The 113,313-nt window shown below is 63.3% G+C and carries 101 protein-coding genes, 3 pseudogenes and 1 riboswitch (2 of these 105 only partly in view); of the genes and pseudogenes, 65 read left to right on the forward strand and 39 right to left on the reverse strand.

Translation table 11 applies throughout. The annotated features are described in order from the left end of the window. Together glnD and map are read right to left on the reverse strand one after the other, a co-directional pair. Positions 1 to 1,176, reverse strand: partial view of a bifunctional uridylyltransferase/uridylyl-removing protein GlnD gene (gene glnD, locus AB5Y53_RS13340; RefSeq protein ID WP_368182267.1) — the 5' portion only. Its footprint begins 1,467 nt before the window's first position; the window shows 1,176 of its 2,643 coding nt (coding positions 1-1,176); its start codon is at positions 1,174 to 1,176; its stop codon lies off the left edge, out of view. Positions 1,177 to 1,240: 64 nt separating this feature from the next. Beyond that, positions 1,241 to 2,029, reverse strand: coding sequence for a type I methionyl aminopeptidase (gene map, locus AB5Y53_RS13345; RefSeq protein ID WP_010673402.1), 789 nt, complete (start codon positions 2,027 to 2,029; stop codon positions 1,241 to 1,243). A 358-nt stretch (positions 2,030 to 2,387) separates the two neighbouring features. Between map and rpsB the strand changes: the two genes are divergently transcribed. The 17 genes from rpsB (at position 2,388) to accA (ending at position 21,709) form a co-directional block, all read left to right on the forward strand. Then, the gene (gene rpsB, locus AB5Y53_RS13350) at positions 2,388 to 3,116 is read left to right on the forward strand and encodes a 30S ribosomal protein S2 (protein ID WP_010673403.1); all 729 of its coding nucleotides are present in this window, start codon (positions 2,388 to 2,390) and stop codon (positions 3,114 to 3,116) included. 104 nt (positions 3,117 to 3,220) lie between these two features. Then, positions 3,221 to 4,102 carry a translation elongation factor Ts gene (gene tsf / locus AB5Y53_RS13355; RefSeq protein WP_010673404.1) on the forward strand — a complete coding sequence of 294 codons (882 nt, stop codon included), beginning with the start codon at positions 3,221 to 3,223 and terminating at the stop codon, positions 4,100 to 4,102. Positions 4,103 to 4,173: 71 nt separating this feature from the next. Continuing rightward, complete coding sequence (pyrH, locus tag AB5Y53_RS13360) at positions 4,174 to 4,908, forward strand: UMP kinase (RefSeq protein WP_010673405.1); 735 nt, start codon at positions 4,174 to 4,176, stop codon at positions 4,906 to 4,908. Positions 4,909 to 5,003: 95 nt separating this feature from the next. Further along, positions 5,004 to 5,561, forward strand: coding sequence for a ribosome recycling factor (frr, locus tag AB5Y53_RS13365; protein ID WP_010673406.1), 558 nt, complete (start codon positions 5,004 to 5,006; stop codon positions 5,559 to 5,561). A gap of 72 nt (positions 5,562 to 5,633) precedes the next feature. Continuing rightward, complete coding sequence (gene uppS / locus AB5Y53_RS13370; RefSeq protein ID WP_039039427.1) at positions 5,634 to 6,410, forward strand: polyprenyl diphosphate synthase; 777 nt, start codon at positions 5,634 to 5,636, stop codon at positions 6,408 to 6,410. 27 nt (positions 6,411 to 6,437) lie between these two features. Next, a complete protein-coding gene (locus tag AB5Y53_RS13375) occupies positions 6,438 to 7,295 on the forward strand; it encodes a phosphatidate cytidylyltransferase (protein ID WP_039039428.1) in 858 nt (285 codons plus the stop codon). Positions 7,296 to 7,362: 67 nt separating this feature from the next. Further along, on the forward strand, positions 7,363 to 8,559 hold the full coding sequence (gene ispC / locus AB5Y53_RS13380) for a 1-deoxy-D-xylulose-5-phosphate reductoisomerase (protein ID WP_010673409.1): 1,197 nt from the start codon (positions 7,363 to 7,365) through the stop codon (positions 8,557 to 8,559). A 76-nt stretch (positions 8,560 to 8,635) separates the two neighbouring features. After that, positions 8,636 to 9,988, forward strand: a complete 1,353-nt coding sequence (rseP, locus tag AB5Y53_RS13385) for a sigma E protease regulator RseP (RefSeq protein ID WP_368182269.1) — start codon at positions 8,636 to 8,638, stop codon at positions 9,986 to 9,988. Positions 9,989 to 10,022: 34 nt separating this feature from the next. Then, positions 10,023 to 12,446: an outer membrane protein assembly factor BamA gene (bamA, locus tag AB5Y53_RS13390; RefSeq protein ID WP_139736830.1), complete on the forward strand. Its 2,424-nt coding sequence runs from the start codon at positions 10,023 to 10,025 to the stop codon at positions 12,444 to 12,446. A 146-nt stretch (positions 12,447 to 12,592) separates the two neighbouring features. Further along, a complete protein-coding gene (locus AB5Y53_RS13395) occupies positions 12,593 to 13,105 on the forward strand; it encodes an OmpH family outer membrane protein (protein ID WP_029313943.1) in 513 nt (170 codons plus the stop codon). Positions 13,106 to 13,108: 3 nt separating this feature from the next. Next, the gene (gene lpxD, locus AB5Y53_RS13400) at positions 13,109 to 14,128 is read left to right on the forward strand and encodes a UDP-3-O-(3-hydroxymyristoyl)glucosamine N-acyltransferase (protein ID WP_039039449.1); all 1,020 of its coding nucleotides are present in this window, start codon (positions 13,109 to 13,111) and stop codon (positions 14,126 to 14,128) included. Positions 14,129 to 14,152: 24 nt separating this feature from the next. Then, a complete protein-coding gene (gene fabZ / locus AB5Y53_RS13405; protein ID WP_010673414.1) occupies positions 14,153 to 14,614 on the forward strand; it encodes a 3-hydroxyacyl-ACP dehydratase FabZ in 462 nt (153 codons plus the stop codon). A 2-nt stretch (positions 14,615 to 14,616) separates the two neighbouring features. Continuing rightward, positions 14,617 to 15,408 carry an acyl-ACP--UDP-N-acetylglucosamine O-acyltransferase gene (gene lpxA, locus AB5Y53_RS13410; protein WP_010673415.1) on the forward strand — a complete coding sequence of 264 codons (792 nt, stop codon included), beginning with the start codon at positions 14,617 to 14,619 and terminating at the stop codon, positions 15,406 to 15,408. After that, positions 15,401 to 16,540: a lipid-A-disaccharide synthase gene (gene lpxB, locus AB5Y53_RS13415; protein WP_324036873.1), complete on the forward strand. Its 1,140-nt coding sequence runs from the start codon at positions 15,401 to 15,403 to the stop codon at positions 16,538 to 16,540. Before lpxA ends, lpxB begins: the two co-directional genes overlap by 8 nt. 78 nt (positions 16,541 to 16,618) lie before the next feature. Next, positions 16,619 to 17,209: a ribonuclease HII gene (rnhB, locus tag AB5Y53_RS13420; protein ID WP_039039433.1), complete on the forward strand. Its 591-nt coding sequence runs from the start codon at positions 16,619 to 16,621 to the stop codon at positions 17,207 to 17,209. Between the two features lie 53 nt (positions 17,210 to 17,262). Then, positions 17,263 to 20,742 carry a DNA polymerase III subunit alpha gene (dnaE, locus tag AB5Y53_RS13425; RefSeq protein ID WP_039039451.1) on the forward strand — a complete coding sequence of 1,160 codons (3,480 nt, stop codon included), beginning with the start codon at positions 17,263 to 17,265 and terminating at the stop codon, positions 20,740 to 20,742. Positions 20,743 to 20,758: 16 nt separating this feature from the next. Beyond that, the gene (accA, locus tag AB5Y53_RS13430; RefSeq protein WP_010673419.1) at positions 20,759 to 21,709 is read left to right on the forward strand and encodes an acetyl-CoA carboxylase carboxyl transferase subunit alpha; all 951 of its coding nucleotides are present in this window, start codon (positions 20,759 to 20,761) and stop codon (positions 21,707 to 21,709) included. An 80-nt stretch (positions 21,710 to 21,789) separates the two neighbouring features. On the opposite strand, the gene AB5Y53_RS13435 is transcribed toward accA, so the two are convergent. Together AB5Y53_RS13435 and AB5Y53_RS13440 are read right to left on the reverse strand one after the other, a co-directional pair. Then, positions 21,790 to 23,181, reverse strand: a complete 1,392-nt coding sequence (locus tag AB5Y53_RS13435; protein ID WP_324018237.1) for an MATE family efflux transporter — start codon at positions 23,179 to 23,181, stop codon at positions 21,790 to 21,792. A gap of 106 nt (positions 23,182 to 23,287) precedes the next feature. Then, positions 23,288 to 24,193: a LysR family transcriptional regulator gene (locus AB5Y53_RS13440; RefSeq protein WP_039039436.1), complete on the reverse strand. Its 906-nt coding sequence runs from the start codon at positions 24,191 to 24,193 to the stop codon at positions 23,288 to 23,290. Between the two features lie 496 nt (positions 24,194 to 24,689). On the opposite strand from AB5Y53_RS13440, the gene AB5Y53_RS13445 reads away from it, so the two are divergent. Further along, positions 24,690 to 25,982 carry an HAAAP family serine/threonine permease gene (locus tag AB5Y53_RS13445; protein ID WP_049636279.1) on the forward strand — a complete coding sequence of 431 codons (1,293 nt, stop codon included), beginning with the start codon at positions 24,690 to 24,692 and terminating at the stop codon, positions 25,980 to 25,982. 125 nt (positions 25,983 to 26,107) lie between these two features. Next, on the forward strand, positions 26,108 to 27,388 hold the full coding sequence (gene yjeH, locus AB5Y53_RS13450) for an L-methionine/branched-chain amino acid transporter (protein ID WP_041211297.1): 1,281 nt from the start codon (positions 26,108 to 26,110) through the stop codon (positions 27,386 to 27,388). 43 nt (positions 27,389 to 27,431) lie between these two features. Here yjeH and AB5Y53_RS13455 read toward each other — a convergent pair whose 3' ends face one another. The 4 genes from AB5Y53_RS13455 to AB5Y53_RS13470 all read right to left on the reverse strand — a co-directional run bounded on the left by AB5Y53_RS13455 (position 27,432) and on the right by AB5Y53_RS13470 (position 32,699). Next, on the reverse strand, positions 27,432 to 27,968 hold the full coding sequence (locus AB5Y53_RS13455; protein ID WP_368182273.1) for a GNAT family N-acetyltransferase: 537 nt from the start codon (positions 27,966 to 27,968) through the stop codon (positions 27,432 to 27,434). Positions 27,969 to 28,040: 72 nt separating this feature from the next. Beyond that, positions 28,041 to 29,768 (reverse strand): ABC-F family ATP-binding cassette domain-containing protein, encoded by a 1,728-nt coding sequence (locus AB5Y53_RS13460; RefSeq protein ID WP_368182275.1) that lies wholly within the window; start codon positions 29,766 to 29,768, stop codon positions 28,041 to 28,043. A gap of 350 nt (positions 29,769 to 30,118) precedes the next feature. Beyond that, positions 30,119 to 30,556, reverse strand: a complete 438-nt coding sequence (locus AB5Y53_RS13465) for a PliI family lysozyme inhibitor of I-type lysozyme (protein WP_368182277.1) — start codon at positions 30,554 to 30,556, stop codon at positions 30,119 to 30,121. Between the two features lie 112 nt (positions 30,557 to 30,668). Further along, positions 30,669 to 32,699, reverse strand: coding sequence for a M13 family metallopeptidase (locus AB5Y53_RS13470; protein ID WP_368182279.1), 2,031 nt, complete (start codon positions 32,697 to 32,699; stop codon positions 30,669 to 30,671). Positions 32,700 to 32,828: 129 nt separating this feature from the next. Here AB5Y53_RS13470 and tilS point away from each other — a divergent pair, with 129 nt between their 5' ends. Further along, the gene (tilS, locus tag AB5Y53_RS13475) at positions 32,829 to 34,163 is read left to right on the forward strand and encodes a tRNA lysidine(34) synthetase TilS (protein WP_368182280.1); all 1,335 of its coding nucleotides are present in this window, start codon (positions 32,829 to 32,831) and stop codon (positions 34,161 to 34,163) included. A gap of 42 nt (positions 34,164 to 34,205) precedes the next feature. Here tilS and AB5Y53_RS13480 read toward each other — a convergent pair whose 3' ends face one another. Beyond that, a complete protein-coding gene (locus AB5Y53_RS13480) occupies positions 34,206 to 35,132 on the reverse strand; it encodes a GGDEF domain-containing protein (protein ID WP_041214696.1) in 927 nt (308 codons plus the stop codon). A 187-nt stretch (positions 35,133 to 35,319) separates the two neighbouring features. Here AB5Y53_RS13480 and AB5Y53_RS13485 point away from each other — a divergent pair, with 187 nt between their 5' ends. Further along, positions 35,320 to 37,272, forward strand: a complete 1,953-nt coding sequence (locus AB5Y53_RS13485) for a monovalent cation:proton antiporter family protein (protein ID WP_201925599.1) — start codon at positions 35,320 to 35,322, stop codon at positions 37,270 to 37,272. 27 nt (positions 37,273 to 37,299) lie between these two features. Here the strand turns inward: AB5Y53_RS13485 and AB5Y53_RS13490 are convergent, their stop codons facing one another. The 5 genes and pseudogenes from AB5Y53_RS13490 to AB5Y53_RS13510 all read right to left on the reverse strand — a co-directional run bounded on the left by AB5Y53_RS13490 (position 37,300) and on the right by AB5Y53_RS13510 (position 41,008). Beyond that, entirely contained in the window at positions 37,300 to 38,460 is a 1,161-nt protein-coding gene (locus AB5Y53_RS13490) for a patatin-like phospholipase family protein (RefSeq protein ID WP_053288144.1), read from the reverse strand. 117 nt (positions 38,461 to 38,577) lie between these two features. Then, positions 38,578 to 39,435: an alpha/beta hydrolase gene (locus tag AB5Y53_RS13495; RefSeq protein WP_010673433.1), complete on the reverse strand. Its 858-nt coding sequence runs from the start codon at positions 39,433 to 39,435 to the stop codon at positions 38,578 to 38,580. A 72-nt stretch (positions 39,436 to 39,507) separates the two neighbouring features. Further along, on the reverse strand, positions 39,508 to 40,089 hold the full coding sequence (locus AB5Y53_RS13500; protein WP_052814342.1) for a TetR/AcrR family transcriptional regulator: 582 nt from the start codon (positions 40,087 to 40,089) through the stop codon (positions 39,508 to 39,510). Positions 40,090 to 40,248: 159 nt separating this feature from the next. Continuing rightward, positions 40,249 to 40,356 (reverse strand): annotated as a pseudogene (locus AB5Y53_RS13505) (DNA-binding response regulator); the annotation flags it as partial. Between the two features lie 7 nt (positions 40,357 to 40,363). After that, positions 40,364 to 41,008, reverse strand: coding sequence for a response regulator transcription factor (locus tag AB5Y53_RS13510; protein ID WP_010673435.1), 645 nt, complete (start codon positions 41,006 to 41,008; stop codon positions 40,364 to 40,366). A 158-nt stretch (positions 41,009 to 41,166) separates the two neighbouring features. Here AB5Y53_RS13510 and AB5Y53_RS13515 point away from each other — a divergent pair, with 158 nt between their 5' ends. Further along, the gene (locus tag AB5Y53_RS13515; RefSeq protein WP_010673436.1) at positions 41,167 to 41,793 is read left to right on the forward strand and encodes a glutathione S-transferase; all 627 of its coding nucleotides are present in this window, start codon (positions 41,167 to 41,169) and stop codon (positions 41,791 to 41,793) included. A gap of 63 nt (positions 41,794 to 41,856) precedes the next feature. Here the strand turns inward: AB5Y53_RS13515 and AB5Y53_RS13520 are convergent, their stop codons facing one another. From AB5Y53_RS13520 to AB5Y53_RS13540, 5 genes are all read right to left on the reverse strand, one after another. After that, entirely contained in the window at positions 41,857 to 43,980 is a 2,124-nt protein-coding gene (locus AB5Y53_RS13520) for an alpha-amylase (protein WP_139700599.1), read from the reverse strand. Between the two features lie 207 nt (positions 43,981 to 44,187). Beyond that, entirely contained in the window at positions 44,188 to 45,354 is a 1,167-nt protein-coding gene (locus tag AB5Y53_RS13525) for a membrane protein (protein ID WP_029313951.1), read from the reverse strand. Next, entirely contained in the window at positions 45,354 to 45,725 is a 372-nt protein-coding gene (locus AB5Y53_RS13530) for a GtrA family protein (protein WP_010673439.1), read from the reverse strand. The genes AB5Y53_RS13525 and AB5Y53_RS13530 overlap by 1 nt, the downstream gene beginning before the upstream one ends. Next, positions 45,722 to 46,780 (reverse strand): glycosyltransferase family 2 protein, encoded by a 1,059-nt coding sequence (locus tag AB5Y53_RS13535; protein WP_041214702.1) that lies wholly within the window; start codon positions 46,778 to 46,780, stop codon positions 45,722 to 45,724. The genes AB5Y53_RS13530 and AB5Y53_RS13535 overlap by 4 nt, the downstream gene beginning before the upstream one ends. 57 nt (positions 46,781 to 46,837) lie before the next feature. Then, entirely contained in the window at positions 46,838 to 47,383 is a 546-nt protein-coding gene (locus tag AB5Y53_RS13540) for a hypothetical protein (protein ID WP_368182282.1), read from the reverse strand. 309 nt (positions 47,384 to 47,692) lie between these two features. On the opposite strand from AB5Y53_RS13540, the gene AB5Y53_RS13545 reads away from it, so the two are divergent. From AB5Y53_RS13545 to AB5Y53_RS13560, 4 genes are all read left to right on the forward strand, one after another. Further along, on the forward strand, positions 47,693 to 48,460 hold the full coding sequence (locus AB5Y53_RS13545; RefSeq protein WP_069651724.1) for an ABC transporter substrate-binding protein: 768 nt from the start codon (positions 47,693 to 47,695) through the stop codon (positions 48,458 to 48,460). A gap of 91 nt (positions 48,461 to 48,551) precedes the next feature. Beyond that, entirely contained in the window at positions 48,552 to 50,033 is a 1,482-nt protein-coding gene (locus AB5Y53_RS13550; protein ID WP_213320415.1) for a murein L,D-transpeptidase, read from the forward strand. A gap of 148 nt (positions 50,034 to 50,181) precedes the next feature. Then, positions 50,182 to 50,727 (forward strand): DUF882 domain-containing protein, encoded by a 546-nt coding sequence (locus tag AB5Y53_RS13555; protein ID WP_039039271.1) that lies wholly within the window; start codon positions 50,182 to 50,184, stop codon positions 50,725 to 50,727. A 103-nt stretch (positions 50,728 to 50,830) separates the two neighbouring features. Then, positions 50,831 to 51,082, forward strand: coding sequence for a hypothetical protein (locus tag AB5Y53_RS13560; protein ID WP_010673445.1), 252 nt, complete (start codon positions 50,831 to 50,833; stop codon positions 51,080 to 51,082). A 94-nt stretch (positions 51,083 to 51,176) separates the two neighbouring features. Here AB5Y53_RS13560 and AB5Y53_RS13565 read toward each other — a convergent pair whose 3' ends face one another. Continuing rightward, on the reverse strand, positions 51,177 to 51,791 hold the full coding sequence (locus tag AB5Y53_RS13565) for a trimeric intracellular cation channel family protein (RefSeq protein WP_010673446.1): 615 nt from the start codon (positions 51,789 to 51,791) through the stop codon (positions 51,177 to 51,179). 119 nt (positions 51,792 to 51,910) lie between these two features. Further along, a complete protein-coding gene (gene cysZ, locus AB5Y53_RS13570) occupies positions 51,911 to 52,690 on the reverse strand; it encodes a sulfate transporter CysZ (protein ID WP_302098142.1) in 780 nt (259 codons plus the stop codon). Between the two features lie 110 nt (positions 52,691 to 52,800). Here cysZ and AB5Y53_RS13575 point away from each other — a divergent pair, with 110 nt between their 5' ends. From AB5Y53_RS13575 to ligA, 3 genes are all read left to right on the forward strand, one after another. Further along, a complete protein-coding gene (locus tag AB5Y53_RS13575; RefSeq protein WP_368182284.1) occupies positions 52,801 to 56,175 on the forward strand; it encodes an AAA family ATPase in 3,375 nt (1,124 codons plus the stop codon). A 15-nt stretch (positions 56,176 to 56,190) separates the two neighbouring features. Beyond that, positions 56,191 to 57,321, forward strand: a complete 1,131-nt coding sequence (zipA, locus tag AB5Y53_RS13580; RefSeq protein ID WP_042864248.1) for a cell division protein ZipA — start codon at positions 56,191 to 56,193, stop codon at positions 57,319 to 57,321. 99 nt (positions 57,322 to 57,420) lie between these two features. Beyond that, a complete protein-coding gene (gene ligA, locus AB5Y53_RS13585) occupies positions 57,421 to 59,427 on the forward strand; it encodes an NAD-dependent DNA ligase LigA (RefSeq protein WP_368182286.1) in 2,007 nt (668 codons plus the stop codon). A gap of 57 nt (positions 59,428 to 59,484) precedes the next feature. Here ligA and AB5Y53_RS13590 read toward each other — a convergent pair whose 3' ends face one another. Further along, on the reverse strand, positions 59,485 to 60,453 hold the full coding sequence (locus AB5Y53_RS13590) for an ABC transporter substrate-binding protein (RefSeq protein ID WP_368182287.1): 969 nt from the start codon (positions 60,451 to 60,453) through the stop codon (positions 59,485 to 59,487). A gap of 439 nt (positions 60,454 to 60,892) precedes the next feature. On the opposite strand from AB5Y53_RS13590, the gene nrdD reads away from it, so the two are divergent. The 4 genes from nrdD to AB5Y53_RS13610 all read left to right on the forward strand — a co-directional run bounded on the left by nrdD (position 60,893) and on the right by AB5Y53_RS13610 (position 64,380). Next, positions 60,893 to 63,010: an anaerobic ribonucleoside-triphosphate reductase gene (gene nrdD / locus AB5Y53_RS13595; protein WP_368182288.1), complete on the forward strand. Its 2,118-nt coding sequence runs from the start codon at positions 60,893 to 60,895 to the stop codon at positions 63,008 to 63,010. A 109-nt stretch (positions 63,011 to 63,119) separates the two neighbouring features. Next, positions 63,120 to 63,629, forward strand: coding sequence for an anaerobic ribonucleoside-triphosphate reductase-activating protein (gene nrdG, locus AB5Y53_RS13600; protein WP_041213374.1), 510 nt, complete (start codon positions 63,120 to 63,122; stop codon positions 63,627 to 63,629). A gap of 57 nt (positions 63,630 to 63,686) precedes the next feature. Beyond that, entirely contained in the window at positions 63,687 to 63,857 is a 171-nt protein-coding gene (locus AB5Y53_RS13605) for a YqaE/Pmp3 family membrane protein (RefSeq protein WP_010673454.1), read from the forward strand. Between the two features lie 133 nt (positions 63,858 to 63,990). Then, positions 63,991 to 64,380, forward strand: a complete 390-nt coding sequence (locus AB5Y53_RS13610; RefSeq protein WP_324038261.1) for an energy transducer TonB — start codon at positions 63,991 to 63,993, stop codon at positions 64,378 to 64,380. Positions 64,381 to 64,438: 58 nt separating this feature from the next. On the opposite strand, the gene AB5Y53_RS13615 is transcribed toward AB5Y53_RS13610, so the two are convergent. From AB5Y53_RS13615 to slyA, 4 genes are all read right to left on the reverse strand, one after another. Further along, a complete protein-coding gene (locus AB5Y53_RS13615) occupies positions 64,439 to 64,798 on the reverse strand; it encodes an MliC family protein (protein ID WP_010673456.1) in 360 nt (119 codons plus the stop codon). A gap of 183 nt (positions 64,799 to 64,981) precedes the next feature. After that, positions 64,982 to 66,010, reverse strand: a complete 1,029-nt coding sequence (locus tag AB5Y53_RS13620) for a DUF2955 domain-containing protein (protein WP_010673457.1) — start codon at positions 66,008 to 66,010, stop codon at positions 64,982 to 64,984. A 10-nt stretch (positions 66,011 to 66,020) separates the two neighbouring features. Then, a complete protein-coding gene (locus AB5Y53_RS13625) occupies positions 66,021 to 67,076 on the reverse strand; it encodes an HlyD family secretion protein (protein WP_010673458.1) in 1,056 nt (351 codons plus the stop codon). Position 67,077: 1 nt separating this feature from the next. Continuing rightward, the gene (gene slyA, locus AB5Y53_RS13630; RefSeq protein WP_010673459.1) at positions 67,078 to 67,551 is read right to left on the reverse strand and encodes a transcriptional regulator SlyA; all 474 of its coding nucleotides are present in this window, start codon (positions 67,549 to 67,551) and stop codon (positions 67,078 to 67,080) included. Between the two features lie 258 nt (positions 67,552 to 67,809). Between slyA and AB5Y53_RS13635 the strand changes: the two genes are divergently transcribed. Further along, positions 67,810 to 69,375 (forward strand): ATP-binding protein, encoded by a 1,566-nt coding sequence (locus tag AB5Y53_RS13635; protein ID WP_368182289.1) that lies wholly within the window; start codon positions 67,810 to 67,812, stop codon positions 69,373 to 69,375. Between the two features lie 3 nt (positions 69,376 to 69,378). Next, a complete protein-coding gene (locus tag AB5Y53_RS13640; RefSeq protein WP_039039279.1) occupies positions 69,379 to 70,071 on the forward strand; it encodes a response regulator in 693 nt (230 codons plus the stop codon). 115 nt (positions 70,072 to 70,186) lie between these two features. Here AB5Y53_RS13640 and AB5Y53_RS13645 read toward each other — a convergent pair whose 3' ends face one another. After that, entirely contained in the window at positions 70,187 to 71,095 is a 909-nt protein-coding gene (locus AB5Y53_RS13645) for a LysR family transcriptional regulator (protein WP_043152344.1), read from the reverse strand. Between the two features lie 99 nt (positions 71,096 to 71,194). Between AB5Y53_RS13645 and AB5Y53_RS13650 the strand changes: the two genes are divergently transcribed. After that, a complete protein-coding gene (locus tag AB5Y53_RS13650) occupies positions 71,195 to 72,178 on the forward strand; it encodes an aldo/keto reductase (RefSeq protein WP_368182290.1) in 984 nt (327 codons plus the stop codon). Continuing rightward, the gene (locus AB5Y53_RS13655; RefSeq protein WP_368182291.1) at positions 72,175 to 72,714 is read left to right on the forward strand and encodes a carboxymuconolactone decarboxylase family protein; all 540 of its coding nucleotides are present in this window, start codon (positions 72,175 to 72,177) and stop codon (positions 72,712 to 72,714) included. Before AB5Y53_RS13650 ends, AB5Y53_RS13655 begins: the two co-directional genes overlap by 4 nt. Here AB5Y53_RS13655 and AB5Y53_RS13660 read toward each other — a convergent pair. Next, a complete protein-coding gene (locus tag AB5Y53_RS13660) occupies positions 72,674 to 73,561 on the reverse strand; it encodes a DMT family transporter (protein WP_010673465.1) in 888 nt (295 codons plus the stop codon). The genes AB5Y53_RS13655 and AB5Y53_RS13660 overlap by 41 nt on opposite strands. 96 nt (positions 73,562 to 73,657) lie before the next feature. Between AB5Y53_RS13660 and AB5Y53_RS13665 the strand changes: the two genes are divergently transcribed. After that, positions 73,658 to 74,452, forward strand: a complete 795-nt coding sequence (locus tag AB5Y53_RS13665) for a helix-turn-helix transcriptional regulator (RefSeq protein ID WP_049636296.1) — start codon at positions 73,658 to 73,660, stop codon at positions 74,450 to 74,452. Positions 74,453 to 74,503: 51 nt separating this feature from the next. Here the strand turns inward: AB5Y53_RS13665 and AB5Y53_RS13670 are convergent, their stop codons facing one another. Continuing rightward, entirely contained in the window at positions 74,504 to 76,021 is a 1,518-nt protein-coding gene (locus tag AB5Y53_RS13670) for an aldehyde dehydrogenase family protein (protein WP_368182293.1), read from the reverse strand. 291 nt (positions 76,022 to 76,312) lie between these two features. Here AB5Y53_RS13670 and AB5Y53_RS13675 point away from each other — a divergent pair, with 291 nt between their 5' ends. The 20 genes and pseudogenes from AB5Y53_RS13675 to AB5Y53_RS13770 all read left to right on the forward strand — a co-directional run bounded on the left by AB5Y53_RS13675 (position 76,313) and on the right by AB5Y53_RS13770 (position 94,746). After that, positions 76,313 to 77,989: a sigma-54-dependent Fis family transcriptional regulator gene (locus AB5Y53_RS13675; protein ID WP_368182295.1), complete on the forward strand. Its 1,677-nt coding sequence runs from the start codon at positions 76,313 to 76,315 to the stop codon at positions 77,987 to 77,989. A gap of 283 nt (positions 77,990 to 78,272) precedes the next feature. Next, positions 78,273 to 79,559, forward strand: coding sequence for a GGDEF domain-containing protein (locus tag AB5Y53_RS13680; protein ID WP_368182297.1), 1,287 nt, complete (start codon positions 78,273 to 78,275; stop codon positions 79,557 to 79,559). Between the two features lie 68 nt (positions 79,560 to 79,627). After that, on the forward strand, positions 79,628 to 80,038 hold the full coding sequence (locus tag AB5Y53_RS13685) for a VOC family protein (protein ID WP_010673470.1): 411 nt from the start codon (positions 79,628 to 79,630) through the stop codon (positions 80,036 to 80,038). Between the two features lie 102 nt (positions 80,039 to 80,140). Continuing rightward, positions 80,141 to 80,830: a phosphate regulon transcriptional regulator PhoB gene (gene phoB, locus AB5Y53_RS13690; protein WP_010673471.1), complete on the forward strand. Its 690-nt coding sequence runs from the start codon at positions 80,141 to 80,143 to the stop codon at positions 80,828 to 80,830. 72 nt (positions 80,831 to 80,902) lie between these two features. Further along, positions 80,903 to 82,198: a phosphate regulon sensor histidine kinase PhoR gene (gene phoR, locus AB5Y53_RS13695; RefSeq protein WP_368182298.1), complete on the forward strand. Its 1,296-nt coding sequence runs from the start codon at positions 80,903 to 80,905 to the stop codon at positions 82,196 to 82,198. A gap of 273 nt (positions 82,199 to 82,471) precedes the next feature. Continuing rightward, positions 82,472 to 83,446, forward strand: a complete 975-nt coding sequence (locus tag AB5Y53_RS13700; RefSeq protein ID WP_010673473.1) for a PstS family phosphate ABC transporter substrate-binding protein — start codon at positions 82,472 to 82,474, stop codon at positions 83,444 to 83,446. A 152-nt stretch (positions 83,447 to 83,598) separates the two neighbouring features. Then, positions 83,599 to 84,414, forward strand: a complete 816-nt coding sequence (locus AB5Y53_RS13705; RefSeq protein WP_010673474.1) for a M48 family metallopeptidase — start codon at positions 83,599 to 83,601, stop codon at positions 84,412 to 84,414. Beyond that, positions 84,402 to 84,908, forward strand: coding sequence for a GNAT family N-acetyltransferase (locus AB5Y53_RS13710; RefSeq protein WP_039039287.1), 507 nt, complete (start codon positions 84,402 to 84,404; stop codon positions 84,906 to 84,908). Before AB5Y53_RS13705 ends, AB5Y53_RS13710 begins: the two co-directional genes overlap by 13 nt. Positions 84,909 to 85,017: 109 nt before the next feature. Beyond that, on the forward strand, positions 85,018 to 85,920 hold the full coding sequence (locus tag AB5Y53_RS13715; protein ID WP_368182299.1) for an ROK family protein: 903 nt from the start codon (positions 85,018 to 85,020) through the stop codon (positions 85,918 to 85,920). A 41-nt stretch (positions 85,921 to 85,961) separates the two neighbouring features. Beyond that, positions 85,962 to 86,687, forward strand: coding sequence for a copper homeostasis protein CutC (locus tag AB5Y53_RS13720; protein WP_368182300.1), 726 nt, complete (start codon positions 85,962 to 85,964; stop codon positions 86,685 to 86,687). Between the two features lie 41 nt (positions 86,688 to 86,728). Continuing rightward, positions 86,729 to 86,815: pseudogene (locus AB5Y53_RS13725) on the forward strand (copper homeostasis protein CutC); the annotation flags it as partial. Between the two features lie 38 nt (positions 86,816 to 86,853). Then, a pseudogene (locus AB5Y53_RS13730) lies at positions 86,854 to 86,943 on the forward strand (copper homeostasis protein CutC); the annotation flags it as partial. A gap of 192 nt (positions 86,944 to 87,135) precedes the next feature. Beyond that, positions 87,136 to 87,747 (forward strand): FKBP-type peptidyl-prolyl cis-trans isomerase, encoded by a 612-nt coding sequence (locus tag AB5Y53_RS13735; protein WP_010673478.1) that lies wholly within the window; start codon positions 87,136 to 87,138, stop codon positions 87,745 to 87,747. 137 nt (positions 87,748 to 87,884) lie between these two features. Next, positions 87,885 to 88,766, forward strand: a complete 882-nt coding sequence (locus tag AB5Y53_RS13740; RefSeq protein ID WP_045523520.1) for an ABC transporter ATP-binding protein — start codon at positions 87,885 to 87,887, stop codon at positions 88,764 to 88,766. A 79-nt stretch (positions 88,767 to 88,845) separates the two neighbouring features. Then, a complete protein-coding gene (locus AB5Y53_RS13745; protein WP_368182301.1) occupies positions 88,846 to 89,859 on the forward strand; it encodes an ABC transporter permease in 1,014 nt (337 codons plus the stop codon). Beyond that, positions 89,844 to 90,155, forward strand: a complete 312-nt coding sequence (locus AB5Y53_RS13750) for a DUF2845 domain-containing protein (protein ID WP_029313965.1) — start codon at positions 89,844 to 89,846, stop codon at positions 90,153 to 90,155. The genes AB5Y53_RS13745 and AB5Y53_RS13750 overlap by 16 nt, the downstream gene beginning before the upstream one ends. A gap of 460 nt (positions 90,156 to 90,615) precedes the next feature. Continuing rightward, positions 90,616 to 91,635 (forward strand): amino acid ABC transporter substrate-binding protein, encoded by a 1,020-nt coding sequence (locus tag AB5Y53_RS13755; protein WP_042015020.1) that lies wholly within the window; start codon positions 90,616 to 90,618, stop codon positions 91,633 to 91,635. A gap of 62 nt (positions 91,636 to 91,697) precedes the next feature. Then, positions 91,698 to 92,885, forward strand: coding sequence for an amino acid ABC transporter permease (locus AB5Y53_RS13760; protein WP_223918159.1), 1,188 nt, complete (start codon positions 91,698 to 91,700; stop codon positions 92,883 to 92,885). Positions 92,886 to 92,894: 9 nt separating this feature from the next. Next, positions 92,895 to 93,989 (forward strand): amino acid ABC transporter permease, encoded by a 1,095-nt coding sequence (locus AB5Y53_RS13765; protein WP_324046355.1) that lies wholly within the window; start codon positions 92,895 to 92,897, stop codon positions 93,987 to 93,989. Between the two features lie 13 nt (positions 93,990 to 94,002). Further along, a complete protein-coding gene (locus AB5Y53_RS13770) occupies positions 94,003 to 94,746 on the forward strand; it encodes an amino acid ABC transporter ATP-binding protein (RefSeq protein WP_214005297.1) in 744 nt (247 codons plus the stop codon). Between the two features lie 95 nt (positions 94,747 to 94,841). Here AB5Y53_RS13770 and AB5Y53_RS13775 read toward each other — a convergent pair whose 3' ends face one another. Beyond that, positions 94,842 to 95,057 (reverse strand): DUF1107 family protein, encoded by a 216-nt coding sequence (locus AB5Y53_RS13775; RefSeq protein ID WP_010673486.1) that lies wholly within the window; start codon positions 95,055 to 95,057, stop codon positions 94,842 to 94,844. Positions 95,058 to 95,234: 177 nt separating this feature from the next. Between AB5Y53_RS13775 and yfcD the strand changes: the two genes are divergently transcribed. From yfcD to AB5Y53_RS13790, 3 genes are all read left to right on the forward strand, one after another. After that, the gene (yfcD, locus tag AB5Y53_RS13780) at positions 95,235 to 95,765 is read left to right on the forward strand and encodes an NUDIX hydrolase YfcD (RefSeq protein ID WP_368182303.1); all 531 of its coding nucleotides are present in this window, start codon (positions 95,235 to 95,237) and stop codon (positions 95,763 to 95,765) included. A gap of 111 nt (positions 95,766 to 95,876) precedes the next feature. Next, a complete protein-coding gene (locus tag AB5Y53_RS13785) occupies positions 95,877 to 96,347 on the forward strand; it encodes a peroxiredoxin (protein WP_139700541.1) in 471 nt (156 codons plus the stop codon). 124 nt (positions 96,348 to 96,471) lie between these two features. After that, complete coding sequence (locus tag AB5Y53_RS13790) at positions 96,472 to 97,440, forward strand: calcium/sodium antiporter (protein WP_368182304.1); 969 nt, start codon at positions 96,472 to 96,474, stop codon at positions 97,438 to 97,440. 65 nt (positions 97,441 to 97,505) lie between these two features. Here AB5Y53_RS13790 and AB5Y53_RS13795 read toward each other — a convergent pair whose 3' ends face one another. After that, entirely contained in the window at positions 97,506 to 98,654 is a 1,149-nt protein-coding gene (locus AB5Y53_RS13795; RefSeq protein ID WP_180906984.1) for a type III PLP-dependent enzyme, read from the reverse strand. A 506-nt stretch (positions 98,655 to 99,160) separates the two neighbouring features. Continuing rightward, positions 99,161 to 99,271: riboswitch (glycine riboswitch) on the forward strand. Positions 99,272 to 99,379: 108 nt separating this feature from the next. Between AB5Y53_RS13795 and AB5Y53_RS13800 the strand changes: the two genes are divergently transcribed. After that, positions 99,380 to 100,756, forward strand: a complete 1,377-nt coding sequence (locus AB5Y53_RS13800) for an alanine/glycine:cation symporter family protein (RefSeq protein WP_368182305.1) — start codon at positions 99,380 to 99,382, stop codon at positions 100,754 to 100,756. A gap of 201 nt (positions 100,757 to 100,957) precedes the next feature. Here AB5Y53_RS13800 and AB5Y53_RS13805 read toward each other — a convergent pair whose 3' ends face one another. Both AB5Y53_RS13805 and AB5Y53_RS13810 read right to left on the reverse strand, forming a co-directional pair. Next, positions 100,958 to 101,671, reverse strand: a complete 714-nt coding sequence (locus AB5Y53_RS13805) for a protein ligase (protein WP_368182307.1) — start codon at positions 101,669 to 101,671, stop codon at positions 100,958 to 100,960. A gap of 100 nt (positions 101,672 to 101,771) precedes the next feature. Then, on the reverse strand, positions 101,772 to 103,169 hold the full coding sequence (locus AB5Y53_RS13810; RefSeq protein WP_368182309.1) for a nucleobase:cation symporter-2 family protein: 1,398 nt from the start codon (positions 103,167 to 103,169) through the stop codon (positions 101,772 to 101,774). Between the two features lie 239 nt (positions 103,170 to 103,408). Here AB5Y53_RS13810 and AB5Y53_RS13815 point away from each other — a divergent pair, with 239 nt between their 5' ends. Next, a complete protein-coding gene (locus AB5Y53_RS13815) occupies positions 103,409 to 104,548 on the forward strand; it encodes a diguanylate cyclase (RefSeq protein ID WP_368182310.1) in 1,140 nt (379 codons plus the stop codon). A 30-nt stretch (positions 104,549 to 104,578) separates the two neighbouring features. Here the strand turns inward: AB5Y53_RS13815 and AB5Y53_RS13820 are convergent, their stop codons facing one another. Both AB5Y53_RS13820 and AB5Y53_RS13825 read right to left on the reverse strand, forming a co-directional pair. Then, the gene (locus AB5Y53_RS13820) at positions 104,579 to 104,827 is read right to left on the reverse strand and encodes a YciN family protein (protein ID WP_010673495.1); all 249 of its coding nucleotides are present in this window, start codon (positions 104,825 to 104,827) and stop codon (positions 104,579 to 104,581) included. Positions 104,828 to 104,978: 151 nt separating this feature from the next. Further along, positions 104,979 to 106,358 carry an MATE family efflux transporter gene (locus tag AB5Y53_RS13825; RefSeq protein WP_042015012.1) on the reverse strand — a complete coding sequence of 460 codons (1,380 nt, stop codon included), beginning with the start codon at positions 106,356 to 106,358 and terminating at the stop codon, positions 104,979 to 104,981. A gap of 120 nt (positions 106,359 to 106,478) precedes the next feature. Here AB5Y53_RS13825 and AB5Y53_RS13830 point away from each other — a divergent pair, with 120 nt between their 5' ends. After that, on the forward strand, positions 106,479 to 107,336 hold the full coding sequence (locus AB5Y53_RS13830; RefSeq protein ID WP_041213342.1) for an AraC family transcriptional regulator: 858 nt from the start codon (positions 106,479 to 106,481) through the stop codon (positions 107,334 to 107,336). Positions 107,337 to 107,391: 55 nt separating this feature from the next. Next, complete coding sequence (locus AB5Y53_RS13835; RefSeq protein WP_214005300.1) at positions 107,392 to 109,086, forward strand: NAD-dependent malic enzyme; 1,695 nt, start codon at positions 107,392 to 107,394, stop codon at positions 109,084 to 109,086. A 74-nt stretch (positions 109,087 to 109,160) separates the two neighbouring features. On the opposite strand, the gene AB5Y53_RS13840 is transcribed toward AB5Y53_RS13835, so the two are convergent. The 4 genes from AB5Y53_RS13840 to AB5Y53_RS13855 all read right to left on the reverse strand — a co-directional run. Beyond that, positions 109,161 to 110,219, reverse strand: coding sequence for an OmpA family protein (locus tag AB5Y53_RS13840; protein ID WP_341722639.1), 1,059 nt, complete (start codon positions 110,217 to 110,219; stop codon positions 109,161 to 109,163). A 219-nt stretch (positions 110,220 to 110,438) separates the two neighbouring features. Then, on the reverse strand, positions 110,439 to 111,440 hold the full coding sequence (gene ompA / locus AB5Y53_RS13845; RefSeq protein WP_368182312.1) for a porin OmpA: 1,002 nt from the start codon (positions 111,438 to 111,440) through the stop codon (positions 110,439 to 110,441). A 412-nt stretch (positions 111,441 to 111,852) separates the two neighbouring features. Then, positions 111,853 to 112,872: a porin OmpA gene (gene ompA / locus AB5Y53_RS13850; protein ID WP_010673501.1), complete on the reverse strand. Its 1,020-nt coding sequence runs from the start codon at positions 112,870 to 112,872 to the stop codon at positions 111,853 to 111,855. 305 nt (positions 112,873 to 113,177) lie between these two features. Then, positions 113,178 to 113,313, reverse strand: partial view of a hypothetical protein gene (locus AB5Y53_RS13855; RefSeq protein WP_368182314.1) — the 3' end only. It continues 452 nt past the right edge of the window; the window shows 136 of its 588 coding nt (coding positions 453-588); the start codon falls outside the window, past its right edge; its stop codon occupies positions 113,178 to 113,180.

Genomic DNA, 113,313 nt, shown 5'->3' on the forward strand with positions numbered 1-113,313 from the left:
GTTGAGGGTGCGTCTGGCCTCGCGCAACTGGCGCAAGGTGGCGGAGTGGATGCCGGCGATCTCCGGGTGCTGGGCTATCTGGTAGAAGAGTCGCAGGATGGCGGCAGGATCCCGGCCGAACAGCTCGGAGTCCACCGCATCGATGAGGCGGCCGCGCAGCTGGAATTCGTCGCTGATGCGGCGCACGTCCATGGCGGTGTTGCCGAGAATGGCCTCGTCAAAGAGTTGCAGCAGCATCTCGTTGAGCTCGGCCACCCGCCGCACCGTCTGGTAGAAGCGCTTCATCATCTGCTCGACCGGGCCGTTGCCCTCGCCCTCGAACCCCAGCATCTGGGCCACGGTACGCTGGCGGTCGAACAAGAGGCGGTTGTCCCCCTTGTTGATGGCCATGTGCAGGGCGAAGCGCACCTTCCACAGGAAGTTCTGACAGTCGAGCAGCTCCCGGTACTCGGCCCGGTTGAGAAAACCGTGGCTGGTCATCTCGAACAGGGTGGTGGCGCCGAAGTGGCGGCGGGCGACCCAGGCCAGGGTCTGGATGTCGCGAAGGCCCCCGGGATTGTTCTTGAGATCCGGCTCCAGCTTGTAGGCGGTGCCGAGAAACTGCTGGTGGCGCAGGGCCTGCTCTTCGCGTTTGGCACGAAAGAAGGCTTCGCTCGGCCAGAAGTGCTGGGGCTGGGTGGCCGCCTGCAACTGCTCGAATCCCGCCAGGCGACCCGTGATGTAACGGGCCTCGATGAGGTTGGTGGCAACCGTGATGTCGTTGCGACCCTGCTCGATGCACTCGGCCACGTTGCGCACCGACTGCCCCACTTCCAGCTTGAGATCCCACAAGAGGGTGATGAACTCGCCGATGCGAAGCCCCAGCACCTCGTCCAGTTCATCTCCTTCGTAGAGGATCAGCAGGTCGATATCGGAGTGGGGATGGAGTTCGCCGCGGCCATAGCCGCCTACCGCGATCAGGGTGAGCTCGGTCCTGTCGAAGCCGAACTTGTGCCAGAGCCTGGTTAGCAGCGCGTCCATGTATTCGGAGCGGGTGGCGACCAGTTCGATGATGTTGTCACCGGCGTCGAAGCGCTCGTGCAGCCAGGCGAGAAAGCGGCTCAGGTACTCCTTGCAGTTGTCACGGGTGAGCTGATCGTCTGGGAGCAGATGGGGAGAAAGCAGGCTGGCATCCATGGCATGTCACACTCTCGGTCGGGCCGGGTAAAGAGCAACCCCGGCGCGCGGCCGGGGTTGAATGTCAAACGTGGCGGATAAAACGCTCGATAGTGTCGTCGGGACGCAGGGTCAGGACCTCGCAGCCATCCTCGGTCACCAGCAGGGTGTGCTCCCACTGGGCGGAGTCGCCGCCGTCCTTGGTGGTCACGGTCCAGCCATCCTTCGGATTGACCTTGCAGTGGTACTTCTTGCTGTTGACCATGGGCTCGATGGTGAAGCACATGCCCGCTTTCAGCTCCAGCTTGCCGCCGTTGCGGTAGTGGAGGATCTGCGGCTCTTCGTGGAACTCGGCACCGATGCCATGGCCGCAGTAGTCGCGTACCACGGAGAAGCCGGCCTGCTCGACGATGGGCTGGATGACGGCGCCGATCTCGGTGATGCACATGCCCGGGCGCACCCGCTTGATGGCGGCATAGAGGCTATCTTGGGCCACCTTGCAGAGCTGGCGACGCAGGGGGGTGGTCTGGCCCACGATGAACATGGCGGAGGTATCGCCGTGATAACCATCCTTGATGACGGTGATATCCAGATTGATGATGTCCCCTTCCCGCAGTTTCTTGTGGTTCGGGATGCCATGGCAGATGACATCGTTCACCGAAGTACAGATGGACTTGGGGAAGCCGTGGTAATTGAGCGGCGCGGGGATGGCCTGCTGCACGTCGACGATGTAATCGTGGCAGAGGGTATTCAGTTCGTCTGTGGTGACGCCCGCCTTGACGTGGGGGGCGATCATGACCAGCACGTCGGCGGCCAGCTGGCCGGCGACACGCATTTTTTCAATCTCTTCCGGTGTCTTGATTTTAATGGACATGGGATCTCTCTTGGGGCCTGATTGCGCATCCTGCCGATGCCCAACAACCAGGTAATGAAAAATAGATGCGTTTGCAATCAGGGCGAAATTTTATCCCCAACCCCCGTTTACTTCCAGTGTGATCGTCATCGCAACGTCATCAGGCGGTCGCACCATGGTCCGGGATCCATTTTTAGCACCCGGGCTGGTGGTGTCATGACCAAAGTTATGGTATAAAGCGCGCCGGAATGGGGAACTCGTGTCCTCATACCATCACCCTTACTCAACAACACACACACATCGACACATATGCCGGGGTGCCTTAACGGGTCGGTTATATGGGATGTGTGGAGGCCTAACCCCAATACAGAGGTATAAAATGGCTAAAGTTTCTATGCGCGACATGCTGCAAGCCGGCGTTCACTTCGGTCACCAGACTCGTTACTGGAACCCGAAAATGAAGTCCTACATCTTCGGCGCCCGCAGCAAAGTTCACATCATCAACCTGGAAAAAACCGTTCCGATGTTTGACGATGCCATGAACTTCATCAGCTCCGTAGCTGCCAAGAAAGGCAAGGTACTGTTCGTAGGTACCAAGCGTGCCGCGTCTGAAGCCGTCAAAGAAGCCGCTGAGCGTTGCGACCAGTTCTATGTTAACCACCGCTGGCTGGGCGGCATGCTGACCAACTGGAAAACCGTTCGTCAGTCCATCAAGCGCCTGAAAGATCTGGAAACCCAGAGCGAAGACGGTACCTTCGACAAGCTGACCAAGAAAGAGGCGCTGATGCGTACTCGCGAAATGGAAAAGCTGGAGAAGAGCCTGGGTGGTATCAAGAACATGGGCGGCCTGCCTGACGTTCTGTTCGTTGTCGATGCCGACCACGAGCACATCGCTATCAAAGAAGCCAACAACCTGGGTATCCCGGTAGTTTCCATCGTTGATACCAACTCCAACCCGGACGGCGTTGACTATGTCATCCCGGGTAACGACGACGCTATCCGTGCCGTACAGCTGTACCTGAACGCTGCTGCTGACACCGTTCTGGAAGCCCGTGAGCAGGACATCGTTGTTCAAGCCGAACAAGATGGCTTCGTTGAAGCTGAGTAATTGATAAGGACTGAAAAGCCCTTATTAACCAAGCTGATGTAATTGGTTAGCAGGGGCCCTTGTGGCCCCTGTTTCTTGTCAATTCAAGACCGAGGATACTGGACATGGCAAACATTTCTGCCGCCCTGGTAAAAGAACTGCGCGAGCGCACCGCCGCTGGCATGATGGATTGCAAAAAAGCGCTGGAAGAAGCCAACGGTGATATCGAGCTGGCTATCGAGAACATGCGTAAATCCGGTCAGGCCAAGGCCGCCAAGAAAGCTGGCCGTATCGCCGCTGAAGGTGTGATCTTCGCCCGTACCGAAGGCAACGTTGCCGTCATGATCGAGCTGAACTGCGAGACTGACTTCGTTTCCAAGGATGCCGGTTTCCTGGCCATGGGTCAGAAGATCGTCGAGATCGCTGCTACCCAGAAAATCGCTGACGTTGACGCGCTGAAAGCCGCCGACTTCGGCAACGGCGAGTCCGTCGAGCTGACCATCACCAACCTGATCGCCAAGATCGGCGAGAACATGAACCTGCGTCGCGTGATGCTGGTTGAAGGTGACAACCTGGGCACCTACGTTCACGGCTCCCGCATCGGTGTTATCACCAAGCTGGTTGGCGGTACCGACGAGCTGGCCAAAGATCTGGCCATGCACGTTGCTGCCAACAGCCCGCAATTCGTCAAACCGGAAGACGTGTCTGCCGAAGTCGTTGCCAAAGAGCGCGAAATCCAGATCGACATCGCTATCAACTCCGGCAAGCCGAAAGAGATCGCCGAGAAGATGGTTGAAGGCCGCATGAAGAAGTTCACCGGTGAGGTTTCCCTGACTGGTCAACCGTTCGTGAAAGATCCTTCCATGACCGTTGCCGAGCTGCTGAAGAAAGAAGGCGCTGACGTTGTTTCCTTCACCCGTTTCGAAGTGGGCGAAGGCATCGAGAAGCAAGAGACCGACTTCGCTGCTGAAGTAGCAGCCCAGATCGCGGCCGCTCAGAAGGCCTAATCGAACCGGTTTTTCCGTTTCCCCAGACCGCGACTTATGTCGCGGTCTTTATATGACCAGGAATCAGTGACATGAGTACCAATCCCAAGCCTGCATACAGACGTGTTCTTCTGAAGTTGAGTGGTGAAGCCCTGCAAGGATCCGAGGGTTTCGGCATTGATCCGGCGGTGCTGGAACGGATGGCCCAAGAGATCAAAGAGCTGGTTGAGCTGGGTGTTCAGGTCGGTCTGGTCATCGGTGGCGGCAACCTGTTCCGTGGTGCCGGCCTTGCCAAGGCAGGCATGAATCGCGTGGTGGGTGACCACATGGGCATGCTGGCGACCGTCATGAACGGCCTGGCCATGCGTGATGCCCTGCATCGTGCTTATGTGAATGCCCGCCTGATGTCGGCCATCTCCCTGCAAGGGGTCTGCGACTCCTACAGCTGGGCCGAAGCCATCAGCCAGCTGCGCGCCGGCAAGGTGGTGATCTTCTCTGCCGGTACCGGCAACCCCTTCTTTACCACCGACTCGGCAGCCTGCCTGCGCGGTATCGAGATCGAAGCCGACGTCGTGCTGAAAGCCACCAAGGTCGATGGCGTGTTCACCGATGACCCGGTCAAGAACCCGGATGCCGTGCTCTATCAGGAACTGAGTTATGATGAAGTTCTTGAAAAAGAACTCAAAGTGATGGATCTTGCTGCTTTTACCCTGGCCCGCGACCACGATCTGCCGATCCGGGTGTTCAACATGAACAAACCGGGCGCGCTGCGCCGCGTGATCATGGGTGAGCCGGAAGGTACCCTGATCCACCAGGCCAGCAAGTAAGGCAAGTGTGAGCCCCAGGCTCGCTTGTCCATTACGCCAGTCAACAAGATAGATACGAGCCGCCTGTCGGCTCGTTCGCCAAAAGGAAAACCACTGTGATCAACGAGATTAAAAACGACGCCAAGGACCGCATGGGCAAAAGCGTAGAGTCGCTGAAGACCCAGATGTCCAAGATCCGTACCGGCCGTGCTCACCCGAGCCTGCTCGACGGCATCCAGGTGGAGTATTACGGTGCTGCCACTCCTCTGAAGCAGTTGGCCAACGTGGTGGCAGAAGATGCCCGTACTCTCTCCATCTCCATCTTCGATCGCTCCATGATCCAGGCGGTGGAAAAAGCCATCCTGACCTCCGATCTGGGCCTGAACCCGTCCAGCAACGGCCAGACTCTGCGCGTGCCGCTGCCGCCGCTGACCGAAGAGCGTCGCCGTGATCTGACCAAGATCGTCCGTGCCGAAGCCGAAGGTGCCCGGGTTGCCATTCGCAACATCCGTCGCGATGCCAACGCCGACCTGAAAGCCCTGCTGAAAGAGAAAGAGATCTCCGAAGACGACGACCGTCGCGCCCAGGAAGAGATCCAGAAGCTGACCGATACCTTCATCAAGCTGGTGGATGACGCCCTGGTTGTGAAGGAAAAGGAGCTAATGGAAATCTAAGCCTCCGACAGGTATATTACGAGCGCCGTGTAGTGCCCCTGCACGGCGCTTTTGTCTTTGTGGGAGAAATGAATGTCGCTTTTGGCAGCGCTAGGCGATAGCGCCAGCTCGTCCTTGCCCCGTCACGTCGCCATCATCATGGATGGCAATGGTCGCTGGGCCCAGAACCGCGGCAAGATGCGGGTTTCCGGGCACAAGGCGGGCGTGAAATCCGTGCGTGAGGCCGTGGCCTTTGCCGCTCGTGCCAAGATGGAGGCGCTGACCCTGTTTGCGTTTTCCAGCGAGAACTGGCGCCGTCCGGAAGGGGAAGTCAACGCCCTGATGGAGTTGTTCATGACGGTGCTGGGTCGCGAGGTGAGCAAGTTGCACAGCAACGGCATTCGCCTTCGGGTGATTGGCGACACTGCCCGCTTCAGCGAGCGGCTGCAGGCCAAGATCGCCAAGGCCGAGGCCCTGACCGCCAACAATCAGGGATTGACCCTCAATATCGCCGCCAACTATGGCGGTCAGTGGGACATCGCCCAGGCGGCCCGGACCCTAGCACGGGCCGTGGCGGCGGGTGAACTGGATGCCGAGGCGGTCGATGAGGCGGCATTGGGTCGTCATGTCTGCATGGCTGATCTGCCCCCCGTGGATCTGTTGATCCGCACCGGCGGGGATCATCGCATCAGCAACTTTGTCCTTTGGCAGCTCGCCTATGCCGAACTCTATTTTACCCCGGTCCTGTGGCCCGATTTTGACGAGGCCGAGTTCAGTGGGGCAGTTGCCTCCTTCGTTGCTCGCGAGCGTCGCTTCGGGTGTACGGGTGAACAGATCCGGGAATTGATCGCCGCGCAACAGACCGGCTAAACCCCGCTCCCAAGAGAGAGGTTTCTTTTGCTAAAACAACGAATTATTACCGCATTACTGTTAGTACCCTTGGTGTTGGGGGCGCTGTTTTTTCTGCCGTTGAAATTCTTTGCCCTGCTCGCTGCCCTGGTCTTTCTGCTGGCCAGCCGTGAGTGGAGTGCCTTCGTCACTGCCCAGCCGCAACAGTGGTTGCCGCTGGTGTTCTGTCTGCTGCTGGGGGCCAGCCTGTTCTGGGTGCCCGTGGAGCAACTCTGGATCCCCCAACTGCATCCGCTGGTGATGGGTGTGCTCTGGACCGCCGTCAGCTGGTGGCTGCTGGGGCTGCTGCTGGTGCTGCGCTACCCGCAAAGCGCCAGGCTGTGGCGTGAATCCATCTGGCTCAAGTCCCTGTTCGGTCTGGTGACCCTGGTTCCCTTCTTCTGGTCCCTTGTGGCCATTCGCGGTTACAACTTCTACCACGACCCCATGATGGGGGCCTGGATCCTGCTGTTCGTGATGGGGCTGGTCTGGGCGGCAGATTCTGGCGCGTATTTTTTCGGCAAGGCGTTCGGCAAACACAAGCTGGCACCGGCCGTGAGCCCGGGTAAAACCATCGAAGGCATGCTGGGTGGGCTGTTTACCGCCAGCCTGCTGGCCATCGGCGTGACTTGGTTCATGGGCTTCGTGCCTGCCAAGATGGGCACCGTGCTGCTCTGTTCTCTGCTGGCGGTGCTGGCCTCCGTGCTTGGCGATCTGGCCGAGAGCATGTTCAAGCGGGAAGCCGGCATCAAGGATTCCGGCACCCTGTTGCCGGGCCATGGGGGCATTCTCGATCGCATCGACAGCCTGACGGCGGCGCTGCCCGTCTTCCTGCTCAGCTACCTGTTGCTCGGTCCGGAGTTTTGATGTTTCGCGCACTGATGATCCCGGGAGCGTCCCGCTCCATCAGTCTGTTACCCAATCAGGAGTCTTGATGCAAAACCTGGTGATCCTGGGAGCGTCAGGCTCCATCGGTCAGAGCACCCTCAAGGTACTGCGCCACAACCCCGGGCGCTGGCAGGTGCTGGCGCTGACCGCTGCCCGCAGCGTGGACGCCATGCTGCGCGACTGTCTCGAATTCTCCCCCCGGTTCGCCGTCATGGTGGACGAAGGCGCCGCCAGCGAGCTGGCGGGTCGGCTCAAGGCCCACGGCAGCACCACCCGGGTGTTGTCCGGTCAGGCAGCCCTGTGCGACGTGGCTGCTCACCCCGATGCCCACAGCGTGATGGCGGCCATTGTCGGTGCGGCGGGTCTGGCACCCACCATGGCTGCCGTGCGCGCCGGCAAGCGCATTCTGCTGGCCAACAAGGAGGCGCTGGTGATGTCCGGAGCCTTCTTCATGGAGGCGGTGCGCGAGCACGGCGCCGAGCTGCTGCCCATCGACAGCGAACACAACGCTATCTTCCAGTGCCTACCGGTCGACGTGCAGCGCCAGCCCGGTTTCTGCGATCTGGCCGGGGCGGGGATCAGCAAGATCCTGCTGACCGGCTCCGGCGGACCTTTCCGCTATGCCGATGTGGGTGAACTGCACCATGTCACCCCGGCGCAAGCCATTGCCCATCCCAACTGGTCCATGGGGGCCAAGATCTCGGTGGACTCCGCCACCATGATGAACAAGGGGCTGGAGTACATCGAGGCGCGCTGGCTGTTCAATGCGGCCCCCGAGCAGATCCAGGTGGTGATCCACCCCCAGTCCGTCATTCACTCCATGGTGCAGTACAAGGATGGCTCCGTGCTGGCCCAGCTCGGCAACCCGGACATGTGCACCCCCATTGCCCACGCTCTGGCCTATCCGGAACGGATCGAGTCCGGTGTGGAACCTTTGGATTTCTTCAGTGTCGGAGAGTTCAGCTTTATCCGGCCCGACTATGAGCGCTATCCCTGTCTGGCGCTGGCCATGAGCGCGTGCCAGCAGGGGCAGGGGGCGACCACCTCCCTCAATGCCGCCAACGAGGAGGCCGTCGCGGCTTTTCTTGCAGAGCGGATCGGATTTATGGATATTGCCAGAGTCAACGAATCCGTCATGGCCGAGCTGGGCAGCAGTGCTGCCGGCTCTCTGGCGGATCTCATCGCCCTGGACGGTACGGCCCGAGCCCGTGCCCAGCAACTGATAAAGGAGCTTGCCGTATGAACGGACTGTGGTGGCAGCCAGCCCCTCTCCATGCTCTCGAGCGCAGGACTGGACATGACCGCGAGGTACGCGGCTGATGGGCGGGCTTCTGTGGAATATCGGCGCCTTCATCGTGGCCCTCGGGCTGCTGGTGGCGGTGCATGAATTTGGCCACTTCTGGGTGGCTCGTCGTTGCGGCGTCAAGGTGGAGCGCTTCTCCATCGGCTTTGGCAAGGCCATCTGGCGTCGCCTTGGCAAGGATGGCACCGAATACGTGCTGGCCCTGATCCCCCTTGGCGGTTACGTCAAGATGCTGGATGGCCGGGTCGATGAACTCAAGCCGGGGGAGGAGGCGCAGGCCTTCAACCACAAGAGCGTCTGGGCCCGGATGGCCATCGTGGCGGCTGGCCCCATGGCGAACTTCGTGTTCGCCCTGTTCGCCTTCTGGCTGATGTTCATGATAGGGGTGCCGAGCGTCAAACCCGTGGTGGGCGAGGTGCGTCCCGCCTCCATCGTGGCAGAGGCCGGCATCCTGCCAGGCATGGAGATCGTCGGCGTCGGCGGCGAGGAGACCGGTGACTGGGAGAGCGTCACCTATGCCCTCATCAGCCACCTTGGTGATGACTCGGTCCAGCTCAAGCTCAAGGCGGCCAACACCAGCTATGCAGTGGACAAGACCCTGCAACTGGCCAGCTGGAAATTCGATCCGGACAAAGAGTCACCCATCGGGAGCCTCGGGATAGTGCCCCTCGGTGGCAAGGTGCTGCCCGTGGTGGAGGCCGTGGTGCCGTCGAGCGCCAGCGAGAAGGCCGGCCTTCAGATAGGGGATCGCATCAAGGGGGTCGATGGAGAGGCCATCACCGAATGGGCCCAGTTTGTCGAGCGTGTCCAGCAGTCACCGGCGCAGCCGCTGCAGGTGACGGTGGAGCGCGGGGGCAGCGAGATGACCCTGACCCTGACCCCGGACGGGAAGAAAGTGAAGGGCCAGCTGGTCGGTTTTGTGGGCTTGTCGCCGCAACTGGTTCCATTACCGGATGAGTATCGAACTCTGTTACAGTATGGGCCTTTGCAAGCCCTGTGGCATGGGGTCCAGAAGACCTGGAGCCTGATCACCCTGACCTTCGACATGATAGGCAAGCTGATCGGTGGCATCGTCTCTTTGGACAACCTGAGCGGCCCCATCTCCATCGCCAAAGGAGCCGGCAGCAGCGCCGATTACGGGTTGGTCTATTTCCTCGGATTCCTGGCGCTCATCAGCGTCAACCTGGGGATCATCAACCTGTTCCCCCTGCCGGTGCTCGATGGTGGCCATCTGGTCTATTTCCTCATCGAGGCGATCACCGGCAAGCCGGTATCGGAAAAAATTCAGGAAGTTGGGTTCAGGATAGGCGCCGCCATTCTGATGTTACTGATGGGTATTGCGCTGTTTAATGATTTCGCTCGCCTCTGAGGCCAGAGCATCAACAAGGACACATAAGAACAAAATGGCTGTTAAAAAAGCATTGGTGTTGAGTTGCCTGCTGGGGGCCAGCTTCCTGGCTCAGGCTGCCCCGGCCTCTTTTGTGGTGCAAGACATTCAGGTCGAGGGCCTACAGCGGGTGACCCTGGGTGCCGCCCTGTTGAATCTGCCGGTGCGTGTCGGTGATTCCGTCGACTCCGTATCCCTGGCGAACGCTATCAAGAAGCTCTATGCCTCCGGCAACTTCGAGGACGTCAAGGTCTATCGCGACGGTCAGGTGCTGCAAGTGGTGGTCAAGGAGCGCCCGACCATCTCCAGCATCGAGTTCTCCGGCAACAAGGACATCAAGGAAGAGCAACTGACCCAGAGCCTGGAATCCTCCGGGATCCGTGTGGGTGATCCGCTTGATCGCACCGTGCTGAGCTCCCTCGAGAAAGGGCTGGAAGATTTCTACTACGGCGTGGGCAAGTACTCCGCCAAGGTCAAGGCCATCGTCACCCCGCTGCCGCGCAACCGGGTCGACCTCAAGTTCACCTTCGTGGAAGGGGAAGCGGCCAAGATCCAGCAGATCAACATCGTCGGCAACAACGTCTTCCCGGAAGAGAAGCTGCTGGCCCAGCTCTCCCTCAAGGACGACGTGCCCTGGTGGAACTTCACCGGCGATCAGCGCTACCAGAAGCAGAAGCTGGCCGGTGACATCGAAGTGCTGCGCTCCTACTACATGGACCGCGGCTACATCCGCTTCACCCAGGAGTCCACCCAGGTCTCCATGACTCCGGACAAGAAGGGCGTTTACGTCACCCTCAACGTCAAGGAAGGGGAGCAGTACAAGGTTTCCGGTATCCAGCTCAAGGGCGACCTCATCGACCGCGGCGGCGAGATGAAGGGCCTCATCCCCATCGAGGCGGGCAGCGTCTACTCCGCCAGTCAGGTGACCCATACCGAAGAGGTGCTCTCCAAGTTCCTCGGCCGTTACGGCTACGCCTATCCGAAAGTGGTCACCTTCCCCCAGATCAACGACCAGACCAAGGAAGTGGAGCTCATCGTCAACGTGGAGCCGGGTCCCCGGGTCTATGTGCGCAACATCAACTTCAGCGGCAACGTCACCACCAAGGACGAAGTGCTGCGTCGCGAGATGCGCCAGATGGAGGGCACCTGGCTCTCCTCCGACAACGTCGAGCAGTCCAAGACCCGTCTCAACCGCCTCGGCTTCTTCGAGACCGCGGAAGTGGACACCAAGCGGGTGCCGGGCAGCGATGATCAGGTCGATCTGGACTTCAAGGTCAAGGAGCAGCCGGCGGGGTCCATCAACGCCGGTATCGGCTACGGCACCGAGTCGGGTCTGAGCCTGCAGGCGGGTCTGCAGCAGGACAACTTCATGGGGACCGGCAAGAAGATCGGCATCAACGCCAGCACCAACGACTACTCCAAGAGCGTCGACCTGAGCTATAACGACCCCTACTTCACCGTGGACGGGGTGAGCCTGGGCGGCCGTCTCTACTACAACAAGTTCAGTGCGGCCGACGCCAACATCGTGGACTACGAGAACACCACCGTCGGTTTCCGTCTCTCCAGCGGCTTCCCGGTCAACGAGAACAACCGTCTCGACTTCAGCCTGGGCTACGAGAACAACAAGCTCTCCCAGCCCAACCCCTATGTACAGGTGGACGAGTTCTGGAAGGTCTACAACGGCAATCTGGATGGCGACAACCGCATGGTGTTCAACACCGTGGACGTCACCGCCGGCTGGACCCGCTCCACCCTCAACAAGGGTCAGTTCCCGACCTCCGGTGACCGCCAGCGGGTGAACGCCAAGGTGACGGTGCCCGGCATGGATCTGCAGTACTTCAAGCTCAACGCCGAAGATGCCCACTACTTCCCGTTTGATGCCGACCACAAGTGGGTCATGCTGGCCAAGGCCCGCGCCTCCTACGGCGACGGCTACGGCACCAATGGCGATTACGAGCACGTCCTGCCGTTCTTCGAGAACTACTACGCCGGTGGCTTCGACACCCTGCGTGGCTTCAAGAGCAACACAGTCGGTCCGAAGGCGCTCTACTACTACAACCTGGGCGGCAACGACGTGATCCAGGGCACCGACAGCTCGGTCGGGGGCAACGCCCTGGCGGTGGCCTCGCTGGAAATGATCGTGCCGACGCCCTTTGCCTCCGAGACCTATCAGCCCCAGCTGCGGACCAGCTTCTTCATCGACGCCGGTTCCGTGTGGGATACCCACTTCGACTACAGCCAGTATCAGAACCGTTGCTTCAGTGGTTGCAACTATCTGATGGACTACTCCGACCCGAGCAACATCCGGATGTCGACCGGCCTGTCGCTGCAGTGGCTCTCTCCCATGGGCCCGCTGGTGTTCGTGCTGGCAAGACCAATCAAGAAATACGAAGGGGACGACACCGAAGTCTTCTCCTTCAACATCGGCCGTACCTTCTAAGGGAAGCGGACGCCCCCCCGCCATGGCGGGGGAAGCATGATGGGTCGCGCGTTTGCGTGCCTCACCAGGTAACAAGACGATCTCGTGGATCGCTTGCACAATCAGGTAAATCAGGTAGCCCTCGACCGAGGGACCAAGGAGTAAGTGTGAATAAAGCGTTGAAAGTAGCTGGTTTGAGCTTTGCACTGATGGCTGCCGGCATGGGTTCTGCCTTCGCTGAGACCAAGATTGCCGTGGTCGACATGGGCGAAGTCTTCCAAAAGCTGCCCCAGCGTGAAGCCGTTGCCAAGAAGCTGAAGGGCGAGTTCGAGCCGCGCATGCGTGAACTGCAGAAGCTGGAGTCCGACGGTCAGGCACTGGTCGAGAAGTTCAAGAAGGACGAAGCCTTCATGAGCGCCGAACAGAAGAAGCAGAGCCAGGAGAAGCTGGCCAAGCTGCAGATGGAGTTCAACCAGAAGCGTCAGGCGTTTGAACAGGACAACGGTCGCCGTCAGTCCGAAGAGCGCAACAAGATCCTGACCAAGGTGCAGGCTGCCATTGACGCCATCGCCAAGAGCAATGGCTACGATCTGGTGCTGGAGCGCAACGCCGCCCCGTATGCAGCCAGCAAGCTGGACATCTCCGGCCAGGTTATTTCTCAGGTTAGCAAGAGCAACTAATTGATGGCATTCACTCTCGCACAGCTGGCCCAGCAACTGGGGGCCGAGGTCCATGGGGATGGGACCCGGGAAATTCGCAAGGTCGCGACACTGGAAAAAGCCGGGGAGGGGGAGATAGCCTTCCTGTCCAACAAGAAGTACCGGCATTTTCTGGAGCAGAGCAAGGCCACTGCCGTGCTCATCACCGAGGCAGACCTGCCGTTTTGCCCCACCAATGCCCTGGTGCTCAAGGACCCCTACGTGGGCTTTGCACGGGTTGCCCAACTGCTGGACACCACCCCGCAGCCGGCCATGGATATCCATCCGAGCGCCGTCATCGCGGCGGACGTGCAACTGGGCGAGAGAGTGGCCATCGGTGCCAATGCGGTGATCGAATCCGGCGTCGTGCTGGGTGACGATGTGCGCATCGGCCCGGGCTGTTTCGTTGGCAAGGATACCCGACTGGGAGCGCGCTCCCGGTTGTGGGCCAACGTCACCCTCTATCACAACGTGACCCTGGGCACGGACTGTCTGGTACAGGCCGGCACCGTGATCGGGGCAGACGGTTTCGGTTATGCCAACGAGCGCGGCGAGTGGATCAAGATCCCCCAGCTCGGTGGCGTGACCATCGGCAACCGGGTCGAGATCGGTGCCTGCACCACCATCGACCGCGGTGCGCTGGAAGATACCCGCATCGCTGACAACGTCATCATCGACAACCAGTGCCAGATCGCCCACAACGTCGAGATCGGCTACGGCACTGCCGTGGCGGGCTCCACCGTGATGGCCGGTAGTCTCAAGGTCGGCAAATACTGTATCATTGGTGGTGCCTCCGTCTTTAACGGGCACATGGAGATCTGCGACCAGGCCACCGTCACCGGCATGGCCATGGTGATGCGTCCCATCACCGAGCCCGGTATCTACTCTTCCGGCATCCCCCTGCAAACCAATAAAGAGTGGCGCAAGACCGCCGCCCGGGTGATGCGTATCGAAGAGATGCACAAGCGGTTGAGCAAGCTTGAGAAAAAGCTGGATCAAGAATAATCACGATTGGTATAGGGTACTGTTTTGACTACTGAAAAGAAGAGCCTGGGCATCCAGGAAATCATGGATCTGCTGCCCCACCGTTATCCGTTCCTGATGGTGGACAAGGTGGAAAACTACGAGATCAGCGATGAGCGCAAGACCCTGCGCGCCATCAAGAACGTCTCGTTCAACGAGCCGATCTTCCAGGGCCACTTCCCGGCCAAGCCGGTCTTCCCCGGCGTGCTGATCCTGGAAGCCATGGCCCAGGCCACCGGTATCCTGGCCTTCACCATGGTGGGCAAGCCGTCCCCCAACGAGCTTTATTACTTTGCCTCCATCGACAATGCCCGCTTCAAGCGCCCGGTGGGCCCCGGCGATCAGCTGGTGCTGGATGTGGAGTTCCTGAAGGAGCGTCGCGGCATCGCCAAGTTCACCGGTGTCGCCACCGTCGACGGTGAAGTGGTCTGTACTGCCGAACTGATGTGCGCCAAGCGCGAGGTATAACCGTGATCGATCAGACTGCCATCATCCACGACACCGCCATCGTCCATGAGTCTGCCGTCATCGGCAAAGGGGTTGAAATCGGCCCCTTCACCGTCATCGGCGCCGAGGTGGAAATCGGTGACAACACCTGGGTGAGCTCCCACGTGGTGATCAAGGGCCCGACCAAGATCGGTCGCGGCAACAAGATCTTCCAGCACACCTCCATCGGTGAGGATTGCCAGGACAAGAAGTACGCCGGCGAGCGCACCTTCCTCGAGATCGGCGACAACAACGTGTTTCGCGAGAACTGCACCGTGCACCGCGGCACCACCCAGGACCAGAGCCTGACCAAGGTGGGTAGCGGCAACCTGTTCATGGTCAACGTTCACGTGGCCCATGACTGCATCATCGGTGACAACTGCATCTTCGCCAACAACGCCACCCTGGCGGGCCATGTGCACATCGGTGACTTCGTGATCTTCGGCGGTCTGTCTGCCATTCACCAGTTCGGCCGCGTCGGCTCCCATGCCTTCGTCGGTGGCTGCGCCGCCCTGAACAAGGACGTGCCGCCCTACGTGATGGCCGCCGGCAACTACGCCAAGCCGTTCGGGGTCAACTCCGAAGGCCTGCGTCGTCGTGGCTTCAGCGCCGAGGCGATCTCCGCCGTCAAGCGCGCCTACAAGGAGATCTTCCGCTCCGGCAAGACCATTGAAGAGGTGTTGCCCGTGCTGAGCGAGATGGCCCAGAGCGAACCGGCTATCCAGCTCTATGTGGATTTCCTCAAGGACAACGAGCGCGGGATCATCCGTGCCTGATCCCATTCGCATCGGCATCGTCGCCGGAGAGACCTCCGGCGACATCCTGGCCGCAGGGCTGGTGCGCGAACTGCAAGCCCGCTACCCGGATGCGCAGTTCGAAGGGATCGCCGGGCCGCGGATGCAGGCTCTCGGCGTGAAGGCGCTGTTCGAGATGGAGGAGCTCTCCGTCATGGGCATCACCGAGGTGCTGGGCCGTCTGCCCCGCATCCTCCAGGTGCGCCGCGAACTGCTGCGCCACTTCATCGCCAATCCCCCCGACATCTTCGTCGGTGTGGATGCACCGGATTTCAATATCGGGGTGGAGCTGAAACTGCGCCGCGCCGGTATCAAGACGGTCCACTATGTCAGCCCCTCCGTCTGGGCCTGGCGTCAGGGCCGCATTCACAAGATCAAGGCCGCTACCGACATGGTGCTCGCCTTCCTGCCGTTTGAGAAAGCCTTCTACGACCGTTTCGATGCCCCCTGTCGCTTCGTTGGCCACACCATGGCGGACGACATTCCGCTGGAGCCGGATCAAGGGGCGGTGCGCGAGGCCCTCGGCATCGATCCCGCCCGTCGCTGGCTGGCGGTGCTGCCGGGGAGCCGCACGGCGGAAGTGGGCTTCATGGCGCCGGTCTTCCTCGAGGCGTGCAAGCACCTGACGGTGCACAACCCGGATCTCGGTTTCATTGTGCCTCTGGTCAACCAGAAACGGCGCGAGCAGTTCCTCGCCATCAAGGCCGAGGTGGCCCCGGAGCTCGACATGGTGCTGCTGGACGGCCAGGGCCGTGAGGCCATGATTGCCGCCGACGTGGTGATGCTCGCCTCCGGCACCGCGGCCCTCGAGGCCATGCTGGTGAAAAAGCCCATGGTGGTCGGTTACAAGCTCAAACCCTTCAGCTACTTGCTGGCCCAGTGGCTGGTGAAGACGGATTATGTCTCCCTGCCGAACCTGCTGGCGGACAAGATGCTGGTGCCCGAGCTCATCCAGCACGAGTGCACCCCGGCCAACTTGGTGGAAGAGGTGAGCAAGCTGCTGGACCATGACAACAGCGAGCTCATCGCCACCTTCACCCGGTTGCACGAGAAGATCCGCTGCAATGCGGATGTGCAGGCAGCGGAAGCGGTTGCCGCGCTGCTGGAACGCTAGTGGGCTCTGCCTGTGTGTCAGGCGTGATGTTGTGCTGATACTGGCCCTGCGGGGCCGGTTTTGATTCAAGGCTATGAGATGACGATCGATATTCCCGAAGACAAGCTGATTGCCGGGGTGGACGAGGTGGGTCGCGGCCCCCTGGTGGGTGACGTGGTCACCGCCGCGGTGATCCTGGATCCCGCCAATCCCATCCTTGGCCTCGCCGACTCCAAGAAGCTCTCCGAGAAGAAGCGGCTCGCCCTGTTTGGCGAGATCAAAGAGAAGGCGCTGGCCTATGCCATCGGCCGCGCCAGCCCGGCGGAAATCGACGAGCTCAACATCCTGCACGCCACCATGCTGGCGATGCAGCGCGCCGTGGCGGGGCTCAAGGTGACGCCCGAGCTGGTCTTCATCGACGGCAACCGCTGCCCCAGATTGCCGATGGAGGCCCGCGCCGTGGTCAAGGGTGACAGCCTGGTGGCCGCCATCAGCGCCGCCTCCATCCTCGCCAAGGTGACCCGGGACGCCGAGATGACCGAGCTGGACAGCCGCCATCCCGAGTACGGTTTCGCCCGCCACAAGGGCTACCCGACGGCGGAGCACCTCGCCATTCTGGCCGAACGGGGCCCGCTGCCCGAATACCGGCAGAGCTTCAAGCCGGTGCGCCGCGCCCTGGGGATCGAATAACCGATGCCGATCTGTCTGAACGATTTCTGCTTGCGCAATGAGAGGGCGTGACCATGGCTGATCCCCGTTTCATCCACCTGAGGGTGCACTCCGACTTCTCCATGGTCGACGGCCTGCAGAAGATCGGTCCCATCGTCTCCGCTGCCGCCGCCAACAACATGCCGGCCCTGGCCCTGACGGACCAGATGAACATGTGCGGCCTGGTGCGCTTCTACGGCTCTGCCCACGGCAAGGGGATCAAGCCCCTGGTCGGGGCGGATTTCTGGGTGCAGAGCGACGAGCTTGGGGACGAGCAGTTTCGCCTCACCCTGCTCGCCATGGACAACGACGGCTACCAGAACATCACCCTGCTCATCTCCCGCGGCTATCAGCGCGGTCATGTGCAGGGGCGCCCCGTCATCGACAAGGCCTGGCTTGGCGAACATGCCAAGGGGGTGATCGTCCTCTCCGGCGGGCGCGAGGGGGATGTGGGCAAGTTCCTGCTCAAGGGCAACCGCCAGATGGTGGAGCATTGCCTCGCCTTCTACCAGACCCACTTCCCGGATGCCTACTACCTGGAGCTGCTGCGTACCGGCCGCCCGGACGAGGAGGTCTACCTGCACATGGCGGTGGCCATTGCCACCGAGTTCGAACTGCCGGTAGTGGCCACCAACGAGGTGGTGTTCCTCACCGCCGATGACTTCGATGCCCACGAGATCCGGGTCGCCATCCACGACGGCTACACCCTGATGGACAAGCGCCGACCGCGCCGCTACAGCCCCCAGCAGTACCTGCGCAGTCAGGAGGAGATGGCGGAGCTGTTTGCCGACATCCCGGAAGCCCTGGAAAATACGGTGGAGATCGCCAAGCGCTGCAACGTGACGGTGCGCCTTGGCGAGTATTTCCTGCCCAACTTCCCCACCGGCGACATGACCACCGAGGACTTCCTGGTCATGAAGTCGAAGGAAGGGCTGGAGGAGCGGCTCGAATTCCTGTTCCCGGATCCGGCGGTGCGGGCCGAGCGTCGTCCCGAGTATGACGAACGTCTCGACATCGAGCTCAAAGTGATCAACCAGATGGGCTTCCCGGGTTACTTCCTCATCGTGATGGAGTTTATCCAGTGGTCCAAGGACAACGGTATCCCCGTCGGTCCGGGCCGGGGCTCGGGGGCGGGATCGCTTGTGGCCTACGCCCTCAAGATCACCGATCTCGATCCGCTGGAATTTGACCTGCTGTTCGAACGTTTCCTGAACCCCGAGCGGGTCTCCATGCCCGACTTCGACGTCGACTTCTGCATGGACCGGCGCGACGAGGTGATCGATCACGTCTCCGAGATGTATGGCCGGGAGGCGGTATCCCAGATTATCACCTTCGGCAGCATGGCGGCCAAGGCGGTGGTGCGGGACGTCGGCCGGGTGCTGGGCCACGCCTACGGTTTCGTGGATCGCATCTCCAAGCTGATCCCGCCCGACCCCGGCATGACGCTCGCCAAGGCGTTCGAAGCCGAGCCCAAGTTGCCGGAGCTCTACGAGCAGGACGAGGAGGTCAAGGACCTCATCGACATGGCCCGCCGCCTGGAAGGGGTGGTGCGCAACGCCGGCAAGCACGCCGGTGGCGTGGTGATCGCGCCCACCAAGATCACCGACTTCGCGCCGCTCTATTGCGACGACGAGGGGCATCACCCGGTCACCCAGTTCGACAAGAACGACGTGGAGTATGCCGGGCTGGTGAAGTTCGACTTCCTGGGTCTGCGCACCCTCACCATCATCGATTGGGCCCTTGGCATGATAAACCCCCGTCTTGCCAAAGAGGGCAAGCCGCCGGTGGACATCGCCGCCATCCCCATCGACGACAAGAAGTCGTTCGCCCTCTTGCAGCGTTTCGAGACCACGGCGGTGTTCCAGCTCGAATCCCGCGGCATGAAGGACCTCATCAAGCGGCTGCAGCCCGACTGCTTCGAAGACATGATCGCGCTGGTGGCCCTGTTCCGTCCGGGCCCGCTCCAGTCGGGCATGGTGGACAACTTCATCGAGCGCAAGCACGGCAAGGAGGCCATCTCCTACCCGGACGAGAAGTGGCAGCACGAAAGCCTCAAACCCATACTCGAGCCCACCTACGGCATCATCCTCTACCAGGAGCAGGTGATGCAGATCGCCCAGACCCTGGCGGGGTATACCCTGGGTGGCGCGGACATGCTGCGCCGGGCCATGGGCAAGAAAAAACCCGAAGAGATGGCCAAGCAGCGGGCGGGCTTCGAGGAGGGGGCGGTCAAGAACGGCGTCGACGGCGAACTGGCGATGAAGATCTTCGATCTGGTGGAGAAGTTTGCGGGCTACGGCTTCAACAAGTCCCACTCCGCTGCCTATGCGCTGGTCTCTTACCAGACCCTCTGGCTCAAGACCCACTTCCCGGCGGAGTTCATGGCGGCGGTGATGACCGCCGACATGGACAACACCGACAAGATAGTGACCCTGGTGGACGAGTGTCAGCGCATGGGGCTGACCGTGATCCCGCCGGACGTCAACACCGGTCGCTACCGCTTCAGCGTCAACGAGGACGGCCACATCGTCTACGGCATCGGCGCGGTGAAGGGGGTAGGGGAAGGGCCCATCGAGGCGATCCTGGACGCGCGGGATCGGGACGGTCCGTTCCGCGATCTGTTCGATTTCTGCAACCGGGTCGACATCAAGAAGCTCAACAAGCGGGTGATGGAGAAGCTCATCCTCTCCGGCGCCATGGACAGGCTCGGCCCCCACCGCGCCGCCCTGATGGCGACCCTGGAGGAGGCGATGCGCGCCGCCGAGCAGCACGCCAAGGCCCAGGCGGTGGGGCAGGTCGACATGTTCGGCGTGCTCACCGAAGAGATCGACGACGTCAAGAAGGCGTTCGCCAACGTGCCGCACTGGCCCGACAAGGTGTGGCTGGAAGGGGAGCGCGAGACCCTGGGGCTCTACCTCACCGGTCACCCCATCAACCAGTACAGCAGCGAGCTGCGGCGCTACACCTCGGGCCGACTGTGCGATCTGCATCCCACCTCCCGGGATACGGTGACCACGGCGGCGGGGTTGGTGATCGCGGCGCGCAGCATGGTGACCAAGCGCGGCAACAAGATGGGGATCTTCACCCTGGACGACAGATCCGGCCGTCTGGATGTGACCCTTTTCAGTGAAGCGCTGGAAAAATACGAAGAATTGATGCAAAAAGACCGTATTTTAGTGGTTTCTGGACAGGTCAGCTTTGATGACTTCTCCGGTGGCCTTAAAATGTCGGCCCGCGAGTTGCTGGATATCAACGATGCGAGGGAGCGTTTTGCCAGGGCAATCCGCATCTCCCTCGATGAACAACGCATTGACGAGCGCTTTTTCCCGCGTTTGTGCGAGATTTTGGAGCCCGCCCGTGCCGGAGTCTGTCCGGTTCAGGTAAACTATCGTCGCCCCGGTTCCCGGGTGCGATTGACGCTCGGTACCGAGTGGCGGGTGACGCCCACCGATCAACTGATAGATGACTTGCGAGTCCTGCTTGGACGAGAGCGGGTTGAATTGGTTTTTGATTAGAGGATCTATTGTCCCTATGAGTCTTTTTCTGGATTTTGAACAGCCGATCGCCGAGTTGCAGGCACAGATCGATGAACTGCGCCATGTGAGCGAGCACAACAGTGCCGTGGATCTCAGCGAAGACATTCGCCGGCTGGAGAAGAAAAACGAAGAGCTGACCAAGAAGATCTTCGGCGATCTGGGTGCCTGGCAGGTATCCCAGATGGCACGTCATCCCCAGCGCCCCTACACCCTCGACTACATCGAGCAGATCTTCACCGATTTCGACGAGCTGGCCGGGGATCGCGCCTATGCCGATGACAAGGCCATTGTCGGCGGCATCGCCCGTCTCGACGGCGAGCCCGTGATGATCATCGGTCACCAGAAGGGTCGCGAGACCAAGGAGAAGATCAAGCGCAACTTCGGCATGCCGCGCCCGGAAGGGTACCGCAAGGCCCTGCGCCTGATGGAGATGGCCGAGCGCTTCAAGATGCCGATCATCACCTTCATCGACACCCCGGGTGCCTACCCCGGCGTGGGTGCCGAGGAGCGTGGCCAGTCCGAAGCCATCGCTCGCAATCTGAAAGTCATGGCCGGCCTGACCGTGCCGGTGGTCTGCACCGTGATCGGTGAAGGCGGCTCCGGCGGCGCCCTGGCCATCGGTGTCGGCGATCGCGTCAACATGCTGCAATACTCCACCTACTCCGTCATCTCCCCGGAAGGGTGCGCCTCCATCCTCTGGAAGAGCGCCGAGAAGGCCTCGGTGGCGGCGGATGCCATGGGCATCACCGCCCAGCGCCTGAAGGAGCTGAAGCTCATCGACAACATCGTCGAGGAGCCCCTCGGCGGTGCCCACCGCGACGTGGAGAAGATGGCCAAGCACCTGAAAGCGCGCATCAAGCAGGATCTGGATGCCCTGCGCCCCCTCGACAGCGAGCAACTGCTGGAGCAGCGCTACCAGCGCCTGCTGGGTTACGGCTACTGCTGATCTGCTGCTTCCAATAAAAAGTCCCCGCATGCGGGGACTTTTTTTATGGGCGACGTTTGTGGGGGACGCCGGGGCGGGCCTCAGGGGGCGGTCAGCGCCCGTTGCATGGGGGCGGAAGCACGCCCTCCGGCAGGGCTCAGGGCCCGCCACTCCCGCCACAGCAGCCAGCACAGGGGGGGCGTCAGCAGCAGCACGGTGGCGGGCTGTGCCATCAAGACCCCGTCGCGCCCCCACCAGAGGGGCAGCAGGAAGATGAGGGGCAGCAGCAGCACCGTCTTGGCCACGGAGATGACGAGGGCCTGGCGGGTGCGGGCCATGGCCTGCAACAGCACGATGCCGAACATGACGATCCCCTCCAGGGGCAGGGCAGCGAGGTTGAGGGTCAGGCTGCTGATGGCGGCGGCGAGCAGCTCTGCGTCCTGATCCCCGGTGTAGAGCATGGCGACCGGCTGCGGCAGCAGCTGGACAATCAGCCAGACCCCCAGGCCATAGACCAGGGTGATCTTGAGACCCATCGCCATCAGGAACTGGAGGTCGCGATGGCGCCCGGCCCCGGCTGCCTGGCTCACCAGGGGCTGGATGCCAAACGCCAGTCCCTGCAGGATGACGATGAAGACCGCCTCCGTGTACCCCGCCACGGTGAAGCCCGCCAGATCCTTGACCGTGCCGTGCACCATCAGCTGGCTGTTGTGCAGCAGCAACAGCAGCCCCAGATTGAACTGGGCGATGAGGCTCGGCAGCCCGGTGAAGAGCAGGCCGGGCATGGCCGGGAAGCGTGGCACCAGCTGGCGCCAGGTCAGCCGCAACCGGGCGTGGCGGGTGAAGAAGTACCCCAGGCCGAGCAGGCTGACCATGGCCTCCGAGAGGAGGGTGGCCTGGGCCGTGCCGGTGAGCCCGAGCCCGAGCCGGCCCACCATGATGTAGTTGAGCAGGATGTTGAGGAGGGCGCCGCCGCTCACCAGTACCATGGCGAGGCGAGGGCGGCCGTCGTTGCGAAGCAGGTAGGGCACCGCCAGGTTGCTGGCGAGCAGCAGGGTGCCACCGCCAATCCAGGTGAGGTAGTCGCTGGCCTGCTGCCAGGTGTCGGTGCCGGGGGCCATTCCCAGGGCCTGCAGGATATCGGTGTGCCAGTGGTGCAGCAGCAGCGGCGCTACCGTGCCCAGGATCAGCAGCAGCCAGAGGGCGCTGACCAGAGCCTGGCGGGCCAGAGCGAGGTTCCTGGCGCCCTGCTGGAAGGAGATGGCGGTGGCGGCCCCCATGGCGATCATGGCGGCAAGGCCGATGAGCACCATGATGACCGGATAGACCAGGTTGATGCCGGCAAGGCCGGCGGCCCCCACGTAGTGGCCGACGAAGATGCCGTCCACCAGGTAGTAGGCGCCGGAGACCAGCATGGCCATGACGGAGGGGAGGGCATAGCCCCAGAAACGGCGGGCCATGGCCCGTTGACGCAGGCGGAAGTAGGCGGACATATCTGTACTCGGGAAAAGGGCCGGAATCGAACAGACAGTCTAGTTTCTTATGGATTAATTGATAATCAGGCTTTCATTTGATGGATTGCTGAATTCAGCTCATCAATTAACGGATCCTGTGATACTCCTTCAGCATGTCGATCAGGGCTCGCAGCCCTTGCCCCAGCTGGTGCCGGCCCGGATAGAAGAGGTTGAACCCGGCAAAGCTGGGGCTCCAGTCATCCAGCACGCTCACCAGCCGCCCCGATGCCAGGGCGTCGAACACCTCCCCTTCATGGCAGTAGGCGAGCCCGAGCCCCGCCTCGGCCGCCCCCAGGTAGAGCGCGGGCGTGCTGGTGGTGAGCGGGCCCGTCACTTCGATCTCAAGCAGCTCCCCCTCGGCGGCAAAGGCCCAGCGATAGTGGTGATGGGGCGTGAGCCGGTAGCCGATGCAGTCGTGCTGGCGCAGGTCCGAGGGGTGGCGAGGGGTGCCACGCCGTGCCAGATAGTCGGGGGAGCCCACCACCAGATAGCGCTGCTGCGGGCCCAGGGGAACCGAGATCATCTCCTGGGGCAGCAGGTCGCCGTAAAAGAGGGCGGCGTCGTAGCCATCCTCGATGAGGCGGGGCATCAGCTCCAGCTCCTCCACCTCCACCTGCATGCGCGGGTAGCGCACCAGATAGTCGATGAGCACCGGGGCCAGCACTTCCTGGATGGCGGCTCGCGGGGCACAGAGCCTGAGCCTGCCCACGGGTTCGCCCGCGTGGCGCGTCAGCTCCGCCAGCGCCGCCTCCAGTTGCCCCAGGGTTGGCAGCACCTGGGCCAGCAGCCGTTCGCCCGCTTCGGTCGGCACCACGGCCCGGGTGCTGCGATTGAGCAGCCTGACGGCCAGGCGACTCTCCAGCCCTTTGAGGGCATGACTCAGGGCCGAGGCGGAGACCCCGAGCTCGAGGGCGGCCTTGCTGAAACTGCGGTGACGGGCGACGGCGGCAAACACGGCCAGCTCGGCGAGATCGGTGCGGGAGAGGGTCATGGTCGGTACGTAGAAAAGGGGCGGACACAAAGGGTACGCCATGGGGCGACGGGAGACAATCGGGGGGCAATGAGGGGGTTGTGACAAAATTGTTGCGCGTTTCAAGGGTGAGGTGGATCACATCAAAAAGTTTATATGTTAAAAAAAAATCGCAATATGGCGATTCAAGTGTGATCTGAAGCGACGGAAAGGCGATTCCAATCAAACTTTGGTTGATTAATTCAAAAAAACGCTGTGATTAATAGGGCCTTTTAACTAGAGTCATCTCATCGGATGAGGTGAGCGTTATCCCGTTGTTAACGAGCGAGCACGATCCCCTCTGTATTACGACTCCCCGCCCGTGTTTGTTGCAATCAGGTTGCCACAGGGAGTGGCGGCCGGATGGCCGGGGCGGAGGAACAAACAGGACGAATAGCTGGAGTTCCAGGGAAAGGAACCGGGCCCAGGCCCACTGACAAGTTAAGATCCCACTTTCCTTGATGACAGGAACACCCCTATGTCTGACATGAACATTGCAGTTGAAGGCAGCTTGAGCAAAGCCTCCTCCCGTGGCATCAACAAGGCCGACGTGGTCTGGATGCTGGGTCTGTACGGTACCGCCATCGGCGCCGGTGTCCTCTTCCTGCCGATCAATGCCGGTGTCGGTGGCCTGTGGCCGCTGGTCGCCATGCTGATCCTGGCCCTGCCGCTGACCTTCTTCGCCCACCGTGGCCTGACCCGCTTCGTGCTGTCCGGCTCCACCCGTGACGGCGACATTACCGAGGTGGTGGAAGAGCACTTCGGCAAGACCGCAGGCAAGTTCATCACCCTGCTCTACTTCTTCGCCATCTACCCCATCCTGCTGATGTACTCCGTGGCCATCACCAACACCGTCGAGAGCCTGATGGTGCACCAGCTGGGCATGACGGCACCTCCCCGTGCCATCCTCTCCCTGGTGCTGATCCTGGGTCTGATGGCGATCGTTCGTCTGGGCGGCCAGGTCATCGTCAAGGCGATGAGCGTGCTGGTCTTCCCGTTCGTGGTCACCCTGATGGGCCTGGCGCTCTACCTGATCCCGCACTGGAACGGTGCCATCATCACCGAAGCTCCGGCGCTGGGTGAGGCCTTCAACGGCGACTTCATCAAGACCCTGTGGCTGGCCATCCCGGTGATGGTGTTCTCCTTCAACCACTCCCCGATCATCTCCTCCTTCGCGGTGGACAACAAAGGCCGCTACGGCGCCAACGCCGAGAAGAAGTGCAGCAACATCCTGCTGGGCGCCCACGTCATGATGGTGATGACGGTAATGTTCTTCGTGTTCAGCTGCGTGCTGAGCCTCTCCCCGGCTGACCTGGCGGCGGCCAAGGAGCAGAACATCTCCATCCTCTCCTACCTGGCCAACCACTTCGACAACCCGGTGATCGCCACCGTGGCACCGCTCATCGCCATGGTTGCCATCAGCAAGTCCTTCCTGGGTCACTACCTGGGTGCGCAAGAGGGCATGAACGGCCTGATGGCCAAGTCCCTGCGCGAGAAGGGCAAGAACGTCGACGTCAAGCAGCTGAACAAGGTGACGGCGGTCTTCATGATCCTGACCACCTGGGCCGTGGCCACCATCAACCCGAGCATCCTCGGCATGATCGAAGATCTGGGCGGCCCCATCATCGCCATGCTGCTCTTCCTGATGCCGATGTACGCCATCGCCAAGGTACCGGCCATGCGCAAATATGCCGGCAACCTCAGCAACGGCTTCGTCACCCTCATCGGCCTCATCGCCATGTCCGGCATCATCTACAAGCTGATTGCCTGATGACAGCGTTCATCCCTGTGAGAAAGCCGCCCCCCGGGGCGGTTTTTTTATGGGCACAAATGCTTAACAAAGCGGTGGTGGCGGCCTAACATGGCGGGATGTTTTTCTAGACGGGACAACAGGATATGTCTGGGTTGAAAAAGGATCTCGGGCTCTGGCAGGGGATGGGGCTGCTCGCCACCTCCCTGCTCGGTACCGGGATCTTCGTGGTACCGGCCACCGCCGCCTCGCTGGCGGGAGGGGCGTCGCTGTGGGCCTGGTTGCTGCTGATTGCCCTGGTGCTGCCCATCGCCTTTACCTTCGCCCGCCTCGGGCGGCGTTATCCCCACGCGGGGGGCGCGCCCCATCTGATTGGCCTCGCCTTTGGCAACGGCGCCGAGCGCTTCTCCGCTTTCCTGTTTCTGGCGGTGCTGCCGGTGGGCCTGCCTGCCGCCCTCACCATCGCCGCCGGTTTCTGGCACGCCCTGTTCGACATGGGGGAGTGGACCCTCTGGGGCATCCAGCTGCTCACCCTGCTCGGGGTCTTTCTGCTGGGGCTGCGGGGAGCGCGCTCCTCCGGCAACCTGCAACTGCTGATCGCCCTGGCCATTCTCGGGCTCACCCTGCTTATCTGGGTCAAGGGGGATCTCAGCTGGCGCGATGCCGCCCAGCCTCTGCCAACGGCGAGCGAATGGCCCGCCATGGGCTCGGCGCTGGCGGTGATGTTCTGGTGTTTCGTGGGGCTCGAGGCCTTCGCCCACATGGGGGAGGAGTTCAAGCGGCCAGAGCGGGACTACCCCCTTGCCCTGCTGGGGGGCGTGCTGCTGGCGGGGCTCATTTACTGGGTGCACTCGCTGGTGGTGCTCAAATATGACCTCTACGGGGACGAGGCGACCAATGCCACCGCCATTCCGGCCCTGCTCTCCCTGCTGTTCGGCCCCACCGCCAAGTGGCTGGTGGCGGTGCTGGGCTATCTCTCCTGCTTCGCCAGCATCAACATCTACCTGCAAGGTTTTGCGCGCCTTATCTGGAGCATGGCGCGGGAGGGCAAACTGCCGGTCTCCCTCTCTCGCCTCTCGGCCCGGGGCGCTCCCCTGCATGCCCTTGCCTGGGTGCTCGCCATCTGTTTCGTCTCCATCACCCTGATCCTCTGGCTGCGTCTGCCCCTCGATGCGCTGATCCGCTACGCCAACGGCAACTTCGTGCTGGTCTATCTGCTCTGCATGGCGGCCGGCTGGCGCTTGCTGTCGGGGACCGGCAAGGGGTTGGCGGGCCTCAGCGTGCTGCTCTGCACCCTGGTGCTGCTGGCCCTCGCCACCCAGGTGCTCTATGCCGTCGTGCTCAGTCTGGGGTATGGCGGCTTCTCCCTGTGGCGGCGCAGACGCCGCCGCTCGGCGTCCGATGAGGGTGTCTGCGCCATCAAGTAACTCCCGAAAAAAAGCCCCGCAGTGCGGGGCTTTTTGTTGCTGGTCACAGGCTGGCGGGCAGGTCGCTGCGCAAGATGGCGTAGTGGCGCAGGGAGATGAAGCCATCCCCCTTGCGCTCGCACTCCCGCGCCGTGCCCTCGTAGTGAAAACCGGCCCGCTCCAGCAGGCGGGCGGAGGGGTGGTTGGGCTCCTCCACCACTGCCAGCAGCCGGTGCAGGTCGGTGGTGCGGTAAGTGAGCGGGAGCCAGAGTTGCAGCGCCGCGCTCATCACCCCCTTGCCCCAGTGTTCGGGATAGAGCCAGTAGCCCAGCTCGGCACACCGGTGAGTCGGGTCGGCATCGTTGTAGCCGATGGCCCCCAGCGGCTCGCCCGAGAGTCGGTCGCGAATGAGATGCCAGGCGCCACGGCCGGTGCGGGTCAGCTCGGCATACCAATCCATCTGTGCCCGGCATGCCGCCAGGCTGTCGTAGCTGACGCCGTAGTAGGCGACGACCCGGGGATCGGATAGGCCGCGATAGATGTGAGGCAGATCGGCGTCGGTGACGGGATCCAGCCTGATGTGGGGTGGTGCTGATGTCATGATGACTCCTTGCGGCCAGCCGTGGCTGGCCGCGTGTGTTGCGTAACAAGAGATGGATGATCCGGGCTGGCGTCAGGCAAACCCGAGCCGCTCGGCCAGGCGCGCCAGCTCGTCACGCCACTGCTGCTGCAGGCGCGGGGTCTGGTGCCTGGGCTTGCGGGCCAGATCGGCGGCGAGCAGGGCATCGAGCTCATACCAGCGCGCCAGCAGCGCCTCTTCGTCATCCCCCGTGGCGGCCGCGGTCTGCGGGTCACCTGATCGAGCCGGGCTGCCCGCCTGCGGCAAGGGGGCATCGCCCAGCAGCTCGGCATAGGCCCGCTCGGCGCTGTGAGCCTCCTGGATGCGCCCGTCCTGTATCAGCCAGAAGCGGTTGCAACTGCGCTCGATCAGCTCCCGGTCGTGGGAGACCAGCAGCACGCCCCCGGGGAAGGCCGCAATGGCATCGGCCAGCTCCTCCTTGCCCGCCAGATCCAGGTGATTGGTGGGTTCGTCGAGCCAGAGCATGTGGTGGCTGCCGAGGGACAGGGCGAGAAACAGCAGCCGTGCCCGCTCGCCCCCGCTCAGGGTGTGCACCTGCTGGCCGTGGCGGACATAGGGGAAGCCCGCCCGGATCAGCGCCTGTCGCCGCGTCACCTCAGGCAGAGGGGCCAGGGGGTACAGCGCGTCGCTCAGGGTGGCGTCGTCAGCCAGCTGCTGCAGGGACTGATCGTAATAGGCGATGCTGGCGCCGGGGTGGCAGTACCAGCCCGCCTGCGGACTCTGCATGGTCAGTTCGCGCCAGCACTGGCGCAGCAGGGAAGACTTGCCGGTGCCGTTGGCACCGAGCAGAGCAACCCTGTCTCCCGCCCGCAGCCAGAGCCCCTCGGCACGCAGCAGCGGCGGCAGTGCCGGTGCCGGCGATACGTCGAGGGCCTCCAGTCGCAGAAGGGTGTCGGCAGGCAGGCTCACTCCGCGCAGCTCGAGCCGCCAGGGGGCCAGCGCCGCCACCTGGCTCTGCTCCTCCTGCAGGCGGGCGATACGTTTTTCCATGGACTTGGCCTGGCGCACCAGCTTCTCGTTGTCATGCTCCCGCCCCCAGATGGCGAGGCGCTTGCTGCTGGCGCTCAGGCGGTCTATCTCCTTTTGCTCGTCCGCCCGGCGCAGACGGGCCTGCTCATCCTCGGCAGCCAGTGCCGCCCTGGCCTGGCTGCAGGGCAGGGCGAAGCGGTGCAACTGGCCGTCTCGCAGGATCAGGGTCTGATCCGTGACGCGGTCCAGCAGGCGAGCGTCGTGGGAGACCAGCACGAAGGCGCCGCGCCAGCCCAGCAGAAACTGCTCGAGCCAGAGCAGGGCGGGCAAGTCCAGGTGGTTGCTGGGCTCATCGAGCAGCAGCAGGTTGGGTTGGCGCAGCAGGGCGCGGCCTATCTGCAGCCGGCTGTGCTGGCCACCGCTCAGTGCACTGACCGGCAACGTGGCCTGGGCCTCCAGCTGCAGTTCGGCCAGCAGCTTGTCCACCTGCCATTCGGCGGCGGGGTCATTGCCCAGTGCATCCAGCAGCACGGCGCGGGTGCTGAGGGTGGAAAGCCCGGCGGGCAGTTGCTGGGCCACGAACTCGCAGCGGCAGGCGGCGGCCTGCACGATCCGGCCGGCCTGGGGCGTGCGCTCGCCCGCCAGCAGCGCGAGCAATGTGCTCTTGCCGCAGCCGTTGGCGCCAATCAGGCCAAGTCGGTCGCCTGCGCGAATGCCGAGTTCGAGGTGATCAAATAAGGGAAGGTGCCCCGCACTCATCTGCAGGGAATGGGTACTCATCAGGGTTGTCATGCTCTTGCTCTCTTAAATCGCGGGATGGGAAATCCCTGTCATCAGGAGCGCTGGCGACAACGGCAGAGTCGAGAAAGGTCTCGGTATGGAAGGGAGTCGGCTTTGCTCGAACCCGCTATCGCAGCGCGATGGTATGCAGGCAAGAGCACTTGAATGTGCCGAACAGGCGAGCCGAGAACATCGGACACGCTTGGATAACCATTTTTTACCTCCTTGTGTTTCGTTATGGCAGGGTGCGGCGATTATAGGCACAGAAAAAAACAGGCGTCCATCCGCCCTGTGGGGGGCCGTGGGCACCGCATCGGGAGGCGCGGGGTAAAAAAACGCCCCGTGATACGGGGCGTGGGGGGTCAGTCGCGGGGGGTCTTGAGGGCCTCAATCACATCGTCACTGGAGGCCAGTCCCTCCACGTGGTTGAAGCTCTCCAGCCCCTCCTGGGGATTGATGGTGAGGGCGTCGGCGCTCAGGTAGCTGCCGCTGCCGGCGCTCTCCACCACGACGATGACTTCAGGCTGCTTGTCGCCGTTGAGATCCAGCAGCTTGAGCTCCTTGATGCTGCCATCGCGCGGCAGCACCTTGCCGTCGATGAACTGATCCAGCGGAAACTGCGGGTTGGCACCGGAGTAGAGGCGCACGTCGTAGCTGCCGGTGGAGGCGGGCTCGCCGCGCCCTTCGCTGACGGTCACCACCTGGCCGGAGGGGAGCGTCAGCTGTTTGAAGAAGCCGTCCGCCGCCTGGCTGGCGAGGGGCAGGGTGAGCAGGCCGAGAGTAAGGAATAAGGCTTTCATGGAGAGGACCTTTGTTGCTGCTTGTGTGTCTGTGACGGGCAGGGGCCGCTTCCCTGCCACGTCGGAAGCGGGCAGGGGGCCGCTGGTCGGCCGCCCCCTGCCCGGGTTGTCATCACCATATCTTGACCCGTTTGGCCGGGTCCAGATAGAGCTTGTCGCCGGGCTGGATCTTGAATGCCTCGTAGAAGGCGGGGATGTTCGGTACCACGCCGTTGACCCGGTATTCCGGCGGCGAGTGGGGATCCGAGGCGAGCAGCATCTGCATCAGCTCGGGGCGATACATGCCCTTCCACACCTGGGCCCAGCCGAGGAAGAAGCGCTGCTCGCCGGTAAAACCGTCCAGCACCGGGGCCTCCTTGCCATCCAGGGAGAGCAGGTAGGCCTTGTGGGCGATGGTGAGGCCGCCGAGATCGCCGATGTTCTCCCCCAGGGTAAACTGGCCGTTGACGTACTGGCCCTTGATGGGCTCGAAGCGGTTGTACTGGGCCACCAGCCGGCTGGTGCGGAAGCGAAACTCCTTGAGATCCGCCGGCGTCCACCAGTCGCGCATCACGCCGTCACCGTCGGATTTGGCCCCCTGATCATCAAAACCGTGGCCCATCTCGTGGCCGATCACCCCGCCGATGGCGCCGTAGTTGACCGCATCGTCCGCCGTCATGTCGAAGAAGGGGGGCTGCAAAATGGCGGCCGGGAAGACGATCTCGTTGTTGCTCGGGTTGTAGTAGGCGTTCACCGTCTGGGGTGACATGTGCCACTCGTCCCGATCGACCGGCTTGCCGAGGCGAGCCAGGTTGTCGGCGTATTCGAAGGCGCGGGCCCGCTGCAGGTTGCCCACCAGATCGTCGGGGCGAATGGTGATGGCGCTGTAGTCCTTCCACTTGTCCGGGTAGCCGATCTTGGGTCTGAACTTGGCGAGCTTCTCGAGTGCCTGGGTCTTGGTGGCCGGGGACATCCAGTCCAGCTCCTGGATGCTCTGGCCGTAGGCGGTGCGCAGGTTCTCCACCAGCTGCTCCATGCGGGCCTTGGCCGCTGGCGGGAAGTAGCGCTCGACATAGAGCTTGCCCACCGCCTCCCCAAGATTGTTGTCCAGCACCCCAAGGGCCCGCTCCCAGGGGGCGCGCTGCTTGGGCGTGCCGCTAAGAGCGGTGCCGAAGAAGGCAAAATTCTGGGCATCGGTCTGGCTGTCGAGGTAGGGGGCGTAATCGGTGATGAGCTGCCACTTGAGGTAGGCCTGCCAGTCAGCGACCGGGGTCTGCTGCATCACCTCGTTCAGGGCCGAGAGATAGGTGGGCTGGCCGATGACCAGGCTCTGCTGCCCCGCAAGGCCGGCCTGGGCCAGGTAGGCGTCCCAGTCGATGGCGGGGGCGAGGCGCCCCAGCTCGCTCACCGGTTCCTTGTTGTAGTTCTTCTCTCTGTCTCGCAGGGCCACGTTGTCCCACTGGATCTGGGCGAGCCTGGTCTCGAGGGCCAGGATGCGTTTCGCCTTGGCCTGGGCATCCGTCTCACCGAAGCGGGTCAGCATGGCGGCGATGTGTTGCTCGTACTTGTGCAGCAGCGCCTGGCTGTTGGGGTCGCGCTTGAGGTAGTAGTCCCGATCCGGCAGGCCGAGGCCGGCCTGGTAGAGGTAGACGGCATAGCTGTCAGGGGCCTTGGCGTCGGCGTCTATCCAGAAACCGAAGGGGGAGCCGCCACCGGTGCGGGCGCTCTGGGCGAAGGCCCGGGCGAGATCCTGCGGCGTGCTGATCTGCTCTATCTCGCTCAGCATCGGCAGCAGGGGCGTGGTGCCCTTGGCGTTGCGGGCGGCCTGATCCAGATAGCTCTGGTAGAGGTCGTGGATCTGCTGGGCCGGGGTGCCGGCGGCGGCCTTGCCATCCAGCCCCTCCACCAGCACTCGCACGTCCGCCAGGGATTTGTCCCGCAGCAGGTAGAAGGCGCCGTCGGCGGGCCTGTCATCGGGGATCTTGGCCGTGGCGAGCCAGTGGCCGTTCACGTAGCGGAAGAAGTCGTCACCAGGCTTGACGCTGGTGTCCATGTTGGCCAGCGCAAGGCCGGAGTGTTTGTCCGGTTGGCTCGGTGCCTGACTGCAACCGGCCAGCAGGGCCAGCCCGACGAGGGTGGCCAGGATGTGTTTCTTGTTGTTCATTATGGTTTTATTCCAATTCGGGTTATATGGCTTCCTTGCCCACGCAGGGAGCGATTCACTCTAGCAGCCGGGTTAGCGCTTGATAAGCCCGACTCTGCTAAGATCGGCCTGGTCGTATTGGGGAAGCCTATGATTTCTCGTATTTATTCTCGTTTTTGTCAGACCCTGCCCGCGCCGGAAGGTTCCCGGGGCCTGCTGGTGGCCTTCAGTGGCGGGCTCGACTCCACCGTGTTGCTGGTGCTGGCGGCCCGTTTTGCCCGCGCCCACGGCCTCGCCCTGAACGCCCTGCACGTTCATCATGGCCTGAGCCCACATGCCGACGACTGGGTGGCTCACTGCGAAGGGGTGTGCCGGCAACTGGCGGTGCCCCTCATCGTGGAGCGGGTGCAGCTCTGTCGAGGCAACGGGGAGAGCATGGAGGCCCAGGCGCGGGCGGCGCGTTATGAGCGACTCGCCGCCCACCTGGGGGAAGGGGAGTGGCTGCTCACAGCTCACCATCAGGACGATCAGCTGGAGACCCTGCTGCTGGCGCTCAAGCGGGGTGCCGGTCTGCGCGGGCTGGCGGGCATGGTGGCGAGCCAGCCTTTTGCCGCAGGCCATCTGTTGCGCCCCTTGCTCGACATGAGCCGGGCCGAGCTGGCGGAAGCCGCGCAGTCACTTCCTTATGGCTGGGTTGAGGATGAGAGCAACGAGGACCCGAGCTATGACCGCAACTTCCTGCGCCAGCAGATCATTCCCCTGCTCAAGAACCGCTGGCCCGCCATGGCCCGGACGACGGCGCGCACCATGGCCCTGTGCGCCGAGCAGGAGGCGCTCATCAGCGAGCTGGCCGAGGCGGACTGGCAGGCGGTGGGTGAGGGAGAAGGGCTGCGCATTGACGGACTCCTCTCCCTCTCCCCCGTGCGGCGCAACAACCTGCTGCGCCACTGGATCCGCCGCCAAGGGGGAGAGATGCCCTCCCGCGAGCTGCTGGGCCTGCTGTGGCAGGAGGTGGCGCTGGCGCGCGATGACGCCAACCCCAGGCTGAGCCTGCAAGGGTTGGCGTGCCGCCGCTATCAGGGGCGCCTGTACCTGGTGGCGCCGGATCTCGCCCCCCGCGAGGAGGTGCTGCCCATCCGGATGGAAGAGACGCTCACTCTGCCGGACGGGCTCGGGCAGTTCAGGCTCTGGAGAACGGATGGCGAAGGGTTGCGGACACCGAGGGGGGACGAGCCGCTCTCGGTGCGTTTTCAGGTCGCCCCCGGCGTCATGCTGAAACCGGTGGGGCGGGTGGGCAGCCGGCGGCTCAAGAAGCTGCTGCAAGAGTACGGGGTGCCCTCCTGGCTGCGGGGGCGCATTCCCATCCTCTACTACGGTGAACAGGTGGCACTGGTGGCCGGGCTCTTTGTCTGCGACGGATTTCTGGCGCCAGAAGAGGGGGTGGCGTGGGAGTGGCGGCCCCCCGTCCCCCAGGATGCGGATTGACATCGCAGAGTGACAGGGGGCCGGGAGGCGAAAGGGGATGCCCTATTCGGGCAGGCCGGAGCCCCCGGCTTTCTTGCGGGCGTAAAGATGAGTATCGGCCGTCTCGTAGAGGCGCTGCACATCCATGCCCGACTGCCAGCTGGCGGCTCCCAGGCTGCACCCCACCGAGAAGGCGCTGAGCTCCTTGTGGCTGTGGAGCACATGTTGCAACCGCAGCCAGACCGGGCGCCAGGCCTCGGGGTCCGCGGGTTGCAGCAGCAGGGCAAACTCGTCCCCGCCGAGGCGAAACGCCTGATCCGTCCCGCGAATGCACCCCTGCAGCAACTGGGCGAAGCGGCTTAGCACCAGGTCGCCCACCGGGTGGCCCCAGGTGTCATTGACCTGCTTGAATCTGTCGAGATCCAGCAGCACCAACACCAGGCCGTGGGGTTCCCGGCTGTGTTGCTCCACCGCCCGGCCGATGGCCTCATCGAAGTAGGCGCGATTGCCAAGCCCGGTCAGGTGGTCGAGCCGCACCTGCTGTTCCAGCCGATCCAGCCGCAGATAGAGGGGCAGGGTGAGACTGAACAGCTGATGATATTGCTCAAGCAACCGCCTCTGGCCGTCGCTCAGGGGGTGCTCCAGCTCGTAGTGCAACTGGCCGAGCAACTGCTCGTGTCGTCCCCGCAGCTCGAAGCGATAGGCATGCAGGGTCAGCCTGGCCTGGGGCGGGTGCGAGATGAGGGGATGGGGCTGGCCACAGTCGAACTGGAGCGAGTGGATCCGGACAATGTTTGCCACCCGCTCGGCAAAGATTGCCAGCAGGGCGTCAAGATCCCGTTGCCCCAGCAACTGCTCTATCTGCTGATAGCGGTCCTGCCCGGTCAACGGCGCAAGCCGCTCCATCTGCTGTACCCACTGCTCTATGCCATGTCCGAAGCCGTTCAATGACGATGTGTTTTCCACGTTACAGCCCTTACACCTCTCCATTCATTGCGCAGGCTCTTGCAAGCCCTGTGCCTAAAATATGTCCGATGAAAAACAAGGGGGCTGGCTAGGCTTAACGGGATGAAACGGGAGGGGAAATCCCTGCCGCTGAGCGAGTGGCGTGCCATATGGGGAGCGGGCGCTGTGCTTGCAGGGAAGAGGGGGCCGGGCAAATGAAGGAGAGGGATGGGTGTACGCCGATGTGTTGATCCTGCTGATCTTCGCCGTAGTGCTGGTGGCCATTTTCCGGCGCCTCGGCCAGCCGGTGATCCTTGCCTATCTGTTTGCCGGCATGCTGCTCGGCCCCCACGGCGTGGCCATCGTCACGGGTCAGGCCATGATGCAGACCATAGGGGAGCTTGGCATCGTGTTCCTGATGTTCTCCCTCGGGCTCGAGTTCTCCCTGCCGCGTCTGCTCGCCATGCGCAAGCTGGTGCTGGGGGTCGGCAGCCTGCAGGTGCTGCTCACCTCACTGCTGTTTTTCGGGCTCGGCTGGTGGTGGGGGCTGAGCCTGGCCCAGGCGCTGGTGGTGTCAGGCACCCTGGCGCTCTCCTCCACCGCCGTGGTGATCAAGCAGCTCGGCGAGCTCAAGCAGCTCCATACCCGGCGAGCCCAGCTCGGGGTGAGCGTGCTGCTGTTCCAGGATCTTGCCGTGGTGCCCCTGCTGGTGATGATCCCCATCCTGGCCCAGCCCGAGGTGCAGGGCAGCGCCCTGCTGGCGGAGGTCGCCTGGGCCTCCCTCAAGGGGTTGTTTGCGCTCTCCGTGCTGCTGGCGGTGGGGAAGTGGCTGCTGCCCATGCTGTTTTTCGAGGTGGCGCGCGCACGTTCAGACGAACTCTTCGTACTGAGTGCCCTGCTGGTGGCATTGCTGGCGGCCTCCCTGACCCAGTGGATGGGGCTCTCCATGGCGCTCGGTGCCTTCCTGGCGGGCATGATGCTGGGGGAGTCCCACTATCGTCATCAGCTTGAGGTGGACATCAAGCCGTTTCGCGACGTGTTGATGGGGCTCTTCTTCATTACCATCGGCATGACCATGGACTGGGCGCTGGTGGCGGACGCCTGGTGGCAGGTGCTGGCCTGTGTGACGGGGCTCATCCTGTGCAAGTCGCTGCTCATATTGCTGGCGGGCCGCCTGATGGGGGAGCGCAAGCGCGACGCCATGGCCGCCGGCATCATGTTGAGCCAGGTCGGGGAGTTCGGTTTTGTGCTGCTGGCGCTGGCAAGTCATCACGGCTTGCTGGATCACCAGCTGGTCTCTCTGCTCATCGGCATCGGTGTCATCTCCATCGCCCTCACCCCCTGGCTGGTGTTGCGGGCGCTGGGACTTGCCCACTCCCTCACCGACAGTGCCCTGCTCTCTCGCGCCGAGGTGGCCCAGTCGGGCCTGAGCAAACACCAGCACGTCATCATCGCCGGGTTCGGACGCACCGGCCAAACCTGTGCCCGCTTTCTCAAGCTCGAAGAGATCCCCTTCCTGGCCCTGGATCTCGATCCCGAGCGTGTGAGCGAGGCGAAGCTCGCGGGGGAGCAGGTGGCGTTCGGCGATGCCAGTCGGCGCGACATCCTGCTGGCGGCCGGTCTGCTGCGGGCGCGGCTGGTGATCATCACCTTCGACGATCGCAAGCGGGTCGATGCCATGCTGACGCTGATCCGGGAGCTGGCGGGGGAGATCAAGGTGCTGGTGCGTACCCGGGATGACAGCTTCCTTGAACACTACAAGCAGGCCGGCGCCTTCGAGGTGATCCCCGAATCCCAGGAGGGAGCCCTGATGCTGGTTTCCCACCTGCTGCTCAACTGCGACATTCCCATCGGCCGGGTGATCCGGCGCATGGAGCACGAGCGCAGCAGCCAGTATCGCTTTCTGCACGGTTTCTACTGGGGCGGCAAGAGTGCGGGCAATCTGGAGACGGATCAACAGCTCGAGCGGCTGCATCCTGTGCTGCTGCACGACCAGGCCTGGGCGGTGGGGCACAGGGTACGGGATCTCGCCCTGGGAGAGGTGCGCATCAAGGCGATTCATCGCGGGGAGCGCAGCCTGGATCCCAGGCGCGAGCTGGTGCTGGCGGCGGGAGATACCCTGGTGCTTTTCGGCACGGCCGTGGCCATGGAACAGGCGGAGCAGCGCCTGCTGGAGGGACGCTAGGATCTCCTTGCCATGGGATAAGGCCCCTCAGGCCTCTTCGCGAAACTGCTGCTGCCTCCCGCTGCCCGGCAGGTCGAGGAAGGCCTCGATGCGCTGGCGGTGATCCAGCGCGTCCTGGTATCCCAGCTTGATGAGCCGCTGGCAATAGCCGGGGTCAAACATCAGGAAGCTGGCCAGGCTGCTGCTCTCTTCGCCGTTGACCCCGAGCACTCGCAGCAGACGGCGCAGCTGGGTCGGCAACCGTGGGAGGTATTCGAGGGCGATGAGGTCGAGATCCTGGCTGGGGCGGATCACGCAGGTCTCCACCTGGCGCAGTTTCAGTCGACTGCGCTCCCGTGCCGGAATGAGGGAAAGGGTCTGGTTGATGCGCCCGAGCCGCTCCAGATCCGAATTAAGGGTGTCGGAGAAGACGGTGTTGAGCAGATGGCTCGCGATGTTGGAGCTGGTCAGGTGCCCCTGGCGGGGCGTCGGGTTCTCCCTGTGAGGGGAGTCCAGGGTCACCAGCAGGATCCGCTCCGCCCCCAGGTGGATGGCGGGGCTGAGCGGGCTCAGCTGGTGGATGGAGCCATCCCCGTAGACGCGATCGCCGATGGGGGTGGCGGGAAAGACAAAGGGCAGCGCCGACGAGGCCAGCAGATGATCCGAGGTGAGCAGGGTACGCAGGCCACGTCGTCTGGCGCGCTCCCAGGGCTGATGTTCGGCCCGCCCCTGGAAGAAGGTGGTGGAGAGGCCGTCATCGTAGTCGGAGGCCGTGATGGCGATGGCCTCCAGGCTGCCGTAGAGGATGTTGTCATCGATGCGGTGATAGTCGATGAGCTGATCCAGCAGACGGCGCAGGGGGGCGTTGTCAAACAGGTGAAAGGCTCGGTTGCTCTGGGGGGTGATGAGGCCGGCCGAGCCCTGATAGAGGGTGCGCCACAGCAGTTGGCAAGGGTGGAAGTCGAAGATGTGGTGGGTCTCGAATCGTCGCCAGACCCACTCCAGCTTGCGCACCCCCAGATGGAAACAGGAGGCGTAGCACGCCAGCGCCGTGATGTTGAGAGCCCCCGCCGAGGTGCCGCACAAAATGGGGAAGGGGATGCCGATGTTGCGGGGGTAGAGTTCGGCCACCGCCTTGAGTACGCCGACCTGATAGGCGGCGCGGGCACCACCACCAGTCAGCAGAAGAGCAGTATTGGGTCTGGCCATGAGGGTGCGCCTTATCGTGATCGCCAGGGCGGGTTGCCACCGCGCAATTCAACTATAAGACGTTGTATACCGGATAAAAATGGGCCGCACGCTCAATTTTTGCGGCCCGTTTCATTTTCAGTTTGCCAAGGGTGTCTGGCTCAGTTGATCGAAGGCGGCGAAGGCAGGAGGGCTTGCCAGAATACGGCCATGGCCGAGCCCCCGGGTGCTGACCAGTCGGGTTCTGCCATCCTGGGCCGCGCGCAGGGAGTCCCGGTGGGGGGCGAAGCGGTCTTCCTCATCGTGAACGATGAGGGCGGCGCCGCTGCGCCGGGCGAGCCGGCCAAGGGGGTCAACCGTGCTGAGCGGGTGCTGGTATTCGTGTTCTATCTCCTTGACCACCGCATCGAACAGCCGGATGGAGTAGCCGGAGCGCGCCACCATGCCGTAGAGCTGGGGCACGTAGTCGAGTACCGGGGAGATGAGCAGCAGCGGCAGCGCATCGATTGCCGGGTGACGGCTGCTGAGGGTGACGGCGCCCCCCATGCTGTGGGTGATGACGCCCTGGACGGGGCCGACCCGCTCGAGGATCTCGTCGAAAGCGCGCACGAAGCGGGGCAGGTGACCCCTGTTCCCTTCGCTCCGGCCGTGGGCGGGGTGATCGTAGGCGAGGGCCGTATAGCCCTGGGCGGCGATGTGGCTCATCAACGGATAGAACTGGCTGGCACTGCCTGACCAGCCGTGCATCAACAGCCAGACCGGCCCCTGCCCGAGCCGGTAGCTCATCAGGGTCCCTTCACTGGTGTGGATGGCCTGCTCGACCAGGCCGGTCGGGGCTGCGACGCCCCGGGTCGCCCGCTGCGGGGTGAGCAGCAGCTTGCTGGCGGTGCGCTTGGCGTGGGTGGGCGCGAGCACGTGATGCAGGCGGGTGCCGAGGCCCAGCAGCAACTTGCTCGGGCTGAAGCGGCGTGTGTTGAAGTAGATCTTGCTGCTCATGGTCATCCTGTGTCTTTTGTGTGCGAACGATCGTGCTTTTTTGCGAGTTTTTAAAAAGAAGAGCCCGTCGGGTCAGCGCCAGCTGGTCAGCAATTGTTCCACCTCGGGCCAGAAGTGGCGGGCCGGATCCTCGCTGAGCGCCAGGGCATGGAACACCTGATCCCCGAGATAGAGGCCATAGAGGCGATAGACGGCGCGCCAGGGATCGAGATCGCTGCGCCACTCCCCGCTGGCTTGCCCCTGCACTACCTGGCGTGCCAGGTAGTCGAGCCAGAAACGGACCAGCTCGCGTGCCGCCTGCTGGACCTCACCCTCCTGGGCGGAGGTCCAGGCATCGAGGAACATGCAGCGGCCGGCAAAACTCTGGTTCCAGGCCAGCCAGGCCTGCAACAGGGCGAGCAGTTTCTCCTGCTGGGTGGCGTGTCCCTGTTGGCGCACCGGCTGGATCACCCGCTCCCGAAATACCTCGGCGGAATGGGTGAGCACGGCGATTTGGAGGTTGTCGCGGGACTGGAAGTGGGCGAACAGACCGCTTTTTGACATCTCGCAGGCCGTTGCGAGGGAGCCTATGGTGAGGCTCTCAAGCCCCTGCTGGCTCGCCTGCTCGAATGCAGTCTGCAAAATGGTGTCGCGGGTCAGACGTCCCTTGCTCATCCGGCTCTCCTCTCTCTGGGCTGGCAGCATAAAGTACGACCGTGCTAATTGTCGAGCCGCAAATGGTGCAGGGAGGCCGTTTCCGGCTGCCGCGGGGGGCCAGAGAGTCTTCTGGGAGGCGGGTGTGGCTGGCTTGTTACGAGCCAGCCGGGGACGAGCTCAGTCGTCCTTGATGCCCATTTGCTGCAGGGCGATGACCGCCTGGGTGCGGTTCTTGACCCCGAGTTTGCGGAAAGAAGGCGGAGTGATATGGGCTCTGATGGTGGCAAGGGGCTCAACTGTCCTTGATATCCATCTGCTGGAGGGCGATGACCGCCTGGGTGCGGTTCTTGACCCCGAGTTTGCGGAAAATCGCGGTGATATGGGCCTTGATGGTCGCCTCGGAGACGTTGAGCTCCCAGGCGATCTGTTTGTTGAGGCTGCCATCCCGCAACATGATGAGCACCTTGTATTGCTGGGGGGTGAGGCTGGCCAGCTTGGTGGCGAAATCGGGGCCTTCGCTGGGCTCGGGATGGAGGGAGATCCCCTCGGGCACCCAGTTGTCCCCCCCGATCACCGTATTGAGGGCGCTGACCAGCTCTTTCATGGGGACGGATTTGGGAATGAAGCCGAGCGCGCCCAGGCGCAGCACCTGCTGGATGATGGCGGGATCCTCGGAGGCCGAGACCACGACGATGGGGAGATCCGGGTGATGTCCGCGCAGATAGGCCAGCCCCTCGAAGCCGTTGGCCCCCGGCATCTTGAGATCCAGCAGCAGCAGGTCGACGTCGGGATGTTCATCGAGCAGGTGGCTCAGGCTGTCGATGGAGTCAGCCTCCAGCAATCTGGCGTCGTCGATGGCCATGTGCACCGCTTGATAGAGGGCGCCCCGAAACAGGGGGTGGTCATCTGCGATGACGATGGTAAATTGGCTGTCCATAGCTCACATTGTTGCTAACTGATTGTTTTGAAAAATCAAACTAGCACTGCTACCCAAGTGGGTCAAACCCGCCAGTACGCAAATGTGAGGTGGTCATCGGATGTCGTGCCACGGGGCCGGCGGGATGGCCAGTAAACTACCCATGCAGGAGGCAATCGATGGGATCCCTGGTTTTGACGGTGGGCACGGGCTCCACCTGGGCAATGAGAACGGCGCTGGTGCTGGCCATGAGCGGGCTCAAGTGGCAGGAGCAGGTCTTCGATCTGGAAGATGCCAAGGAGCTGCAACGGCTCAAGCGCACGGCCCCCGCCGGCCTGGTGCCCTGGCTCGACGACGGTGAGCTGCGTATTCACGACTCTCTGGCCATCGCCGAATATCTCCACGAGTGCTGCCCGGAGCGTCACCTTTATCCGGTGGACAAGGCCGAACGGGCCCTGGCCCGCAGCCTGTGCGCCGAGCTGCACGCCGGTTTTCGTCAGATCCGCACCCTGCTGCCCTTCTTCCTGGGGGCGCCCACCCAGAGTGAACCGCCGGTGGAGGTCATCGACGAGCTGGCCCGGTTGCAGACCCTCTGGTCCCAGGCGCGGGGGCCCTTCTATTTCGACGAGGCGAGCATTCTGGATGCCTTCTATGCGGTGATGGCCTATCGGCTAGCAAGCTATGGCATTTCGCTGCCCGGTCAGGCTGGCGCCTATCAGCAGGCCTTGCTGGCCTGGCCCCTGTGGCAGGAAACCCTGCTCAGGGCGAGGTTGCAGTGGCCAAAGGCGGCCCGCCAGTCTGATTGATGCGGGCGTCGGCAAGACAAAAAAGGGGAGCCATCGGCTCCCCTTTTTATTCAGGCCAGGTGGCTATTTCTGCCGACCCGCGAAGACCACGACCACTTTGTCTTCTCCTTTCTCCCGCACGAAGCCGTAGGGGGCATCGGAAATCTTCTTGTGGCTGCCCGCCGCGATGGCAGGGTGGGCGGCACGGAACTGGCCGAGCCGTTGCCAGTGCTTGACCAGCTCCGCCTTCTCGCCACTCGCCAGCTCCTGCCAGTTCATGTCCGAGCGCACGCTCTGATCGAACACGCCCCCATCCTTGGCCAGTCCCCGGCCGGACTCGTCGCCATAGTAGATCTGGATGCCCCCCGGCAGCAGCATGAAGCTGTTGGCCACCCGCCGTTGCAGCGCCACGTCCTGGTAGTCGCCGAAGAAGAGCTTGGTGTCGTGGGAGCTGATGTAGCTCAGCACGTTGAACTCGGGATCCTGGTTGATGCGGCTGGCGTAGCTCGCATAGGTGGGCTCTGCCCCCGCCATGCACTGGGCCTGGGGCAGGGCGAATTCACGCTGGTAGTCGAAGTTGATCAGGGAATCGAAGCCGTGCTGGTACCAGAAGTCCTTGGCGACCCCGTGATCCCACACCTCGCCCACCATGTAGAAGGGAAGGTCATCGAGGGCCTTGCCAGGGTTGGCGGCCTTCCACTCCTTGAGCGCGTCGGTGCCCGCCTGCTTGAGCCTGGCCCAGACCGCGGGCTCCAGGTGCTTGACGGTGTCGGCACGGAAGCCGTCGATGCCGAAGCGGCGCACCCAGTCGGTGTGCCAGGCAATGAGGTAATCGCTCACGGTGGCGTTGGGCAGGGCTTTGGCCCTGGTGTCTTTTTTGGCAGCGAGCAGCGGTGGCAGCCCCACCGATCTGGTGGATTCGGTCAGGAAGTCCGGCAGTCCCGCCACCGAGCCGGTGACGTCGTCGGTGCCGGGTTGTGGGTAGCCGGGCAGGCCGGCCCGCACCCAGTCAGGGCCCCACCACTTGTCCCAGTGGGATGACTGGTAGTCGATGAACTGGTTGTAGCCATGCCAGTTGAGGCCGCCGCTCGGGCGCCATTCATTCCAGCGACTCGGCAGCTTGCCGGTGTTCTGGGTGAGATCGGTGAGCCCCAGATCCTGCAAGTCGGCGAGGGTGGCATAGCCTGCGTGGTTCATCACCACGTCGAGGATGATCCGCATGCCGCGCTTGTGGGCCTCGTCCACCAGGGTTTTCAGGCTCTCTTCGTCGCCGTAGTTGGGGTCGATTTTGGTGAAGTCGAGCGCCCAGTAGCCGTGGTAGGCGTAGAAGGGGAAGTTCCCCTGTTCGCCACCGCCGATGAAGCCGTGGACCTGTTCCACCATGGGGGTGATCCAGATGGCGTTGATGCCGAGTTGCTTGATGTAGTCGAGCTTCTCGGTCAGCCCCTTGAAGTCACCGCCATGCCAGGTGGCTACTTCGTCCTGACCATCCTTCTGACGACCGAAGCTGTGATCATTGGCAGGATCGCCGTTGTGGAAGCGGTCGGTCAGCAGAAAATAGACGCTCGCCTGATCCCAGCTGAAGGGAGCAGGCTTGGCGGCCTTGACCGGCTCGAGCAGCAGCAGGCCGCCGCTCTCCTTGCTCGGTGTCAGGGTGATCTTGCCGCCCTTGACCACGGCTTCCTGTCCCGAGTAGGCATCCCGCAACCGGGTGCCGTCGGGCCAGACTCCCTTGAGTGATGTCGTGACCGGGCCGCCATCCCAGCTGATACAGGGCTCTTCCGGGGGCTGGCGTTTGAACTCGCTCTTTTTGGTTGCCCGCAACACCTTGAGGCTGGGGGTATCGGGGTTGAAGGTGAACTCGTAGTCCCCCGCCAGCATCACCCTCAGATTGAAGTCTGTCCCCTTGCTGCACTTGTCCATGGGCTGGGCGGTGCCGAAGGGAAGGGGCTTGGCCTCGGTTGGCCCGAAGCTGGTGCCGCAGCTGTTGCCCGCATCGCTGATGCGGATCTGGTGGCTCCCCTTGTCCAGTCTGTGGGTCAGGGTGACGGTGCCCTTGTCCAGCGTCAGCGCCTCGGCCACCGGTTTGCCATCCACATGGAGATAGACCTCGGGGGCGGCCATCGCCTGACTGATGAACAGCGGTGTGGCGAGCACGGCCAGCCACAGGGGTGATGGGCGAAGAGCGGGGCGCGAAGAGAGACGCATAAGCCATTCCTTGAGCAGAGTGTGAGGAGCAGGGTCCGTTGAGGCACTCATTCTAGGGCGCGCTGGGACAGGCTTGGACCGGTAAAATACCGATTTGTGACGTCAGTTCAAATGGTTACGTTTTCAAGAATGGAAAAGTGTGAACCGGGTGTCGCGGCCATGAAAAAAGCCGGTCAGTTGACCGGCTTGTAGGCATTCGGGGTGGCGTCACACGGTGAAGAACTTGAAGTTGACGAAGGCCACCGCGATGAAGGAGGCAACCATGCCGCTGATGCAGAGCACCGCAGGGCGGATGGCAGGCCAGCGATGGGCCAGCAGCACGATGGCCAGCAGGGTCGGATAGAGGCCGAACATGTAGCGGGGCATGGCGTTGAGGCCGGTCATCAGGGGGATGGTGCAGCAGATGAACATCAGGGTCGCTTCGGCCCAGCGTTTCTGGCTGAACAGGTAGCCATTCAGGCACCAGCCGAAGATCACCATGATGGAGAGATAGGCCTTGCGCCCCCCCAGCTCGAAGCCGCTCAGCCACCAGTCCAGGGGGCTGTCCATATAGCGGCCCCAGGCCACCTGGATGTGCTTGAAGGCCAGGGCATCCCCGGTGAGGTGATAGAGATAGACCATGTAGGAGAAGAGGCCGAGGGGAATGAGCCAGAGGGTGAACACCACCTTGAAGGCCCGCTCGGTGAAGCGGAAGAACTCGCGCCAGCCGTAGGCCTGCAGGGCCAGGATCAGCACCGGGAACACCATCATCACCCCCAGGTTGCGGGTGGCGGAGATGAAGATGCCGAGGAAGGCGACCATGAGCCACTGTTCGCGGTAGGCGAACAGGAACATTCCCAGCATCAAGGCCATGAACATGGGCTCGGTATAGCCGGAGACGAAATAGGCGGAGAAGGGGGAGAAGGCCAGCAGCCAGACCCCGAAGCGGGCGGTGTCGTCCCCCAGCTTGAGCTGGCGCAGCACCAGCAGCATCAGGGGCAGGCTGATGAAGAAGGCGATGTTGGCCACCAGCATCAGACCGATGAGGCTCTCCATGTCAAACAGGCTGGAGAGACCGCCGGCCAGCATGGGATAGAGGGGCATGAAGGCCCAGTTCGCCGCATTGCCCTTGCTCAGCCAGCGTGGATAGAGGTCGTAGCCATTCTCGATGATGCGCTGGAACCAGACGCAGTCGAACTGGCAGTAGGCTTGCAGCGGCCCGATGTCGGTGGCGCCATAGAGCTGGACGCCGAAATAGCCCATGCCATAGAGCGCCACCCGGCTCAGTACGAAGGCGGCGACGATCATCAGCCAGTCGCGGCCGCTGATGCGCAGTGACGGGCGATAGGGGAGTGCAGCCCCGGTTGACGGGGCGGTATTGGTCATATCATTCATCAGGCAAAAACCCAGATACGGGAGAGAACGTAGGTGAGCACGGTGACGGTCAGGGTAGCGATCACCACCGGCAACAGGCCGGAGAGACCGGCAAACAGCAAACCGCTCAGGATGAGATTACGCACCGCCAGCGAGAAGAGGGCAACCAGCAGGAACTTGCTGGCGGCACCTTGTTTCTGGAAGGTGATGTAGCGATGGCCGAAGAACGAGAACCAGAACGCCACGGCAAAGGCCAGGGTCGTGACCAGGTGCTCGGAGATGGCCGGCCAGGTATGAAACAGGGCGATGGAGGTACCCAGATCGACGAGGGTGGCCCCCCCGCCGACAAAACCGAAGCGAACCAGCCGCCAGAATTCCTCGCGGGAGATCATTGAGACGCCTGCTCCTGCTGATCATCAGCGGCTTTCGCGGCGGCCTTCTTGCCAGCGCCCTTCTTGCTGGTGGTGGGCACTTCCTGCTTCTGCTCTTCATCCTGCTTGGCGTACTGGCCGTAGACCCCTTCGATGAGGTAGACGGGGCGCTGTTTCACCTCGACGAACATGCGGCCGATGTACTCGCCGATGATGCCCAGCGACAGCAGCTGGATGCCGCCGAGGAACAGCATGACCGACATCAGGGAGGCGTAACCGGGCACGTCGATGCCGAAGAAGAGCACCTGGGTGATGATCTTGAGGATATAGAGGAAGGCGATGAAGGAGACACCGACCCCGATGTAGCTCCACACCCGCAGCGGCCAGCTGGAGAAGCTCATCAGGCCGTCAAGGGCGAAGTTCCACAGCTTCCAGTAGTTGAACTTGGTTTCGCCGGCATGGCGGGCCGGGCGCTCGTAGGGAACGCCGACGGCGCGAAAACCGGCCCAGGCGAACAGCCCCTTCATGAAGCGGTTGCGCTCCGGCAACTGCTTGATGGCCTCGACCACCTTGCGATCGATGAGGCGGAAGTCACCGGCGTTCTCCGGCAGCTTGGTGCTGGTGGAGAGGGCGTTGAAGAAGCGGTAGAAGCCACCGGCGGTCAGGCGTTTCATCGGGGTGTCGGCGCTGCGATCCACCCGGATGCCGTAGACGGTGTCATAGTCGCCGGTCTGCCACAGCTTGACGAACTCCAGAATGAGAGAGGGGGGATCCTGCAGGTCCACGTCCATGGGGACGATGGCGTCGCCCTTGGCCTGGTGCAGGCCTGCGGTCATGGCCGCTTCCTTGCCGAAGTTGCGGGCCAGGTTGACCAGGGTCACACGGGGATCCCGGGCGATGGCCTGCTCGACCACCTCACGGGTGCGGTCACGGCTGCCATCGTTGACGAACACGATTTCAAGTTGGTCTTTGAGCGGGGCCAGTTCGGTATCTATCGCGCTGATGAAGGCGTCTATGCTCTCTTCCTCGTTGTAAACGGGAACGACCAGAGAGAGTCGAAAATCGGCACGGGACATGGGAACTTCCTTATTGAAAGAATTATTTTACGGAACAGATACTTGGGGCATTCCGCTTCACTGAGCCACGGTCAGTCGCACGGACTGGACGTTGAGCGGTGTCGGGGCGGAGAGCGCCAGGAAGTTGGGACGCTTGGGATCGGCGGTCAGGGAGTCGCCCGGCAGGCTGAGACGGATCTCGTTGATGCCCGCCTTGGCCAGCTTGACCGTGGTGGTGAAATCATGGCCCAGCGCCACCTTGAGCAGGGCGCCAGCCTGGGGGCTGTTGATCCTGGCCTGGATGGTGAGCTGCCCCGGCTGGGCCTGCTGCTTGGGCAGCACGAAATAGAGACCGCCCTGACCGCTCAGCTCGGTGCCTTGCTCGCTGGGCTTCTTGGCCCAGCCTTCGCTTGAGAGGAAGCGGCTCGGCTTGGTCAGGTTGAGTTCGTTGCCGGGCTGGTAGGTCATGCTGGAGTTGTGCTCCCAGAAACGGGTCTTGCCTTCCAGGTAATAGAGCTTGTAAGCCAGGCTCACGTTGGGGTGAGCGGCCAGATAGAGGGTATAAAGGTAGAAACCGCTCAGTGCCAGGATGGCAGCCAGAAAACCGAACTTTTTGTAGGTCATATTACTCACTCGACGCCCGACAGATTGATAGGCAGATTTCGCGCATATGCTAATCCAATTGCAAAAAAAGCATAGTGGATCACAAAAATATATTTGCTCACATATTAACCCTCAATCACCCTGCTTACCAAGGGGCTTTGGGGTCGTTTGCTTCCTCTTCTTGATTGTGGCTTTTTCGGCGCCAACCTGTCTGCCGCCACCTGGGGCGCATCAGGCAAACGGCTGATATTGTGCTTTGTTGTGGCAGGATCTGTCGCCATTTCACCCGGGCAGAATTAAGATGGCCTGTCCCGTCGTCAAGGATGACCCATGAGACTCTTCTCTCTCTGTGTGCTCTGCTGTCTGCCCCTCCAACCGTTGTGGGCGCAATCGTTCTGCTCCTCCCCCCTTCGCGTCGGTTTCGATGACTGGCCCCCATACCACTATTACCAGCAAGAGGGCGCACGTCGGGAACTGCGTGGATTTGCGGTCGACTACCTCAATGCCGTGTCGAATCGGCTGGGGTGTCGTCTGGTCTATGTGGAGCGTCCCTGGAAGCGGGGGTTGCACGATCTTGAGCGGGGTCGGCTGGACATCGTGATGGAGGCGTATTTTGCTGATGAGAGGGCGCGTTATGCCTGGTTCTCCATCCCCTACAACCCGGGCCGGACATCGCTCTGGGTACGCAAATCCGGTACCGGTGAGGAGTCGGATCTGGCGAGCTGGCTGGCCCACGGGCATCGCCTCGGTGTGACCAGGGACTACTATTACGGCCCGGAAATCACCAAGGTTCTGCAGCGATACCGCAACCAGGTGAGCGAGGTCAACGATGTGCAAAACTATCGCAAGCTGCTGCTTGGGCGGATAGACGGTTTTCTCGGGGATAGTCTGGCCACGCCCTGGGGTCTGAAGAGAGAGGGGCTGTCGGATGCGGTCGTCCCCCACACCATGGCGATCCATGAGACGCCCACCTTTTTCATGTTGAGCAAGAAGACCCTGTCCGGGGAATTCGTAGCGCGGTTCAACGAGGCGATAGTGGCCGTCGGTGACAGCGGGGAGCAGGAACTCATCTGGCGTCGTTACACCTCCGTCCGCTAGCAAAGTCGCCAGCATTCACGCATCATGGGGTCCTGACCGTCGCGCCTGACAGGCCGAAATGAACCGATTTGAGGCAAGCGTGGTAAGAAGCATGGGTAAGAAGTATTGGTTGGCATTGGCGAATCTCATCTGGCTGGGCTGCTGGCCGGCCAGCATGGTTCATGCCAGCACGGAACAGGCGGTAGTGGCCAGTCCAAGCATTCAGCATGACTGGTATCAGAACGAGGTGGCCGAGCAGGCTCGTCATGAGCTTGAACAGCAGTTGCAGGAAGCGGTGTTGGCCCAGCTGCATCCGGATTTCTACCGCCTCTGGCAGCAGTTGCAAAAGACCCCGGCGGATCGGCGCGGTGCCCTCTACGATGAGGCCTTTGGCAAGCTGGCCCGGTTCCAGCAGGCCTGGCGAGGGATGGATCTGGTCGCGCGCGAACAGATGCAGACCCTCAAGCTGGATCTGAACCGTCCCCTGGCCCATGCCCCCCAGGGAGACAATCTGCTGGAGCAGGTCAGGCAACTCAGGCCACAAGTGGCGGAATACGACGCCGTGCGCGAAGAAGTGCGCAAGCTGCTGGCCATGCCCATGGCCAAGCACTGGCCCACTCTCTCCATGCCGACCCTGCGGGCCGGGGAGAGCTCGACCGAGCTCGGCCAGATCCGCTCCATCCTGAACGAACTGGGGGACAGTGCCCCGACTCACCAGGACAGCCTCTACGATCCCGAGACCGAACAGGCCATCAAGCAGTTCCAGCGCCGCCACGGCCTGACCGCCGACGGCATCATAGGCCGGCAGACCCGCAGCTGGCTCAATACCGGGCCCGAGGTGCGCGCCAGCCTGCTGCTGCGCAACCTGTGGCGACGTGACCTGGTGGATCACCTTGCCGGTCGCTATGTGCTGGTCAACATTCCGGACTACCGCCTGAGCGTGGTGGAGTCTGGCAGCGAGGTCTTCACCAGTCGGGTCATCGTCGGTAAGGAGCAGCGGGCCACCCCCATCCTCGCCAGCGAGATCCGCTCCATCGTGCTGAACCCGGCCTGGCACGTGCCGCGCTCCATCCTGAGCAAGGACATTCTGCCCAAGCTCGGGCGCGATCCTGCCTACCTGGATCGCGAACAGTTCGAGGTGATCGACGGCGAGGGCAATCCGGTGCAGTTCAGCGAAGATGGCTGGCACCATGCGCTGGCCTCCGGTTTCCCTTACCGGTTGCGGCAAAAGCCGGGGGATCACAATGCCCTGGGTCGCTACAAGTTCTATCTGCCCAACAACGATGCCATCTATCTCCACTCCACCCCGCGCAAGGCGCTGTTCGAGCAGGGGGCCCGTGCCTTCAGCTCGGGTTGCATCCGGGTGGAACACGCCGACGATCTGGCGGAGCTGCTGCTGGCGGACTCCCGCTATCAGCCGGACAAGGTGGCCAGCATCCTGAAAGAGACCCAGACCAAGTGGCTGCCCCTGAGCAACCCTATCCCGGTGTTTACCGTCTACTGGAGCAGCTGGATTGATGAAGAGGGACGTCAGCAACTGCGCAACGATATCTACGGATTCGACAGAGTCAGCTATCAAAGCCGCTTGCTGTGATCCTCGCCACAGAGTGAAAAGCCCGGCCCGTGCCGGGCTTTTTCATGGATGAATGGGGTTTGACAGCGCTTTTTCTGGCAGGTAGTTTCGGCCCTTGTATCAAATTCATTCACCTGTGTGACTTCACCATGAGATGGACGGACAACGGATGCTGGGACAAGAGATAAGCCGACGCCGTCTGCTGCTGGGGGCGGGTTGCCTGATGGGGACCAGCCTGCTGTCGTTCCCTGCGCTGGCGAGCCGCAGCACTTCGGGACGGGAACTGAGTTTCTTCAACCTCAATACCGGCGAGCGGGTACGCGCCAGTTATTGGGAAGATGGCCACTATCTGAGTGACGGGCTGGCGGAGCTCAACCATATTTTCCGTGACTACCGTCGCAACGAAGTGTTCAACATCGACAGAAAGCTGTTTGATCAGCTCTTTCTGCTGCAACACAAGTTGGGACGCCACGGCGAAATCCAGCTCATCTCGGGTTATCGCTCCCCGGCCACCAATCAGCAGAAGCGGCGCAAGAGTCGCGGCGTCGCCAAGCACAGCTACCACACCCTGGGGCAGGCGGTTGACGTGCGCATCCCCGGCGTGCAGCTGGCGCACCTGCGCAAGGCCGCCCTGAACCTCAAGGTGGGCGGTGTGGGTTATTACCCTTCTGACAACTTCGTGCACCTGGACACGGGCCCCGTTCGTAGCTGGTGAGTCGGGATCGTCTCAAGAGTTGAGTGCCGATTGTGTCTTTTTGCCGCTGGCATTGAGGGGGACCAAGCTGCTAGGCTCTGGACTCCAGCCAGAGGAGAGAAAGATGAAGCAGATTGTGATCGGGGGGCTCATCGCCCTGTTGTTGACTGGTTGCGGCAAGCTCAACCGCGAGAGCTACGACAAGCTGAAAGTCGGGATGAGCTATGCCGAAGCGAGTGCCATCCTCGGCAAGGCCGAGCGTTGCGACGATGCTCTCGGCACCACGAGCTGTGTCTGGGGAGGGGAAGGCAAGAACATCAAGGTGCGTTTCATCGCCGACAAGGCGACCTTCTTCAGCTCGGAAGGGATCAACTGACCCTTTCCTCTCTTGCCGATGCCCAACAAAAAAGCGCCGTATGGCGCTTTTTTGTTGCTCGTTATCCGTGCGATATGGCCAGGAACTGGCGCGTTCAATGGGTGGCGTACTGATAGTTGAAGGTGGGCAGTCCCCATTTGAAGCGTACCGCCAGGAGCCGTAGCACGAAGCCGATGCCGATGGCACCGAAAGCGGCCCAGTCGTTGGGCAGCCCATGGTGCAGCGCAAAGCAGTAGAGCGCTGCGGTGATCAGCGAGACGGCAGCATAGAGCTCGCGCTTGAACACCAGCGGGATGCGCTGGCACAGCAAGTCCCGCAGTACCCCCCCGAACACGCCGGTCACCACGGCCATGATGCAGGCGATGCCGGCCCCGTGGCCCATCTCGAGCGCCCGGGCAGCCCCGAAGATGGAGAAGACCACGAGCCCCAGGGCATCGAGCGCCAGGAACAGCTTGCCAAGGTAGCGCATCAGCGGGGCCGAGATGACCCCGGCCATGGCGGCGCCCGCCACCAGCAGCACGTATTCGGGGTGCTCGACCCAGAGCAGGGGATAGTGGCCCAGCAGCACATCCCGAATGGTACCGCCACCAATGGCCGTCGCCGAGGCGATGATCACGACGCCAAACAGATCCATCCGTCGCCGACCCGCTGCCAGCGCGCCAGTCATCCCTTCGGCCACCAGGCCGAGCAAGAAGAGTGCATGTAACATGAGATATCCCAGGGTGCGAGAAAGGCCCGCATCCTAACAACCCTGCGCTGGGGCGACAAGCTATCTTAGTTATGCATTAGATTAAGTAATGAAAAGGGGGCTTTCGCCCCCTCTTTTGATCATGATGACGCGGTTCTGCGTCCAAGTTGCTCGCTGCGGTATTGGTCTACCCACATGGCGGTGGCGCCACAGATGGCCACCGGCATCACGAAGAGATTCACCACCGGGATGGCGGAGAAGAGGGTCACCAGGGCGCCGAAGCTCAGACACTTTCCACGACGTTGCTTGAGGGCGTCGCGCATGGTGATAAAGCCGATCTTGTGGTTGTCGAACGGATAATCGACATACTGGATCGCCATCATCCAGGCGCTGAGCAGGAACCAGAGCACGGGTGCCAGGGTCTGGCCCACTACCGGGATCAGGAAGAGGATCAGGCAGCCGATGGCCTTGGGCAGATAGTATTTCAGCTTGGTCCATTCGCGGCCGAAAGTACGGGGCACATCTTTCACCACATCCAGCATGCCGGTGTCATTCATGGCTTCACCGGTGAGGATCTGTTCCACCTTCTCTGCCAGCAGGCCGTTGAAAGGGGCCGCTATCCAGTTGGCCACCGAACTGAAGATGAAGGAGAAGACCACCAGTATGGTGATGAGGGCGATGGGCCAGAGCAGGTAATCAAGCCAGGAGAGCCAGCTCGGGATCTGCTGGTGCAGCCAGGCGAACAGGCCGTCCAGTTGTAGCAACAGGGCGTAGAAGGCACCGGCAAAGAGCACGAAGTTGACCAGCAGGGGGATCAGCACGAAGGTGCGGATGCCGGGTTGGCGGATGAGCGAGAAGCCGCGCAGGAAGTAGTCTGCACCGCTGACCGAATCTTTGACCATGTGGGGTGATTGGCTCATGTGAGCTCCATCAGTGAATGGGGAAAGTGCCAGCATATTACAAACAAGCCTTTGATTTGGTAAAGTCGCCTGCCCGCCTCCTCTTTATTTCGTTACCCACATAGGCCGCCATGCGTCTGAAATTGATCAAACTCGCCGGTTTCAAGTCGTTTGTCGAGCCGACCCGCATCGAACTCAACGCCGACATGACCGCCGTGGTGGGCCCCAACGGCTGCGGCAAATCCAACGTCATCGACGCCGTGCGCTGGGTGCTGGGGGAGAGCTCCGCCCGCCATCTGCGCGGCGAGAACATGACCGACGTCATCTTCAACGGCTCCATCAACCGCAGCGCCCATGGCCGCGCCTCGGTGGAGCTGGTGTTCGACAATCCCCACAACCGGGTACCCGGCGAGTTCGGCCGCTTTACCGAGATCTCGGTGCGCCGCGAAGTGCTGCGCGACGGTTCCAATCACTACCAGATCAACGGCCAGAAGTGCCGCCGCAAGGATGTGACCGACCTCTTCCTCGGCACCGGCCTTGGGCCCCGCAGTTACGCCATCATCGAACAGGGCACCGTCAGCCGACTGGTGGAGTCCCGCCCCGCCGATCTCAAGCTGTTCATGGAAGAGGCCGCCGGGGTCTCCCGCTACAAGGAGCGGCGCCGGGAGACCGAGCAGCGCATCCGCCATACCCAGGAGAACCTGGAACGCCTTGGCGACATCCGCGGCGAACTGGGCTCACGCCTCGAGCACCTCAAGGCCCAGGCCGAGACCGCCGAGCGCTACAAGCAGCTCAAGAGTCGCAGTCGCGCGGCCCGCAGCGAACTGATCGGCTCGGAACTGTGGGCGCTGGAGACGCGTCTTGGCGAAGCCAAGACCGAACTGGCCCAGACTGAACAGGCGCTGGCGGCCCTCGATGCCAAGCGCACCGCAGACGAAGGACGCCACGTCACTCTGTCGGTGGCCCGCCAGGAGGCGCAGGCCGAGCAGGCGAGCCGCCAGCAGCAGATTTTCCTCGGCGGGCAAGCCATCGCCCGCCTCGAGCAGCAGCAATTGCACCAGAGCGAGCTTGGCCGCGACTGGCAGGCGAGGCGGCAAGCCCTCGGCGAGCGTATCGAGGGGCTCAAGGCCCAGCTGGCCGGCCAGCTAGAGCAACTGGGCGAGAGCACGTTGCAGGGGGAGGTAGCGTCGGCGCGCCTCGAGCAGTGTGAGCAGTTGCTTACCGACCAGCAGAGCGTGCGTGCGGTAGCGGGCGATCGGCTCGAGCAGACGCGTCAGCGCCAGCAGCAGTGGCAGCAGCAGCTGGGCCAGTTGCAGGGGCGGCTCAACCAGACCCGCGCCGAGGTGAACGGCCTGCAGGAGCTGCAGGCCAAGACCCGGCTTGCCCGCCTCAAGCTGGAAGACGAACAGGCCGGGCCCCTTGGTGGAGAGGGGGAGAACCTGCAACCGGCGCTCGATGCGCTGGCGGCGGAACTCTCGCTCTCCCGCGCCCGCCATGAGGAAGCCGATGCGGCGTGGCAGGCCGGTGTGTCGCGCCATGAAGCACTCAAGGCAGAGCAGGGTCGCCAGCAGGGCCTGCTGCGCGAGCTGGAGGCGCGCCTCGCCACCCTGGATCAGATCCTGGGGGAGCAGATGGCGGGCGCCACCCTGGCGGATCGGTTGCAGGTTCCCCCTGAGTGGGCCCGGGGGCTGGACAAGGTGCTCGGCCGCTGGCTCACCGCAATCCCGGCGGACGAGTGCAACCTGGCGCAACCCGGACTCTGGATTGGCCCGGCCCAGCCAGCCAGGGCCGGTACCCTGGCGGCGCAACTGGGGGGCGAGCACATTCCGGCTTTCCTCAACGCCATCTGGCTGGCAGAGAGCAGGGAGGAGGCGCTGTCCCGCCTGCACAGCCTCTCTGCCGGTGAGTCGCTGCTCACTCCCGCCGGTGACTGGTTCGGCCCCAACTGGGCGGATCTGGGGGAGGGCATGGCCCTCGGTACGCTGGCGCTGCTCGGTGAGCGTGAACGGCTGCACACCGAGCTGGCCGCGGGTCGGGAGGCGCTGCACAGACTCGATGAGCAGCTTGTCGCCGCCGATGCAGCGCGGGCCCAGCTGCACAGCGTCCATGAGCTGGCTCAGCGCACCCTGCGCGAGCAGGAGCTGCGGTGGCAGCAACTGCGCGAAGCCTGGAGTCTGCGCGAGGGGCAGCGCCAGGAGCGCTTGCAGCGCCTGGGCCAGCTGGGGGAAGAGCTGGCCCGGCTCGACAAGGAGCAGGCTGAGGAGGCGCAGCGGCTGGCGTCGGCCGGGGAGCGGCTTGAGCAGGATGAAGCGGCCCTTGGCGAGCTGCAGGAGCAGGGGGAGGTACTCGCCGAGGCGCTGCTGCTCGCCCAGGAGCAGGTGAGCGGGGCGGAGCGGGCGCTGGAAGAGGTGCGCCTTCGCCGGGAGCAGCAGCAGGCGGCCTGCCAGCGGTTGCAACTGGAGCAGCAGAACCAGCGCCAGCTCATCACGCTGCGCGAGCAGGAGCTGGCCCGTCTCGGCCTGGAGCTGGCGGAACTCAAGGAGCCAGGGGCCGCTCCGAGTCAGGATCTGTCGCCCCTGCTGGTCGAACAGCGCAATCTTGAGGCGCAGCAACTGGCCTGTCACCAGCGGCTCGCGGAGCTGGATCGTCAGCTGACCGAGCTGGAGCAGGCCAGAAGCGCCGATCACAAGCAGCTGGTGAAAATTCAGGAGAAGCTGGCGACCCTGCTGCTCGAGCGCGAGCGCAACCTGACGCGCAGGCAGGGACTGCACGAGCAGTTCGAAGAGCTGGGCGTGCGCCTGGTGGACCTCGATCAGGCGGTGCTGATTGCCGCTGATCGCGGCAAGCTGCGCCAGGAGATCCAGACGCTGGAGGCGCAGGTGGAGGCGCTTGGCGCCATCAACCTGGCGGCACTGGAGGAGTATGAGGAGGCGAAAACCCGTTCAAGCTACCTGGAAAATCAGTGCCAGGATCTGGAGCAGGCCCTCGACACCTTGAGCCAAGCCATTAAAAGAATTGATAAAGAAACACAAATACGCTTCCGCGACACTTTCGATAAGGTCAATGAAGATTTAAAATCCCTGTTCCCAAAAGTGTTCGGGGGGGGCAGTGCCTGGCTTGAGCTGACCTCGGATGATCTTTTGGAGGCCGGAGTGAGCATCATGGCAAGACCTCCGGGCAAGAAGAATGCTACCATTGCCCTGCTTTCCGGGGGGGAGAAGGCGCTAACCGCCCTTGCGCTGGTTTTTGCCATCTTCAGACTCAATCCAGCACCATTTTGTCTGCTGGATGAGGTGGATGCACCGCTCGATGAAGTGAACGTCGGTCGCTTCTGTTCTCTTGTCAAAGAGATGTCGAGCACAGTACAGTTCGTTTACATCAGTCATAATAAGGTCTCCATGGAGATGGCCGAGCAGCTGGTTGGCGTCACGATGCAAGAGCCCGGGGTTTCGCGCATAGTGTCGGTCGATATCGGTGAAGCCGTCGCTTTGGCTGAGCAAAACTAGAAAGAGAAGCAGCTAATGCAGGAATTGCGTTACATCTTGGTTGCCCTGGGCGGTATTGCCATCGCGGCATTGCTCATTCACGGGTTGTGGAGCAACAGAAAGAATCGTCAGGCACCGATCAAGGAGAAACCCCTGGGTCGGATGGAATCCAAGTCCCGTGAGCGTGACAATGACGCCTTCGACAGCGATGGCATCGGTCAGGTGCGTGTGGTGAGCGGTGGCCGTCGTGCCGAGCCCAAACTGCGCAGCGACGAGGCCCGTCAGCCCGAACCCCGCCGTGTCGCCCCCGTTCCCGCCTTCGATGATGAAGATGACGACGCCGATCTGCCGCCTCCCGTGGTGCGCAAGCCTGCCGCTCGCCCTGTCCCCCCTCAGCCTGTGTATGAGGAAGAAGAGGACTATGAAGAGCCGGTTGCCGCCCCTGTTGAAGAGGCCCCTGCCGCGCCGGTGCGCAAACCTGCACAGGTGATCCGCCGTACGCCGGTACACCGTTCCCGTCCGCAGCGCGAGCCCATGATGCAGCCGCTGGACGAAGAGCCGCTGGTGGAGCCGGCCTATGCCCAGGCGCCGACCTTCGGTGCACGCGAGCCGGCACCGGTTGCCCAGCAGGCTCCCCGCTACGCCCAGCCGGCTTATGAAGAGCCCGCTTACGATGACGAGCCAGCCTATGAAGAGCCGGTTCACGCAGCCGAGCCAGAACCAGCTCCGGCCCCGGTCGAGAAGATCTGGCAGGATGTCTATGTCATCAACCTGATGGCCCGTCCCGGCCACGATCTGCAAGGTGCGACTCTGCTCTCTTCCCTGCTGGCGCTGGGCTTCAAGTTTGGCGAGATGGACATCTTCCACCGTCACGAAGATCTGGGCGGCAAGGGGGAGGTGCTCTTCTCCATGATCAACATGGTCAAGCCGGGTACCTTCAACCCCTATCGCATGGAGCAGTTCAGCACCCCGGGTGTGTCCCTCTTCATGCAACTGCCCCTTCGCAGCAATGCCGCCTTCGCCTTCGAGCACATGTTGCAGGCTGCGGATCAGCTGGCGAGCGATCTCGATGCCATGCTGACCGATGCCTCGCGCAGTCCCCTCAGCGACGACGACATCGCCCGCTACCGTCACGAGCTGGCGGCCTACGAGGCCAGCCGCGACTGATGCGCCATGGGGCTTGAACAATGAAAAGTGCGGTACCCCGGTGCCGCATTTTTGTTTCTGCCCCAGACTGAATGTTCCATCACACTTCGAGACTTTTTCATGAGCGATATCCTCTCCCGCCACCGTCAACTGTGTGAGCTGCTGACCGAGTACGGCCATCAGTACTATGTGCTGGACAACCCCACGGTGCCGGACGCTGAATACGATCGCCTGATGCGCGAGCTGATCGCGCTGGAGGCCGAGCATCTCGAGCTGAAAACCCCGGCCTCGCCGAGCGTGCGGGTGGGGGGCCAGCCGCTGACCGCCTTCAAGCAGGTACGCCACGAGATCCCCATGCTGAGTCTGGACAACGTCTTCAGCAGCGAGGAGTTGCAGGCGTTCGAGCAACGCATGAGTGATCGCCTCAAGCGGGAGGTGACTTTCACCTTCTGTTGCGAACCCAAGCTCGACGGTCTGGCGGTGAGCCTGCTCTACGTGGATGGCCAGCTGGTACAGGCCGCCACTCGCGGGGACGGCACCACGGGGGAGGAGATCACCGAGAACGTGCGCACCATCAAGGCCATTCCCCTGACCCTGCGCGGCCAGGGGTGGCCGGCGCGGCTGGAGGTGCGTGGGGAGGTCTTCATGCCCAAGGCGGGGTTCGAGGCGATGAACCGCGATGCGCTGGCGGCGGGGGAGAAGGTGTTCGTCAACCCGCGCAACGCCGCTGCCGGCAGCCTGCGCCAGCTCGATTCACGCATCACCGCCAGCCGCCCCCTCAGCTTCTATGCCTACGGCGTGGGAGTCGGTGGCGACGAGCTGGGGAACTCCCACTTCGCTCGCCTCAATCAGCTCAAGGCCTGGGGTCTGCCGCTCAGCCCCGAGGTGAAGCTGAAAGAGGGTGCCGCCGGCTGCCAGGCGTTTCACGACGACATTCTGGCGCGCCGTAGCGAGCTCCCCTACGAGATCGACGGCGTGGTCTACAAGGTGGACGACATAGCACTGCAACAGGAGCTCGGTTTCGTTGCCCGTGCGCCGCGCTGGGCCACCGCCCACAAGTTCCCGGCAGAAGAGGAGATGACCCTGCTGGAGAATGTTGAGTTCCAGGTGGGCCGCACCGGTGCCATCACCCCGGTGGCCAAGCTCAAGCCGGTGTTTGTCGGCGGCGTCACCGTTTCTAACGCCACTTTGCACAATGCGGACGAGATCGCGCGCCTTGGCGTCATGATCGGCGACACCGTGATCGTGCGCCGTGCCGGGGACGTGATCCCCCAGGTCGTGGCTGTGGTGGAGGCGCAGCGCCCGGCGGATGCCCGCGCGATCCTCTTCCCGACCGAGTGCCCGGTGTGCGGCTCGGCGGTGGAGCGGCTGGAAGGGGAGGCCGTGGCCCGCTGTTCCGGCGGTCTCTTCTGCGAGGCCCAGCGGGCGGCCGCCATCAAGCACTTCGCAGCGCGTCGCGCCATGGATGTGGATGGCCTTGGCGACAAGATAGTGGAGCAACTGGTGGACAAGGGGCTGGTGAAGACCCCGGCGGACCTGTTCAGCCTCAATGCCATCCAGCTGGCCGGTCTCGAGCGGATGGGGCAAAAATCGGCCCTCAACCTGGTGGCCGCCATCGATGCCGCCCGCAGCACCACCCTGCCCCGCTTCCTGTTTGCCCTGGGGATCCGCGAAGTAGGGGAGGCGACCGCCTTGAACCTCGCCAACCACTTCCTCACCCTGGATGCCCTGCGCGCCGCCTCGGTGGAGCAGTTGCTGGAAGTGGCTGACGTGGGAGACATAGTGGCCAAGCACGTCTACTACTTCCTGCGCCAGCCCCACAACATCGAAGTGCTCGACGCCCTGCTGGCCGCCGGTATCCACTGGCCGGCCATCGAGAAGAAAGAGACAAGCGATCAGCCCTTTGCCGGCAAGACCTTCGTGCTGACCGGCACCCTCACCGCCTTGTCCCGCAACGACGCCAAGGCGGCGCTGCAGGCCCTGGGGGCCAAGGTGGCGGGCTCCGTGTCGGCCAAGACCGACGTGCTGGTGGCGGGGGAGGCGGCAGGCTCCAAGCTCGCCAAGGCCCAGGAGCTGGGGATCACCATCTGGACCGAAGCTGAGTTGCAGGCGGCCATTCAGCCCTGAGGATGCACGTTTGAGCAGACAAACCCGGCCCACTGGCCGGGTTTGTCGTTGGTGGGCTCACTCGATGTAGCTCACCTTGTCCTGCCAGGCATCGGGAGCCGTCAGGTACCAGCGTGCCAGTTCGCTCTTGCTGAACAGATATTCCCCGCGGGATGCGGCGCGGGGGGAGAGGGCGCCGGGCGCCGTGCCCGAGAGGATGGCATTGGCCAGTTCGGCGGCTCTCTCTCCCTGACTGTGGCCGTCGAGCACCAGGCCGCCGATGGCGGCTCCCCTGCCCACCGCAAAGGCCCAGAAGCAGAACAGTGGCACCGGGCTGTTGGCGCTGGTCCATGCCAGCACTTGCTGCTCGCTCACATGCTGGCCCTGCGCGTCGGTGAGGGTGTGGTAGAGGCCGAGGAAGAGCGCCTGATAGCCATTTTCCCGGCTGGCGAGCACTGCCTCCTGCCAGCGTCCGTAGTCGGTGAACTGGCGGCTGCTGACCCGGGTCTGGCCGATCGTCAGCTCGCCTCGCCCCTTAAACTCGTGGGCGACGGCGGTGCGGGACACCTCGCTTTCGTCAAACAGCACCAAGGCGCGCTCCAGTCCTCCCATCAACTGACTCATCTCGCTGATGCTGCGCTTGAGCAGAGGGCGTTCCAGTACGCCGGTGATCAGGGGGTGGCCGACCAGCCCCTTGGGGCGCGGATTCTCGTTCATCCCGAGAAACACCACGGGCGTTCCCCGGGCGGCGATGGGTCGGGCGAGGGCGTTGATGGCGTTGTCATCCCCCAGGATCACCAGCGCCGGCTGGTGGGTCCGGTAGGCGGCCATTCCCTTGGCGAGCAGTTCGTCACGGGTCTGGCCGGGCTGGCGCTTGGTGTCCAGATAGAGATAGCCGAGGTGATGCGCCTGCTTGAGGTGTTTCTCGAGGCCGGCACTGTAGCTTTGATCCCACTGGTTGCTCTGGTGATAGCTGCTGATCACCAGGATCTCGGCGGCCAGCAGCGGGAGGGAGAGGAGGGAGAGCAGGAGCAAGACCTTGGTCACGTGTGTTTTCCGCAAGGGACAGACTGTTCCCCAGTATGTGCTCTCCCGCTCTCTGGCGCCTCGGTCAATTGTTGTCGGAAGGCGTGCCCCTCTCTTTTTATCCCTTGCCGGGCGGGAGCCCGCATCCCGTCTGGGGTGAGCAAAAAGAGCGCCTTTTGGCGCTGGTCGTGAACTGCCCCACTCCTTCCAAAACCTGTTCTGGATCAAGAAACAGGGTACCGCTTTGGTGCCTAATAGACCCCACATATAGGGGTAAGCATAAAAAAAACACCCATATATAGTGTCATAAAGCTGTGCATAAGTGGTCGCCCTCTCAGTGTCAGCCCAGGTGTTTCAAGCCTTGGCTGACCTTGTTTGCGCCGGGGACGGGCGTGGAGAAGGGGACTCAACGAGGGTGAGCCGAGGGTGGCCACCAGGTCTTTCAATACGGGGAAAATCGATGAAACCGGTAGTGATCAAACGCGATGGATGTCGTGCACCATTCAATGGCCAACTGATCCGCGATGCGGTCAGCCGGGCGGCGGCAGCGGTCAATCAGGCCAGTCCGGCGCTGGCAGAGCGCATTGCCGCAGCTGTCAGCCAGGAGCTGGAGGGGCGAGGGGAGGTAGACATCCACGAGATCCAGAACCGGGTCGAGAACCACCTGATGGCCTCCGACGACAAGGCCATCGCCCGTGCCTACATCGAATACCGTCACGACCGTGATCAGGCTCGCGAGGCCCGGGGTCGCCTGGCCCAAGAGATCCGCGGCCTGGTGGAGCAGACCAACGCGGCTCTGCTCAACGAGAACGCCAACAAGGACTCCAAGGTGATCCCGACCCAGCGTGACCTGCTGGCGGGCATCGTCGCCAAGCATTACGCCATCAGCCACATGCTGCCCCGTGACGTGGTGCAGGCCCACGAGAGCGGCGACCTGCACTTCCACGATCTCGACTACTCCCCCTTCTTCCCCATGTTCAACTGCATGCTGATCGATCTGCAGGGGATGCTGACCCACGGCTTCAAGATGGGCAACGCGGAGATAGACACTCCCAAATCCATCAGCACCGCCACCGCGGTGACCGCCCAGATCATCGCCCAGGTGGCGAGCCATATCTATGGCGGCACTACCATCAACCGCATCGACGAGGTGCTGGCACCCTATGTGACCATCAGCTGGCACAAGCACCGGGAGGTGGCCGAGGAGTGGGAGATCCGGGACGTGGATGCCTATGCCATGGCCCGCACCGAGAAGGAGTGCCACGACGCCTTCCAGTCCCTCGAATACGAGGTCAACACCCTGCACACCGCCAACGGTCAGACCCCGTTCGTCACCTTCGGCTTTGGCCTGGGGGATAGCTGGGAATCGCGCCTCATCCAGCGCGCCATCCTAGGCAACCGCATCGCCGGCCTTGGCAAGAACAGGAAGACCGCCGTCTTCCCGAAACTGGTGTTCGCCATCAAGGATGGCCTGAACCACAAGCAGGGGGATCCCAACTACGACATCAAGCAGCTGGCGCTGGAGTGCGCCTCCAAGCGGATGTACCCGGACATCCTCAACCACGACCAGGTGGTCAAGGTCACAGGCTCCTTCAAGACTCCCATGGGGTGCCGCTCCTTCCTCGGTGCCTACGAGGATAATGGCGAGCTGGTCCACGAGGGGCGCAACAACTTGGGGGTCGTGAGCCTCAACCTGCCGCGCATTGCCCTGAAATCCCGCGATGAAGCGGACTTCTGGGACAAGCTGGACGCCGCCCTGCGGGTGGCCAAGACAGCGCTCATGTACCGCATCAAGCGCCTGGACGGGGTCAAGGCCCGGGTCGCCCCCATCCTCTACATGGAGGGGGCCTGCGGGGTGCGCCTCAAGGCCGATGACAACATCAGCGAGATCTTCAAACATGGCCGCGCCTCCATTTCGCTGGGTTACATCGGGGTACACGAGACCATCAACGCCCTCTATGGCACAGACGTCCACCTGTTCGACAGCGAGACCCTGCGCCAGAAGGCCATCGCCATCATCGCGCGGCTCAAGGCGGCCACCGACGAGTGGAAGGAGGAGACCGGCTACGGCTTCAGTCTCTACTCCACCCCGAGCGAGAACCTCTGCACCCGTTTCTGCCGCATCGACGCCAAGGAGTTTGGCGTGGTGGCCGGGGTGACCGACAAGGGCTACTACACCAACAGCTTCCACCTGGACGTGGAGAAGCAGGTGAACCCCTACGACAAGCTGGACTTCGAGGCGCCCTATCCGCCCATCGCCAGCGGCGGCTTCATCTGCTACGGCGAGTACCCCAACATCCAGCACAACCTGGAGGCGCTCGAGAACGTCTGGGACTACAGCTATGACAAGGTGCCCTACTACGGCACCAACACCCCCATAGACGAGTGCTACGACTGCGGCTTCACCGGCGAGTTCGAGTGCACCTCCAAGGGCTTCACCTGCCCGCGCTGCGGCAACCACGACCCGGCCAAGGTGTCGGTGACCCGCCGGGTGTGCGGCTATCTCGGCAGCCCGGATGCGCGCCCCTTCAACGCGGGCAAGCAGGAAGAGGTCAAACGCCGGGTCAAGCATATGTAAGCGAGCAGACCCCACCCCAGCCCTCCCCTTGGCAGGGGGGCAAAGAAGCTCCTCCCCCTTTCGAAGGGGGAGGTTGGGAGGGGGTTGGCCGTTAACCCAGAGAACTCGAATGCACTATCACCAGTACTACCCGGTCGATGTGATCAACGGCCCAGGCACCCGCGCCACCCTGTTCGTGTCGGGTTGCGAGCACCAGTGTCCCGGCTGCTACAACCAGAGCACCTGGCGGCTCGATGGGGGCAAGCCGTTCGATGAGGCGATGAGCGATCGCATCATTCACGATCTCAACGACAGCCGCATCAAGCGGCGCGGACTGTCGCTATCCGGCGGCGATCCGCTCCATCCCGCCAACGTGCCGCATGTGCTGGCGCTGGTGAAGCGGGTGCGGGCCGAGTGCCCCGGCAAGGACATCTGGTGCTGGACCGGTTATCTGCTGGCAAATCTCAGCCCGGCCCAGCGGGAGCTGGTGGCCTTGCTGGACGTGCTGGTGGATGGCAGGTTCGAGAAGGCCCTGGCGGATCCCGGTCTGCTCTGGCGCGGCAGCAGCAACCAGATGGTTCACGACCTCAATGCCTGGCGGAAAGGAGGAGAGCGGATCCCCTGTCTGGTTTGCAGTTGAGGCCTTGGGTGTTTATGGTTAGGCCAACCCCAAGCGCTGTTTACACGAGGAATCCCGATGAACAATCTGCTCAAGATCCTGCTGGCCATCTTTCTCCCCCCGGTCTGCGCCTTTATCCAGGTGGGCTTCAGCCTCCATTTCCTCATCAACATAGTGCTGACCCTGCTGGGCGGTCTGCCCGGCATGGTCCATGCCCTCTGGCTGGTGGTAAGCGACAAGCGCGCATGAGCCGTGAGAGATCACAAGGCCAACCCTCCGGGGTTGGCTTTTTTTTGCCTGCCAGATGGGGGCTTCCCGGATGAGCCCCTTTGCCTGACACTGGCGCGTCGCTCATGGAGTCGAGCGATACAACGACGAGGGAATGTCAGTGCGTGTGAAAGGGTTGTTGCTGTGGGCCGCCCTGGCCCTGCTCGGGGGCTGTGCCACCACCGCCAAGCTGAATCGGCCTCCGGTGGATGTCACCTGGGAAACGCTGCCCGAATACTGGGTGCTGGTGGGGGATGCCATCAGTTTTAACCCGGTCGGGGGGCTGCCGGCGAAGAGGCCGGTCAAGGGGTATGTGACCCTTCGCTACCTCATCGATTCCAATGGCACGCTGTTCAGCCCAGAGGTACTGGAGTCCCAGCCCCCCGGCGTGCTGGATCTCATCGCCATCTCCGGGCTGGCGCAGCTGCGCTACCGGCCATCGGAGCAGAATCAGCAAGCCATTCCGGCTCGGGTTGTGGCCCGATTCGAAGTGGAAGTGAAATGACAAACACCCCGGCCAGGCCGGGGTGTTTCGTGTGGGCTGTGTGCCATGACGGTGCGGATCACTGCTCCTTGCAGTCGTTGTAGCGGCTCTGCCACTCCCCGGCGTCATCACGCATCTCGACGAACCCCTCCTTGCCCTTGTTCCACCAGACCACCTCGTGATCGTCGGTATAGCGGGCGCCGGAGGCGGAAACCGCCTGGGGCAGGGTGTAATCCTTGCCATCGGGGAGGGAGAGCTTGACGAAGTTAAGGCTCTCGTCCGAGAGGGAGAAGTAGCGAACCTGCACTTTCTGGTTCTGTTCACACAGATAGGTGACGGGATCGCCGCCGGTCACTCCCAGCTTGCCGCTGCCCAGATCGCAGCCGCCGAGCAGGGTGATGGCGCCCGCCCCCAGTAGAAAGAGCTTGGCGTGTTTCATGTTTGATCCTCACAACGGTGTCATATGGCCTTGAGCCTAACAGGATGAGGCACAACTGCAACCTCATGGCGGGAGCCCTGCGTCGGGATGCGTCCGTCTCCCTCCGGTCCGTGGGGCAGGCAAAAAAACGCCCCGGCAGGCAAGCGGGGCGAAAGGGAGCCATCCAATGGCTGCAGAAAAGGGTCAGTGGCCGAACCGTGTCGCCTCGAAGCGATTGAGCAGCCGGTGGATGAGGTAGCAGGCGAGCAGGGTGACCACGATGGCAAAGAGGATGCTGCTCACCCGATAGAGGGCGCTGAACACCAGGTCGTTGCCCGGGGTCAGGTACTGGCCGAACAGGATGCCGAGGGTGGTGAGGGCACCGAAGCCGACTCCGGAGCCGCTCGCCTCCTTTACATGGGCATAGCTGAACAGCATGGCACCGAGCCAGAGCACCGGGGTCACCAGCAGCAGCAAGCCGGACCAGTCATAGAGCACCAGTTGCCCCAGGATGCCGAAACTCACCCCCAGCAGGGTGCCCATGGCCCGCTTGCGGGCATAGTCCAGGGCGCCGTTCCAGTGCATGGGGAAGAGCAGCAGCAGGGTGGTGGCCTGGGCGGACATGGAGTCGCGCAGATCGAAGATCTGGAACACCAGGAACGAGAGGGTCGCGATGGACGCCCCCAGCAGGGCTTCGTGGCGCATCCGGTGCGGCGCCTTGGGGGAGGGGGCCGGCCTGGGGCGCTCCTCCACGTCCGGAATGAGGGCCGTCATCAGATAGGCGATGAGCACCGACAGGACGCTGGCCCAGAGATTGCTGAAGATGAGGTCGTTCAGATCAATCCCGGGGTAGCTGGCAAAGTGCAGCATGATGCTGAGGCTGAGCACCCCGTTGGCACCGAACAGGAACAGGCTGCCCCGGGACATGGCGGCGAAGCGGTACAGGAAGAGCAAAAAGACCAGGGGGGTCATGAGCCCCGGGTGGCCGCCGAACAGGCCGCCGAGCAGCCCCACTTCCAGACCGCACATGGCGGCGGAGGCGATGAGCTGGCGGGCGGCGTGACCGTTCATCACCGGCACCAGGCCGAGCAGCAGCACCGGGGTGACGGTGAAGAAGACCCCGTTGCTCCAGCCGAAGATCTTGCACAGCACAAACCCCAGGGTACAGCCAAAGGCGATGCGCAGACACTGGCGCAGTTCGTTGGGGGTGAGGGGTCTGTGCCACAGGTTCATGGTCGTCATCTCAATAGATGTAGTGCAGCAGGCTGAGCAGACGGATCTGGCCGCGGGCCAGCAGCCCGGTCAGGGTGTTGTCCGGCAGCAGCTGCACCGTGGCGCGGGCCCCGGCCGGCAGGTGGGCGGGCAGTTGCTCCAGGGTCAGGTGCAGGCGCAGGCGCTGGGCATCCCGCACCCAGCGATCGGACTCGACGGGGTTCGCAAGCTGGCCGTTGGCGTCAAACTGGCCGGCACTGACCCCGGCATCCAGGCTGGCGACGCGGGCAGGATAGAGGCGACCGGGCTCGCCGTCGAAGGCGACGAGGGCCTGACTGCCGGCGCTGACGTGGCGCAGGCTCTTCTCGCGAAAATCGGCGATCACGTCCACCTGCTCGGAGACCAGGGCCAGCAGGGGGGAGCCCGCATTGGCCACGCTGCCCGGCTTGAGCTGCAGGTTGGTGATGATGCCGTCCTGGCTCGCATGAACCCGGCTGTAGGCGAGGTTGAGCTCGGCCTGGGCGAGGCGGTTGCGGGCCTGGCGCAGCAGCAGGTTGTCTTCCCCTGGCAAGCCGCGGTTGACGCGGGCCTGCTCTACCCGGGCCTGGCTGCCGAGCAGGTTGGCACGGGCGGTGCGGGCGGCGCTGTCGGCGTCATCTTTCTGCTGTTCAGAGACCATGTGACGGCGGTAGAGGGCGTCGATGCGCGCCGCTTCCCGCTGTTTCTGGTCGGCCTGGGTGCGCAGCGAGCTGTACTCCGCCTCATAGGCGGTCAGGGTTGCATCCAGCTGGCGGTTCTGCTGCCTGGCCTGGTCCAGGGCGAGCCTGGCCTGATCCACGGCGAGCTGGAAGGGTTCCGGGTCGAGGGCGAACAGCAGATCCCCCTGCTTGACGTGCTGGTTGTTGGCGACGGCGACTTCGACCACCTTGCCGCTGACCTGGGGGGCCATCCGGGTGACGACCCGGGTGGCCATGGCCTGGGGGGTCAGGGGCATCTTGATGTCGGCCAGCAGAAAGTAGCCAAACACCAGGACGAAGCAGACGATGGCCCACTTTATCCAGCGCTTGAATTGTTGATCCGGTGTCATCTTATTCTCTCTCTTCATGCTGTGCGGCTATCTTGCCGAGGGCGTTGGCGGAGATGCGGTGCACAATGTCTTCAAACTGGGCCAGCTCCTGCTGGCTGATGCCGGTGAGCAGCTCCCGGCGCACGGCGATGATGCGGCCCTCGATCTGATCGAGCAGCGCCTTGCCCGCCGGGGTCAGGGTGACGATGCGGGCCCGCTTGTCCTGGCTGCAGCAATGGCGCTCGATCAGCCCCTGCTCCTCGAGCTGACCCAGGGTCCGCATCAGGGAGGGGAGCTCTATCTCCAGGGCCTCGGCCAGGGTCTTCTGGCTGAGGTGGCCGCCGAGGCGGCTGAGTTTCCACAGGGCGGTCCAGCGGGGATGGGTGAGCCCCAGAGGTGCCAGCTCGAGATCGGCCACGGTGCGCCAGAGCCGGTGCAATCGCCCCAGCTGCTCGGCGAGGGAGAGTTCTCGCAACATCTCCAGATCCTTTTTCATGACGGGCACCTAAATTACTTAGCTTGCGAAGCATTATATTTATTTCGCAGGCTAAGTAAATAGTGTGATACAGCTCACGTTCAGGTTTTTTGCCCGGGCCGTGGTGTTTAAGTTTTTATATGGCTTTGCGGGCCAGCTAACCGACAACGGCCGGAGGAGGCGTTAGAGTGGCCACCTTTGAGGTGCGCCAGGCTGGCCATTGACCCGGCCGGGGGACACCCTCACCCTGGGCTTCCCCGTCCGCTGCAAGGTTGAACGATGAAACTGCGCCACCAGCTAGTCACCCTCTCGCTTGGCTTGTCACTGCTGCTGATCCTGATCCTGGGCTGTCTGCTCGCCCTCTTCATGCGCCATCTGCTGGAGAACAACCTGAAGGAGAAGGGGAGCGATCTGGCCCGGGTGCTGGCGGCGGACAGCCGGGTGGTCCAGGCCCTGGAGAAGGGGAGCGATCCCGGGCTGCGGGATTATGTGCAGGGGATCTGCAGCCGCACCGACGCCGCCTACATGGTGGTGACCGACGAACATGCCAGGCGCCTGAGCCACCCCTCACCCGAGCTGGTGGGCCAGACCTTCCGGGGGGAGGACATCTGGCCTGCACTCCAGTCGCGCGAGAGCTACTGCTCCCGGGACGTGGGCACCCTGGGCCCCGCCATCCGCTGCTTCGCTCCCGTGGTGGGGCCCGATGGCGAGGCCATCGGCGCGGTGGCGGTGGGTTATCTGATGCGCACCGTGGAGGGCACCTATCAGGAGCGGATCGCCCTGCTGGTCGGCGCCATCGCAGCGGTGCTGGGGTGCGGCCTGCTGCTGGCGCTCTGGGTGCAGCACCTGCTGCGCCGCACCCTGCTGGATCTGGAGCCGGAGACCATCGCCAATCGCTTCGCCCAGCAGGATCTGGTGCTGGAGGGGATCTCGGAGGGGATAGTGGCCCTGGACAACCAGCACAGGATCACCATGCTCAACAGCGCCGCCTTCTATCAGTTGCGACTGCCCGGCACCGGGCGCCACGCCCTGCTGGGCCGCTCCCTGGCGGAGCTGGCCCCCGGCCTCGTGCCCACGTTGCAGCAAGGGGGGGCGGTCAGGTTCACCGTGCAGGGGGATGACTTCGTCGGCCACTGGCAGGAGCTCAGCGGTCGCGAGCCGGGGCGCATGCTCATCTTCAGCCGGCCAGACGGCACCGGCAGTCTGGGCATGCAGGTGACCCACCTGCGCCAGTACGGCGAGATGCTGCGCATCCAGACCCATGAATTCGCCAACAAGCTCAGCAGCCTCTCCGGTCTGCTCCAGCTCGGCCACGTGGATCAGGCGGTAGACCTCATCCAGCAGGAGAACGAAGCCTGCCAGAACATGTTGCAGGATCTGCTGCGGGTCATCGAGAACAAGCCGGTGGCCGGGCTCATCCTCGGCAAGTTCAGCCGGGCGCGGGAGCTGGGGGTGGAGCTGGTGCTGGATGCGGGGTCGGCCCTCGGGGAGTATCCGGCCGAGGTGTCGGCGGATCTCATCACCTGCATCGGCAACCTGCTGGACAACGGCATTCGCGCCGCCTGGGGGAACCGCGAGCACGCCGCGCCCAGGGTGCTGCTCTCCCTCGATGATCTGGGGCGGCGGCTGGTGATCGAGGTGGAGGACAGTGGCGAGGGGGTGGACGAGGCGCTGGCGGATCACCTGTTCGACTACGGTGTCAGCCGCCAGACCGGGGATCACGGGGTCGGCCTCTTCCTGGTCAAGAAGACGGTGGCCAGGCGGGGGGGCGTGATAGAATGGCGCCGCACCGCCGAGCAGACGACCCTGTTCGGTATCTATTTGAATAAAAACCAATTGGTGTAAGTCATGAAGCCAATCTTCACGCTGATTATCGAGGATGACGAGCGGATAGGCGCCATGTTGGGGGAGCTGGTCTCCTCCACGGCCGGGTTCTCCCTGATGGGGCGGGCCGGCACCCTGGCCGAGGCGGATCGCCTGATGGCGGGGAGCGAGCCCCGCTTGCTGATGGTCGACATCTCCCTGCCAGATGGCTCGGGCCTGGAGTGGGTGAGCCGGCTGCGCAGCCACAACCGGGAGGTGATGGTGATGATGGTGACCGCCTCCTGCGACGTGGAGACCATACAGCAGGCCCTCAACCTGGGAGTGCAGGACTACGTCATCAAGCCGCTGCGGCTGTTTCGCATCCAGCAGAGCCTGGAGGAGATCCTGGTCCTCCATCGCCGCCTGTGCGAGCCGGGGGAGCTGGCCCAGAGCGACCTGGACCGCCTGATGGGCAAGGCGCGCAACCAGGGTCGGGAGGCGCGGGAGACCCCCAAGGGGATCGACGCCATCACCCTGCGCCAGGTGCTGGATCTGCTGGCGGGGGAGCCGGACAACACCTTCTCCACCGACACCGTGGCCCTGCGCCTCTCCCTGAGTCGCACCACGGCCCGCCGTTACCTGGAGTTTCTGGAGTCAGAAGATCGGCTGGACGTGGAGCTCAACTACGGCCAGCGTGGCCGCCCGGAGCGGCGCTACCACTGGCGCCGGGAGTCGTGACCCCGCCGCAGGCACAACGCCGAAGAGGCCGCGCACACCATGCTGCGCAGGCCGCGCAGATAAAAGGGAGCCTTTGAGCTCCCTTTTGTTTCGCCCCGATGCAACCCGGTCCGCTCTATCTGGGGTCGCCCGAGAAGGGGTGCAGGGCGGTGCGGGCGCGCTCGAACAGGGCGATGAGGTGATCCGCCACGGCCCGCACCCGCCGGGAGTGGGCGAGATCGCTGTGGAGCACCAGCCAGATGGGCTGATCCACCCCGAGCTCCGGCAGCAGGCAGACCAGATCCGTCTGGCGGGCCAGGTAGTGGGGCAGCACCGCGAGCCCGAGGCCGGCCTGGGCGGCGGCGAGCTGGGCCGCCAGGGTGCCGGTCTCCACCCGGCAGGGGCGCCCGCGCAGCATGCGGGTCATCCATCTGGCGGCGGGCAGGTGGCTCTGGGTTTCGTTCCAGCCGATGAAGTCATCCTGATCGAAGCTGGCGGCATCCACCCCGGGGCTGCGGGCATCCAGGTAGGCGCCGGTCCCGTAGAGGCCAAAGCCCAGGGTGCCCAGGCGCCGCAGGGTGAGGTGGCCGGCATCGGGCTTGACCATGCGCACCGCGAGATCGGCATCGCGCCGGTGCAGGTTCACCGTCTGCACCCCGGTGACCAGCTCCACCCTCAGCTCGGGGTGCTGGGCAAAGAGCGTCGGCAGGGAGGGGATGATGAGGGGATTGGCCAGGTTCTCGGCGGTGGCGAGGCGCACGGTGCCGGCCACCTGTCCCTGCAACTGCCCCGCCTCGCCAAAGGCCAGCCCCGCATGTTCCAGCGCCTCGGCTCGCTCAAGCAGGGCCTCCCCGTCGTCGGTCAGGCGATAGCCCTGCTGGTGGCGGCTGAACAGGGGCAGGCCGAGGGCCGCCTCCAGCCTGTCCAGGCGCCGGGAGACGGTGGCCACCCCCATGCGAAGGGCGTGGGCGGCACCGCTCAGGGTGCCGCTGCGGGCGATGGCCAGGAAGACGCGGGCGTCGTCCCAGAGCAGGGGATCGTGCATAGTGTTTCCATAATCGGAAGATAGGTTGCCAGTTACCTCTATATCTCATTCATTTTCGGAAGACCATACTCCCCTGCAACTTGTCAGGGAGAAAATGCGATGCAACGACGAACACTGGGAGCCAACCTGCAGGTCTCTGCCCTGGGGCTGGGCTGCATGGGGATGAGCGAATTCTACGGGCCGCGGGACGATGAGACGTCCTTGCGGGTGCTGGCGGAGGCGGTGGAGCGGGGTATCGACCTGCTCGACACCGCCGACATGTACGGCCCCCACCACAACGAGGCGCTGATCGGGCGTTTTCTCGCGACCCGGCGGGGGCAGGTGAAGGTCGCCACCAAGTTTGGCATCGTGCGCCAGCACGGTGAGTACAGGCGTACCCTCGACAACAGTGCCCCCTATGCGCGCCAGAGCTGCGAGGGCTCCCTGCGCCGCCTCGGCATCGAGCAGATCGATCTCTACTATGTGCACCGCCTCGATCCGGCCCATCCCGTCGAGGAGACCATGGCCGGGCTGGCGCAGCTGGTGCAGGAGGGCAAGATAGCCCGCATCGGTCTGTGCGAGGTGAGCGAAGCCACCCTGAGGCGCGCCCATGCCGTGCACCCGGTGGCGGCGGTGCAGACCGAATACTCCCTCTGGACGCGGGAGGTGGAGGCGGCGGTGCTGCCCACCTGCCGGGAGCTGGGGATTGGTCTGGTGGCCTACTCCCCCCTGGGGCGCGGGTTTCTGACCGGGCGTTACCAGCAGGAGGCTGTGTTCGAGGAGGGGGATTTTCGGGCCGGTCTGCCGCGGTTTCAGGGGGAAAACCTCGCCACCAACCGCCCCCTGGTGCAGGCGGTCATGGCCCTGGCGCAGCAGAAGGGATGCTCGGCGGCGCAGATAGCCCTGGCCTGGCTGCTGGCGCAGTGGGAGGGGATAGTGCCCATCCCCGGCACCCGGCGCCTGACCCACCTTGAGGATAACCTCGGTGCCCTCTCGGTGCGCCTCTCCCCTGCAGAGCTCGGGGCCCTGGGAGAGGCCATCCGGACCCTGCCGGTGGCGGGGGAGCGCTATACCGCCGAGGGGATGAAGGGGGTGAACGCATGAGTGGCTCGCACACGGATCGTCGTGAACGGGCGTTCGCGCTGCTGGCCCGGCTCGATCCCCAGGCGCCCAGGCGGGTCGCCGCCAGCCTGGATGCCCTGTCACCTGAGCTTGCCGAGCTGGTGCTGGGGTTTGCCTTTGCCGATGTGCTCGCCCGTCCCGGCATCGATCTCTGCACCCGCGAGATGCTCACGGTGGCGACCCTGATGGGAATGGGCACGGCGCCCGGACAGCTCGAGTTCCATATCCGGGCCGCCCTCAATGTGGGGGTCAGCCGGGAGACCATCATCGAGATCCTGCTCCAGGTCGCCGTCTATGCCGGAGTGCCCGCCTGCATGAATGGCATCAATGCGGCCCGCAGCGCCTTCGCCGCCCATGACAAGGGGCGGGGGGCAGGGATTAAGGAGGAGACGCCACTAGGCCGAAAAGGTCAGGTGTGCCCTGACGAGGGCAGCAAGAAGGGAGCCGAGGCTCCCTTCTTTCATGGTGCGGGCCGGCTCAAGCCCCTTCCGGCAGAGGACGGCGTACCCTCGGCTTGAGCTGGGAGAGCATGACCCCGGTCAGGATGAGGCCGCCCCCCAGCAGGTGATAGCCGTGGATGGGCTCCCCCAGGGTGATGACGGCGATGAGGGCCGTGCACAGGGGCATCAGGTTCATGAAGACCGAGGTGCGCTCCGCCCCCAGGGTGGCGAGGCCGCGCATCCAGCAGTAGGCGGCGAAGATGGAGGAGGCGAGGCCGGCGAACAGCACCATGCTCCAGCCCTGGGCGGGAATGGCCAGGGAGTCGGCAGAGAGGGCCACCGGGATGAGCAGCAGCACCGCCAGCAGGATCTGCAGATAGAGGTTGAGCCAGGGGCCGAACGGCAGTTGCCAGCGGCGGATCAGCAGGCCATAGAGGGCATAGCTGGCCGCCCCCAGCAGCATCATGCCGTCGCCTGGGTTGATGCCGCTGTGCAGCAGTGCCAGGGGATTGCCCTGACCCAGCAGCCAGAGCACCCCGAACAGGGAGAGGCTCATGCCGAGCAGCGCCTGCTTGCCCGGCTTCTGGCCAAAGCAGCAGGCCCCGATGAGCAGGGTGAGCAGGGGTAGCAGGGAGCCGATGACCCCCATGTTGGTGGCCGAGGTGCTGTGGGCGGCGTAGTAGGCGAGGCACTGATAGAGCACCATGCCGAGCAGGGAGAGCACCAGCAGCTTGCCGAGCCAGGGGCGGATGTCGGCACGGCGGCGCCAGAGCTGCGGCAGGCAGAAGGGGGAGAGCGCGAGGGCGGCGATCACCCAGCGATAGAAGGAGATGGCAGCGGGATCCAGCACGCCGGCGGCGGCCTTGGAGACCACGGTATTGGCGGCCCAGATCAGGATGGCGAGCAGGGGGAAGAGAAAAGGCATAGGCACTCCTTGGTACGATGGGGAGAGTCTAGCCTTGTCTTGAACGAGGTAAGTAGCGTAAATAAGACATGTCATAACCGCTTTGGGACAATCTGCATGGGCACCCTCACCCTGGCCGAGCAGGATCGCCTGCTGGCCGACCCCAACCCCCTCTACTTTCGCTACAGCCAGATCCAGGGGGGCAACGCCTGCGCCGAGCACGCCCACCCCTGGGGCCAGCTCAGCCTCATCAGCCTGGGGGTCATGGTGGTGGAGGTGGGGGGAGAGCGGCTGGTGGCGCCCCCGGACTACCTCATCTGGGTGCCGGCGGATCAGCCCCACACCGCCTTCAACGAGCAGACTCTGGATTACACCTCCATCTACGTGAGCCACGCCCTGGCCCCACGCCTGCCACGGGAACCCCAGCTGCTGGCCCTCACCCCCTTGCTGCGGGCCCTGCTGGAGGACTTCACCCAGCGTCGGGTCGGGCATATGGAGGATGAGTGGGATGCCCGTCAGGGTGAGCTCTTCATCGAGAAGCTGGCCCGCACCCGTTGCCAGCCGAGCTACCTGCCCCAGAGCCGGGATCGCCTGCTGGCCCCCTTGCTGGCGGCATTGCAGGCGGCGCCGGAGGACAACCGCACGCTGGTGGAGTGGGCCAGGGCGCTGCACACCACGGAGCGCACCCTGGCGCGGCGCTGCCAGAAGGAGCTTGGCATGAGCCTGGGCCAGTGGCGCACCCGGCTGCGGCTGGTGAAGGCGCTGGACTGGCTGCGGGGCGAGATGCCGGTGCAGGAGATCGCCTGGCGTCTCGGTTATGCCTCCACCTCGGCCTTCATCGCCATGTTCCAGCGGGAACAGGGCTGCGCCCCCCAGCGCTATCGCCAGCAACTGGGCCAACCCGTGGCCTGAACCGCATGAAAAAGGGCGCCCGCAGGCGCCCTTGTGGATCACGGGATGGGCTTAGAAGAAGCCGAGGGGGTTGATGTCGTGGCTCACCAGCAGGTTCTTGGTGTTCTGGTAGTGGTCCAGCATCATCTTGTGGGTCTCGCGACCGATCCCCGACTTCTTGTAGCCGCCAAAGGCCGCGTGGGCCGGGTAGGCGTGGTAGCAGTTGACCCAGACCCGGCCGGCCTGGATGCCGCGCCCCATGCGCCAGGCCAGATTGCTGTCCCGGGTCCACAGGCCCGCCCCCAGCCCGTACTGGGTGTCGTTGGCAATGGCCAGGGCATCCGCCTCGTCCTTGAAGGTGGTGACCCCGAGCGCCGGCCCGAAGATCTCCTCCTGGAACACCCGCATCTTGTTCTGGCCCGAGAAGATGGTGGGCTGGATGTAGAAGCCCCCCTCCAGCCCGCTCACCTTGGCCGGGCCGCCGCCCAGCAGCATCTTGGCCCCTTCGCCGCGGCCGATCTCCATGTAGCTCAGGATCTTGTCGAACTGCTCGCGCGACGCCTGGGCCCCCACCTGGGTCGTGGTGTCGAGGGGGTTGCCCTGCACGATGGTGCGGGCGCGGGCCAGCACCTTGTCCATGAAGTCGTCATAGATGCTGGCCTGCACCAGGGCGCGGGAGGGGCAGGTACACACCTCCCCCTGGTTGAAGAAGGTCATCAGCATCCCTTCCACCGCCTTGTCGATGTAGCTGCTCTCGTGCTGCATCACGTCGGCGAAGTAGATGTTGGGGGACTTGCCACCCAGCTCCACGGTGGAGGGGATCAGCTTGTCGGCGGCGCAGCGCAGGATATGGGCGCCCACCTCGGTGGAGCCGGTAAACGCCAGCTTCTGGATCCGGTTGCTGGTGGCGAGCGCCTGGCCCGCCTCGGCGCCGAAGCCGTTGACCACGTTGACTACGCCAGGGGGCAGGATGTCCTTGATGAGATCCATCATCAGCATGATGGTGACCGGGGTCTGCTCGGCGGGCTTGAGCACGCTGCAGCAGCCGGCCGCCAGTACCGGGGCCAGCTTCCAGGCGGCCATCAGCAGGGGGAAGTTCCACGGGATGATCTGGCCGACCACCCCGATGGGCTCCTTGAAGTGGTAGCTGACGGTGTTCTGGTCCAGCTCGGCGGCGGAGCCCTCCTGGGCGCGGATGCAGCCGGCGAAGTAGCGGAAGTGATCCACCACCAGGGGCAGGTCGGCGGCCAGGGTCTCGCGCACCGCCTTGCCGTTCTCCCAGGTCTCGGCGATGGCGAGCACTTCAATGTTCTGTTCGATGCGATCGGCGATGCGCAGCAGCAGGTTGCTGCGCTCGGTGACGCTGGTCTTGCTCCAGCTGGCGAACGCCTTGTGGGCCGCGTCCAGGGCGAGCTCGATGTCGGCGGCGTCGGAGCGGGCCACCTCGCAGAACACCCGGCCATCCACCGGCGAGATGTTCTCGAAATAGCGGCCGGCGCGCGGCGCCACCCAGTCGCCACCGATGAAGTTGTCATAACGGGATTTGAAGCTGACCAGGGCACCTGCCTGACCGGGAGCGGTATAAATCATCTCATCATCCTTATGTGTGTGTGGTCCTGACCGGCCTGGCGGGCAGTCCGGTTGCTTCCTGTCATCGCAAGGGGCGTGCCAGCGGGTGGCGCTCTACACAAAAAAGGTTGCAAAAACGTTATCAAACGGGGTGCCAAGGGGTATCTTGGTTAACCAGTGCCCCCCAGGACGGCCCCCGAACTGTGCCGTTTCTGAACATCGGGTGTGACACTGTGCCGTTTGTGAACAGGAGACGTGATGAAGGCGCTCCCCCAAGGCGGCCCTATTCGCGAGTGTGTAGAAGGAGGTGTGATGAGCGAGTTGCCTCAATCCGGAGCCAGCCCAATCCAGCGCTCCTGGGAGCGCTGCCTGCATCAGGGGCTGAGCCGCCAGCAGAGCGCCGAGCTGGACTTGCTGCCCCAGGGGGAGCTGTCGGCTCGCCAGGAGCAGCACAGGACGCTCATCGCCTGCTTTCAGCGCTTCGTGCTGCCGCTCTTTGGCCAGTTGCTGGCGGGCAGACCCTGTCGTCTGCTGCTGTGTGACGGCGAGGGGGCCATCCTCGCGGTGAGCGGAGACGACCGGTTTGCCCGCCATGCCGAGCGCATTTTTTTGCGCAGCGGCGCCCGCTGGGGGGAGGCGAGCAAGGGCACCAACGCCATCGGCACCGCGCTGGCCGAGCAGAGCGAGGTGCAGGTGCTGGGGGCGCAGCACTTCTTCGCTCAGCACAGCTTTCTCAGTTGCAGCGCCTGCCCCCTGCTCGGGCCGGACGGGCAACTGCTCGGCGTGCTCGACATCTCCACCGATGCGGCCCACCACGGCGGCGACATGCTGGGCACCGTGCGCCTCCTGGCCATGACCCTGGAAAACGCCCTGCTGGCCAGCCAGCCGGGCTGGCTGGTGGATCTCGATCCCCAGAGTCTCTGGTCTGCCCGCCTGCTGCTGGGGGAAGGGGGCGAGCTGCTCGGGGCCAACCGGGCCGGTCGGCTCTGGCTCGGCCAGCACCCCTTCGACGGTCAGCAGTTGCTGCGCGAGCGCCGCGGCCTGCGGCTGGTGCCGGAGGCGGGGGAGCGCGCCGCCAGGCTCCCCCTGCCGAGCGCGGTTGAGGAGGGGGGATCGCAGGCGCAGCAGGTGCCGCTCAAGATGCTGGAGCGGGGCATCTCGCTGCTCATCGAGGGGGAGACCGGCAGCGGCAAGGAGCACCTGGTGCGCACCCTGCACGCCAGCTCGAGCCGTCGGGAGCGGCCTCTGGTGTGCGTCAACTGCGGCGCCTTGCCGGCGGAGCTGGTGGAGGCCGAGCTGTTCGGCTATGTGGGGGGGGCCTTCAGCGGTGCCCGCAGCCAGGGCAGCCAGGGCTATCTGCGCGCCGCCCACGGCGGCATCCTGATGCTGGATGAAATTGGCGAGCTGCCGCTCCAGGCCCAGACCCGGTTGCTGCGGGTACTGCAGGAGCGCGTCGTCACCCCGGTAGGCAGCCACAGACCCGAGGCGGTGGATTTCTGGCTGGTCAGCGCCAGTCATCGGGATCTGGCGGCCATGGTGGCGGCCGGCACCTTTCGCGAAGATCTCTACTACCGCATCTGCGGCTGGCGCCAGCAACTGGCACCCCTGCGGGCCTGGTCGGTGCCCGAGCGTCAGGGGCTGATCCTGAACCTGCTCGCCCAGATGGACCCGGCGCTACAACTGAGCCGGGAGGCGGAGCAGCGGCTGCTGGCCCACCCTCTGCCCGGCAACGTGCGCCAGCTCAAACAGGCACTGGAGGTGGCCTGTGTACTGGCAGAGGGGCAGGGCTGGATTGAACCTGCCCATCTGCATCTGCCCGCCGTGGAGGGGGGGCAGAGCTCACCTTTGGGAGGGAGTACCCTGCGCGAGCAGAGCCGGCAGCGGGTGCAGCAGACCCTGGCAGAGTGCGGCGGCAACGTGAGCGAGGCGGCGCGCCGCCTCGGCATCAGTCGCACCACCCTCTATCGGGCGCTGCGGGAGGAGGGGTGAAGGGTGTCGCGCCGTCCAGCGCTTGTGTAGACTGCGAAGGCAAGGACGTTTTTTCGTTATGTTTCCATCGCAGGGAGTGCGCAATGACCCATCTCACGACCGACGAGGCCCCCCGCCTCTCTCCCGGCGGCTGGCCGATGCCGCTTGCGCCCCATGGGGCCCGTGCCGGTTAGTCGGCCCCCGTCTGCGCCCGGTGCGGCGCGTGTAATAACCTTGGATCTGGATCAGCGCGGTCCGGCGCTTCAAGGTGTAGGGTAAAAGCCCTTTTTCAGGTGTGATGCCGATGATCCCTTCCTATTCCCGCATGACGACGCTGTTGTTCTGGTGCCTGCTGGCGGCGAGCCTGCTGGCCATGGCGATATTCGAATTCGGACCCGAGCGGCGGCTCGACATCCTGAGCCAGGCCGGTTTGTCCGTGCGTGCCCAGGATGACAGGGCCCACAAGGGCTCCTCCGTCGCCACCCTGAGTCAGGGGGGCGACAGACCCGCCATCCAGTGCACCCTGCGAAGCCAATATGCCTATCCTTTCTGCGAGCTGGTTCTGACCCTGACCGACCCCGAGCGGGGGCTGGATCTCTCCGGCTTCACCGGGGTGCGGGTGAGGCTGGATGTAGAAGGGCAGGGGGGACAGGCCTGGCGCCTTTATCTGCGCAACTACGATCCCGTCTACTCGACACGGGAAGACGAGAGTTCCCACAAGTTCAACGAAGTGCTCTTCACCGCCAGGGATTTTGGTCGCGAGCAGGATGTCCCCCTGAATGTCTTTGCCCCCAGCTCCTGGTGGGTGCAGCAGTACGACATTCCGCTGGTCCAGCAGGGGCCGGATCTGCACCATGTCTACGCCATCGAGATCGCCTCCGATGACAAGATGCTGCCGGGGGAGTACCGGTTGCGGCTCGAGCGGCTGGAGTTCTATGGCCGCTGGTGCAAGCCGGGGGACTTCTATCGCTACTTGCTGCTGGGGTGGCTTGTCTACGGCGTGCTGCTCTTCCTGGTCCAGAACCTGATGTTCGGGGATCGGCTGCGCAAGGCCAGGGAGGCGCGCCTCGCGGCTGAAGCCCTGAGTGCGAGCCTGTGCGAGCAGAACCGGCGCACCGAGGAGGAGGCCCGCTACGATCCCCTGACCGGGGCCCTCAACCGGCTCGGCGGCGAAAAGCTGCTCGGAGAGCTCGGCGAGATGCCGCTCTCCTTCATCTATATCGACATCGATCACTTCAAGGGGGTCAACGACGGTCACGGCCACCCGGTGGGGGACGAGGTGCTCAAGCACATGGTGAGCGAGCTGTTGCGCCATTGCGACAGCCTGTGCCGACTGGTGCGCTGGGGCGGGGAGGAGTTCGTGCTGGTCTGTCTCCATTACGACGAGGGACGGGCCGCCGCCCTGGCGGAGCGGCTGAGAGGGGCGCTGGAGGGGTACAGGCACTGGCCGCTGGGGCTCGGTATCACCGCCTCCTTCGGGGTGGCCGAGCGGCGCAAGGATAGCCTGGAGCAGGCGCTCAAGCGGGCCGACGAGGCGCTCTATCAGGCCAAGCAGAATGGTCGCAACCGGGTGGAGGTGGCGCCCGACTGAACCGGCGCTGGAGCCCATGGCCGGGCGGGGCTATCATGCGCCCTATCATCCATCCGAGGAGAGATGCCATGGCACAACACATTGGCGCCCTGACGCTGCTGGTGGCGGATTACGACGAGGCCATCGCCTTCTTCACCCGGGGAATGGGCTTTGAGCTATTGGAAGACACCCCCCTCGACGAGCCGGGCAAACCGGGCAAACGCTGGGTGCGGGTCGCTCCCAAGGGGGCTCCCGGCTCCGCCCTGCTGCTGGCCCGCGCGGCCAACGAGGAGCAGCGCGCCGCCATCGGTCGCCAGGGGGGCGGTCGGGTCTTCCTGTTCCTTGAGACCGACGACTTCTGGGGCGATTACGAGCGGATGCAGGCCTATGGCGTTCATTTTTGTGAACAGCCGCGCCTCGAACCTTACGGTACCGTGGTGGTGTTCGAGGACATCAGTGGCAATCGCTGGGACCTGCTGCAACTCGCTGCTGCCAACTGAATCTGAAAACGTTTATCATCCCGCCCGTCATAAAGTCATAAAAGTGTCACAGAAAGTTCTAATAATTGGCGCACCCATCTTCACAGAGGAGAGAGAAGGGATATGGCTAAGCGAATTCTGGTGGTCGAGGACGAGGCACCGATCCGCGAAATGCTCTGCTTCGTGCTTGAGCAGAAGGGATATGAAACAGTAGAAGCAGAAGATTACGCCGATGGACTGGCAAAGGTGCGCGAACCCTACCCCGAACTCATCGTGCTGGACTGGATGATGCCAGGTGGCAGCGGTATCCAGTTTCTCAAGCAGCTCAAGCAGGATGAGATGACTCGCCAGATCCCGGTGGTGATGCTGACCGCCCGGGGCGAGGAAGAGGACAAGGTGCGCGGGCTCGAGGCCGGTGCCGACGACTACATCACCAAACCCTTCTCCCCCAAGGAGCTCACCGCCCGCCTGCACGCCGTGATGCGGCGTGTCTCTCCCACCTCGGTGGACGAGGTGATCGAGGTGCAGGGGCTCAAGCTGGATCCCGTTTCCCACCGGGTCAGTGCCGAGGAGAAGGCCCTCGACATGGGGCCGACCGAATTCAAGCTGCTGCACTTCTTCATGACCCACCCCGAGCGGGTCTACAGCCGCGAACAGTTGCTCAACAACGTCTGGGGTACCAACGTGTATGTCGAGGACAGGACGGTGGACGTGCACATTCGCCGCCTGCGCAAGGCCATCGAAGAGACGGGGCACGACAGATTGATCCAGACGGTGCGCGGGGCCGGCTACCGCTTCTCGACCCGTCTCTAGGTCAGGGCCAGTGCCGCCAGCCCCTGCCGGCGGGCATTGGACCCGGCTCTTTGCTGTCTCTAGGAGATCTTAATGTTGCAACCTTACGCCTGGCGGCGACAGTTGTGGCGAATGGCGTTCTTCTACAGCCCCTTCGTCTTGGTAGGTTGGTTAATCGATCATCTCGTTCTTTGCCTGCTGGTGGCCACTGTGGTGCACCTGGTCTGGCACTACCGCTTCCAGAAGCGGCTGTCGGACTGGCTGTGGCACGATCGCAGCCTGGTGCCGCCCCACGGCAGCGGCAGCTGGGAGCACATCTTCAACGGCATCTACAAGTTGCAGCAGCGTCACCGGGCCCGGCGCCGGGAGCTGGCGGGCCTCATCCGCCGTTTTCGGGAAGGGGCGGAGGCGCTGCCCGATGCGGCCGTGGTGTTTCGCACCGACGGCAGCATCCTCTGGTGCAACCGGCTGGCGGAGCAACTGCTCGGCTTTCGCTGGCCCGAGGATGCCGGCCAGCACATCGGCAACCTGATCCGTCACCCCGCCTTCGTCGCCTATCTGGGCAAGGGGCAGTATGACGAGCCGTTCGAGATGCACTCCCCCATCAACGAGGAGAAGTTCCTCGAATTTCGCATCATGCCCTATGCGGAGGACCAGGCCATGCTGGTGGTGCGGGATGTGACCCGGCTGCGCAGCCTGGAGAAGACCCGCAAGCACTTCGTCTCCAACGTCTCTCACGAGCTGCGCACCCCCCTCACCGTGCTCAAGGGGTATCTGGAGATGACCGAGGAGCCGCCGCCCCCCGCCATGTGGGCCAAGGCGCACAAGGTGATGATGGAGCAGACGACCCGCATGGACAATCTGGTCAACCAGCTGCTCACCCTGTCTCGCATCGAGGCGGCGCCCACCGTGGATCTCTCCCATCTGGTGGACATGCCCGCCATGCTGGGGCTGCTGGAACAGGAGGCGCGGGCGCTCTCCGGCGAGCGGGCCCACGAGATCGTCTTCATGGTCCAGCCCAATCTGCTGGTGCGCGGGGATCAGGATCAACTGCGCAGCGCCGTCTCCAACCTGGTCTACAACGCCATCCACTACACCCCGGCGGGGCGCAAGATCACCGTGGAGTGGCGCAAGCAGGGGAGCATGGCGCTGTTTGCGGTGCAGGATGAGGGGGAGGGGATCCCCCCCGAGCATCTGGCGCGGCTCACCGAGCGGTTCTATCGGGTCGACAAGGCCCGCTCGCGCCACACCGGAGGGTCCGGGCTCGGCCTTGCCATCGTCAAGCATGCCCTGAGTCATCACGATGCCCATCTCGATATCGAGAGCCGGGTCGGTGCGGGCAGCCGCTTCAGCTTTCTCATTCCCGCCCGCATGGTGCTGGTGAAATAATATTTTGTGTCAATGTGTTAGCAACGAGAGAAGGGCTGCATCGCAGCCCTTTTTTCATCCGGGCCACTCTCGGCCCATGTCATCAAAGTGTCATATAAATTCCATAAATTTGTCACTGCCAGGCCAGATACTGGCGCCGTCTTAAAGAACGGACCTTCTGTAACACTGGAGAAGGAGTGGTGCTGGCCCACGGATCATTGCGATCGGGTGTCAACCACGTTTAGACGTCAACCTGACGATTGCCTTCTGCAACCTTGGACTTGGAGAGATTGGATGAAACTCAACAAACTGGCTGGTGTCATCGGATTCACCGCAGCAACCCTGTTTTCTGTCAGCGCTCTGGCTGCCGGTGTGGATAAAGACCTGCCGGAATACACACCGACCAGCGGCATCTCGGGCAACCTGTCCTCTGTCGGCTCGGACACCCTGGCCAACATGATGACCCTGTGGGCCGAAGAATTTAAGCGCATGTATCCCAACGTCAACGTGCAGATCCAGGCCGCCGGTTCTTCCACCGCACCGACTGCCCTGACCGAGGGCGTCGCCCAGTTTGGCCCCATGAGCCGCGCCATGAAGGCCGGTGAAGAGGAGGCATTCGAGAAGCGCTACGGCTACAAGCCGACCGCCATCCGCGTCGCCGTCGATGCCCTGGCCGTGTTCGTCAACAAGGACAACCCCATCAAGGGGCTGACCATGTCGCAGATCGACGCCATCTTCTCCAGCACCCTCAAGTGCGGCGAAGCCAAGGCGGCCACCAAGTGGTCTGATCTGGGTCTGGACGGCAGCTGGTCCGGCAAGGATCTGCAACTGTTCGGTCGCAACTCCGTGTCCGGTACCTACGGTTACTTCAAGGAACACGCCCTGTGCAACGGTGACTTCAAGAGCGGCGTGAACGAGCAGCCGGGCTCCGCCTCCGTGGTACAGTCCGTCTCCTCCTCCCTGAACGGTATCGGCTACTCCGGTATCGGCTACGTCACCTCCGGGGTGCGCGCCGTTCCGCTCTCCAAGGATGGCAAGACCTTCATCGAGGCGAACTCCGACAACGCCATCACCGGCAAGTACCCGCTGTCGCGCTTCCTGTACGTCTACGTGAACAAGCATCCGAACAAGCCGCTCTCCCCGATGGAGCAGGAGTTTGTGAAGATGATGCTCTCCAAGGCGGGCCAGACCATCGTTGCCAAGGACGGCTATGTGCCGGTCCCGGCCAAGGTGGTTCAGGCCGACCTGAAGAAGCTGGGCATCATGTAACAGAACATGCCCTTGCAGAAAAACGAGCCCCATGCGGGCTCGTTTTCATTGGTGCGCCCCAGGATCTTTTTGGTCGCAGGGCGCAGCGCCCGGCTTGCGCCGGGCGGCGGCATTTCCGAGAATAGGGCAACTTCACGGCAAAGGACCCTCTCATGCGCGCATCTTCCCTCTCCAGACTGGCCCTGACGGCCTTGTGCAGCGCCCTGCTGGCCGGCTGCGCCCAGTCGCCGACCGGTCGCAACCAGATGCTGCTCTTCTCCCCCCAGCAGATGAACCAGCTGGGGGCCGACTCCTTCACCCAGATGAAGCAGCAGGAGAAGGTGAGCACGGATGCCAGGATGAATGCCTATGTGGGCTGCGTGGCTAAGGCGGTGACCGCCCAGGTGCCTGCCAGCTATGGCATCACCAGCTGGGAGGTAGTGGTGTTCGACTCCAAGGAGATCAACGCCTTCGCCCTGCCCGGCGGCAAGATAGGCGTTTACAGCGGCCTGCTGAAAGTCGCCAAGAATCAGGACCAGCTCGCCACCGTCATCGGTCACGAGCTGACCCACGTGCTGGCCCAGCACTCCAACGAGCGCCTCTCCCGGGATCAGCTGACCGGTATCGGGCTGGCGGTGGCGGACGCCGCCATCGGCAGCAGCGACAGCCTCGGGGGCGCTGCCACCATGGCCGCCCTGGGCCTCGGGGTCCAGGTGGGGATAGCCCTGCCTTATGGCAGAACCCAGGAGAGCGAGGCGGACCGGCTCGGCCTCGAGCTGATGGCCCGCGCCGGGTTCAACCCGGCCGAAGCCGTCACCCTGTGGCAGAACATGAGCGCCGCCTCCGGTGGCAAGGCACCGCCCCAGCTGCTCTCCACCCACCCCAGCGACCAGAGCCGGATCGCCAACCTGCAGGCCCAGCAGGCCGAAGTGCAGCCCCTGTACCAGCAGGCGAAAGCATCAGGGCTGGTTCCCCAGTGCAAGGCGTAAGCCTGCGCCTGGCGCGTCCCGCCGATGCCGCCGCCATGACGGTGATGCAGCGGGCGAGCTGGCTGGCGGCCTACGGGGAGGTGCTGGGGGCCGACATGCTGGCCCAGCTGGCGGTGACCGACCACCTGCAGATCTGGCGACATCGGCTCGCCGAGCCCGGCCCCGTTCCCATGCTGGTCTGTCAGGACGACGTGGTCATCGGCCTGCTCTACTGGCAGCCCTCTTTGGAGGAAGGCTTGATGACGGCGCGGATCCGGGCGCTCTACCTTCATCCCGATCATTGGCGTCAGGGTCATGGCAAACGGCTGTGGCAGGCGGTGGCGGTGCAGATGCGCCGGGCCGGTTGCGAGTGCGTCAGGCTCTGGCTGCTGGATGGCAATCACATCGGCGAGGGATTCTACCTGCGCCGCGGCTTCATGTTCGACGGTCAGGAGCGCACCCTGATGAGCCTCGGACAACCTTGCCAACAGCGACAAATGTTCCGTTTGCTTTGAGCTGGCTCCCGTTTTTCGCCCCCGGTCACTTTATTTTTTTTGCGAATTAATACAATGTGCCCCATCTGGACAGACCGAGGTGGCCGGGTCCACCGCAAGGGAGTGTGGCATGTACTACGGATTTGACATTGGCGGCACCAAGATAGCGTTCGCTGTGTATGACGGCGCCTTGAATCTCTGTCACGAGGAGCGCATGAGCACTCCCGGCAATGATTACGAAGGGTTGCAGCAGCTGATCCGCGAGCGGGTCGAGGCGGCGGATGCGCGCTTCGGGGTGAAAGGGGCCGTCGGCATCGGGTTTCCGGGGATCCTCAATCGCCTCGACGGGAGCATAGTGGCGGCCAACCTGCCCGCCATCCATGGCCGCCATCTGGGGGCGGATCTGGCCGAGCTGCTGGGCCGACCGGTCAAGGTCGACAATGACGCCAACTGTTTCCTCTGGTCGGAAGTGCATCAGGGGGCCGCAGACGGTGCTGGCAGCGCCCTCGGCGTCACCATAGGCACCGGCATCGGCGGCGCCGTCTACATGGCGGGCAAGCTCATCCAGGGGCGCAACTGGCTGGCTGGGGAGATAGGTCACTACCCGCTGCCCGCCACTATCCTGATGAAATACCCGGATTTGCCCCGTCCCCGCTGTGGCTGCGGGCGCCTGGTCTGTTTCGAAACCTATGCGTCGGGCACGGGCCTGGAGCGGCTATACCACCATGTTCATGGGGAACGGGTGAGCGGCCACCAGATCGTCGCCCGTGCCGATGCCCGTGAGGCGGCGGCCCTCTCGACCATCGACTGCTGGCTCGAGATCATCGCCGCCGGCCTCGCCACCGCCATCTCGGTGATTGATCCCGATGTGGTGGTGCTGGGGGGCGGCCTGAGCGCCCTGCCAGCCCTCTATGAGGAGCTGCCCAAACGTCTGCCCGGCCACCTGCTGCCCGGTGTCGCCCTGCCGGCGATCCGCGAGGCCCAATTCGGTGGTGCCGGCGGTGTGCGCGGTGCAGCCCTGCTCAATCTGTGAGATCGGACAGAGGGTCTGATCTCCCCTAACAAGGAGTCATCATGACCCGTCTTGAAATCTGTATCGACAACCTCGAATCCCTGTTCACCGCCCAGGCGGCCGGCGCCGATCGCATCGAGCTCTGCTCTGCGCTGGGGCTGGGCGGTCTCACCCCCTCCTATGGCTTCATGCAGCAGGTGGCGCGCCACGCCACCATCCCCGTCTACGCCATGATCCGGCCCCGTGCAGGGGATTTCTGTTTTGGCGAGGGGGAGTTCGACATCATGCTGCAGGATATCGCCGCCGCCCGTGCCGCCGGCCTGCAAGGAGTAGTGGTCGGTCTGCTGGATGAAGATGGACGGGTACCCGAAGGCAAGCTCCGGCAACTGATCGAGGCGGCGGGGCCGCTCGGCGTCACCTTCCACCGGGCCATCGATCTCTCCTCCGACTGGCGGCTGGATCTCGAGACGATCGTCGCGGCGGGTTGCGAGCGCATTCTGAGCTCCGGCCATGCGCCGACCGCGCTGGCGGGGCTCGAAACCCTGCAGGCCATGCACCAGGCGCTGGCGGGACGGGCCAGCCTGATGCCGGGGGCCGGGGTCAACGCCGACAACGTGCGCACCATCATCGAATTCACCGGCGTCAATGAAGTACACATGTCCGGCATGGGCTGGCGCGGCGGCATGGTGCCCCATGGTGTCAACATGGGCACTTCGGACGATGGCCGGGTCAACATCACCGACGGCGTCAAGGTCGCAGCGGTGCGGGCTCTGCTGGACAGGGCCTGATACAGGCCGTGCGGCGCCATGGTGCCTCTCTCTGTGACGACAACATGGGCACCTCTGATGACGGCCGGGTCAACATCACCGACGGCGCCAAGGTCGCAGCGGTGCGGGCGTTGCTGGACAGGGCCTGATACAGACCGTGCGGCGCCATGGTGCCTCTCTCTGTGACGTCAACATGGGCACCTCGGACGATGGCCGGGTCAACATCACCGACGGCGCCAAGGTCGCGGCGGTGAGGGGTCTGCTGGACAGGGCCTGATACAGGCCGTGCGGCGGCATGGTGCTCTGTTTTGCTCCCTTCTCCCCTTGCGGGAGAAGGGGCGGGGATGAGGGGGGCCGATGTGAGGCGTCTCCCACCGGCGGGCAATTGAGGGGCGTCTTGGCAGCACGGTGCAAAAAAGTCTGTTATCATCCCGTCTCTTTTACCATCAGGACCCGGAGCAACCTCTCAATGTCCCAATACGACTCTATCGAACAGAAGGCCAGCTACGGCATCGGCCGCAACATGGGCGACCAACTGGCTCAGCAAGCCTTCGCCGGTCTGGATATCCCGGCCCTGCAACAAGGTCTGGCAGATGCCCTGAACGGCCTGGAGTTCGCGGTCAGCCGTGACGATATCAACGATGCCTTCCAGGTGATCACCGCCCGCATGCAGGAAGAGCAGGAAGCTGCCGCCAAGGCCGCTGCCGCCGAAGGCGAAGCCTTCCTGGCCGACAACGCCAAGCGCGCCGAAGTGAAGACCACCGACTCCGGTCTGCAATATGAAGTCATGGTCGAAGGCAATGGCGCCGTGCCGGTTGCCGGTCAGTCCGTGCGCGTGCACTACCACGGTACCTTCACCCACGGTGGCGTGTTCGACAGCTCCGTTGCGCGCGGCCAACCGGCCGAGTTCCCGGTGACCGGCGTGATCGCCGGTTGGGTGGAAGCGCTGCAGATGATGCCGGTTGGCTCCAAGTGGAAGCTCTACATTCCGCAGGATCTGGCCTACGGTGCCCGTGGCGCCGGCTCCATCCCGCCGTACTCCGCTCTGGTCTTCGAAGTGGAGCTGCTGGACATCCTGTGATCCGGCTGGTGTGATGCAAACGGCGACCCTGGGGTCGCCGTTTGTTTTTGGGCCGCCCAAACGGGCCATGTGCCTTCGGCGGGGATTTAGATATAGTCAGAGCGTCGTCCATTCCGGCCATGTGAGGGAGACACGCCATGGCAGCCATCATCGAGGTCGTCGATCTCGTCAAGCACTTCCCCGGCGTCAAGGCGGTGGACGGGCTCAGCTTTGCCATTCCCGCCGGCAGCTGTTTCGGCCTGCTCGGCCCGAACGGGGCGGGCAAGACCACGACCATAGAGCTGCTGGAGGGGATCCTCACTCCGGACAGCGGCCGGATCCTGTTTCACGGCGCCCCGCGCGGCCCGGATTATCGCTCCCGCATCGGCATCCAGTTCCAGCACACTGCGCTGCAGGATTTCCTGACGGTGCGCGATACCCTGCGCCTGTTCGCCAGCCTCTACCCCAATCCCTTGCCACGGGAGCTGCTCATCGATCTGTGCGCCTTGGGCGAGTTCATCGACAGGGACAGTCGCAAGCTCTCGGGGGGCCAGCGTCAGCGCCTGCTGCTGGCCCTGGCCCTGCTCGGGGATCCCGAACTGCTGTTTCTGGATGAGCCCACCACAGGACTGGATCCCCAGGCGCGCCACCACTTCTGGCAGCGAATTGAGGCGATCAAGGCCCAGGGCAAGACGGTGGTGCTCACCACCCACTACATGGACGAAGCGCAGCAGCTGTGCGATCTGATTGCCATCGTCGATCACGGCCACCTGCTCAGTCTGGATACGCCGGCTGCCTTGCTGGCGCAACACTTCGACGGCGTGCTGGTGCGTCTTGGGGGTCACCCGGCCCTGGCTGGGCTCGGCTATCCCCTGCGTCCGGTCGGCGATCAGGTGGAGCTCTGTTGCCCCGACGTGGCGACCCTGCTGCCAGCCTTGCTGGATCTTGGTGTGCCGCTCACCGGCATGCAGGTGCGCTCCCCCAATCTGGAAGATCTCTTCCTGAACCTGACCGGTCACAGCCTGCGGAGCGGCGCATGAGAGGGATGACCGAGTTCTGTCTGACCGTGGCCTCCGGGCTGTGGTACGCCTTGCCGACATGCAATCCCGGGAGTGGACGATGAAGGAATCCCTCAAGCGCATCGGGGCGCTCTTCTATGCCCGCACCCTCGAGTTCGTACGCGATCGCGCGGCCCTGGTGTGGAACCTGATTTTCCCGCTCCTGCTGGTCATCGGCTTCTCCCTCATCTTCTCCGGCCCGCCCAAGCCGCTGGTGCAGATCGGGGTGGTGGGGGAACTACCCGCAACCTATGCCCCGCTGCGCGCCGTGCCGCTGCTCAAGATCATCCCCTATGACGAGGCGTCGAGAGGTCAGCTCAAGGTCCGTCACCATCAGCTGGACCTGCTGCTCTCACCCGCCGGGGGGCGTTACTGGATAAACCCGGACGCCCCTCAGGGGGCCATGGCCGAGTATCTGCTGCGCCAGGCGGTGCAGGTGCCCTTGCAAAGAGAGACCCTGAGCGGGCGCGCCATCCGCTACGGCGACTGGCTGCTGCCCGGGGTGATCGGCATGAACCTAATGTTCTCCGGCCTGTTCGGGGTCGGGTTTGTCATCGTGCGTTATCGCAAGAACGGGGTGCTGAAACGGCTGCGAGCCACGCCGCTCGGCGCGCTGGAGTTTCTCTTCGCCCAGTTGTTGTCACGGGTGCTGATCACCCTGGTGGTGAGCCTGCTGGTCTTCTGCGCGGCCTACTGGCTGCTGGATGTGCCCCTCATCGGTTCGGGGTGGCTGCTGCTGGTGATCGCCCTGGCGGGAGGAACGGCCATGGCCTCCCTTGGCCTGCTCATCGCGGCTCGCCTGCAGAACGAGGAGCTGGCGAGTGGTTTGCTCAATCTCATCAGCTTGCCCATGATGTTTTTATCCGGTGTCTGGTTCTCGCTGGAAGGCGCGCCCGTCTGGCTGCAGCAGCTTGCGGCCAGGCTGCCCCTCAGCCAGATCATCGAAGCAGCCCGCGCCGTGATGCTGGAAGGCGCGGGATGGCAGGAGGTGGCAGGCCCTCTGGGCCAGGTCATGGTGTTCGCCCTGGTGTGCATCTCGCTGGGAACCATGCTGTTCAAATGGAGTGCAAAATGAAACCTGTTCTGTGGTTGTTGCTGGTGGCCGCCTTGCCTGTGCAGGCAGGTACCCTGCGTTGCAAGAACGCCTTGCTGACCGAGGGAGACACCACGGCAGAGCTGCTGGTTCGCTGCGGCCAGCCGATGCTCAAGGAAGATCTCACCCGCTTCGAGGAGAACGGCTTCGGGGCGAGAGTGACGGTCAAGTATGCCGAGCGCTGGACCTACAACTTCGGCAAGCGGGAATTCATGCAGTTTGTCACCGTCGAAAACGGCGTCATCACCGACATTGCGGATGGTCCACGGGGAGGATGACCTCCTGGTTTTCTGAAGCCCAGCCTGCGGGAGATGAGGTCGCCATTTCCCCGCCTTTTACCTCCTTTTCTGTTGTTTTTCCCTGCCTGTTTTCGCCATTTTTCCATATGGGGTCATGCTGCCTCACTCTGGTGCTTTTGGCATAAAACCGAACCTGATGAGTCAGTTGTTAGCAGAACTGGCTGCCCCAATGCGGTGCAGCCAATTTATTTTCGAAAAATAATCCTCATGCCAAGAAGGGTTTTAAGCAGCAGGCTATTTGGCAAATAAGGGTCTACTTTTGATTCTGAGAGTGCATATTCCCCCGTTCAGATATTTTGTTCTGTTGCACCATGGTTGGGCCGGATTGCACCGATTGACAGGTTTTTCTGCGGCTGGATAAGCTGCCAAAAAGCAGGGAAACGATGGCATCTCGCTAGATTTTGATGCCTGTTCGAATCAAACCACAGGGAAGAGTGACATGAAGCAGATACACAAGGCAGGCATGGTGATGGCGCTGTCGCTGATGGCAGCCAATGCGTGGGCGGACGGTACGCTGGATGCCGTCAAGAAGAAGGGATTCGTGCAGTGCGGGGTCGGTGACGGCCTGCCCGGGTTCTCCAACCCGGATGCCAAGGGAACCTGGACCGGGCTCGACGTGGACGTGTGCCGCGCCGTGGCCGCCGCGGTACTGGGGGATGCCGGCAAGGTCAAGTATGTCTCCCTCACCGCCAAGGAGCGCTTTACTGCCCTGCAGTCCGGGGAAGTGGATCTGCTCTCGCGCAACACCACCTGGACCCTGACCCGGGATGGGTCGCTGGGCCTCACGTTCGCCGGGGTGAACTACTACGACGGGCAGGGGTTCCTGGTCAAGCAGTCCCTCGGGGTCAAGAGCGCCAAGGAGCTTGACGGTGCCGCTGTCTGTATCCAGTCCGGCACCACCACCGAGCTCAACCTGGCCGACTATTTCCGCGCCAATGGCGGCATGAAGTACACCCCAGTGGTGTTCGATACCTCGGATCAGACCGTCAAGGGCTTCGAAGCCGGCCGCTGTGACGTGCTGACCTCGGATCAGTCCCAGCTCTATGCCCTCAAGATCAAGCTCACCAAGCCAGAGGAAGCCGTGGTGCTGCCGGAGGTCATCTCCAAGGAGCCGCTGGGCCCAGCCGTGCGTCAGGGTGACGATCAGTGGTTCAAGGTGGTGCGCTGGAGCCTCAACGCCATGCTCAATGCCGAGGAGGCCGGGGTCACCTCTGCCAACGTGGACGAGATGCTCAAGTCCACCAACCCTGACATCCGTCGCCTGCTGGGGCTGGAAGAGCCCAAAGGGACTGTGCTGGGGCTGGATGACAAGTGGGCCTACAACATCGTCAAACAGGTCGGCAACTACGGTGAATCCTTCGATCGCAACGTCGGTGCCGGCTCCCCCCTCAAGATTGATCGCGGCATCAATGCCCTCTGGAACAAGGGCGGTCTGATGTACGCGCCACCCATCCGCTGAGTCGACAGTCACCGGGGGGCCTGGCCCCCCATGTTTTCCCTGGCTTTGTCGGAGTCATCCTCATGGCGTTACACGCATCAAACCATAGGAAAGAACAGGGCCGCTGGTGGTATGACGCCAAGGTGCGGGCGCTGCTCTTCCAGTGCCTGGCCATCGCGGCGGTTATCGGGTTTCTGTTCTACATCGTCAACAATGCCCTGACCAATCTGGCCACCCGTGGTATCACCACAGGCTTTGATTTTCTGGGCAACACGGCCGGTTTCGGCATCTTGCAGAGCCTCATCCCCTACGACGAGACCTATACCTTCGGTCGCACCTTCGTGGTGGGCCTGCTCAACACCCTGCTGGTCTCCGTGCTCGGCATCCTGTTTGCCACCCTGCTCGGGTTCGCACTCGGGGTCGCGCGCCTGTCGCGCAACTGGCTGGTGGCCAGAATCGCGGCCGTCTACATAGAGACGTTTCGCAACATCCCGCTGCTGCTGCAGATCTTCTTCTGGTACTTCTCGGTGCTGCGTACCCTGCCTTCCCCGCGTCAGAGCGTGGATATAGGCGGGCTCGCCTTCCTCAACGTGCGGGGCTTCTATCTGCCCAAGCCCCTGTTCGAAGAGGGATTCGGCTACGTGCTCTGGGCACTGGTGCTGGCGGTGCTGCTGAGCTGGGGGCTGGGCCGCTGGGCTCGCCGCCGTCAGGCCCTGACCGGCAGGATCTTCCCGTTCTGGCGCTGTGTGGCAGCCCTGGTCATTTTGCTCCCGGGGATCACCTTCCTGCTGGCGGGCAGCCCGCTTAGCTGGAGCGTGCCTGCGCTGCAGGGGTTCAACTTCCGGGGGGGGCTGACGGTGCTGCCGGAGCTCGCGGCCCTCTTGCTGGCGCTCACCATCTATACGGCGGCCTTCATCGCCGAGATAGTGCGATCCGGCATCCTGGCCATCAGCAAGGGGCAGACGGAGGCGGCTTCCGCCCTCGGGCTCTCGCCCACCAAGACGCTGCGGCTGGTGATCATTCCCCAGGCCATGCGGGTCATCATCCCTCCCTTGACCAGCCAGTATCTGAACCTCACCAAGAACTCCTCCCTGGCGACCGCCATCGGCTACCCGGATCTGGTCTCGGTGTTCATGGGGACGACTCTCAACCAGACAGGGCAGGCCATCGAGGTCATCGCCATGACCATGGGGGTCTATCTCGTCATCAGTATCACCACCTCGGTGCTGATGAACATCTACAACCGCAGAATGACGCTGGTTGAGCGCTAGGGAGCTGTCATGTTCGTGAATGAATTGCAGGAGGCGCTGCCGCCTCCCAACCACCGTCGGGGGTCGCTCGCCTGGATCAGGCAGAACCTTTTCCCCAACTGGTGGAACGGCCTGCTGACCCTGGTGCTGGCCTATCTGCTGCTGCCACTCATCTGGTCTGCACTGGACTGGGCGCTGTTCTCGGCCACCTGGCAGGGGAGCAACCGCGAGGCCTGCGTCCAGGGCGGTGCCTGCTGGATCTTCATCGAGAGCCGGCTGGGGCAGTATCTCTATGGCTTCTACCCGGCCGATCAGTACTGGCGCATCAACCTGACCTTCGCCGGTCTGGCGGCGCTGCTGGCCTTGCTCATCTGGCCAAAGACCCCGCGCAAGGGGTGGCTGGCGCTCTTCACCCTGCTGGTGTTCCCTGTCATCGCCTTCTTCCTCATCCATGGGGGAGCGGGGCTGGAGGTGGTGGAAACGAACCGCTGGGGCGGGCTGATGCTCACCCTGGTGCTGGCGGTGGTGGGCATAGTGGTCGCACTGCCGTTCGGCATCCTGCTGGCACTGGGGCGTCGCTCCCACATGCCGGTCATCTCCAGCCTCTGTACCGTCTACATCGAGTTCTGGCGGGCGGTGCCGCTCATTACTGTGCTCTTCATGGCGTCCGTCATGCTGCCACTGTTCATGAGTACCGAGGTGGAGCTCGACAAGCTGCTGCGGGCGCTCATCGGCATCATCCTGTTCCAGGCGGCCTATGTGGCCGAGGTGGTGAGAGGGGGGCTGCAGGCGATCCCCAAGGGGCAATATGAGGCGGGGGATGCCCTCGGGCTCTCCTACTGGAAGGTGATGGGCCTCATCATCATGCCCCAGGCCCTCAAGATCACCATTCCTTCCCTGGTGAACACCTTTATTTCCCTGTTCAAGGACACCAGCCTGGTGCTGATCATCGGGCTGTTCGATCTGCTGGCCATCTCCAAGGTGGCCCTGGCGGATCCGGCCTGGCTGGGGTATTCCACCGAAGCTTATGTCTTTATCGCCATGATCTTCTGGATGTTCTGTTTTGGCATGTCCCGCTACTCCATCTATCTGGAGCGCAAACTCAACACGGGCCACAAGCATTAGGAGTCGTTCTGATATGAAAACGGACGCAGTTGTCGAACTGAAAGAGGTCAACAAGTGGTACGGTGAGTTTCACGTGCTGCGCAACATCAACCTGCAGGTGGGCAGAGGGGAGAAGATCGTCATCTGCGGACCATCGGGGTCGGGCAAGTCCACCATGATCCGCTGCATCAACCGGCTGGAAGAGCACCAGAGCGGAGACATCCTGGTCAAGGGCACGGCCCTGACCTCGGATCTCAAGAACATCGAGACGGTGCGCCGGGAGGTGGGCATGGTGTTCCAGCACTTCAACCTATTCCCCCATCTGACCGTGCTGGAGAACTGTTGCCTGGCGCCCATCTGGGTCAAGCAGTTGCCGCGCAGGGAGGCCGAAGAGATCGCCATGAACTTCCTGCGCCGGGTGCGGATCCCCGAACAGGCGCTCAAGTATCCGGGGCAGCTCTCCGGTGGCCAGCAGCAGCGGGTCGCCATCGCCCGCAGTCTGTGCATGAATCCCCAGGTCATGCTGTTTGACGAGCCGACGTCTGCGCTGGATCCCGAGATGGTGCGGGAGGTGCTGGATGTGATGGTGGAGCTGGCCCACGAGGGGATGACCATGCTCTGCGTCACCCACGAGATGGGGTTTGCCAAGCAGGTGGCGGACAGGGTGATCTTCATGGACCGGGGGCAAATCATCGAAGAGAACGTGCCGGATCAGTTCTTTGACAACCCCCAGTCCGATCGGACCAAGCTCTTCCTCTCCCAGATCCTGCAGCACTGAGGCAGGGCACAACCTTCAGAAAAACAGCCCGCACGCTCGAATGAGCGGCGGGCAAATGTGTACATGGAAGTCGACGACAGACAGAAAGGAGTATGTCAGCCCGGCAACAGGGTGGTGGTGCGCAGATCGCGCACGGCCAGGTTGATCTGCCGGGCCAGGCTCAGCGCCTGATGACAGCTCAACGGCTTCACATCGATGATCCCCCCTTGAAACTCAAACCGCCCCAGTGCTTCAACCATGAAACTTCCATGATGGAAGCTCTTGATATATCGAGCAATTCGACGGGGAGACCACTGCTTGAACACCTTCATGGCAAGAGACCCTGTTGTTTGGACAGGGCACACTATGCCGACGGACCGTGACACTGATGTGACACTTGATAAAGATTTGTATGAATCTGTCTTGTGATCGACTGGCGTGCAGCCCCGGCGTTGAAAAAGTAGTGAGAGTCCGGGTCCGGGGCCCGATATACTGCGGCCATTGCAGACATGACAAAGGTGCCGCACGTGGAGTGGGTGGACATAGTAGACGAGCAGGACAGGGTGATCGGGGTGGCCGAGCGCGCCAGGGTGCGTCAGGAAAACCTGCGCCATCGTGCCAGCTACATCCTGGTGCTGGATGAGGCTGAGCGCATCCTGGTGCAGCGGCGCACCCCGAGCAAGGATTTTTGCCCCGGCATGCTGGATGCCTGCGCCGGTGGCGTGGTGACCACGGGGGAGGCCATGGCCCTTTCCGCCCGGCGTGAGCTGGCCGAGGAGCTGGGGATCCAGGGCGTGCCCCTGCAGGATTACGGCACCTTCTATGCCGAAGGGGAGGCGAGCGGCAGCCGCTACCAGGTCTGGGGCGGCCTGTTCAGTTGTCACTATCAGGGGCCGCTGCAACTGCAGGCCGAAGAGGTGAGCGAGGTGCACTGGATGAGCCTGGGCGAGATAGCCGATCGGGCGGACGAGTTCACGCCTGACTCCCTGCTCGCCATCGCCACCTGGCAGGCAAGGCGCCTGCCATCAGGCCAGAAATAGGGGCGACAGGCGTTCGCCCCCGATCGCGTTGTTGCTGCTCGATGGACCCCTTCGCCTTCTGGTGGAATGGGGTAGACTGGGCCTCTTTGAACCACAGAAGGATGCGTCATCATGATCACGGTCGGTCAATCCCTGCCCGCAGGGGAATTTACCTTTATCACCGCCGAGGGCAAGCAGGTGAAGGATACCCAGGCCCTGTTTGCCGACAAGCGGGTGGTGCTCTTTGCGGTGCCCGGCGCCTTCACCCCCACCTGCTCCAACGCTCACCTGCCGGGCTACGTGGTCCTGGCCGATCAGTTCAAGGCCAAGGGGGTGGAACTGTGCTGTCTGTCGGTCAACGACGCCTTCGTGATGAAGGCGTGGCAGGAGGCACAGAACGCCTCTGCCATCACCATGCTGGCGGACGGTGACGGCAGCTGGACCCGGGCACTGGGTCTTGCCAAGGAGACCGGGGCCTTCGGCGGCGTGCGGGCCCAGCGTTTTGCCCTCATCGCCAACGATGGTGTGGTGGAGCGGCTCTTCGTGGAGGCGCCGGGCAAGTTCGAGGTGTCGGATGCGCAGAGCCTGCTGGCGGCGCTGTGAAAGATTAATCGGCGTTTGATTACACCTTGAAATAGCAAGCGGCCCCGTTACACTGAGGCCGCGTTTGGATGGAGCCAGGCAACTTGCCTGGCTCTCGTGTTTGCCGTGGATGAGATAGAACAATATGACCCTGGCTTTTGTTGCCCTGATTGGCGGACTGGCGTTGCTGGTCTGGAGTGCCGACAAGTTCGTGGACGGCGCCGCCGCCACCGCCCGTTACGCCGGTATGCCGCCGCTGCTGATCGGCATGGTGATCATCGGTTTTGGTACCTCGGCCCCCGAGATGGTGGTCTCCGCGCTGGCGGCTTCCCAGGGCAATCCCGGGCTCGCGCTCGGTAATGCCTATGGCTCCAACATCACCAATATTGCCCTGATCCTGGGTCTGACCGCCCTGATCAGCCCCATCGCCGTCGCCTCCCAGGTGGTGCGCAAGGAGATCCCCATCCTGCTCGGCATCACCCTGCTCTCCGGCGCCCTGCTCATCGATGGCAATCTGGGCCGGATGGATGCCGCCATTCTGGGGGCCGTGTTCGCAGTGCTGATGGGCTGGTCCATCTGGGCCGGCATGAACGGCAAGGGGGATGCGCTGGATACAGATACCGAGGAGGACATCGTCTCCGAGGGGATGTCTCTCAAGAGCGCCATCCTCTGGCTCATCGTCGGCCTGGTGCTGCTGATCGGGGCTTCCCGTCTGCTGGTGTGGGGGGCGGTGACCATCGCCCAGGGCTTTGGCATCAGCGATCTGGTGATTGGCCTGACCATAGTCGCGGTGGGGACCTCCCTGCCGGAGCTGGCATCGTCCCTCATCGCCATTCGCAAGAACGAGCACGATCTGGCCCTTGGCAACGTGCTGGGTTCCAACCTGTTCAACACCCTGGCCGTGGTGGGCATCGCCGCCGGCATCCACCCGCTCGAGGTGGCGCCCGAAGTGCTTTCCCGCGACTGGAGCATCATGATGGGGCTGACCCTGTTGCTGCTGGTGATGTGTCTGGGCCGCAAGGGGCAGGGGCGCATCAACCGGCTGGAGGGGGGCGTGCTGCTCGCCTGCTTCGTCGCCTACACCGGCTGGCTGCTGACGAGCCAGTTCATCTAGTCTGGTGATGAAATGAAAGAGGGGACGCCGCGGCGTCCCCTCTTTTTTGTGCGCGGGGCCTGGTCTCAGGCCACGGCAACCAGCTTCTGCTTCTGGGCGCTGTCCAGGATCAGGATGCTCGCCTTGGGGAAGAAGTTGAAGGTGGACGCGGAGGCCCAGGTGTAGGCCCCCATCACCCGACCCACCACCAGCTCGCCGATCTCGAGATCCGGCAGCATGATGCTGTCGCGGATGACGTCCACGCTGTCGCAGGTGGGGCCGGAGAGCACCGCATTGTGCAGTTCGCCGTTGGCATAGGGCGTGCTCACCGGGTAGGTGACGTGGTCGTAGAGCTGGCCGTTGTAGCTGCCGTAGAGACCGTCATCCAGGTAGTACCAGATCTTGTCGCCACGGTGGGCCTTGCCCATCACGCTGGAGACCGAGGTCATGGCCGGCGCGCTGATGAAGCGGCCCGGCTCGGCAATCTTCTGTACCGTGGCGGGCAGCTTGGCCAGGGCCTCGCGGATCGGGGCGCAGAAACCGTCGATGTCGAACTCGCCGCCGTCATAGTCCACCGGAAAGCCGCCGCCGATGTCCAGCACCCAGGGCTTGAGCCCGAGCTCCCAGGCCTGCTCCATGATCTCGCGGCAGGCGTCGATGGCCTGCACGTGGCGACGGGCGTGGGGCACCTGGGAGCCGACGTGGAACGACAGCCCCATCACCTTGATCCCCTTGGCCTGGGCCAGTTGCAGCAACGGCAGTGCCTGCTCCGGGGTGCAGCCGAACTTCTTGGAAAGATCGACCTTGGTCTCGGGGTTGGGGAAGCTGACCCGCAGCAGCAGTTTCACTTCATCCTTGTAGGGCAGGAACTTTTCCAGCTCCAGCGGGTTGTCATAGACAAACACGGTGCAGCCGAATTCCAGGGCATAACGGATGTCGCTGTCACGCTTGATGGGATGGGTATGGATGCAGCGTCCCGGGCGAACCCCTTGGCTGCGCACCAGATCCACTTCGCCATTGGTGGCCAGATCGAAACAGGCCCCCTCTTCCTTCAAGACAGAGACCACCGCCTCGTGGGGCAGGGGCTTGAGTGCATAATGCAAGCGCACATCGGGCAGGGCGGCCGCCAGGGCCCGATACTGTTTGCGGACGGCTGCCTTGTCGAGCAGCAGCAGGGGGGAGCCGAATTGTTCAACCAACTGACGGTAATCTTGTGCGACCAGGGTCTCGTTCATTCTCTTTTGATAGTCCTTAGGGGGCGTGATATGCCCAAGCCATATGCGATTGAACCGGCGACGGCCGGCTCAGGCGAGCGGTCCGGAGGGACCCACCAGGCACATTGCATAACTCCCTTGCAAAGTGCTTAGTTATGCGCGGGATTATCGGCTTATTGAGTTTGTGTGCAAGCATTTTGATTGGATATGTCGGCAAGTTTTTCTGGTCGAGACGAAACAGGCTCTTGATACGGGGAGCGATCAGGGCCGTGATGGGGAGCACCTCCGAAGGGAGCTTGATAAGCTGTTGATAGTTAACGAACTAATAACATCAGACCCGGGGGTTGCGGCCAGGTAAAAAGGGGGCGCCGGGGCCAGGGAGTGCGAGACAGCTCACATTTTTTGGATTACCATGCCCGCTTCCTGATCCAAACTAGTTCGGATGAAGGTAGCAGGAGAGCGATGGGCAACCATCCACCGAAGAAGTGAATCTTTCAGGTACCGGGCAACCGGTGTGGACTGCTACTGGACGATACTCTGGAGAGACCCGTTGAATCGGGCGCCGAAGGAGCAAGGCACCGTGATTGCATCGCAATCTGGCGCCGGAAACTCTCAGGCAAAAGGACAGAGGGGATGGGATGGTTGTACCTGGGCTTGGCCCGCATCCGATCGCCTCTGGCCGATCGCGACACCTATGGGAAGATCATCCTTCTCCTCCTTAATCGTTGTTTTTTTAAGGAGGATGCATGTCATCAATTCAATCGGCGCTCGCCGCCATCGATAGCTTTATCTGGGGTCCCCCCCTGCTGATCCTGCTGGTCGGGACCGGTATCTATCTCACCTGGCGATTGGGTCTGCTTCAGATCGTGCGTTTGCCGCTGGCCCTCAAGCTGGTCTTTGGCCGCGATCAGGGGCAGGGCAAGCAGGGGGATGTCTCCAGCTTTGGTGCCCTGTGCACCGCCCTCTCCGCCACCATCGGCACCGGCAACATCGTCGGGGTCGCCACCGCCATCAAGCTCGGCGGCCCGGGCGCCCTGTTCTGGATGTGGATGGCCGCCCTGTTCGGCATGGCCACCAAGTACGCCGAGTGCCTGCTGGCGGTGAAATATCGCCAGCAGGATGCCAATGGCCAGATGGCGGGTGGCCCCATGTACTATCTGGAGAAGGGGCTCGGCTCCAGGCCGCTCGCCAAGCTGTTTGCCCTGTTCGGCATCGGCGTCGCCTTCTTCGGCATCGGTACCTTCCCCCAGGTCAACGCCATCAGTGATGCCATGAGCCTCTCCTTCTCGGCACCCCGTGAAGTGACCGCCGTGGTGCTGACCCTGATTGTGGCGCTGGTGACTCTGGGGGGTATCCAGTCCATCTCCAGCGTGTCGAGCAAGGTGGTGCCCTTCATGGCCATCTTCTACATCGTCGCCTGTGCCGGGGTGCTGGTGAACAATGCCAGTGCCCTGCCCGATGCGGTCATGCTGGTGATCGGGAGCGCCTTCACCGGCCATGCGGCCACCGGCGGTTTCGTCGGCGCCGGCATCATGCTGGCGATCCAGTCCGGGGTGGCGCGCGGGGTCTTCTCCAACGAGTCGGGCCTGGGCTCGGCCCCCATCGCCGCGGCGGCGGCCAAGACCGATTCCTGCGTGGAGCAGGGGCTGGTCTCCATGACCGGCACCTTCATCGACACCCTCATCATCTGCACCATGACCGGCCTGACGCTGGTGGTGACCGGGGTGTGGAGCGGCGATGTGAGCGGTGCGGCCATGACCAGTCTGGCCTTTGCCCAGGGGCTGGATGCCCATGTGGGCCAGTATCTGGTGAGCATCGGCCTCCTGTTCTTCGCCTTTACCACCATCCTTGGCTGGAATTACTACGGCGAGCGCTGCACCGAGTACCTGTTCGGGGTGAAGGCGATCAAACCCTACCGCCTCATCTATCTGGTGCTGGTGGCGAGCGGTGCCTTCCTCCATCTGGACCTGATCTGGCTCTTGGCCGACATCGTCAACGGCCTGATGGCGGTGCCCAACCTCATCGGCCTCATCGGCCTGCGCCACGTGGTGATTGCCGAGACCCGCGCCTACTTCAGCCGGGACCGGGATACGGAGTCCGAGCCCGAGCCGCAGACGGCCTGATGAGAAGCGGGCCTGCGGGAAGTCCTGTCACCGGGCTCCTGTCCATGGTGTCAACCGGGATCCGGGCTGGGATGGCAAAACCCGGGGCTTGATCCCGGCTCCTCTGACAATATCTGTGCGAAATACGCAAAAGCCACGACGCTAATCGTGGCTTTTTTGCATTTTACGCAATGAATGACGGCGCTTGTCACCCAGAGAGGGTCAGGGGGAGGGAATATCTCCGGTGAGCCGCTGCGCCAGCGCCCTGCTCACCCGGCTCACCAGGGCCGCCTCCTCGCCCTGCCAGCCAATGGCGTGGGCCAGGGTGGTGGAGGTGCCCGGAGCAAAGCGCAGCTCGCCCCCGGCCAGTTCGTAGAAGCGGCTCGCCATCCGGGTGCCCTCGTCCACATCCCCCGCCACCAGCAGCATGGCCTGGGCCAGCACGGCGCCGTCGTGATCCCGGCCCGGCGCCAGCCAGCGCTGGGCGGTGCCGGTCACCTTGCGCCCTCCGATCACCAGGTTGTACTGGCCGTCGCAAAACGAGCCGGGCACGAAGTCGTAGCTGCCCGCAAGACCGTATTCCCCCAGCAGGGCGAGCAGGGGGGCCCCCAGCAGCCGGTAGTAGTGGGCCAGATCCGTGGTGGTGCGGGGCAGCATGAGGGAGAGGTTGAGGATGCCGGCGCCGTGGGGCACGGCGGTGCCGCCGCTGTCGCGCACATGCACCGGCCAGCCCTCGGCGGCAAGCTGCTCGCAGGCGGCCTGGTAGCGGGGCAAACGGGTGTCCTTGCGGGTGATGATGAGGCATTGGGGGCCCTGCCAGAGGAGGGCTCTGGGCTCGCCGTCACCGGCGCACTCCCGCAGCCAGCGCTGCTCCTCGGCCAGGATCTGGTCGGGTGTCTGGTGGGCGGACGGCGGGGGCAGCAGGGTATAAGGCATGAAAGGCATCCTTTGGCAGAGGCTGCCAAGCACAGTACGCGCGGGGGCAAACAAGGTAAAGCCCCGCATGGCGGGGCTTTGGTGCAAGGATGGCGGGGCCTCAGGCCCGGGGGGCGGCGCGCCTGGGCAGCAGCAGATTGAGCAGGATGGCGGTGAGGCCGCCGGTGGCGACGCCGTAGGAGAGCACGCTCCTGGCCAGCTCCGGCAGGTGTTGCAGCACCTCGGGCACCTGGGCCACTCCGAGACCCATGGCGAGCGACACCGCCAGGATCATCAGGGCGCGGCGGTCCAGCTCCTCCCGGGAGATGATGCGCACCCCGGCGGCGGCGATGGTGCCGAACATGACGATGGTGGCGCCGCCGAGCACGGGTTCAGGTATTTGTTGCACCAGGCTCGCCACCGCCGGGAACAGGCCGAGCAGGGCCAGCATGGCGGCGATGAAGAGGCCGACATGGCGGCTGGCCACCCCGGTCAGCTGGATGACGCCGTTGTTCTGGGCGAAGGTGGACATGGGGAAGGTGGAGAAGACCGCCGCCAGCATGGAGTTGGCGCCATCGGCCAGCACGCCCCCCTTGATCCGCGCCATGTAGACCGGCCCTTCCAGCGGCTCGCCGGAGATGTCGGAGGTGGCGGTCATGTCGCCGATGGCTTCCAGCGCCGTCACCACGAAGATGATGGCGAGCGGCACGAACAGCTGCCAGTCAAAGCCGAGCCCGTAGTGGAGCGGAACAGGCACCATCAGCAGCGGGCCGTCGAAGGTGGGGACTGCCACCTTGCCCAGCAGCAGCGCCACCGCATAGCCCGCCAGCATGGCGATCATGATGGCGGAGAGGCGCAGCCAGGGGTTGCGACTGCGCTGCATCAGCACGATGAGGCCGAGCACCAGCAGGGAGAGAAAGAGGTTGGTGTGGCTGGCGAAGCTGCCGTCCGCCAGGGCGCCGTAGCCGCCCCCCATGCTGATGAGCCCTACCTTGATGAGGGTCAGGCCGATGAGCAATACCACGATGCCGGTCACCAGCGGGGTGATGATCCGTTTGACCAGGTGCAGGAAGCGGCTCATGACGACGATGGTGAGGGCCGCTGCCAGCATGGTGCCGAACAGGGTGCCCAGCAGATCGTCGGTGGGCATGGCCGCCTGCTTGAGGGCGAGGCCGGAGGCGATGATGGGACCGAGGAAGTTGAAGCTGGTGCCCTGTACCGAGAGCAGGCCGGAACCGAGGGGGCCGAAACGGCGGGTCTGGATGAAGGAGGCGATGCCGGACATGACCAGGGACATGGAGACGATGTAGCGGGTGTCATCGGCAGGGAGGCCGAGGGCGTTGGCGATGATGAGGGGCGGGGTGATGATGGCGACAAACATGGCGAGCATATGCTGCAGGGCGGCGAACAGGGTCTGGGGCAGGGGGGGGACATCCTCGATGCCGTAGACCAGTTCGCTGTGGGCTCGCCTGGGGGGATGGGCCTCTCGGATGGCGCTTGGGGCGGCAGCCTGTTCCATAAATACCTCGAATGTGTGGGGGGATGGGAGAAAATTGGGCGCTATTTTAGTGATTGGCATCGCGCTTTCCAGCGCTAATTGAGCGCAAACTCGTTTATTTCTCGATGGGTTGAAACGTTTTTCTGTGGCGATTAAGATCCGCCGGTTTGTGTGAGACCGATCCCTCACAAAGGGGAGGCTGATGCATCAGGATGGGGACGGTGTAGAATGAGCCCTCGGTTCGAAGATGGAGACTCTGGATGCTGAAGCTGTCGGAGTTCTGGAGTGCCCGCGCCCACTCCGAAGATTTTACCCTGACCCGGATGGGCTTCATGACGGTGCGGCTGCGGCTGCTCACCTGTCTGTTGATGGCGGGGCTCCCGAGCTGGGCCATGGTGGACTGGCTGACCCTGCCAGCCATCCAGTTCGAGGCGCTGTTCCAGGTCAGGATCTTCTGCCTGCTGGCCCTCTCGCCCCTCATCCCCCTCTCCTATCTCATCCACTTCAAGCGCGAGCGCATGAAGCTGGCGCTGGGCTACCTGATGGCGGTGATGATGCTCTTCTCCCTCATCTGCCTGCACAGCTTCGGCGCGGATCAGGAGATGCAGGCGGGTTACATGGCCTTCCCCTATCTGCTCATCAGCCTGTTCGCCATCTTCCCCATTCCCCTCTCCCTCAGCCTGCAACTGGCGGGGGGGATCCTGGCCACCATGCTGGCGGGCAACTGGCTGCTGGTGGGCCAGCCTCTTTGGAGCGTGCAGACCCTCAACCAGGTCTGGCTGCTGGGGCTCTTTGCCATCGCCAGCGCCTGGGTGCAGTGCGGCCAGCTCAACATGCTGCTGCAGCTCTATCGGGAGTCCACCACGGACGAGTTGACCGGCATGATGAACCGCCGCCTGCTGATGAAGCAGCTCGAGAAGGCGAGGGCCGCCATGATCCGCAAACAGGCCCCCTTCGCGGTGCTGCTGCTGGATCTGGACCGCTTCAAGCGCATCAACGACACCTTCGGCCATCTGGCGGGGGATGCGGTGCTCAAGGAGGTGGCGGCCACCCTGGCAGAGCAACTGGAGCCCGGCATGGTGCTCGGGCGTTACGGTGGGGAGGAGTTTGCCATCCTGTTGCCCGGTTGCACGGATCTGGCACAGGCCAAGCGGGTGGCGGAGCGGCTGCGGGTCGCGGTGGAAGCGAGGTTGGTGAAAAGCCCCACCTCCGACGAACTGCTGGAGGTGACGGTGAGCATCGGTCTGACCCTGGCCCAGCGTGGCGAGGGGGTGGAGGATCTGCTCAACCGGGCGGACGAGTGCCTCTACATGGCCAAGATGGCGGGTCGCAACTGCGTGGTGGCCGAGGCAGGGAAACCCGAGGGCGATGCAGGGCGCACAAAAACGGATGCCGCCTGAGGGCGGCCTCCGGTGATGACGGCGCTGGCGTCAGGCCAGGGTGTATTTGCCGGAGAGCTGCTGGGCCAGCAGCTTGAACATGTTGAACACCGCCATGGTCTTGCCGGTCGGGGTGCCGTCCTCTGCCAGGAAGAACTCCCCCTTGAACACCAGTATGTCCCCCTTCTGCTCCACCGAGTCGGCGCGCATGCCGTGGATGAAGTCCTCGTGTTCACGAATGATCTTGTTGGCCATCTCCAGCAGGGCAGTCTCGGTGATCCGCTCTTTTTGTGGTTGCATGCTCGTCTCCTTAAACGACTACTGGGCAGGGGCACAAGGGTCGGCATGGTCGGCGCACCCCGCCTCTGATTGAAGAGGGGGCCAGCATACTGCAAAGCGGGATTTTCTGTCATTGATGTGACCCCGCATTTTCCCGCTTTGCGCTCTTCCCTTATCCCAGCACCAGATTGCGCAGCCAGCGCCGCTGGCGAATGCGGCGCTGCACCAGCAGCACCTTGGAGAGCTCCTCCAGCAGGACCACGGCCACCACCCAGGAGAGGGGCCAGCCCAGCAGGCTGACCGCCACCCAGGCCAGCGGCAGGCCGATGCACCACATGCCGACGATGTCGATGAAGATGCTGTAGTTGACGTCCCCCCCCGAGCGCAGCACCCCGACGATCCCCACCATGTTGAACACCTTGAGCAGCATGCCCAGACACATGATGGCGAGCACCTGGCCGGCCTCAGTCATCAGCTCGCCCGGCAGGTTGCCGACCCATTGCAGCAGGCTGCCCTGCATCAGCCAGACGGCGGTCCCCACCAGCAGGGCGCCGACGGGGGCCAGCAGCAGGAAGAGCTGGGAGTGCTGCCAGGCCTCGTCATACTCCTCTGCCCCGAGCCGGTGACCGAGCAGGGTGGAGCAGGCCACCGCCAGCCCGAAGAAGAGGGAGATGAGGATGCTCTCCAGCGTGCCGAGGGTGGTCATGATGGCCAGGGCGTCGGTGCCGAGGTGCGCGTAGAGGAAGCCGTAGAGCAGCATGCCGAAGGCCCAGAGCCCGTCGTGCAACAACAGCGGCAGGGCGATCAGGGTGAAGCGCACCACCTCCTTGCGCCTGAAGGCGGCGAGCCAGTCTTGCTTGCGCGGGATGAGACGGGGCTCGGCACGCCACACATAGGCAAGCAGCAGCGCGGTCTGCAGCAGGCGCGACAGGGTGGTGCCCCAGGCGGAGCCGGCTACTCCCATGGCCTCGGCGCCGAAATGGCCGAAGATGAGGGCATAGTTGAGGATGACGTTGGCGATGATGGCGATGATGCCGATGCGGGTCGGCGCCGCGGCATTGCCCACCGAGCGCAGGGCCGACTCCAGGGGCACCACCACGGCGGTGCAGAGGATGGTGGCGCCGGTGATCATCAGGAACTCGTCGGCCAGCTCGCGCAGCGCGGGCTCCTGGCTGGCAAACCCGAGCACGCTGCCCGGTGAGAACACATAGACGAGGGCAAAGGGCAGGCTCACCGCCAGGGCGCCCACCAGGGCCAGGGCCAGGGAGCGGCGCACCCCGGCCATCTCGCCACGGCCGAAATATTGTGCCGCCAACACCGAGACCCCGCCCGAGAGCCCCGCTATCACCAGCAGATTGAAGAAGAAGACCCGGTTGCCCAAGCCGACCGCCGCCACAGCCGTGGTGCCGAGCTGGCTCACCATCATGATGTCGATGAGGCCGAGCAGGGAGAACATCATGGATTGCAGCGAAACCGGCAGGGCCAGTCGCCACAGTCGCGTCATGAACTCGCGATCGGTGGTTTGTTTTAAAATCGCTTGCCAATAATTCATTTATGTTAACCGGGTTGGTAAAAATCAGGGTTTGTCGTGGGTATGATAGGGGTGATATCGGGAGGCTTCACTGTGAGCCTCTCTCGGCTTTCTTGTGCAAAACTATCCTGTTGAGGTGCTATGCCATTTATCAGCGAGTGTCTGGAAATCGCCCCGGCCTGCGAAGAGCGGATGCTGGGACGCGAAGGGCTGCCCCTGCTTGGGGAGGCGGGCGTCTTCCTGACCGGCCTCTCGACGATACGGGAGCACTACCTTATCCGCCGCAACCGACCGGAGTTTCACATCCTGATGGTGAGCCATGACGAGGGGGGCGCCCTGCTCACCGATGGCGGGGAGCAGCCCATCCCGGCGGGAGCCCTGGTCTTTCTCCCGGCCGCCGTGCCGGGGGGCCTCAGGCTGGTGGGGGAAGCCTGGCATACCAGTTGGATCCTGCTGGACGACGTGCCTCGCTGGCAGCATCTGCACCGGCTTGGCCATCGCATCTGGCAGGGGGAGGAGGGGGAGCAGCTCTACCATCTGCTCAGCCTGATGCAGGGGGAGGGAATACGTTCGCCGCTCCAGCCCCAGCTGCTGAGCCTGCTGCTGGCGCTCTTGGAGCGGACCCTGCAGGGGGAGGTGCGCGGCACGCCGGAGCTTAGGCTGCAGGCGCTGTTTCGGCGGGTGGAGGCACGTCTGGACGAGCCCTGGAGCGTGGCCCTGCTGGCTGATCAGATGGCCTGCTCGGTGCCCCATCTGCACCGGCTCTGCCAGCAGGTGTTCGGCATGGGCCCCATGGCCTGGCTCACCGGGCTTCGCATGAACAAGGCGCGCCAGTTGCTGCTCTACACCAACTGGCCGCTGGCCGAGCTGGCGGCCCGGGTCGGATACAGCGACGGCGCCAACTTTGCCAACCGTTTTCGCCGCCTGACGGGTCAGACTCCGGGGGCCTTTCGTCGACTGGGTCGCAAACCTTTCGCAAGGGAGGTGCAAACCCTTTGAAATTGTTGGCTCAAGCCCATAGGATCGACGGGCCACACAGTCAAGGTACAGATCCATGTTTGAAGATAATAATCAGAAACGTCCCCTCTACATTCCCTACGCAGGTCCAGCCCTGCTGGAGACGCCGTTGCTCAACAAGGGCAGCGCCTTCACCAGCGAAGAACGCAGCAGCTTCAATCTGGAGGGTCTGCTGCCCCAGAACATCGAAACCATCGAAGAGCAGGCAGAGCGTGCCTATCGCCAGTTCATGGCGTTTGGCAACGACATGGACAAGCACATCTATTTGCGCAACATCCAGGATACCAACGAAACGTTGTTCTACCGCCTGCTGAACAACCACCTCACCGAAATGCTGCCGGTCATCTACACCCCGACGGTCGGCAAGGCGTGCGAGGAGTTCTCCAACATCTATCGTCGTGCCCGCGGCCTCTTCATCTCCTATCCGGACAAGGACAGGATCGATGACATGCTGCAAAACGCCACCAAGCAGAACGTCAAGGTGATCGTGGTCACCGATGGCGAACGCATCCTGGGCCTCGGGGATCAGGGCATCGGCGGCATGGGCATTCCCATCGGCAAGCTCTCCCTCTACACCGCCTGTGGCGGCATCTCCCCGGCCTACTGCCTGCCGGTGGTGCTGGACGTGGGCACCAACAACCAGCAGCTGCTGAACGACCCCTTCTACATGGGGTGGCGCCATCCGCGCATCTGTGGCGAAGAGTACGACGAGTTCGTCGATGCCTTCATCCAGGCGGTCAAGCGCCGCTGGCCGGACATCCTGCTGCAGTTCGAGGATTTCGCCCAGGGCAATGCCACCCCGCTGCTCAACCGCTACAAGGATGAGCTGTGCTGCTTCAACGATGACATTCAGGGGACCGCCGCGGTGACCCTGGGCAGCCTCATCGCCGCCTGCAAGGCCTCCGGTGCCAAACTCTCCGAGAAGCGGGTCGCCTTCCTCGGGGCGGGCAGTGCCGGGTGCGGCATCGCCGAGCAGATCGTGGCGCAGATGAAGGCCGAAGGGCTGACCGACGCCGAGGCGCGGGGCCGGGTCTTCATGGTGGACCGATTCGGTCTCATCACCGACAAGATCCCCAACCAGCTCGACTTCCAGCGCAAGCTCTCCCAGCCGGTCGAGCGGATCAAGGAGTGGCCGGTGGGGGACAACATCTCCCTGCTGGAGGTGATGGAGCACGGTCGCCCGGACATCCTGATCGGGGTCTCCGGCCAGCCCGGCCTCTTCACCGAAGAGGTGGTCAAGACCATGCACAAGCACTGTGCCCGTCCCATCATCTTCCCGCTCTCCAACCCCACTTCCCGGGTGGAAGCCACCCCGGCGGATCTCATTCGCTGGACCGACGGCCAGGTGCTGGTCGCCACCGGCAGCCCGTTCGCACCGGTGGAGTACAAGGGCAAGCGCTACGTCATCGCCCAGTGCAACAACTCCTTCATCTTCCCGGGGATCGGCCTTGGGGTGATCGCCTCCGGTGCCAACCGGGTGACCGATGCCATGCTGATGTCGGCCAGCCGTGCCCTGGCGGATTGTTCACCCCTGGTGAAGGGGGAAGAGGGCTCCTTGCTGCCGGATCTGGCGGACATCCATCAGGTCTCCCGCTACATCGCCAAGATGGTGGCCAAGACCGCCATGTTGCAGGGCAAGGCGGTGCAGACCCCCGATGATGTGATCGATCAGGCCATCGAGGCGAACTTCTGGCGCCCCGAGTACCGCCGCTATCGTCGTACTTCCTTCTGAGCCCAAGGGGACAGACATGCAGAAGGGATGCCTCGGCATCCCTTTTTTGTGCACGGCTGTGAAGGAAGAGGAGGTTATTGTGCCGGTTGTTCGGCGGGGGCGGGCTCGGCGGGATTGCTGACACCGGTGACCCGGATTTCGACCCGGCGATCCGGGGCCAGGCAGTCGATGAGGGCAGCCCTGGCCTTGATGGCATCACACTGGGTGCCGGTGACCGGGTTGCTCTCGCCGTTGCCCTGAATGCTCACCTTGTCTGCGGGCAGCCCCTTGCCAATCAGGAAGTTGGCGACCGTGCTTGCACGGGCCTCCGACAGTGCCTGGTTGTTGGCATCCGAGCCGATGCGGTCGGTGTAGCCCATCACCATGGCGTTGCCATCCTTGGGTTTGACGTCGACGATCTGCTGGTAGAGGGCGTCGAGTGCCTGCATCCCCTCCGGTTTGAGCTCCGCCTTGCCAAAGGCAAACAACACATCCGAACTCAGGTTGAAGGTCTGATCCACCGGCTCGGGAGCCGGGGGCGGCGGTGCCACGACCAGAGGCGCGGCCACCGGCACTGCGGCGACGGTGCGATTGGGGTGAAGCACTAGTTCGATGGTGGCGGTACTGATGTTGCTGACCCAGCGTTTGGTGCCGCTGCCCACCTTGTCGTTGTCAGGATCGTCCCCGACTCGCACCATGTAGCGGTAGCGGGTCTGGATGTCTACCCAGTCGCTCAGTCTGGCGGTCAAGCCCAGACCCGCCAGGGGAGCCAGGTTGTCATCTCCCCCGTTGACGGAGTCGACGTGATAGAGATAACCGCCCCCTTCGGCAAAGACAGAAAAGATGTCCCCCAGCGGCAAACGGCCAATGACCGACAGGGTGGCCCCCTTGCTGTTGAAGTCCTGGCCGGCAATATCCCAGTCACCGGTGGAGAGGTAGCCGAGCTCTGCCCCCAGATTCTCGTTGTAGTTGTAGCCGACAAAGGCGTTGATGGCGGTTGCGTCCTTGCCGACGTCCTTGCTGAAATCATCGATGTCATGGGCAAAGGCCCAGCCACCCCCAGCCCCCACATACCAGTCGTGAACAGGTGCCGCCTGGGCGGCACTCGTCGCCAGTGCCAATGCAATCCACACAGGTTTCAGTCTTATGTTCATCGCGTATCCTCGTCGATGTTGGGTGTTATAGGGCTCCCAGCCCTTTGCTATGTATAGCCAACATTATGTATAGGCGATGTGAGCGCTTTAACCATTTAAGTGACGCATCTGTATGGAGAATCGGTGGGGCAGGCAGGTGGGCGGCCCGCGTTGGTGGTGCCGTGCGGGCATTAAAAAAGGGGCCGGAATGGCCCCTTTTTGCAACAGGTGGTCAACCTCTTATTGCTGCACTTCCTGTACGCCGGTGACGCGGACTTCGACGCGGCGATCCGGTGCCAGGCAGGCGATCAGCTGAGCCTTGGCCTTGATGCCGTCACACTGGGTACCGGTGACCGGGTTGGCTTCACCACGACCTTCGATGGAGACCTTGCCAGCCGGCAGACCCTTGCCAACCAGGAAGTCGGCCACGGTGCGGGCACGGGCTTCAGACAGCTTCAGGTTGTAGGCATCGGAGCCGATGCGGTCGGTGTAACCCACCACCACGGCGCTGCCATCTTTCGGCTGGACGTCGACGATCTGCTGATACAGGGTGTTGAGCGCAGCAGCCCCTTCCGGCTTCAGGGTGGATTTGCCAAAGGCAAACAGCACATCCGAGCTCAGGGAGAAGTTCTTGTCGACCATGACAGGCTCGGGAACCGGCTCGGGAGCCGGTGCCGGGGCCGGTGCCACATAGGTGGTGCGGTTCGGGTGCATCACCAGTTCCAGGGTGGCGACGCTCATGTCGGTTTTCCAGGTTTTCTGATCGTCACCCAGATCCCACATGTAGCGGTAGCGGGCCTGCAGGTCGATAAGGTCGGAGAGCTTGGCAGTCAGACCCAGACCCGCCAGCGGCGAGGTGCCGTTGTCGCTCTGGCCGTTGCCGTTGACGTGGTTGAAGTAGGCCCCCCCTTCGGCGAAGACGGAGAAGATGTCATTCATGGGCAGGCGTGCGATACCGGACAGGGTGGCACCCTGGGTCTTGAAGTCGACGCCATCGACGCCAGCCTTGCCGGCATAGAGATAGCCGAGCTCGGCGGCAAAGTTCTCGGTGAAGTTGTAACCGCCGAACATGGAGAGCGCGGTGGCGTCCTTGTCAGCATCCTGGCCGAAGGTATCCAGGTCGTGGCCATAGGCCCAACCTGCACCCATACCCGTGTACCAGTCGTCGGCCGCCTGAGCGGTGGTGGTTCCCATGGCTGCAATGGCCAGAGCAATCAGGGTTGGTGCCATTTTCATTTTCATCGTTTTATCCTCGTTGAGTTGCCGTGCTATGGGCGTACTGCGCACTCTTTGTTATACCGGTCGCAGATGACACTTCATGTGCGACACCGTGAGCGGATCACGGACGGCTTGAATAAAAAATGGATGGAAACCTGGATTCTCATGAAGCTGTTTCTCCATGGACAACTAACCGGGCACTGAGCACTTTTAATAGTTCATCCAATGTCTTACAAGCGTTGCTACTGTATTCTTTTGAATCAGCGTGATCAAGTTTCTGCACAGATATGCAGCGCCGACACCGGTGTCGCGGGGCCGCAATACGGGGGTAAAGGGGAGAAAAGGTGAGACAGAGAGTGTCGCTGGGGGGAGGAGAGAGACAGCAAAAGGGGATGCCGTGGCATCCCCTTTTTTACGTTACCTGAGCGAAGTCAGATTACTTTTGAACTTCTTGTACGCCGGATACGCGAACTTCTACGCGACGGTCCGGAGCCAGGCAGGAGATCAGCTGAGCCTTGGCCTTGACGCCGTCACACTTGGTGCCGGTGACCGGGTTGGCTTCGCCGCGACCTTCGATGGCAACCTTGCTGGCAGCCATGCCCTTGCTGACCAGGAAGTTGGCAACGGTGCGGGCACGAGCTTCAGACAGCTTCTGGTTGTAAGCGTCGGAACCGATACGGTCGGTGTAACCAACAACAACGGCGTTGCCGTCTTTCGGCTGGAACTCAACGATTTGCTGGTACAGAGCGTTCAGGGCTTGCACGCCTTCGGCCTTCAGGCTGTCTTTGCCAAAGGCGAACAGCACGTCGGAGTTCAGGGCGAAGTTCTTCTCAACGATTTGCGGAGCCGGGGCCGGTGCTTCTTCAACAACCGGGGCCGGAGCAGGCGCTACGTAGGAAGTACGGAACGGGTGGTAAACGGCTTCCAGGGTCGCAACGCTCTGGTTGGACTTGTAGCGTACGTTGTCGGCGTGCAGGTCAGCCACGTCCCACATGTAGCGGTAGCGAGCTTGCAGATCCAGCGCGTCGTTGACCTTGTAGGTCACACCGGCACCGGCCAGCGGGGATACTTTGGTATCGCTGGTGCCCAGACCGTCGGTGTGGCCCCAGTAGGCGCCAGCTTCACCGAACAGGGAGAAATCGTTGCCCAGCGGCAGACGAGCGATACCGGACAGGGTGGCACCCTGGCTCTCGTAACGGTTGCCGTCGGTGTTGCCACGGCCGGTGTACTGGTAGCCCAGCTCGGAACCGAAGTATTCGTTGAAGTTGTAACCAACGAAGGCATTGGCAGCAGCCGCATCTTCTTCGCCAACGTTCACGCCTTCGATCTTGTTCAGACCGTTGAAGTGAGTTGCACCAACACCGGCGCCGAAGTAGATGTCGTCAGCGGCGTGAGCTGCAGTTGCACCCATGGTGGCCATAGCGATGGCGATCAGGGAAGGAGCCATTTTCATCATAAAATAATCCTCGTTGAGATGGCACGTTGTTCACGTGCTTCGCACTTTGTAATTTATGTAAGCTGCTGGCTCTGTCGACCAACGACGTTGGTGCGAACAGGGATCCTAGATCCATCCAGGAGGCACGTATCTGGGTGCACAAGTGCGCGGGTTGCACTGTCGACAATGCATACTCCGCCACGAACAGCCGACGTCATTCCGATGACGTGGCGCACTTTATGCCCATTTCAAAACATGATCAAGCTCACAGATAAGGGATGGGGCAAATTGTGTCGTAGGGATAACTGGCTGTTTCTTGGGATTTATTAGTGATCCAAGTAGGCGCGATGCAGTTTCTTCTCAAGCTTCATATAAGCCTCAGCCCAAGCGTGCCGCGGGGTGGCGTCACCCGCCCTGACCGAGAGGACAGCAAGATAGTCCGCCTCAGTTGCTTCGCACAGC

Origin of the sequence: Aeromonas sp. R7-5 (assembly GCF_040908015.1) — a bacterium.
Classification (GTDB): domain Bacteria; phylum Pseudomonadota; class Gammaproteobacteria; order Enterobacterales; family Aeromonadaceae; genus Aeromonas; species Aeromonas caviae.

Coding starts and splice junctions, on each gene's coding strand:
- AB5Y53_RS13750 (WP_029313965.1), top strand. CDS start 89,844: ATGGAGTGCAAAATGAAACCTGTTCTGTGGTTGTTGCTGGTGGCCGCC.
- AB5Y53_RS13510 (WP_010673435.1), bottom strand. CDS start 41,008: ATGGACAGCCAATTTACCATCGTCATCGCAGATGACCACCCCCTGTTT.
- AB5Y53_RS13720 (WP_368182300.1), top strand. CDS start 85,962: ATGACCCGTCTTGAAATCTGTATCGACAACCTCGAATCCCTGTTCACC.
- phoB (WP_010673471.1), top strand. CDS start 80,141: ATGGCTAAGCGAATTCTGGTGGTCGAGGACGAGGCACCGATCCGCGAA.
- AB5Y53_RS13565 (WP_010673446.1), bottom strand. CDS start 51,791: ATGTTACATGCACTCTTCTTGCTCGGCCTGGTGGCCGAAGGGATGACT.
- rpsB (WP_010673403.1), top strand. CDS start 2,388: ATGGCTAAAGTTTCTATGCGCGACATGCTGCAAGCCGGCGTTCACTTC.
- AB5Y53_RS13470 (WP_368182279.1), bottom strand. CDS start 32,699: ATGAACAACAAGAAACACATCCTGGCCACCCTCGTCGGGCTGGCCCTG.
- AB5Y53_RS13785 (WP_139700541.1), top strand. CDS start 95,877: ATGATCACGGTCGGTCAATCCCTGCCCGCAGGGGAATTTACCTTTATC.
- ompA (WP_368182312.1), bottom strand. CDS start 111,440: ATGAAAATGAAAATGGCACCAACCCTGATTGCTCTGGCCATTGCAGCC.
- AB5Y53_RS13460 (WP_368182275.1), bottom strand. CDS start 29,768: ATGACAACCCTGATGAGTACCCATTCCCTGCAGATGAGTGCGGGGCAC.
- AB5Y53_RS13760 (WP_223918159.1), top strand. CDS start 91,698: ATGGCGTTACACGCATCAAACCATAGGAAAGAACAGGGCCGCTGGTGG.
- AB5Y53_RS13500 (WP_052814342.1), bottom strand. CDS start 40,089: ATGAGCAAGGGACGTCTGACCCGCGACACCATTTTGCAGACTGCATTC.
- AB5Y53_RS13735 (WP_010673478.1), top strand. CDS start 87,136: ATGTCCCAATACGACTCTATCGAACAGAAGGCCAGCTACGGCATCGGC.
- AB5Y53_RS13455 (WP_368182273.1), bottom strand. CDS start 27,968: ATGACATCAGCACCACCCCACATCAGGCTGGATCCCGTCACCGACGCC.
- accA (WP_010673419.1), top strand. CDS start 20,759: ATGAGTCTTTTTCTGGATTTTGAACAGCCGATCGCCGAGTTGCAGGCA.
- AB5Y53_RS13615 (WP_010673456.1), bottom strand. CDS start 64,798: ATGAAACACGCCAAGCTCTTTCTACTGGGGGCGGGCGCCATCACCCTG.
- AB5Y53_RS13815 (WP_368182310.1), top strand. CDS start 103,409: ATGCTGAAGCTGTCGGAGTTCTGGAGTGCCCGCGCCCACTCCGAAGAT.
- AB5Y53_RS13640 (WP_039039279.1), top strand. CDS start 69,379: ATGAAGCCAATCTTCACGCTGATTATCGAGGATGACGAGCGGATAGGC.
- AB5Y53_RS13825 (WP_042015012.1), bottom strand. CDS start 106,358: ATGAATTATTGGCAAGCGATTTTAAAACAAACCACCGATCGCGAGTTC.
- tsf (WP_010673404.1), top strand. CDS start 3,221: ATGGCAAACATTTCTGCCGCCCTGGTAAAAGAACTGCGCGAGCGCACC.
- AB5Y53_RS13700 (WP_010673473.1), top strand. CDS start 82,472: ATGAAACTCAACAAACTGGCTGGTGTCATCGGATTCACCGCAGCAACC.
- AB5Y53_RS13800 (WP_368182305.1), top strand. CDS start 99,380: ATGTCATCAATTCAATCGGCGCTCGCCGCCATCGATAGCTTTATCTGG.
- yfcD (WP_368182303.1), top strand. CDS start 95,235: ATGACAAAGGTGCCGCACGTGGAGTGGGTGGACATAGTAGACGAGCAG.
- uppS (WP_039039427.1), top strand. CDS start 5,634: ATGTCGCTTTTGGCAGCGCTAGGCGATAGCGCCAGCTCGTCCTTGCCC.
- AB5Y53_RS13810 (WP_368182309.1), bottom strand. CDS start 103,169: ATGGAACAGGCTGCCGCCCCAAGCGCCATCCGAGAGGCCCATCCCCCC.
- AB5Y53_RS13540 (WP_368182282.1), bottom strand. CDS start 47,383: ATGACCTACAAAAAGTTCGGTTTTCTGGCTGCCATCCTGGCACTGAGC.
- nrdG (WP_041213374.1), top strand. CDS start 63,120: ATGCACTATCACCAGTACTACCCGGTCGATGTGATCAACGGCCCAGGC.
- lpxD (WP_039039449.1), top strand. CDS start 13,109: ATGGCATTCACTCTCGCACAGCTGGCCCAGCAACTGGGGGCCGAGGTC.
- AB5Y53_RS13705 (WP_010673474.1), top strand. CDS start 83,599: ATGCGCGCATCTTCCCTCTCCAGACTGGCCCTGACGGCCTTGTGCAGC.
- AB5Y53_RS13795 (WP_180906984.1), bottom strand. CDS start 98,654: ATGAACGAGACCCTGGTCGCACAAGATTACCGTCAGTTGGTTGAACAA.
- AB5Y53_RS13670 (WP_368182293.1), bottom strand. CDS start 76,021: ATGATTTATACCGCTCCCGGTCAGGCAGGTGCCCTGGTCAGCTTCAAA.
- AB5Y53_RS13655 (WP_368182291.1), top strand. CDS start 72,175: ATGAGTGGCTCGCACACGGATCGTCGTGAACGGGCGTTCGCGCTGCTG.
- slyA (WP_010673459.1), bottom strand. CDS start 67,551: ATGAAAAAGGATCTGGAGATGTTGCGAGAACTCTCCCTCGCCGAGCAG.
- AB5Y53_RS13575 (WP_368182284.1), top strand. CDS start 52,801: ATGCGTCTGAAATTGATCAAACTCGCCGGTTTCAAGTCGTTTGTCGAG.
- AB5Y53_RS13685 (WP_010673470.1), top strand. CDS start 79,628: ATGGCACAACACATTGGCGCCCTGACGCTGCTGGTGGCGGATTACGAC.
- dnaE (WP_039039451.1), top strand. CDS start 17,263: ATGGCTGATCCCCGTTTCATCCACCTGAGGGTGCACTCCGACTTCTCC.
- ispC (WP_010673409.1), top strand. CDS start 7,363: ATGCAAAACCTGGTGATCCTGGGAGCGTCAGGCTCCATCGGTCAGAGC.
- AB5Y53_RS13755 (WP_042015020.1), top strand. CDS start 90,616: ATGAAGCAGATACACAAGGCAGGCATGGTGATGGCGCTGTCGCTGATG.
- AB5Y53_RS13555 (WP_039039271.1), top strand. CDS start 50,182: ATGCTGGGACAAGAGATAAGCCGACGCCGTCTGCTGCTGGGGGCGGGT.
- AB5Y53_RS13465 (WP_368182277.1), bottom strand. CDS start 30,556: ATGAAAGCCTTATTCCTTACTCTCGGCCTGCTCACCCTGCCCCTCGCC.
- AB5Y53_RS13525 (WP_029313951.1), bottom strand. CDS start 45,354: ATGAATGATATGACCAATACCGCCCCGTCAACCGGGGCTGCACTCCCC.
- rnhB (WP_039039433.1), top strand. CDS start 16,619: ATGACGATCGATATTCCCGAAGACAAGCTGATTGCCGGGGTGGACGAG.
- cysZ (WP_302098142.1), bottom strand. CDS start 52,690: ATGAGCCAATCACCCCACATGGTCAAAGATTCGGTCAGCGGTGCAGAC.
- AB5Y53_RS13560 (WP_010673445.1), top strand. CDS start 50,831: ATGAAGCAGATTGTGATCGGGGGGCTCATCGCCCTGTTGTTGACTGGT.
- AB5Y53_RS13535 (WP_041214702.1), bottom strand. CDS start 46,780: ATGTCCCGTGCCGATTTTCGACTCTCTCTGGTCGTTCCCGTTTACAAC.
- AB5Y53_RS13620 (WP_010673457.1), bottom strand. CDS start 66,010: ATGAACCTGTGGCACAGACCCCTCACCCCCAACGAACTGCGCCAGTGT.
- AB5Y53_RS13820 (WP_010673495.1), bottom strand. CDS start 104,827: ATGCAACCACAAAAAGAGCGGATCACCGAGACTGCCCTGCTGGAGATG.
- zipA (WP_042864248.1), top strand. CDS start 56,191: ATGCAGGAATTGCGTTACATCTTGGTTGCCCTGGGCGGTATTGCCATC.
- AB5Y53_RS13830 (WP_041213342.1), top strand. CDS start 106,479: ATGCCATTTATCAGCGAGTGTCTGGAAATCGCCCCGGCCTGCGAAGAG.
- AB5Y53_RS13660 (WP_010673465.1), bottom strand. CDS start 73,561: ATGCCTTTTCTCTTCCCCCTGCTCGCCATCCTGATCTGGGCCGCCAAT.
- AB5Y53_RS13805 (WP_368182307.1), bottom strand. CDS start 101,671: ATGCCTTATACCCTGCTGCCCCCGCCGTCCGCCCACCAGACACCCGAC.
- AB5Y53_RS13775 (WP_010673486.1), bottom strand. CDS start 95,057: ATGAAGGTGTTCAAGCAGTGGTCTCCCCGTCGAATTGCTCGATATATC.
- AB5Y53_RS13715 (WP_368182299.1), top strand. CDS start 85,018: ATGTACTACGGATTTGACATTGGCGGCACCAAGATAGCGTTCGCTGTG.
- AB5Y53_RS13840 (WP_341722639.1), bottom strand. CDS start 110,219: ATGAACATAAGACTGAAACCTGTGTGGATTGCATTGGCACTGGCGACG.
- AB5Y53_RS13650 (WP_368182290.1), top strand. CDS start 71,195: ATGCAACGACGAACACTGGGAGCCAACCTGCAGGTCTCTGCCCTGGGG.
- AB5Y53_RS13745 (WP_368182301.1), top strand. CDS start 88,846: ATGAAGGAATCCCTCAAGCGCATCGGGGCGCTCTTCTATGCCCGCACC.
- AB5Y53_RS13765 (WP_324046355.1), top strand. CDS start 92,895: ATGTTCGTGAATGAATTGCAGGAGGCGCTGCCGCCTCCCAACCACCGT.
- AB5Y53_RS13635 (WP_368182289.1), top strand. CDS start 67,810: ATGAAACTGCGCCACCAGCTAGTCACCCTCTCGCTTGGCTTGTCACTG.
- AB5Y53_RS13625 (WP_010673458.1), bottom strand. CDS start 67,076: ATGACACCGGATCAACAATTCAAGCGCTGGATAAAGTGGGCCATCGTC.
- map (WP_010673402.1), bottom strand. CDS start 2,029: ATGTCCATTAAAATCAAGACACCGGAAGAGATTGAAAAAATGCGTGTC.
- AB5Y53_RS13675 (WP_368182295.1), top strand. CDS start 76,313: ATGAGCGAGTTGCCTCAATCCGGAGCCAGCCCAATCCAGCGCTCCTGG.
- AB5Y53_RS13790 (WP_368182304.1), top strand. CDS start 96,472: ATGACCCTGGCTTTTGTTGCCCTGATTGGCGGACTGGCGTTGCTGGTC.
- AB5Y53_RS13740 (WP_045523520.1), top strand. CDS start 87,885: ATGGCAGCCATCATCGAGGTCGTCGATCTCGTCAAGCACTTCCCCGGC.
- bamA (WP_139736830.1), top strand. CDS start 10,023: ATGGCTGTTAAAAAAGCATTGGTGTTGAGTTGCCTGCTGGGGGCCAGC.
- pyrH (WP_010673405.1), top strand. CDS start 4,174: ATGAGTACCAATCCCAAGCCTGCATACAGACGTGTTCTTCTGAAGTTG.
- AB5Y53_RS13520 (WP_139700599.1), bottom strand. CDS start 43,980: ATGCGTCTCTCTTCGCGCCCCGCTCTTCGCCCATCACCCCTGTGGCTG.
- AB5Y53_RS13545 (WP_069651724.1), top strand. CDS start 47,693: ATGAGACTCTTCTCTCTCTGTGTGCTCTGCTGTCTGCCCCTCCAACCG.
- AB5Y53_RS13835 (WP_214005300.1), top strand. CDS start 107,392: ATGTTTGAAGATAATAATCAGAAACGTCCCCTCTACATTCCCTACGCA.
- AB5Y53_RS13445 (WP_049636279.1), top strand. CDS start 24,690: ATGTCTGACATGAACATTGCAGTTGAAGGCAGCTTGAGCAAAGCCTCC.
- AB5Y53_RS13610 (WP_324038261.1), top strand. CDS start 63,991: ATGTCAGTGCGTGTGAAAGGGTTGTTGCTGTGGGCCGCCCTGGCCCTG.
- AB5Y53_RS13435 (WP_324018237.1), bottom strand. CDS start 23,181: ATGTCCGCCTACTTCCGCCTGCGTCAACGGGCCATGGCCCGCCGTTTC.
- yjeH (WP_041211297.1), top strand. CDS start 26,108: ATGTCTGGGTTGAAAAAGGATCTCGGGCTCTGGCAGGGGATGGGGCTG.
- ompA (WP_010673501.1), bottom strand. CDS start 112,872: ATGATGAAAATGGCTCCTTCCCTGATCGCCATCGCTATGGCCACCATG.
- phoR (WP_368182298.1), top strand. CDS start 80,903: ATGTTGCAACCTTACGCCTGGCGGCGACAGTTGTGGCGAATGGCGTTC.
- tilS (WP_368182280.1), top strand. CDS start 32,829: ATGATTTCTCGTATTTATTCTCGTTTTTGTCAGACCCTGCCCGCGCCG.
- AB5Y53_RS13440 (WP_039039436.1), bottom strand. CDS start 24,193: ATGACCCTCTCCCGCACCGATCTCGCCGAGCTGGCCGTGTTTGCCGCC.
- AB5Y53_RS13665 (WP_049636296.1), top strand. CDS start 73,658: ATGGGCACCCTCACCCTGGCCGAGCAGGATCGCCTGCTGGCCGACCCC.
- AB5Y53_RS13495 (WP_010673433.1), bottom strand. CDS start 39,435: ATGAGCAGCAAGATCTACTTCAACACACGCCGCTTCAGCCCGAGCAAG.
- ligA (WP_368182286.1), top strand. CDS start 57,421: ATGAGCGATATCCTCTCCCGCCACCGTCAACTGTGTGAGCTGCTGACC.
- AB5Y53_RS13645 (WP_043152344.1), bottom strand. CDS start 71,095: ATGCACGATCCCCTGCTCTGGGACGACGCCCGCGTCTTCCTGGCCATC.
- AB5Y53_RS13530 (WP_010673439.1), bottom strand. CDS start 45,725: ATGATCTCCCGCGAGGAATTCTGGCGGCTGGTTCGCTTCGGTTTTGTC.
- AB5Y53_RS13480 (WP_041214696.1), bottom strand. CDS start 35,132: ATGGAGAGGTGTAAGGGCTGTAACGTGGAAAACACATCGTCATTGAAC.
- nrdD (WP_368182288.1), top strand. CDS start 60,893: ATGAAACCGGTAGTGATCAAACGCGATGGATGTCGTGCACCATTCAAT.
- AB5Y53_RS13550 (WP_213320415.1), top strand. CDS start 48,552: ATGGGTAAGAAGTATTGGTTGGCATTGGCGAATCTCATCTGGCTGGGC.
- AB5Y53_RS13770 (WP_214005297.1), top strand. CDS start 94,003: ATGAAAACGGACGCAGTTGTCGAACTGAAAGAGGTCAACAAGTGGTAC.
- AB5Y53_RS13605 (WP_010673454.1), top strand. CDS start 63,687: ATGAACAATCTGCTCAAGATCCTGCTGGCCATCTTTCTCCCCCCGGTC.
- AB5Y53_RS13680 (WP_368182297.1), top strand. CDS start 78,273: ATGATCCCTTCCTATTCCCGCATGACGACGCTGTTGTTCTGGTGCCTG.
- AB5Y53_RS13515 (WP_010673436.1), top strand. CDS start 41,167: ATGGGATCCCTGGTTTTGACGGTGGGCACGGGCTCCACCTGGGCAATG.
- AB5Y53_RS13490 (WP_053288144.1), bottom strand. CDS start 38,460: ATGGCCAGACCCAATACTGCTCTTCTGCTGACTGGTGGTGGTGCCCGC.
- rseP (WP_368182269.1), top strand. CDS start 8,636: ATGGGCGGGCTTCTGTGGAATATCGGCGCCTTCATCGTGGCCCTCGGG.